This is a genomic window from Weizmannia sp. FSL K6-3076 (assembly GCF_038007245.1).
GTDB lineage: Bacteria > Bacillota > Bacilli > Bacillales > Bacillaceae_C > Weizmannia > Weizmannia faecalis.
In genome coordinates, this window is sequence record NZ_JBBOWU010000001.1 from 1 (window position 1) to 115,343 (window position 115,343).

The 115,343-nt window shown below is 48.1% G+C and carries 109 protein-coding genes, 12 tRNA genes, 7 rRNA genes, 1 other RNA gene and 3 other annotated features (1 of these 132 running past the window's edge); of the genes, 118 read left to right on the plus strand and 11 right to left on the minus strand.

What is annotated here, in order from left to right:
* Positions 1-284: 284 nt before the first annotated feature.
* A 5S ribosomal RNA gene (gene rrf / locus NSS95_RS00005) occupies positions 285-400 on the plus strand.
* A 247-nt stretch (positions 401-647) separates the two neighbouring features.
* On the opposite strand, the gene NSS95_RS00010 is transcribed toward rrf (NSS95_RS00005), so the two are convergent.
* Entirely contained in the window at positions 648-1,574 is a 927-nt protein-coding gene (locus tag NSS95_RS00010) for a YaaC family protein (RefSeq protein ID WP_035183007.1), read from the minus strand.
* Between the two features lie 122 nt (positions 1,575-1,696).
* Here NSS95_RS00010 and guaB point away from each other — a divergent pair, with 122 nt between their 5' ends.
* From guaB to NSS95_RS00040, 6 genes are all read left to right on the plus strand, one after another.
* Positions 1,697-3,163: an IMP dehydrogenase gene (gene guaB, locus NSS95_RS00015; RefSeq protein WP_013858032.1), complete on the plus strand. Its 1,467-nt coding sequence runs from the start codon at positions 1,697-1,699 to the stop codon at positions 3,161-3,163.
* A 246-nt stretch (positions 3,164-3,409) separates the two neighbouring features.
* Positions 3,410-4,729: a serine hydrolase gene (locus NSS95_RS00020; RefSeq protein ID WP_326244267.1), complete on the plus strand. Its 1,320-nt coding sequence runs from the start codon at positions 3,410-3,412 to the stop codon at positions 4,727-4,729.
* A gap of 143 nt (positions 4,730-4,872) precedes the next feature.
* On the plus strand, positions 4,873-5,754 hold the full coding sequence (pdxS, locus tag NSS95_RS00025; protein WP_013858035.1) for a pyridoxal 5'-phosphate synthase lyase subunit PdxS: 882 nt from the start codon (positions 4,873-4,875) through the stop codon (positions 5,752-5,754).
* 11 nt (positions 5,755-5,765) lie between these two features.
* Positions 5,766-6,338 (plus strand): pyridoxal 5'-phosphate synthase glutaminase subunit PdxT, encoded by a 573-nt coding sequence (gene pdxT / locus NSS95_RS00030; RefSeq protein WP_014096542.1) that lies wholly within the window; start codon positions 5,766-5,768, stop codon positions 6,336-6,338.
* A 51-nt stretch (positions 6,339-6,389) separates the two neighbouring features.
* Positions 6,390-6,606, plus strand: a binding site (T-box leader).
* Between the two features lie 50 nt (positions 6,607-6,656).
* Positions 6,657-7,931 (plus strand): serine--tRNA ligase, encoded by a 1,275-nt coding sequence (gene serS / locus NSS95_RS00035; protein WP_035183004.1) that lies wholly within the window; start codon positions 6,657-6,659, stop codon positions 7,929-7,931.
* A gap of 654 nt (positions 7,932-8,585) precedes the next feature.
* Positions 8,586-8,675, plus strand: a tRNA-Ser gene (locus NSS95_RS00040).
* Positions 8,676-8,826: 151 nt separating this feature from the next.
* Here NSS95_RS00040 and NSS95_RS00045 read toward each other — a convergent pair.
* From NSS95_RS00045 to NSS95_RS00055, 3 genes are all read right to left on the minus strand, one after another.
* Positions 8,827-9,495, minus strand: coding sequence for a deoxynucleoside kinase (locus NSS95_RS00045; protein WP_061086960.1), 669 nt, complete (start codon positions 9,493-9,495; stop codon positions 8,827-8,829).
* Positions 9,482-10,120, minus strand: a complete 639-nt coding sequence (locus tag NSS95_RS00050) for a deoxynucleoside kinase (protein ID WP_014096539.1) — start codon at positions 10,118-10,120, stop codon at positions 9,482-9,484. Before NSS95_RS00050 ends, NSS95_RS00045 begins: the two co-directional genes overlap by 14 nt.
* A gap of 333 nt (positions 10,121-10,453) precedes the next feature.
* On the minus strand, positions 10,454-11,743 hold the full coding sequence (locus NSS95_RS00055; RefSeq protein ID WP_014096538.1) for a glycoside hydrolase family 18 protein: 1,290 nt from the start codon (positions 11,741-11,743) through the stop codon (positions 10,454-10,456).
* Between the two features lie 1,271 nt (positions 11,744-13,014).
* On the opposite strand from NSS95_RS00055, the gene tadA reads away from it, so the two are divergent.
* The 28 genes from tadA to sigH all read left to right on the plus strand — a co-directional run bounded on the left by tadA (position 13,015) and on the right by sigH (position 39,475).
* A complete protein-coding gene (tadA, locus tag NSS95_RS00060) occupies positions 13,015-13,524 on the plus strand; it encodes a tRNA adenosine(34) deaminase TadA (protein ID WP_014096537.1) in 510 nt (169 codons plus the stop codon).
* Between the two features lie 87 nt (positions 13,525-13,611).
* Positions 13,612-13,876: signal recognition particle sRNA large type (gene ffs / locus NSS95_RS00065), an RNA gene on the plus strand.
* Positions 13,877-14,031: 155 nt separating this feature from the next.
* Complete coding sequence (gene dnaX / locus NSS95_RS00070; RefSeq protein WP_014096536.1) at positions 14,032-15,723, plus strand: DNA polymerase III subunit gamma/tau; 1,692 nt, start codon at positions 14,032-14,034, stop codon at positions 15,721-15,723.
* A 16-nt stretch (positions 15,724-15,739) separates the two neighbouring features.
* Positions 15,740-16,066 carry a YbaB/EbfC family nucleoid-associated protein gene (locus NSS95_RS00075; protein ID WP_014096535.1) on the plus strand — a complete coding sequence of 109 codons (327 nt, stop codon included), beginning with the start codon at positions 15,740-15,742 and terminating at the stop codon, positions 16,064-16,066.
* Between the two features lie 14 nt (positions 16,067-16,080).
* Positions 16,081-16,677: a recombination mediator RecR gene (gene recR, locus NSS95_RS00080; protein WP_013858045.1), complete on the plus strand. Its 597-nt coding sequence runs from the start codon at positions 16,081-16,083 to the stop codon at positions 16,675-16,677.
* Between the two features lie 20 nt (positions 16,678-16,697).
* Positions 16,698-16,910, plus strand: coding sequence for a YaaL family protein (locus tag NSS95_RS00085; RefSeq protein WP_014096534.1), 213 nt, complete (start codon positions 16,698-16,700; stop codon positions 16,908-16,910).
* A gap of 76 nt (positions 16,911-16,986) precedes the next feature.
* Positions 16,987-17,253 (plus strand): pro-sigmaK processing inhibitor BofA family protein, encoded by a 267-nt coding sequence (locus NSS95_RS00090; protein WP_014096533.1) that lies wholly within the window; start codon positions 16,987-16,989, stop codon positions 17,251-17,253.
* Positions 17,254-17,601: 348 nt separating this feature from the next.
* A 16S ribosomal RNA gene (locus NSS95_RS00095) occupies positions 17,602-19,155 on the plus strand.
* 102 nt (positions 19,156-19,257) lie between these two features.
* Positions 19,258-19,334 (plus strand) — tRNA-Ile (locus tag NSS95_RS00100).
* Positions 19,335-19,347: 13 nt separating this feature from the next.
* Positions 19,348-19,420 (plus strand) — tRNA-Ala (locus tag NSS95_RS00105).
* Positions 19,421-19,509: 89 nt separating this feature from the next.
* Positions 19,510-22,442, plus strand: a 23S ribosomal RNA gene (locus NSS95_RS00110).
* A gap of 373 nt (positions 22,443-22,815) precedes the next feature.
* Positions 22,816-22,931, plus strand: a 5S ribosomal RNA gene (gene rrf / locus NSS95_RS00115).
* Together the 16S, 23S and 5S rRNA genes with 2 tRNA genes alongside form the textbook arrangement of a ribosomal RNA operon.
* A gap of 299 nt (positions 22,932-23,230) precedes the next feature.
* Positions 23,231-23,521: a DUF3969 family protein gene (locus NSS95_RS00120; RefSeq protein WP_014096532.1), complete on the plus strand. Its 291-nt coding sequence runs from the start codon at positions 23,231-23,233 to the stop codon at positions 23,519-23,521.
* Between the two features lie 286 nt (positions 23,522-23,807).
* The gene (locus tag NSS95_RS00125; RefSeq protein WP_371836356.1) at positions 23,808-24,272 is read left to right on the plus strand and encodes a CtsR family transcriptional regulator; all 465 of its coding nucleotides are present in this window, start codon (positions 23,808-23,810) and stop codon (positions 24,270-24,272) included.
* A 19-nt stretch (positions 24,273-24,291) separates the two neighbouring features.
* The gene (locus tag NSS95_RS00130) at positions 24,292-24,837 is read left to right on the plus strand and encodes a UvrB/UvrC motif-containing protein (RefSeq protein WP_014096530.1); all 546 of its coding nucleotides are present in this window, start codon (positions 24,292-24,294) and stop codon (positions 24,835-24,837) included.
* The gene (locus tag NSS95_RS00135) at positions 24,837-25,904 is read left to right on the plus strand and encodes a protein arginine kinase (RefSeq protein ID WP_014096529.1); all 1,068 of its coding nucleotides are present in this window, start codon (positions 24,837-24,839) and stop codon (positions 25,902-25,904) included. Before NSS95_RS00130 ends, NSS95_RS00135 begins: the two co-directional genes overlap by 1 nt.
* A 16-nt stretch (positions 25,905-25,920) precedes the next feature.
* Entirely contained in the window at positions 25,921-28,371 is a 2,451-nt protein-coding gene (clpC, locus tag NSS95_RS00140; protein ID WP_014096528.1) for an ATP-dependent protease ATP-binding subunit ClpC, read from the plus strand.
* Positions 28,372-28,603: 232 nt separating this feature from the next.
* The gene (gene radA, locus NSS95_RS00145) at positions 28,604-29,974 is read left to right on the plus strand and encodes a DNA repair protein RadA (protein ID WP_014096526.1); all 1,371 of its coding nucleotides are present in this window, start codon (positions 28,604-28,606) and stop codon (positions 29,972-29,974) included.
* Positions 29,975-30,320: 346 nt separating this feature from the next.
* Positions 30,321-31,406, plus strand: a complete 1,086-nt coding sequence (locus tag NSS95_RS00150; protein WP_014096525.1) for a PIN/TRAM domain-containing protein — start codon at positions 30,321-30,323, stop codon at positions 31,404-31,406.
* 66 nt (positions 31,407-31,472) lie between these two features.
* The gene (gene ispD, locus NSS95_RS00155; protein WP_014096524.1) at positions 31,473-32,153 is read left to right on the plus strand and encodes a 2-C-methyl-D-erythritol 4-phosphate cytidylyltransferase; all 681 of its coding nucleotides are present in this window, start codon (positions 31,473-31,475) and stop codon (positions 32,151-32,153) included.
* Positions 32,154-32,155: 2 nt separating this feature from the next.
* Positions 32,156-32,632 carry a 2-C-methyl-D-erythritol 2,4-cyclodiphosphate synthase gene (gene ispF / locus NSS95_RS00160; protein WP_014096523.1) on the plus strand — a complete coding sequence of 159 codons (477 nt, stop codon included), beginning with the start codon at positions 32,156-32,158 and terminating at the stop codon, positions 32,630-32,632.
* Positions 32,633-33,184: 552 nt separating this feature from the next.
* On the plus strand, positions 33,185-34,645 hold the full coding sequence (gene gltX / locus NSS95_RS00165) for a glutamate--tRNA ligase (protein WP_026684125.1): 1,461 nt from the start codon (positions 33,185-33,187) through the stop codon (positions 34,643-34,645).
* A gap of 44 nt (positions 34,646-34,689) precedes the next feature.
* Positions 34,690-34,919 (plus strand) — a binding site (T-box leader).
* A gap of 128 nt (positions 34,920-35,047) precedes the next feature.
* Complete coding sequence (cysE, locus tag NSS95_RS00170; RefSeq protein ID WP_035182969.1) at positions 35,048-35,716, plus strand: serine O-acetyltransferase; 669 nt, start codon at positions 35,048-35,050, stop codon at positions 35,714-35,716.
* Positions 35,697-37,094 carry a cysteine--tRNA ligase gene (gene cysS / locus NSS95_RS00175; RefSeq protein WP_340713718.1) on the plus strand — a complete coding sequence of 466 codons (1,398 nt, stop codon included), beginning with the start codon at positions 35,697-35,699 and terminating at the stop codon, positions 37,092-37,094. Before cysE ends, cysS begins: the two co-directional genes overlap by 20 nt.
* The gene (locus tag NSS95_RS00180; protein WP_014096519.1) at positions 37,091-37,504 is read left to right on the plus strand and encodes a Mini-ribonuclease 3; all 414 of its coding nucleotides are present in this window, start codon (positions 37,091-37,093) and stop codon (positions 37,502-37,504) included. The genes cysS and NSS95_RS00180 overlap by 4 nt, the downstream gene beginning before the upstream one ends.
* Positions 37,504-38,247 (plus strand): 23S rRNA (guanosine(2251)-2'-O)-methyltransferase RlmB, encoded by a 744-nt coding sequence (gene rlmB, locus NSS95_RS00185; protein ID WP_014096518.1) that lies wholly within the window; start codon positions 37,504-37,506, stop codon positions 38,245-38,247. Before NSS95_RS00180 ends, rlmB begins: the two co-directional genes overlap by 1 nt.
* 1 nt (position 38,248) lies before the next feature.
* Positions 38,249-38,758: an NYN domain-containing protein gene (locus tag NSS95_RS00190; protein WP_026684122.1), complete on the plus strand. Its 510-nt coding sequence runs from the start codon at positions 38,249-38,251 to the stop codon at positions 38,756-38,758.
* Between the two features lie 111 nt (positions 38,759-38,869).
* Positions 38,870-39,475 carry an RNA polymerase sporulation sigma factor SigH gene (sigH, locus tag NSS95_RS00195; protein WP_061086776.1) on the plus strand — a complete coding sequence of 202 codons (606 nt, stop codon included), beginning with the start codon at positions 38,870-38,872 and terminating at the stop codon, positions 39,473-39,475.
* On the opposite strand, the gene NSS95_RS00200 is transcribed toward sigH, so the two are convergent.
* The gene (locus NSS95_RS00200) at positions 39,469-39,600 is read right to left on the minus strand and encodes a hypothetical protein (RefSeq protein WP_268810664.1); all 132 of its coding nucleotides are present in this window, start codon (positions 39,598-39,600) and stop codon (positions 39,469-39,471) included. The genes sigH and NSS95_RS00200 overlap by 7 nt on opposite strands.
* Positions 39,601-39,784: 184 nt before the next feature.
* On the opposite strand from NSS95_RS00200, the gene rpmG reads away from it, so the two are divergent.
* The 51 genes from rpmG (at position 39,785) to NSS95_RS00455 (ending at position 78,705) form a co-directional block, all read left to right on the plus strand.
* Positions 39,785-39,931 carry a 50S ribosomal protein L33 gene (gene rpmG, locus NSS95_RS00205; protein WP_017551231.1) on the plus strand — a complete coding sequence of 49 codons (147 nt, stop codon included), beginning with the start codon at positions 39,785-39,787 and terminating at the stop codon, positions 39,929-39,931.
* A gap of 35 nt (positions 39,932-39,966) precedes the next feature.
* Positions 39,967-40,152, plus strand: a complete 186-nt coding sequence (gene secE, locus NSS95_RS00210; protein ID WP_014096515.1) for a preprotein translocase subunit SecE — start codon at positions 39,967-39,969, stop codon at positions 40,150-40,152.
* Between the two features lie 149 nt (positions 40,153-40,301).
* Positions 40,302-40,835 (plus strand): transcription termination/antitermination protein NusG, encoded by a 534-nt coding sequence (gene nusG / locus NSS95_RS00215; RefSeq protein WP_014096514.1) that lies wholly within the window; start codon positions 40,302-40,304, stop codon positions 40,833-40,835.
* Positions 40,836-41,194: 359 nt separating this feature from the next.
* Complete coding sequence (gene rplK / locus NSS95_RS00220; protein WP_014096513.1) at positions 41,195-41,620, plus strand: 50S ribosomal protein L11; 426 nt, start codon at positions 41,195-41,197, stop codon at positions 41,618-41,620.
* Between the two features lie 107 nt (positions 41,621-41,727).
* Positions 41,728-42,429: a 50S ribosomal protein L1 gene (gene rplA, locus NSS95_RS00225; protein WP_035182961.1), complete on the plus strand. Its 702-nt coding sequence runs from the start codon at positions 41,728-41,730 to the stop codon at positions 42,427-42,429.
* A 46-nt stretch (positions 42,430-42,475) separates the two neighbouring features.
* Positions 42,476-42,622 (plus strand) — a sequence feature (ribosomal protein L10 leader region).
* A gap of 35 nt (positions 42,623-42,657) precedes the next feature.
* Positions 42,658-43,158, plus strand: a complete 501-nt coding sequence (gene rplJ, locus NSS95_RS00230; RefSeq protein WP_014096510.1) for a 50S ribosomal protein L10 — start codon at positions 42,658-42,660, stop codon at positions 43,156-43,158.
* A 48-nt stretch (positions 43,159-43,206) separates the two neighbouring features.
* Positions 43,207-43,572 carry a 50S ribosomal protein L7/L12 gene (gene rplL / locus NSS95_RS00235; RefSeq protein WP_014096509.1) on the plus strand — a complete coding sequence of 122 codons (366 nt, stop codon included), beginning with the start codon at positions 43,207-43,209 and terminating at the stop codon, positions 43,570-43,572.
* 88 nt (positions 43,573-43,660) lie between these two features.
* On the plus strand, positions 43,661-44,263 hold the full coding sequence (locus tag NSS95_RS00240) for a class I SAM-dependent methyltransferase (protein WP_026684120.1): 603 nt from the start codon (positions 43,661-43,663) through the stop codon (positions 44,261-44,263).
* A gap of 236 nt (positions 44,264-44,499) precedes the next feature.
* Positions 44,500-48,060, plus strand: a complete 3,561-nt coding sequence (gene rpoB, locus NSS95_RS00245; RefSeq protein WP_014096507.1) for a DNA-directed RNA polymerase subunit beta — start codon at positions 44,500-44,502, stop codon at positions 48,058-48,060.
* Positions 48,061-48,196: 136 nt separating this feature from the next.
* The gene (gene rpoC / locus NSS95_RS00250; protein WP_035182958.1) at positions 48,197-51,790 is read left to right on the plus strand and encodes a DNA-directed RNA polymerase subunit beta'; all 3,594 of its coding nucleotides are present in this window, start codon (positions 48,197-48,199) and stop codon (positions 51,788-51,790) included.
* Positions 51,791-51,948: 158 nt separating this feature from the next.
* Positions 51,949-52,197 (plus strand): 50S ribosomal protein L7ae-like protein, encoded by a 249-nt coding sequence (locus NSS95_RS00255; protein ID WP_014096505.1) that lies wholly within the window; start codon positions 51,949-51,951, stop codon positions 52,195-52,197.
* 96 nt (positions 52,198-52,293) lie between these two features.
* A complete protein-coding gene (gene rpsL / locus NSS95_RS00260; protein WP_014096504.1) occupies positions 52,294-52,713 on the plus strand; it encodes a 30S ribosomal protein S12 in 420 nt (139 codons plus the stop codon).
* Between the two features lie 36 nt (positions 52,714-52,749).
* A complete protein-coding gene (rpsG, locus tag NSS95_RS00265) occupies positions 52,750-53,220 on the plus strand; it encodes a 30S ribosomal protein S7 (protein WP_013858074.1) in 471 nt (156 codons plus the stop codon).
* Between the two features lie 49 nt (positions 53,221-53,269).
* Complete coding sequence (gene fusA / locus NSS95_RS00270) at positions 53,270-55,348, plus strand: elongation factor G (protein WP_026684118.1); 2,079 nt, start codon at positions 53,270-53,272, stop codon at positions 55,346-55,348.
* A gap of 124 nt (positions 55,349-55,472) precedes the next feature.
* Positions 55,473-56,660, plus strand: coding sequence for an elongation factor Tu (tuf, locus tag NSS95_RS00275; RefSeq protein WP_014096502.1), 1,188 nt, complete (start codon positions 55,473-55,475; stop codon positions 56,658-56,660).
* Positions 56,661-56,979: 319 nt separating this feature from the next.
* The gene (gene rpsJ, locus NSS95_RS00280; protein WP_013858078.1) at positions 56,980-57,288 is read left to right on the plus strand and encodes a 30S ribosomal protein S10; all 309 of its coding nucleotides are present in this window, start codon (positions 56,980-56,982) and stop codon (positions 57,286-57,288) included.
* A 37-nt stretch (positions 57,289-57,325) separates the two neighbouring features.
* Positions 57,326-57,955: a 50S ribosomal protein L3 gene (gene rplC, locus NSS95_RS00285; RefSeq protein WP_017551220.1), complete on the plus strand. Its 630-nt coding sequence runs from the start codon at positions 57,326-57,328 to the stop codon at positions 57,953-57,955.
* A 24-nt stretch (positions 57,956-57,979) separates the two neighbouring features.
* Positions 57,980-58,603, plus strand: coding sequence for a 50S ribosomal protein L4 (gene rplD / locus NSS95_RS00290; RefSeq protein WP_035189286.1), 624 nt, complete (start codon positions 57,980-57,982; stop codon positions 58,601-58,603).
* On the plus strand, positions 58,603-58,887 hold the full coding sequence (gene rplW / locus NSS95_RS00295; protein ID WP_014096498.1) for a 50S ribosomal protein L23: 285 nt from the start codon (positions 58,603-58,605) through the stop codon (positions 58,885-58,887). The genes rplD and rplW overlap by 1 nt, the downstream gene beginning before the upstream one ends.
* Before the next feature lie 35 nt (positions 58,888-58,922).
* On the plus strand, positions 58,923-59,753 hold the full coding sequence (rplB, locus tag NSS95_RS00300) for a 50S ribosomal protein L2 (protein ID WP_014096497.1): 831 nt from the start codon (positions 58,923-58,925) through the stop codon (positions 59,751-59,753).
* Between the two features lie 60 nt (positions 59,754-59,813).
* Positions 59,814-60,092, plus strand: coding sequence for a 30S ribosomal protein S19 (gene rpsS, locus NSS95_RS00305; RefSeq protein ID WP_013858083.1), 279 nt, complete (start codon positions 59,814-59,816; stop codon positions 60,090-60,092).
* 17 nt (positions 60,093-60,109) lie between these two features.
* Entirely contained in the window at positions 60,110-60,451 is a 342-nt protein-coding gene (gene rplV / locus NSS95_RS00310; protein WP_013858084.1) for a 50S ribosomal protein L22, read from the plus strand.
* A gap of 3 nt (positions 60,452-60,454) precedes the next feature.
* The gene (gene rpsC, locus NSS95_RS00315) at positions 60,455-61,111 is read left to right on the plus strand and encodes a 30S ribosomal protein S3 (protein ID WP_026104594.1); all 657 of its coding nucleotides are present in this window, start codon (positions 60,455-60,457) and stop codon (positions 61,109-61,111) included.
* 2 nt (positions 61,112-61,113) lie between these two features.
* Entirely contained in the window at positions 61,114-61,548 is a 435-nt protein-coding gene (gene rplP / locus NSS95_RS00320; RefSeq protein ID WP_013858086.1) for a 50S ribosomal protein L16, read from the plus strand.
* Positions 61,538-61,741: a 50S ribosomal protein L29 gene (rpmC, locus tag NSS95_RS00325; RefSeq protein WP_013858087.1), complete on the plus strand. Its 204-nt coding sequence runs from the start codon at positions 61,538-61,540 to the stop codon at positions 61,739-61,741. The genes rplP and rpmC overlap by 11 nt, the downstream gene beginning before the upstream one ends.
* A gap of 20 nt (positions 61,742-61,761) precedes the next feature.
* Positions 61,762-62,025 carry a 30S ribosomal protein S17 gene (gene rpsQ / locus NSS95_RS00330; RefSeq protein WP_013858088.1) on the plus strand — a complete coding sequence of 88 codons (264 nt, stop codon included), beginning with the start codon at positions 61,762-61,764 and terminating at the stop codon, positions 62,023-62,025.
* 47 nt (positions 62,026-62,072) lie between these two features.
* On the plus strand, positions 62,073-62,441 hold the full coding sequence (rplN, locus tag NSS95_RS00335) for a 50S ribosomal protein L14 (RefSeq protein WP_013858089.1): 369 nt from the start codon (positions 62,073-62,075) through the stop codon (positions 62,439-62,441).
* A 38-nt stretch (positions 62,442-62,479) separates the two neighbouring features.
* Positions 62,480-62,830: a 50S ribosomal protein L24 gene (rplX, locus tag NSS95_RS00340; RefSeq protein ID WP_014096496.1), complete on the plus strand. Its 351-nt coding sequence runs from the start codon at positions 62,480-62,482 to the stop codon at positions 62,828-62,830.
* Between the two features lie 5 nt (positions 62,831-62,835).
* A complete protein-coding gene (rplE, locus tag NSS95_RS00345; RefSeq protein WP_014096495.1) occupies positions 62,836-63,375 on the plus strand; it encodes a 50S ribosomal protein L5 in 540 nt (179 codons plus the stop codon).
* Between the two features lie 28 nt (positions 63,376-63,403).
* Positions 63,404-63,589 (plus strand): type Z 30S ribosomal protein S14, encoded by a 186-nt coding sequence (locus NSS95_RS00350; RefSeq protein ID WP_014096494.1) that lies wholly within the window; start codon positions 63,404-63,406, stop codon positions 63,587-63,589.
* A 29-nt stretch (positions 63,590-63,618) separates the two neighbouring features.
* Positions 63,619-64,017 (plus strand): 30S ribosomal protein S8, encoded by a 399-nt coding sequence (gene rpsH / locus NSS95_RS00355; RefSeq protein ID WP_013858092.1) that lies wholly within the window; start codon positions 63,619-63,621, stop codon positions 64,015-64,017.
* A 29-nt stretch (positions 64,018-64,046) separates the two neighbouring features.
* Positions 64,047-64,583, plus strand: a complete 537-nt coding sequence (gene rplF / locus NSS95_RS00360; RefSeq protein WP_014096493.1) for a 50S ribosomal protein L6 — start codon at positions 64,047-64,049, stop codon at positions 64,581-64,583.
* A 31-nt stretch (positions 64,584-64,614) separates the two neighbouring features.
* Positions 64,615-64,977 (plus strand): 50S ribosomal protein L18, encoded by a 363-nt coding sequence (gene rplR / locus NSS95_RS00365; protein WP_014096492.1) that lies wholly within the window; start codon positions 64,615-64,617, stop codon positions 64,975-64,977.
* Positions 64,978-65,000: 23 nt separating this feature from the next.
* Positions 65,001-65,501, plus strand: a complete 501-nt coding sequence (gene rpsE, locus NSS95_RS00370; protein ID WP_014096491.1) for a 30S ribosomal protein S5 — start codon at positions 65,001-65,003, stop codon at positions 65,499-65,501.
* Positions 65,502-65,514: 13 nt separating this feature from the next.
* Positions 65,515-65,694, plus strand: a complete 180-nt coding sequence (rpmD, locus tag NSS95_RS00375; protein WP_014096490.1) for a 50S ribosomal protein L30 — start codon at positions 65,515-65,517, stop codon at positions 65,692-65,694.
* A 30-nt stretch (positions 65,695-65,724) separates the two neighbouring features.
* Positions 65,725-66,165, plus strand: coding sequence for a 50S ribosomal protein L15 (gene rplO / locus NSS95_RS00380; RefSeq protein WP_013858097.1), 441 nt, complete (start codon positions 65,725-65,727; stop codon positions 66,163-66,165).
* Entirely contained in the window at positions 66,165-67,457 is a 1,293-nt protein-coding gene (gene secY, locus NSS95_RS00385) for a preprotein translocase subunit SecY (RefSeq protein ID WP_014096489.1), read from the plus strand. Before rplO ends, secY begins: the two co-directional genes overlap by 1 nt.
* Positions 67,458-67,506: 49 nt before the next feature.
* Complete coding sequence (locus NSS95_RS00390) at positions 67,507-68,157, plus strand: adenylate kinase (protein WP_014096488.1); 651 nt, start codon at positions 67,507-67,509, stop codon at positions 68,155-68,157.
* A gap of 567 nt (positions 68,158-68,724) precedes the next feature.
* Positions 68,725-68,943: a translation initiation factor IF-1 gene (infA, locus tag NSS95_RS00395; protein WP_013858101.1), complete on the plus strand. Its 219-nt coding sequence runs from the start codon at positions 68,725-68,727 to the stop codon at positions 68,941-68,943.
* Between the two features lie 102 nt (positions 68,944-69,045).
* Entirely contained in the window at positions 69,046-69,159 is a 114-nt protein-coding gene (gene rpmJ / locus NSS95_RS00400; protein ID WP_003156543.1) for a 50S ribosomal protein L36, read from the plus strand.
* 21 nt (positions 69,160-69,180) lie between these two features.
* On the plus strand, positions 69,181-69,546 hold the full coding sequence (gene rpsM, locus NSS95_RS00405) for a 30S ribosomal protein S13 (protein ID WP_013858102.1): 366 nt from the start codon (positions 69,181-69,183) through the stop codon (positions 69,544-69,546).
* A gap of 21 nt (positions 69,547-69,567) precedes the next feature.
* On the plus strand, positions 69,568-69,957 hold the full coding sequence (rpsK, locus tag NSS95_RS00410) for a 30S ribosomal protein S11 (protein ID WP_013858103.1): 390 nt from the start codon (positions 69,568-69,570) through the stop codon (positions 69,955-69,957).
* 182 nt (positions 69,958-70,139) lie between these two features.
* Positions 70,140-71,084: a DNA-directed RNA polymerase subunit alpha gene (locus NSS95_RS00415; RefSeq protein WP_014096487.1), complete on the plus strand. Its 945-nt coding sequence runs from the start codon at positions 70,140-70,142 to the stop codon at positions 71,082-71,084.
* Positions 71,085-71,132: 48 nt separating this feature from the next.
* The gene (rplQ, locus tag NSS95_RS00420; protein WP_014096486.1) at positions 71,133-71,549 is read left to right on the plus strand and encodes a 50S ribosomal protein L17; all 417 of its coding nucleotides are present in this window, start codon (positions 71,133-71,135) and stop codon (positions 71,547-71,549) included.
* A gap of 531 nt (positions 71,550-72,080) precedes the next feature.
* Positions 72,081-72,929 (plus strand): energy-coupling factor ABC transporter ATP-binding protein, encoded by an 849-nt coding sequence (locus NSS95_RS00425; RefSeq protein ID WP_014096484.1) that lies wholly within the window; start codon positions 72,081-72,083, stop codon positions 72,927-72,929.
* A complete protein-coding gene (locus NSS95_RS00430) occupies positions 72,905-73,774 on the plus strand; it encodes an energy-coupling factor ABC transporter ATP-binding protein (RefSeq protein WP_014096483.1) in 870 nt (289 codons plus the stop codon). The genes NSS95_RS00425 and NSS95_RS00430 overlap by 25 nt, the downstream gene beginning before the upstream one ends.
* Positions 73,771-74,580 carry an energy-coupling factor transporter transmembrane component T family protein gene (locus tag NSS95_RS00435; protein ID WP_014096482.1) on the plus strand — a complete coding sequence of 270 codons (810 nt, stop codon included), beginning with the start codon at positions 73,771-73,773 and terminating at the stop codon, positions 74,578-74,580. Before NSS95_RS00430 ends, NSS95_RS00435 begins: the two co-directional genes overlap by 4 nt.
* Positions 74,577-75,314, plus strand: coding sequence for a tRNA pseudouridine(38-40) synthase TruA (gene truA, locus NSS95_RS00440; protein ID WP_014096481.1), 738 nt, complete (start codon positions 74,577-74,579; stop codon positions 75,312-75,314). Before NSS95_RS00435 ends, truA begins: the two co-directional genes overlap by 4 nt.
* A gap of 200 nt (positions 75,315-75,514) precedes the next feature.
* Positions 75,515-75,952 carry a 50S ribosomal protein L13 gene (gene rplM, locus NSS95_RS00445; protein WP_014096480.1) on the plus strand — a complete coding sequence of 146 codons (438 nt, stop codon included), beginning with the start codon at positions 75,515-75,517 and terminating at the stop codon, positions 75,950-75,952.
* Positions 75,953-75,973: 21 nt separating this feature from the next.
* Positions 75,974-76,366 carry a 30S ribosomal protein S9 gene (gene rpsI / locus NSS95_RS00450; RefSeq protein ID WP_013858111.1) on the plus strand — a complete coding sequence of 131 codons (393 nt, stop codon included), beginning with the start codon at positions 75,974-75,976 and terminating at the stop codon, positions 76,364-76,366.
* A 281-nt stretch (positions 76,367-76,647) separates the two neighbouring features.
* The gene (locus NSS95_RS00455) at positions 76,648-78,705 is read left to right on the plus strand and encodes a catalase (protein ID WP_061565130.1); all 2,058 of its coding nucleotides are present in this window, start codon (positions 76,648-76,650) and stop codon (positions 78,703-78,705) included.
* A 173-nt stretch (positions 78,706-78,878) separates the two neighbouring features.
* Here NSS95_RS00455 and NSS95_RS00460 read toward each other — a convergent pair whose 3' ends face one another.
* A complete protein-coding gene (locus NSS95_RS00460) occupies positions 78,879-80,774 on the minus strand; it encodes an alkaline phosphatase family protein (RefSeq protein WP_340713719.1) in 1,896 nt (631 codons plus the stop codon).
* A 612-nt stretch (positions 80,775-81,386) separates the two neighbouring features.
* On the opposite strand from NSS95_RS00460, the gene sat reads away from it, so the two are divergent.
* The 6 genes from sat to NSS95_RS00490 all read left to right on the plus strand — a co-directional run bounded on the left by sat (position 81,387) and on the right by NSS95_RS00490 (position 87,376).
* Positions 81,387-82,541 carry a sulfate adenylyltransferase gene (gene sat / locus NSS95_RS00465; RefSeq protein ID WP_019722045.1) on the plus strand — a complete coding sequence of 385 codons (1,155 nt, stop codon included), beginning with the start codon at positions 81,387-81,389 and terminating at the stop codon, positions 82,539-82,541.
* A gap of 33 nt (positions 82,542-82,574) precedes the next feature.
* Positions 82,575-83,180: an adenylyl-sulfate kinase gene (cysC, locus tag NSS95_RS00470; RefSeq protein ID WP_340713720.1), complete on the plus strand. Its 606-nt coding sequence runs from the start codon at positions 82,575-82,577 to the stop codon at positions 83,178-83,180.
* Positions 83,181-83,379: 199 nt separating this feature from the next.
* Positions 83,380-84,861, plus strand: a complete 1,482-nt coding sequence (locus NSS95_RS00475) for an amino acid permease (RefSeq protein ID WP_340713721.1) — start codon at positions 83,380-83,382, stop codon at positions 84,859-84,861.
* A 118-nt stretch (positions 84,862-84,979) separates the two neighbouring features.
* Complete coding sequence (locus NSS95_RS00480) at positions 84,980-85,423, plus strand: YbaK family protein (RefSeq protein ID WP_014096473.1); 444 nt, start codon at positions 84,980-84,982, stop codon at positions 85,421-85,423.
* Between the two features lie 91 nt (positions 85,424-85,514).
* On the plus strand, positions 85,515-86,228 hold the full coding sequence (gene cwlD, locus NSS95_RS00485) for an N-acetylmuramoyl-L-alanine amidase CwlD (RefSeq protein WP_014096472.1): 714 nt from the start codon (positions 85,515-85,517) through the stop codon (positions 86,226-86,228).
* Between the two features lie 95 nt (positions 86,229-86,323).
* Positions 86,324-87,376: an Mrp/NBP35 family ATP-binding protein gene (locus tag NSS95_RS00490; RefSeq protein WP_014096471.1), complete on the plus strand. Its 1,053-nt coding sequence runs from the start codon at positions 86,324-86,326 to the stop codon at positions 87,374-87,376.
* Between the two features lie 31 nt (positions 87,377-87,407).
* Here the strand turns inward: NSS95_RS00490 and gerD are convergent, their stop codons facing one another.
* Positions 87,408-87,962 (minus strand): spore germination lipoprotein GerD, encoded by a 555-nt coding sequence (gerD, locus tag NSS95_RS00495; protein WP_014096470.1) that lies wholly within the window; start codon positions 87,960-87,962, stop codon positions 87,408-87,410.
* Positions 87,963-88,216: 254 nt separating this feature from the next.
* On the opposite strand from gerD, the gene NSS95_RS00500 reads away from it, so the two are divergent.
* Positions 88,217-88,852: a KinB-signaling pathway activation protein gene (locus NSS95_RS00500; RefSeq protein ID WP_340713722.1), complete on the plus strand. Its 636-nt coding sequence runs from the start codon at positions 88,217-88,219 to the stop codon at positions 88,850-88,852.
* A 258-nt stretch (positions 88,853-89,110) separates the two neighbouring features.
* Here NSS95_RS00500 and NSS95_RS00505 read toward each other — a convergent pair whose 3' ends face one another.
* From NSS95_RS00505 to NSS95_RS00515, 3 genes are all read right to left on the minus strand, one after another.
* Entirely contained in the window at positions 89,111-90,175 is a 1,065-nt protein-coding gene (locus NSS95_RS00505; RefSeq protein WP_340714039.1) for a C45 family peptidase, read from the minus strand.
* Between the two features lie 119 nt (positions 90,176-90,294).
* The gene (locus NSS95_RS00510) at positions 90,295-91,215 is read right to left on the minus strand and encodes a helix-turn-helix domain-containing protein (RefSeq protein ID WP_046721139.1); all 921 of its coding nucleotides are present in this window, start codon (positions 91,213-91,215) and stop codon (positions 90,295-90,297) included.
* Positions 91,216-92,539: 1,324 nt separating this feature from the next.
* Positions 92,540-93,280 carry a polysaccharide deacetylase family protein gene (locus NSS95_RS00515; RefSeq protein ID WP_014096467.1) on the minus strand — a complete coding sequence of 247 codons (741 nt, stop codon included), beginning with the start codon at positions 93,278-93,280 and terminating at the stop codon, positions 92,540-92,542.
* 138 nt (positions 93,281-93,418) lie between these two features.
* Here NSS95_RS00515 and NSS95_RS00520 point away from each other — a divergent pair, with 138 nt between their 5' ends.
* The 19 genes from NSS95_RS00520 to rocF all read left to right on the plus strand — a co-directional run bounded on the left by NSS95_RS00520 (position 93,419) and on the right by rocF (position 108,886).
* Positions 93,419-93,646 (plus strand): hypothetical protein, encoded by a 228-nt coding sequence (locus NSS95_RS00520; RefSeq protein ID WP_014096466.1) that lies wholly within the window; start codon positions 93,419-93,421, stop codon positions 93,644-93,646.
* Between the two features lie 331 nt (positions 93,647-93,977).
* Positions 93,978-95,369, plus strand: coding sequence for a cytochrome ubiquinol oxidase subunit I (locus NSS95_RS00525; RefSeq protein ID WP_061086391.1), 1,392 nt, complete (start codon positions 93,978-93,980; stop codon positions 95,367-95,369).
* On the plus strand, positions 95,369-96,379 hold the full coding sequence (gene cydB, locus NSS95_RS00530) for a cytochrome d ubiquinol oxidase subunit II (RefSeq protein ID WP_014096464.1): 1,011 nt from the start codon (positions 95,369-95,371) through the stop codon (positions 96,377-96,379). Before NSS95_RS00525 ends, cydB begins: the two co-directional genes overlap by 1 nt.
* A gap of 328 nt (positions 96,380-96,707) precedes the next feature.
* Complete coding sequence (gene cydD, locus NSS95_RS00535; RefSeq protein ID WP_014096463.1) at positions 96,708-98,456, plus strand: thiol reductant ABC exporter subunit CydD; 1,749 nt, start codon at positions 96,708-96,710, stop codon at positions 98,454-98,456.
* Positions 98,431-100,155, plus strand: a complete 1,725-nt coding sequence (gene cydC / locus NSS95_RS00540; RefSeq protein WP_014096462.1) for a thiol reductant ABC exporter subunit CydC — start codon at positions 98,431-98,433, stop codon at positions 100,153-100,155. The genes cydD and cydC overlap by 26 nt, the downstream gene beginning before the upstream one ends.
* 213 nt (positions 100,156-100,368) lie before the next feature.
* Positions 100,369-101,157, plus strand: coding sequence for an SDR family NAD(P)-dependent oxidoreductase (locus NSS95_RS00545; RefSeq protein WP_026684497.1), 789 nt, complete (start codon positions 100,369-100,371; stop codon positions 101,155-101,157).
* Between the two features lie 466 nt (positions 101,158-101,623).
* Positions 101,624-103,177, plus strand: a 16S ribosomal RNA gene (locus NSS95_RS00550).
* A gap of 165 nt (positions 103,178-103,342) precedes the next feature.
* A 23S ribosomal RNA gene (locus NSS95_RS00555) occupies positions 103,343-106,275 on the plus strand.
* Between the two features lie 406 nt (positions 106,276-106,681).
* Positions 106,682-106,797: ribosomal RNA gene (rrf, locus tag NSS95_RS00560) — 5S ribosomal RNA — on the plus strand.
* Between the two features lie 7 nt (positions 106,798-106,804).
* Positions 106,805-106,876, plus strand: a tRNA-Asn gene (locus NSS95_RS00565).
* Between the two features lie 6 nt (positions 106,877-106,882).
* Positions 106,883-106,955 (plus strand) — tRNA-Thr (locus NSS95_RS00570).
* An 11-nt stretch (positions 106,956-106,966) separates the two neighbouring features.
* Positions 106,967-107,041: transfer RNA gene (locus NSS95_RS00575), tRNA-Glu, on the plus strand.
* An 11-nt stretch (positions 107,042-107,052) separates the two neighbouring features.
* Positions 107,053-107,125, plus strand: a tRNA-Val gene (locus NSS95_RS00580).
* A 7-nt stretch (positions 107,126-107,132) separates the two neighbouring features.
* A tRNA-Thr gene (locus NSS95_RS00585) sits at positions 107,133-107,208 on the plus strand.
* Positions 107,209-107,213: 5 nt separating this feature from the next.
* Positions 107,214-107,298, plus strand: a tRNA-Tyr gene (locus NSS95_RS00590).
* Positions 107,299-107,362: 64 nt separating this feature from the next.
* Positions 107,363-107,434, plus strand: a tRNA-Gln gene (locus NSS95_RS00595).
* A 47-nt stretch (positions 107,435-107,481) separates the two neighbouring features.
* Positions 107,482-107,554: transfer RNA gene (locus tag NSS95_RS00600), tRNA-Lys, on the plus strand.
* 40 nt (positions 107,555-107,594) lie between these two features.
* Positions 107,595-107,666 (plus strand) — tRNA-Gly (locus tag NSS95_RS00605).
* Between the two features lie 320 nt (positions 107,667-107,986).
* The gene (rocF, locus tag NSS95_RS00610) at positions 107,987-108,886 is read left to right on the plus strand and encodes an arginase (protein ID WP_014096460.1); all 900 of its coding nucleotides are present in this window, start codon (positions 107,987-107,989) and stop codon (positions 108,884-108,886) included.
* 104 nt (positions 108,887-108,990) lie between these two features.
* Here rocF and NSS95_RS00615 read toward each other — a convergent pair whose 3' ends face one another.
* Complete coding sequence (locus NSS95_RS00615; RefSeq protein WP_014096459.1) at positions 108,991-109,164, minus strand: aspartyl-phosphate phosphatase Spo0E family protein; 174 nt, start codon at positions 109,162-109,164, stop codon at positions 108,991-108,993.
* A 175-nt stretch (positions 109,165-109,339) separates the two neighbouring features.
* On the opposite strand from NSS95_RS00615, the gene sigW reads away from it, so the two are divergent.
* From sigW to glmS, 6 genes are all read left to right on the plus strand, one after another.
* Positions 109,340-109,903 carry an RNA polymerase sigma factor SigW gene (sigW, locus tag NSS95_RS00620; protein WP_014096458.1) on the plus strand — a complete coding sequence of 188 codons (564 nt, stop codon included), beginning with the start codon at positions 109,340-109,342 and terminating at the stop codon, positions 109,901-109,903.
* Between the two features lie 12 nt (positions 109,904-109,915).
* Positions 109,916-110,530 (plus strand): anti-sigma factor family protein, encoded by a 615-nt coding sequence (locus NSS95_RS00625; RefSeq protein ID WP_026683806.1) that lies wholly within the window; start codon positions 109,916-109,918, stop codon positions 110,528-110,530.
* A 146-nt stretch (positions 110,531-110,676) separates the two neighbouring features.
* Positions 110,677-111,504 (plus strand): diadenylate cyclase CdaA, encoded by an 828-nt coding sequence (gene cdaA / locus NSS95_RS00630; protein ID WP_014096456.1) that lies wholly within the window; start codon positions 110,677-110,679, stop codon positions 111,502-111,504.
* Positions 111,497-112,747, plus strand: a complete 1,251-nt coding sequence (locus tag NSS95_RS00635; protein WP_014096455.1) for a CdaR family protein — start codon at positions 111,497-111,499, stop codon at positions 112,745-112,747. Before cdaA ends, NSS95_RS00635 begins: the two co-directional genes overlap by 8 nt.
* Before the next feature lie 36 nt (positions 112,748-112,783).
* Positions 112,784-114,136 carry a phosphoglucosamine mutase gene (gene glmM, locus NSS95_RS00640; protein ID WP_014096454.1) on the plus strand — a complete coding sequence of 451 codons (1,353 nt, stop codon included), beginning with the start codon at positions 112,784-112,786 and terminating at the stop codon, positions 114,134-114,136.
* A 461-nt stretch (positions 114,137-114,597) separates the two neighbouring features.
* A protein-coding gene (gene glmS / locus NSS95_RS00645; protein ID WP_035182814.1) for a glutamine--fructose-6-phosphate transaminase (isomerizing) crosses the window boundary here: on the plus strand, positions 114,598-115,343 show its 5' portion. Its footprint extends 1,057 nt past the window's final position; 746 of the gene's 1,803 nt are visible here — the first part of the coding sequence; it begins with the start codon at positions 114,598-114,600; its stop codon lies off the right edge, out of view.

Below are 115,343 nucleotides of genomic sequence, written 5' to 3' on the forward strand. Positions count from 1 at the left end.
CGAAAAGCGGAAGCGCCTTGGTCATCGGCGTACGGATTTCGGAGCTTTCGACTGAGATAAAGGAAACACGGCGAGGTATCGAGCCGATGTTGACTTATCGTAGGGAGAAAGCGTAGAAATACGCTAGCCGATAGGCGCTGGAGCTGGACAACAGAAAAGCGGAGGTGCCTTGCCAAAGGCGCTGGAGCTAGACAATTCTCAAAGTTAGAAACCAAAGCTATTCTCCGTTTACAGTTTTTTCTCCCATCCGGTTTTCAGGGAACACATCCCAAAAATTATACAGGTCCGGTGATGATGGCGGAAAGGTCACACCCGAACACATCCCGAACTCGGAAGTTAAGCTTTCCAGCGCCGATGGTAGTTGGGGGTTTCCCCCTGCGAGAGTAGGACGTTGCCGGGCCAAATCAAAACCGCAGACGATTTGTCTGCGGTTTTTGCGTGTTAATGTACTCGGCTCATTGCTTTTTTTCGGAATGCAGGGCCGTTTTGCTTAAAGTTATTATATGAAGCGACAGAAAGGGATTTTTTAACTTTCGTGGTCTTCTTGATGACAGAAATCAGCCGAAAAGCACAGATAGCCGGTGAATCGTTCCATTTTGCTCTTGTCCATAAGCATCGATTTCACCCTGACGTTTGCATTGCTTGTTTTACTGCCTGCCGTTAAGAAACTGCAGGCAGAGGAACGGACCTTTTTCGATTGCTGTCTGGAGAAAAAGGCGGATGGCCGGAAAGTCAATTGTTTCCCGGTTTTTAAGCAGCTCTGCCCACCATTCTGTTTCGTAGCGGGAAATCATGCTCAAATTATACAAAAGCAAGTAATGGACCAATATATCGGGAAGGTCGTTTTCCGGTTGTAATTTATACGGAAAGTAAATTTGATTTGTAAAGAAATGATAACGGAATGGCGGAGGGAGACAGCCGCGGGCGGAAAACGAGAAGGCGTCTTCTTCCGCTTCCATTTCCAAAAGTCTGTCCTGAAGTTTTTCGGACAAATATTGTGAAAACCTGCCCGCTGTCATATGATAGCCATCAAGGACCGCAAAAGGAAGCCGGTACTTCCCGTTCTTTTCTTCTACCGGCAAAAAATATTTCCGGCGGGGGAAGGCCGTTTCAAGTTCTGGGATTTGCCGAAGCAGGCTCTGCATGGTGTATTTATTGCCTTCGAGCGGGCCGAGTCCGAACATTTTATGGGCGAAATGGCCGCATAAACCGGTTTTTTGAATTTTAACCTCGTCTTCGCCAAACCGGTAGTTTTGTTTTTTCTTTTTTCGCGATGTCACCCCGTGGGCAAGGACGGAAGTGGTTTCAGGATATAGCGGGTCGCATGACAGCAGGCAGGCTTTTAATAAATGAATGAAGCCGTAAAAAATCAAAACAGGCTGAATCGAAACGGGCGCCTGCACAGCCTGGCGGTAATAAGCTTCACCGTGTTCGAGATAATACATAAAAGCATAACAGTTCTCATAGCTTTTGGCGGCGCTTTGGCTAAAATCCGAAGCCTCATAGCGGGCTTTCAAATAGCGCTGCGTATATTCTGCGGATTGAAATAAAATCAAGTGATCCCATTGGTCCATAAAAGACAATATTTCGCCCTCCGAATTAACTGAATAGTATTATATGTTTTGGAGACCTTGACAGTATTATGTCCAATTGATAACCTACAAATAATATTTTTATCAATCCAGGAGGGGTTTGCATGTGGGAAACGAAGTTCGTAAAAGAAGGTCTTACGTTTGATGATGTATTACTGATTCCGGCAGAGTCGGAAGTGCTGCCGAAAGATGTCGATACAAGTGTCGCCCTAACGGAAACCTTGAAGTTGAACATTCCGATCATCAGCGCCGGCATGGATACGGTAACCGAAGCGGAAATGGCGATCGCCATGGCAAGGCAGGGCGGCCTCGGGATTATCCACAAAAACATGAGCATTGAACAACAGGCGGAGCAGGTGGATCGTGTCAAACGGTCGGAAAACGGCGTTATCACCAATCCGTTTTTCTTAACACCTGATGAGCAGGTGTTTGCAGCGGAACATTTAATGGGCAAATACCGGATTTCCGGCGTGCCGATCGTGAATAACCGTGACGAGCAGAAACTGGTCGGGATTTTGACCAACCGCGACATGCGTTTTATTGAAGATTACTCCACCCGGATTTCAGATGTGATGACGAAAGAGAATCTTGTGACGGCGCCTGTCGGTACGACGTTGAAAGAGGCGGAACAGCTTTTGCACCGGCATAAAATTGAAAAGCTGCCGCTTGTCGATGAGAACGGCGTATTAAAAGGGCTTATTACGATTAAAGATATCGAAAAGGTTATTGAGTTCCCAAATGCAGCCAAAGATGACCAGGGCCGCCTTCTTGTTGGTGCGGCAGTCGGCGTGACAAGCGACGTAATGAAACGGGTGGAATTGCTCGTTGAAGCGGGAGTGGATGCGGTTGTTATCGATACGGCGCACGGCCACTCAAAAGGGGTGCTGGAAACCGTCGCAAACATCCGCAAATCTTACCCTTCCTTAAATATTATCGCCGGAAATGTTGCGACGGCAGAAGGTACGAAAGCGCTGATAGACGCGGGCGCGGATATTGTAAAAGTCGGTATCGGGCCGGGCTCCATCTGTACGACAAGAGTGGTTGCCGGGGTTGGTGTACCGCAAATTACAGCGGTTTATGATTGTGCGACAGAAGCAAGGAAGTACGGAAAAGCGATTATTGCAGACGGTGGCATTAAATTCTCAGGCGATATTGTAAAGGCGCTGGCTGCCGGTGGACATGCTGTAATGCTCGGCAGCCTGCTTGCAGGGACCTCGGAAAGCCCAGGCGAAATGGAAATCTATCAAGGGCGGCAATATAAAGTTTACCGCGGCATGGGGTCCATCAGCGCAATGGAAAGCGGATCGAGGGATCGTTACTTCCAGGAAGGCGCGAAAAAACTGGTGCCAGAAGGAATCGAAGGACGCGTGCCGTTTAAAGGGAGCCTTCAGGATGTCATCTACCAATTAATCGGCGGGCTCCGGTCCGGCATGGGTTATTGCGGCGCGAAAGATATGATTTCATTGCGTGAAGAAGCGCAGTTTATCCGCATGACAGGGGCAGGCCTGCGGGAGAGCCATCCGCATGATATCCAGATTACAAAAGAAGCTCCGAATTATTCTTTGTCTTAACATTGATTTTGAATGGGAAAAAATGGCAGGCATAGGTTTCCTGCCATTTTTTTCTGCCATTTAATAGATTTGCAACTCTATATCTGGCTTGTCGGACTCGGAAAAATCGCCGCCATTCAGTACCCCCGGCTGCCCTGCATTTTCGGAAAAAGTTGACAAATGCGGCAAACACTATGCATCTACTTTTTCAACCGGAACTATGTTAAAATAGGCAAAGTGTATACATATCTTGATGGAGGGTTGAAAGTGAAAAAAAGCTTGCAAAAAATGGCGTTTGCGTTTCTGGCGCTGCTGCTAACGGCAGGGGTTGTGCAGCAGGTGCCGAAAACAGTCCATGCGCAGGATCAGTTGGATATTCATGCAAAAGCAGCCATCATTGTCGATGCGGATAACGGACAGATTTTGTATGAAAAAAATGCCAATCAGGCACTGGGCATTGCTTCCATGAGCAAAATGATGACGGAGTACTTGTTGCTTAAAGCCATTCATGAGAAAAAGGTTTCGTGGAACCAGAAAGTGACAATCAGCGATTATGCGTATCGCATTTCCCAAAACAGGGCACTTTCAAACGTGCCGTTAAGAAAAGGCGAAAAGTACACGGTTAAAGAGCTCTTCCAAGCGATGGCGATCTATTCGGCAAATGGCGCAACGATTGCGATTGCAGAAACGCTCGGCGGAACGGAAAAAAACTATCTGAACATGATGAACAAACAGGCGAAAGCATTCGGCCTCACCGATTATAAATTTGTGAACGCAACCGGGCTGAACAATGAGGATTTGCAAGGCATGCAGCCGGAAGGAACAGGCAGGACGGAAGAAAACCTTGTCTCAGCAAAATCCGTTGCAAAAATCGCCTACCATTTGATCCACGACTATCCGGAGATTTTACAAACAACAAGCACGGCCAAAATGAAATTCCGGGCCGGGACAGATGATGAAATTGCGATGCAGAACTGGAACTGGATGCTTCCGTCCCTTGTTTACGGGCGGCAGGGCGTTGACGGCTTGAAAACCGGGAACACCGACAATGCGGGATACTGCTTTACAGGCACGGCCAAGCAAAACGGCATGCGCATCATTACCGTTGTTCTTCATGCAGAGGATGCGAACGGGAACAGCATCATCAAGTCCCGGTTTGATGTCACAAACAAATTAATGGACTATGCTTTTAGTAATTTCACGGAAAAAACCCTTTACCCGAAAGGCTATCAGGTGAAAAAGACGGTAACGGTGAAGTCCGGCAAAGAAAAACAGGCTTCCGTTGTCACGAAGGCGCCGCTTAAAGTGGCTGTGAAAAACGGTGAAGGCAAAATGTATACCCCTGTTGTGAAATTTGATTCGAAGCAAATCAAGGCTCCGGTGAAAAAAGGGACAAAGGTTGGCACATTGTATGCCCGGCATAAAGACGGGCAGGAACTTGGCTATTTGTACGGCCCGAATACAGCGCATACCGCCTTGGTCACCAAAACTGATATTGAAAAAGCCAACTGGTTTGTGCGCATGATGCGCGGAATTGGCGGATTTTTCGGGGGCATTTGGGATCATACAGTCGGCAAATTATTTTAAGTAAAACAGGACAAGGGCGCTTGTCCTGTTTTTCACTTTAACGTGGAAAAATTAGTGTCTTGACAAGCATTCGTTTTTGGTGTTAATTTAAATTATTATACATATAATAAGAATTTTTAATTTTATAAAGGGGCGTACAAAAAATGAAAACAGGAACAGATCTAGTGAAACGCGGGATGGCGGAAATGCAAAAGGGCGGCGTCATCATGGACGTGGTCAATGCCGAGCAGGCAAAACTCGCTGAAGAAGCAGGCGCTGTTGCCGTCATGGCATTGGAACGTGTTCCGTCTGATATCCGGAAAGCCGGAGGGGTTGCCCGTATGGCGGATCCTTCCATTGTGGAAGAAGTTATGAACGCCGTCAGCATTCCGGTAATGGCAAAAGCAAGGATCGGCCATATTGTTGAAGCGCGGGTGCTCGAAGCGATGGGCGTCGATTATATTGACGAAAGCGAAGTTTTAACGCCGGCCGACGATGAGTTCCATATCAATAAAAAAGAATTCACAGTGCCGTTTGTGTGCGGCTGCCGTGATTTGGGGGAAGCGGCTCGAAGAATCGGGGAAGGCGCCTCGATGCTCAGGACAAAAGGCGAGCCGGGAACCGGGAATATCGTTGAAGCGGTAAGGCATATGCGGAAAGTGAATGCGCAGGTCCGCAAAGTGGTCAACATGAACGAAGATGAACTGATGACGGAAGCTAAACAGCTCGGTGCCCCGTATGAAGTGCTGTTGCAAATTAAAAAAGAAGGCCGGCTGCCGGTTGTGAACTTTGCTGCAGGCGGTGTTGCAACGCCGGCGGATGCGGCGTTGATGATGCAGCTCGGTGCGGACGGCGTTTTTGTCGGATCGGGGATTTTCAAATCAGAAAACCCGGCGAAATTTGCGAAAGCGATTGTTGAAGCAACGACCCATTACCAAGATTACAAACTGATTGCCGAATTGTCGAAAGACCTTGGAACAGCAATGAAAGGCTTGGAAATTTCAACATTGCCGGCTGAAGCAAGAATGCAGGAGCGCGGCTGGTAAGGAGAATCAGCATGAAAAAAATTGGTGTACTCGGCCTCCAGGGGGCTGTGGAGGAACATATCCGCGCAGTGGAAGCCTGCGGTGCGGAAGGTGTTGTCATTAAGAAAAAAGAGCAGTTGGACGAAATCGGCGGGCTCATCCTGCCGGGCGGAGAAAGCACGGCAATGCGGCGGCTCATTGACCGCTACGGTTTTATGGCGGAACTGAGACAGTTTGCCGAAAGCAAGCCAGTCTTTGGCACATGCGCAGGGCTGATCCTGCTTGCAAAGCATATTGAAGGCCAGGAAGATGCACATATCGGGGCAATGGATATTACGGTGGCGCGCAATTCTTTCGGCCGCCAGCGGGAAAGTTTTGAAGAAACCATCCGTGTGAACGGCATCGCGGAAGATTTTCCAGCTGTTTTTATTCGCGCGCCCCATATCGTCTCCGTTTCAGATCATGTTGAAGTGCTGGCCGAGTGCCGCGGGCGGATTGTTGCGGTTCGCCAAGGAAATTTGCTCGGCTGCTCCTTCCATCCGGAGTTAACGGATGACCTGCGTATGACCGAATATTTTTTAAGTATGGCACGGATTCCGGTATAGTCTGTTGCAAAACGGATAAAATTGTAGTACATTAAGGTGTACGTGAAGACTGAAAAAGCAATGACAGGAACCAGTAGCAGAACGCTTTTCCTAAAGAGAGCCGGTGGGTGGTGGAAACCGGCGGAAAGCTTCTGTGAATCCATCCTTGAGCGGGTTGCTGAAAGCCGGGCGAGTAGGCATCCACGGGATAAAAACCCGTTATCCTTACAAAGCGGAAAACTCTTGTTTTCAATTTGGGTGGCAACGCGGGTTCACTCTCGTCCCTGTTTTCGGGGCGGGAGTTTTTTATTTGAATTTCGATAAAAGGAGAAGGATAGCATGTTGGACATCAAATTTTTGCGTGCGCATTTTGATGAAGTCAAAGAACGAATGCAGCACCGCGGAGAAGATTTGACCGATTTTGAGAAGTTCAGCGGGCTGGACCAAAGACGGCGCGAACTGATCATGGAAAGCGAAGCGTTGAAAAACAGACGGAATGAAGTCACGCAGCAAGTTGCGGCACTGAAACGCGAAAAGAAAGATGCAACAAAGCTGATCGAGGAAATGCGCGGCGTCGGTGAAAAAATTAAAGCACTGGATGCCGAGTTGAAACAAGTCGAATCAGAACTTGAAATGCTGATGCTTTCTATCCCGAACATTCCGCATGAAAGTGTGCCGGTGGGAGATAGCGAAGAGGACAATGTCGAAATCCGGAAATGGGGTGAAGTGCCGGCATTTGGATTTGAACCGAAACCGCATTGGGATATTGCCACTGACCTCGGCATCCTTGATTTTGAAAGGGCAGCCAAAGTGACCGGCAGCCGGTTCGTCTTTTACAAAGGGCTCGGCGCCCGCCTTGAACGTGCGCTTTATAATTTTATGCTTGATCTGCACGTCGAAGAACACGGCTATGAAGAGGTATTGCCGCCGTATATGGTGAACCGCGCCAGCATGACAGGAACGGGGCAGCTGCCGAAATTTGAAGAAGACGCTTTTCTTGTCAATGAAAAAGACTATTTTCTGATTCCGACTGCCGAAGTGCCGGTGACAAATTATCACCGTGATGAAATTTTAAACGGTGACGACCTGCCGATCAATTATGTGGCGTTCAGTGCCTGTTTTCGTTCGGAAGCGGGTTCTGCCGGGCGCGATACACGCGGGCTGATCCGCCAGCACCAGTTTAACAAAGTGGAACTTGTGAAATTTGTCAAACCGGAAGATTCCTATAATGAACTCGAAAAACTGACCGGCCATGCGGAAAAAGTGCTGCAGCTTCTGGGCCTGCCTTATCATGTGATGAGCATGTGCACGGCGGACCTCGGGTTTACGGCAGCGAAAAAATATGATATTGAAGTATGGATGCCAAGCCAGCACGTATACCGCGAGATTTCTTCGTGCAGCAACTTCGAAGCCTTCCAGGCAAGGCGTGCGAACATCCGCTTTCGCAGGGAACCCAATGCGAAACCGGAACATGTCCATACACTGAACGGGTCCGGACTTGCCATCGGGCGTACCGTCGCAGCCATCCTCGAAAATTACCAGCAGGCTGACGGCAGTGTGGTGGTGCCTGAAGTGCTCCGCCCGTATATGCGTACTGATATCATCAAACCGTAAAAAAAATCCCCGGCTTTGTACATGAAAAGCCGGGGATTTTTAAAACATGTTTCCCGGAAGCTTCCGCATTTTTTAGGTGCGCAGGATTTTACTCGAAAACACGGCTATATCTAGAGGTTGCTGAATCGGTAAAAATTCTAGATTTGGCAAGGCTGCTGACAGCTTTGGCAACCATTTAAATGCAAGGATTTTACAACAGATCCAGGGAAATGCTTGCACTCGAAACCCGATTCAACGTATGGAGAAGATAAAATCTCCCATTTCCGCAAAAGGATCTTCTATATTTTGAGACAGAACTTGCAGACAAACTCAGAATCGGATTCGTTCAGCAAATCCTATTTAGCTGAATAAGCGAGATTCTCAGAATTGGCAAGGATTCTAAAGAATTTGCCGATCTTTGCGCTCGAAAGCCGTTTCAACGGTGAGAAGAGGACAAAATCACCCCCTTTTTGCAGGTGGTGGCAACCATTAAAGCCGGGCTTGCTGGGAGAATCGGATAAATTGCCAAAATCCGATTCGTTCAGCTTCAGCTAGACCTATCTAAATATGCGCTTAGGCCTTCCCTTGGCTAAAGTTCAGATGCTTTTCTGCAGTACAAACTTGGTGTGCTTGACTTGTTTCAATCGTGTGGGTTATAATCTTTTTTGTCAAAATGGAGGAATACCCAAGTCTGGCTGAAGGGATCGGTCTTGAAAACCGACAGGCGGGTTACACCGCGCGGGGGTTCGAATCCCTCTTCCTCCGCTTAAAAAATGAAAGCCCGCGGGCCCCTGAGGCGTAAGCTGCGGGCTTTTTTCGTAGAGTAAAAAAGATACAATACTTTTGCATACCCGTGATCTCTCCGTAAATCATGAAAAAGCCCGTTACGCGATTGTAACGGGCTTTTTAGCCGCCATTATTTTTTTACGGCTGCTGCCTGTGCGAGCATGTAGCCGATCCGCTCGACAATCGGTTCGACGGCATCTTCATGTTCAAACAGGTCGTATTCGTCAATGTTTAGCCTGAGAACCGGGCAGGCATGGAAAGAGTCGATCCACTGTTCGTACCGTCTCTGCATTTCAATCCAGTATTCAACAGGGGTATCTTGTTCCATCGACCGGCCGCGTTTTTTAATCCGTTCCAAAATGTTTTCCAGCTTGCCTTCCAAATAAATCATCAGGTCGGGATGCGGAAAATACGGCGTCATCACCATGGCATCGAACAAGTTTGTATAGGTTTCAAAATCAATGGCTGACATATTGCCTTTTTCATAATGCATCCGGGCAAAAATGCCGGTATCCTCATAAATGGAGCGGTCCTGGATAAACCCGCCGCCGTATTCAAACATTTTTTTCTGCTCCTTGAACCTTTCCGCCAGAAAATAAATTTGAAGATGGAAACTCCACCGTTTAAAATCGCTATAAAATTTTTCCAAATACGGATTGGTGTCGACTTTTTCAAAGGACGCCCGGAAATGGAGCGCCTTCGCGAGCGCACGGGTTAAAGTCGATTTTCCGACGCCGACGGTACCTGCAATGGTGATCACAGCGTGGTTCGGAATTTGATATTTCTCACGAAGTTCCATGGGTATGTACTCCTTTTTGTAAGGTTAGCGCGATTTCTTGAAGCATGGATTTCAGGTCATGTTCATGCCGGATAAAATCAAGTGTATCACAGTCGAACTTTAATACCGGGATATTCGGATGTTCGGCTTCGAAGCGGCTCATAAACCGTCCGTAGTCTGCGGATAGTTTTTGCAAATACGTTTCCTGCATATTTTTTTCAAATGCCCGTCCTCTTATTTCAATTCTCTTAAGGAGCGTTTCCAGGCTTGCATGCAGGTAAATGATGACATTTGGCTGCGGCATATCCGCTGTTAAAATGTCGTAAATTTTTGAAAATTTTTCAAACTCATCTGTTTTTAGCGTCCGCCGGGCAAAAATCAGGCTTTTAAAAATATGGTAATCTGCAACAGCAGGCTGTCTATGCTGCTTCAGGTCTTCCAGTTGTTTGTAGCGGTTGCAGAGGAAAAACATCTCGGTTTGGAAGCTCCATTCTTCTTTATTGGTATAAAATTTTCCAAGAAAAGGATTTTCATCCACAATTTCTTTCAAAAGCTCAAATGAAAAGTATGCTGAAATGGCTTTTGCCAATGACGTCTTGCCAACGCCGATCGGTCCCTCGATTGCAATAAACGGTACCCTTTCCATAACGGCCCTCCCGCTGAAGCGATAGTTCATTGATGCACACTGTTGCTATTTTAGCACATGTCGCCGCCAGTTGGCATGCGGGAAATAAAAGCGGTATGTGTCCTGGCGTTTTGTTTCCGGATATTTCCTACGCGCACAAGGTTGCTGAAGCCGCAACGTTGGCTTTGACTTGCATTTTTTTGGAAAAATGGCGCCCTGGGTCTTTGTATCGGATCAGGTTCCCATCCGGCCGTTCAGTTGCGCTAGCATAAATGCGGGGGAAAGGACCTCGCAATCATGTCCGCGTGCGCATCGGTTCCGGGGCAAAAGAAAAAAGCAACGGAACCCGCTGCTTCAGGAAGGGCGTTTGACGACATCAAAGCGATCGGTGATTAACAGCCAGTTTTGCGGAAAAGAGAGGCCGAGTTTCCAGTAGCTCATGCCCCTTAACCCGAGTTCAGTGAGCAAATTAAATTTTGCCTCGATGGAACGGGCATCTTCGAACCAGACGGTGTGCCGCCGGTTGTTTTCATCTGTATAGTCAAAATGCGGGGCCTGGGACGTTGTGTTGTACAGGATCGGCACATTGTGCGCACCCGCGAGCCGGATGGCCTGCTGCGGGCTGACGGCTCTTGCTGTTGTGCCGGTTTGATACGGCAATGTCCAGTCATAGCCATACAGATTTTGCCCCATCAAAATCTTATTGGGCGGCATTTCTGTGATGGCATAGCGAAGCACATCCCGGACCGGCCCGATCGGGGATACCGGCATGGGTGGGCCGCCGCTATAGCCCCATTCGTAAGTCATAATGACAACAAAATCGGCAATTTCGCCGTGCGCCCTGTAATCGTGTGCCTCGTACCAGCGTCCGGCCTGGGTGGCACTCGTTTTCGGGGCGAGCGCGGTGGACATGAGCCAACCTTCCCGGCTGAAGCGCGTTTTTGCTTTTCTTAAAAACCGGTTGTAAGCTTCCCTGTCCTGCGGGCGTAAATACTCAAAGTCAAAATGAATATCACGGAAACCGAGCCGGCTTGCGGTTTGAACAATTTCATTTAAAAACCGGTTCTGGACGGTTTCGTCGTTCAAAAGGATCCGCCCAAGTTCATCGCTGAACTGGCCGTTTTCCTGATTGCAGATCACCATCATCAAAATGGCGTTTTGGACATCGGCAATCGCCCGCAAATTTCCAAGCGGCGGAGCAACAAGTGTGCCATCGCGGTTTACCCGGAATGCAAACGGGGCAAGATACGTCAAATACGGGGCTGCTTTTCGCGCACTTGTTTCAAGAGACGCTGAGACCGTGTTCCCGAATGGTTCTACATATGCATTAAATTTTGCTCTTTTTTTCGGAAAAGGCGGCAGATAAAGGCGCAACCCGGGCCGGAGCTGCTGATGGATAGAAATGCCGTTGATGCGGGCAAGCTCCTGGTAAGATATCCCTGCTTGCTGTGCAATGGAATATAAGCTGTCCCCCGGCCGGACCCAATAAAACCTCCCGGTGATCGGGATGACAATCGCCTGTCCGATGACAAGCCGATCCGGATTTGGAAGTTCATTTGCCGAAATGATTTCTGAAGCCGGAACACTGTATCTTTGCGCAAGATTTGAGACCGTGTCATTTCTTTCGACAACATGAATTTGCAAACGAGTCCCCCCTTGTGTCAGCCATCGCTATTGTTATCTTTATGCCCCGTTTTTTTAAAACATGCCCGCTTTTTATGTGCGGATTTTTTTGCGGAATCATTCAGCAAACCATTTTTGCGGCATTTCTTAACGTAGCAGCCTGCTAAATGAAGGAAGGGCATGATTTTTGTAGTATTGCTTAACGTAGAAGGGTTCTAAGTAAAGGAAGGGCATGATTTTTGTGGCGCTTCTTAACATAGAGGAGCTCTAGATTAAGGAAGCGGAAATTTTTTGTGGTGTTGCTTAACAAAAAGACCATTTTGGACCCAGTCGCGACTCCTTTTGGCAGGTTCAAAGGGACATTTCGAGCCCGGATACAGCTTGTTTTGTCCTTTTGGCAGGTTCAAAAAGACATTTCGGACCCGGATGCAGCTTGTTTTGTCTTTTTGACAGGTTCAAAAAGACATTTTGGGGCCAGGTGCGGCATGTTTTGTCTTTTTGACGGCTTCAAAAGGACATTTCGAACCCGGATGCAACGTGTTTTGTCCTTTTGGCAGGTTCAAAAGGACATTTCGAGCCCGGATACAGCATGTTTTGTCTTTTTGACGGCTTCAAAAAGACATTTCGGACCCGGATGCAACGTATTTTGTCCTTTTGGCGGTTTCAAAAGGACATTTTGGGCCCGAATGCAACGTGTTTTGTCCTTTTGACAGGTTCAAAAAGACATTTCGGACCCGGATGCAACATATTTTGTCTTTTTGGCGGTTTCAAAAGACCATTTCGAGCCCAGGTGCGTCTTGTTTTGTCCTTTTGACGGCTTCAAAAAGACATCTCGAGCCCGGATGCAACGTGTTTTGTCTTTTTGACGGCTTCAAAAAGACATTTCGAACCCACTCGCGACTCCTTAAAGGCGCTCTAGATTAAGGAAGCGGAAATTTTTTGCAGTGTTTCTTAACGTAGAAGGGTTCTAAGTAAAGGAAGGGCACCCATTTGTGCATCTTTCTTAACGTAGCCGTCCGCTAAATGAAGGAAGCAAGCATGTTTTTCAGTGTTTCTTAACATAGAGCCCCTCTAAGTGAAGGAAGCGAACGTTTTTTGTGATGTTCCTTAACATATAAGTGCTCTCAGTAACGAAAGAGCATCCAACTTTTCCTTTTCCTAACACAGGAGCCTTCTACCTGAAGAAAGCCAGCGCAAAACGGCAGGAAAATCCATACTGATGACCGAACCCAGTGTGATTTTTTTCAAGGCTGTGTTACGATAAGGCTACGATACCTTTCGGAGGAGTTAGGATGGAAAATCGCGATGAATATTATATGCGCCTTGCCATTCAGGAAGCCGTAAAAGCACAGCGTCTCCGAGAAGTGCCAATCGGGGCGGTGATTGTGCTCGATGAAAAAGTGATTGCTGCAGCCCATAATCTGCGTGAAACCACTCAGCGTGCTGCCGCCCATGCGGAACTTCTGGCCATCGAAAAAGCATGTGAAGTGACCGGATCATGGCGCCTTGAAAATGCCGAGCTGTATGTCACACTGGAACCGTGCCCGATGTGTAGCGGTGCCGTTTTACAATCGCGGATCAAGCGGGTCGTTTACGGGGCAAAAGATCCGAAGGCGGGCTGTGCGGGAAGTTTGATGAACCTGCTTGAGGACGGCCGTTTTAACCACCGGAGTGAAGTCGTAAGCGGCGTGCTTGAAACGGAATGCGGAGAATTATTGCGGTCCTTCTTCCGGTCTTTAAGGGAGAAAAAAAAGAAGGAAAAACTTGCGGCAGAGGAAGATGGAAAAAGCTCCACCAATTAACAGGCGGGAGAGATTGCTTTTTTTTAAAAAGGCATGTATACTTAGTTATGCGTTAGTTTTTAACGCTTAAAACTGGTATCAATTTTGCCGCGCTAGGTGGGGAGGCAGCGGTGCCCTGTACCCGCAATCCGCTCTAGCGGGACTGAATCCCTTTCCGAGGCCGGCTGCTTGTAGGGCCAGCCTTAAGTAAGTGGTGTTGACACCCGGGTCCTGCGCAATGGAACCCCGCGAACCATGTCAGGTCCGGAAGGAAGCAGCATTAAGCGGGTCATTCCATGTGCCGCAGGGCAGCCTGGGTCGAGCTAACTGCTTAAGTAACGCTTATGAGGGTCGGTCGAAGAAAGGTGCGCGGCAGTTTCATTACATAAAAAACAAAACTCATCCTGATCCAGGATGGGTTTTTTCCATATTTAAATGCTTTTTAATTCAGGATGTAAAATCGCTTTTCCTAAGGTATAATAAAAGAAATGTATGAATCGGAAGCAAATCTGGCCGGGAGGATTGAACATGGCTTATCAGGCGTTATACCGCACATGGCGGCCGCAGCGGTTTGCGGATGTCGTCGGGCAGGAGCATGTGACAAAAACATTGCAGCACGCCCTCCTGCAACAGAAAACAACGCATGCTTATCTTTTCTCGGGCCCACGGGGTACAGGAAAAACAAGTGCCGCTAAAATTTTGGCAAAGGCGGTGAACTGCGAACATGCTCCGACTGGGGAACCGTGTAACGAGTGCGCTGTTTGCCGGGGGATTACAGACGGCACGATTCCAGATGTCATCGAAATTGACGCGGCGTCGAATACAGGCGTGGATGACATCCGCGATATCCGCGACAAAGTCAAATACGCGCCAAGTGTTGTAAAATATAAAGTATATATTATCGACGAAGTCCATATGCTGTCGATTGGCGCATTTAACGCGCTTTTGAAAACCCTAGAGGAGCCCCCGAAACACGTCATTTTTATTCTGGCAACAACCGAGCCCCATAAAATTCCGCTTACGATCGTTTCCAGATGCCAGCGGTTTGATTTTAAACGCATCACATCCCGTGATATTTTTAAACGCCTGGCTTATATTGCAGGCGAAACCGGTATTGCATATGATGAACAGGCGCTCAATATTATCGCCCATGCTGCGGAAGGTGGGATGCGGGACGCGCTCAGCCTGCTTGACCAGGCCGTCTCGTTTAGCGAGGGGAAAGTCAGAGTGGAAGATGCGCTCACGGTAACGGGTTCCATTTCTCAGAATGATTTTACCCGCCTTGCCCAGGCCATTCAAAAGAAGGATGCCGCAGAGTGCCTTGACCTTGTCGGTTCTCTTCTCCAGCAGGGAAAAGATCCCTCAAGGCTTGTGGAAGACTTCATTCTTTATTTCCGCGATCTGCTTTTGTATAAAACTGCCCCGCAGATGGAGGAAGCGGTTCAAAGGGTATATTTAGATGAGGCATTTAAAGAAATGAGCCGCTCGCTTCAAACGCAGGAAATTTACCGTTTTATTGACATCCTGAACCAAACGCAGCAGGATATGCGTTTTTCCAATATGGCCCGCGTTTATTTGGAAGTGGCTTTTATCAAACTGTGTGAAGAAAAAGCGCCGGATCCCGGGGAAAATGATCTCGTCCGGAAGCTTGCCGAAAAAATCGAACGGCTCGAATCAGAACTCGAGTCTCTCAAGCAAAACGGGGTTCCGGAGGCCGATGAAACGGAACCTGCGCCAAAACGGCAGGCTCAGAGAAAAATTCCGCGCACTTCGAAAGGTTTTAAGGTACAAGTCGGAAGGATTCATGATATATTAAAAGAAGCGACAAAAGAGGACCTCAAACGGATTAAAAACAGCTGGAACGATATGATTGAGACGCTCAACAGCAGGCAGATGCGGTCGCAGGCAGCACTTTTAAATGAAGCAGAACCGGTGGCGGCATCGCCGAACGCTTTTGTCATCAAATTCAAGTATGAGATCCATTGCCAAATGGCGATGGAAAACGAGAAATTTTTACAAGCGATTTCGAGCGTACTTGGTGAATTAACCGGAACCGGGTATCAGGCGGCAGGTGTTCCGGAAAATGAATGGAATACGATCAGGGAAAATTATATCCATCACCATAAAGAAGAAGCAGAGGAAGAAAAACCGCAGGAAGATCCGGTTGTAACCGAAGCAATCAAATTGTTTGGGCCTGAATTAATTGAAATAAAAGACTAAAACTGGAGGGTTTCATATGCGAGGAATGGGCAATATGGGCAATATGCAAAAAATGATGAAACAAATGCAAAAGATGCAAAAAGAAATGATGGAGGCACAGGAACAGCTTGGCGAACAGAAAGTGGAGGGTACGGCAGGCGGCGGCATGGTAACCGTTGTCGTCTCCGGCCATAAAAAAGTGCTTGAAGTGCGCATCAACGAAGAAGCCGTTGATCCGGACGATGTTGAAATGCTGCAGGACATGATCCTTGTCGCCACCAATGACGCCCTGGATAAAGCCGAACAGCTGACAGAGCAGACAATGGGCAAGTACACGAAAGGCTTCAATATTCCGGGATTTTAAAGGTGTGATCAACAATGCAATACCCTGAACCAATCACAAAATTAATGGAAAGCTTCATGAAACTGCCAGGCATTGGGCCGAAAACCGCGGCCCGGCTGGCATTTTTTGTTCTTGATATGAAGGAAGACAGCGTCCTTGCATTTGCCAAGGCGCTTGTCGATGCGAAACGGGACCTGACGTACTGTTCTGTTTGCGGGCATATCACCGATACAGATCCGTGCTATATTTGTGCCGATCCGCGCCGCGACAGAAGCGTGATCTGCGTTGTCGAGGAGCCGAAAGACGTCATTGCCATGGAAAAAATGAAAGAATACAACGGCCTTTACCATGTTCTGCATGGTGCCATTTCTCCAATGGACGGAATCGGCCCTGAAGACATCAGTGTGCCGGATCTGCTCAAACGCCTGCGCGATGAAACCGTCCAAGAAGTGATTCTTGCAACCAATCCAAATATCGAAGGCGAAGCAACAGCCATGTATATTTCGCGGCTTTTAAAACCGTCCGGCATTAAAGTGACACGGATTGCACACGGGTTGCCAGTGGGCGGAGATCTCGAGTACGCCGACGAAGTCACCTTATCAAAAGCACTGGAAGGCCGAAGAGAAATTTAACCTGACACGGGGTGGATACAATGTTCAGCAAGAAGCAAAAACTCAGGAAAGAATACGATGCGCTTCTTCTCGATTTGGTCACAAACGTAAAAAATGAATGGGTACAGCAAAACGCCCTCCAGCATCTAAGTTTTGAATTTAACGAAGAACTTTACTACCGCACCAAAGTGGCCGAAGCGAAGTATGTGTTTCTTTTTCGGGAAGTGAAAAGAAGAAACATCCGCCTCCAGTAAGGGTAGCACGGCTCAAGTTCTTTTTTGGACAACTCCTTCATAAAAATAAAGCAGCTGGAAAAAAGGGGTGATTCACTTGAGCTCAACCATCATCATTATTGCGATTGTCGGCCTGATCCTTTTGCTGCTGTTTTCCGCAGCTTTAACCAAACCGCTGCGATGGGCGGGAAAGTTATGCATCAAAGCCATCATCGGGGCTATACTCCTTTTCTTTTTAAACCAAGTGGGCGGCCGGTACGGACTGCATGTCCCAATCAATGCAGCCACCGTATCCGTTTCCGGGCTGCTCGGCATACCCGGGGTGATCGGCCTGACTGTCATCCAGACATGGATTCTGTCTTGACAAAAGCAGCGCTCGAACCGCCATCAGCAGACAACCAGCGCCAAAGAAATGATCCATCATTTCTTTGGCGTATTTTTTATGTTCATTCGAAGAAACTAGAAGCTTAGGCTGAAAGAAGCATGGGCGCCCACGAAAAAGCAGGCATATAAAAAAAGGGATTGACTACACTTCGTTATACTAGTATAATAGTTTTCGTCGCCGCATCCGGCATCAAACTTCTTAAAAAAGTAGTTGACATGTTGGTTGCGTCGTGGTATGATATAAAAGTCGCTGAAAAACAAAGCGATTGTTCCTTGAAAACTGGACAAAACGAAACGTCAAATTCTTTTTGAGCTTTTATCAAACATCTTTACTGAGAGTTTGATCCTGGCTCAGGACGAACGCTGGCGGCGTGCCTAATACATGCAAGTCGTGCGGACCTTTTAAAAGCTTGCTTTTAAAAGGTTAGCGGCGGACGGGTGAGTAACACGTGGGCAACCTGCCTGTAAGATCGGGATAACGCCGGGAAACCGGGGCTAATACCGGATAGTTTTTTCCTCCGCATGGAGGAAAAAGGAAAGACGGCTTTTGCTGTCACTTACAGATGGGCCCGCGGCGCATTAGCTAGTTGGTGGGGTAACGGCTCACCAAGGCAACGATGCGTAGCCGACCTGAGAGGGTGATCGGCCACATTGGGACTGAGACACGGCCCAAACTCCTACGGGAGGCAGCAGTAGGGAATCTTCCGCAATGGACGAAAGTCTGACGGAGCAACGCCGCGTGAGTGAAGAAGGCCTTCGGGTCGTAAAACTCTGTTGCCGGGGAAGAACAAGTGCCGTTCGAACAGGGCGGCGCCTTGACGGTACCCGGCCAGAAAGCCACGGCTAACTACGTGCCAGCAGCCGCGGTAATACGTAGGTGGCAAGCGTTGTCCGGAATTATTGGGCGTAAAGCGCGCGCAGGCGGCTTCTTAAGTCTGATGTGAAATCTTGCGGCTCAACCGCAAGCGGTCATTGGAAACTGGGAGGCTTGAGTGCAGAAGAGGAGAGTGGAATTCCACGTGTAGCGGTGAAATGCGTAGAGATGTGGAGGAACACCAGTGGCGAAGGCGGCTCTCTGGTCTGTAACTGACGCTGAGGCGCGAAAGCGTGGGGAGCAAACAGGATTAGATACCCTGGTAGTCCACGCCGTAAACGATGAGTGCTAAGTGTTAGAGGGTTTCCGCCCTTTAGTGCTGCAGCTAACGCATTAAGCACTCCGCCTGGGGAGTACGGCCGCAAGGCTGAAACTCAAAGGAATTGACGGGGGCCCGCACAAGCGGTGGAGCATGTGGTTTAATTCGAAGCAACGCGAAGAACCTTACCAGGTCTTGACATCCTCTGACCTCCCTGGAGACAGGGCCTTCCCCTTCGGGGGACAGAGTGACAGGTGGTGCATGGTTGTCGTCAGCTCGTGTCGTGAGATGTTGGGTTAAGTCCCGCAACGAGCGCAACCCTTGACCTTAGTTGCCAGCATTCAGTTGGGCACTCTAAGGTGACTGCCGGTGACAAACCGGAGGAAGGTGGGGATGACGTCAAATCATCATGCCCCTTATGACCTGGGCTACACACGTGCTACAATGGATGGTACAAAGGGCTGCGAGACCGCGAGGTTAAGCCAATCCCAGAAAACCATTCCCAGTTCGGATTGCAGGCTGCAACCCGCCTGCATGAAGCCGGAATCGCTAGTAATCGCGGATCAGCATGCCGCGGTGAATACGTTCCCGGGCCTTGTACACACCGCCCGTCACACCACGAGAGTTTGTAACACCCGAAGTCGGTGAGGTAACCTTTACGGAGCCAGCCGCCGAAGGTGGGACAGATGATTGGGGTGAAGTCGTAACAAGGTAGCCGTATCGGAAGGTGCGGCTGGATCACCTCCTTTCTAAGGAATAAAAGGAAAACTTCGTTTTCCAAAATCAAGTTTGACGTTTCCGTTTTGTTCAGTTTTGAAGGTTCAATCCTTCCTTATATTTCCTTTCATTAAGGGCCTGTAGCTCAGCTGGTTAGAGCGCACGCCTGATAAGCGTGAGGTCGATGGTTCAAGTCCATTCAGGCCCACCATTCCTTAATGATTGGGGCCTTAGCTCAGCTGGGAGAGCGCCTGCTTTGCACGCAGGAGGTCAGCGGTTCGATCCCGCTAGGCTCCACCTTTATAAATGTGTTCTTTGAAAACCGGATAGGAGAAACAAACCAAGTAAACCGAGAATCGCTTATTTTTGGATTTAAACCTTTTTATGGTTAAGTTAGAAAGGGCGCACGGTGAATGCCTTGGCACTAGGAGCCGATGAAGGACGGTACAAACACCGATATGCTCCGGGGAGCTGTACGTAAGCTTTGATCCGGAGATTTCCGAATGGGGAAACCCCCTGTCTTTAATCGGACAGGATTCCTGCCTGAATCCATAGGGCAGGAAGGGCACACCCGGGGAACTGAAACATCTCAGTACCCGGAGGAAGAGAAAGCAATTGCGATTTCCCAAGTAGCGGCGAGCGAACAGGAAACAGCCCAAACCGGAAGGCTTGCCTTCCGGGGTTGTAGGACACTCATATGGGAGTTACAAAAGAACAGGTTAAGTGAAGCGGCCTGGAAAGGCCTGCCGGAGAAGGTAAAAGCCCTGTAACTGACACTTCGTTCTCTCCCGAGTGGATCCTGAGTACGGCGGGACACGAGGAATCCCGCCGGAATCCGGGAGGACCATCTCCCAAGGCTAAATACTCCCTAGTGACCGATAGTGAACCAGTACCGTGAGGGAAAGGTGAAAAGCACCCCGGGAGGGGAGTGAAAGAGATCCTGAAACCGTGTGCCTACAAGTAGTCAGAGCCCGTTAACGGGTGATGGCGTGCCTTTTGTAGAATGAACCGGCGAGTTACGGTCTCATGCAAGGTTAAGCTGAAGAAGCGGAGCCGCAGCGAAAGCGAGTCTGAACAGGGCGAAAGAGTATGAGGCCGCAGACCCGAAACCAGGTGATCTACCCATGTCCAGGGTGAAGGCAAGGTAACACTTGCTGGAGGCCCGAACCCACGCACGTTGAAAAGTGCGGGGATGAGGTGTGGGTAGCGGAGAAATTCCAATCGAACTTGGAGATAGCTGGTTCTCTCCGAAATAGCTTTAGGGCTAGCCTCAAGCGAAGAGTTTTGGAGGTAGAGCACTGTTTGGACGAGGGGCCCTCATCGGGTTACCGAATTCAGACAAACTCCGAATGCCAAAAACTTATGCTTGGGAGTCAGACTGTGAGTGATAAGATCCATGGTCGAAAGGGAAACAGCCCGGACCGCCAGCTAAGGTCCCAAAGTATACGTTAAGTGGAAAAGGATGTGGCGTTGCTTAGACAACCAGGATGTTGGCTTAGAAGCAGCCATCATTTAAAGAGTGCGTAATAGCTCACTGGTCGAGTGACGCTGCGCCGAAAATGTACCGGGGCTAAACGTATCACCGAAGCTGCGGATGGACACCGTATGGTGTCCGTGGTAGGAGAGCGTTCTAAGGGCGTTGAAGCCGGACCGGAAGGACCGGTGGAGCGCTTAGAAGTGAGAATGCCGGTATGAGTAGCGAAAGAAGGGTGAGAATCCCTTCCACCGAATGCCTAAGGTTTCCTGAGGAAGGCTCGTCCGCTCAGGGTTAGTCGGGGCCTAAGCCGAGGCCGAAAGGCGTAGGCGATGGACAACAGGTTGATATTCCTGTACCGCCTCTTCACCGTTTGAACGATGGGGGGACGCAGGAGGATAGGGCAAGCGCGACACTGGTTGATCGCGTCCAAGCAGTTAGGCCGGTGCGGAGGCAAATCCTTCGCGCCAAGGCGGAGCTGTGATGGCGAGGGAAATTTTAGTACCGAAGTTCCTGATTCCACACTGCCAAGAAAAGCCTCTAGTGAGGTGAAAGGCGCCCGTACCGCAAACCGACACAGGTAGGCGAGGAGAGAATCCTAAGGTGAGCGAGAGAACTCTCGTTAAGGAACTCGGCAAAATGACCCCGTAACTTCGGGAGAAGGGGTGCTTTTTGGGGTGTATGCCCCGGGAAGCCGCAGTGAATAGGCCCAGGCGACTGTTTAGCAAAAACACAGGTCTCTGCGAAGCCGCAAGGCGAAGTATAGGGGCTGACACCTGCCCGGTGCTGGAAGGTTAAGGAGAGGGGTTAGCCGTAAGGCGAAGCTCTGAACTGAAGCCCCAGTAAACGGCGGCCGTAACTATAACGGTCCTAAGGTAGCGAAATTCCTTGTCAGGTAAGTTCTGACCCGCACGAAAGGTGTAACGATCTGGGCACTGTCTCAACGAGAGACTCGGTGAAATTATAGTACCTGTGAAGATGCAGGTTACCCGCGACAGGACGGAAAGACCCCATGGAGCTTTACTGCAGCCTGATATTGAATTTTGGTACAGCTTGTACAGGATAGGTAGGAGCCTTGGAAACCGGAGCGCCAGCTTCGGCGGAGGCATCGGTGGGATACTACCCTGGCTGTATTGAAATTCTAACCCGCACCCCTTACCGGGGTGGGAGACAGTGTCAGGCAGGCAGTTTGACTGGGGCGGTCGCCTCCTAAAAGGTAACGGAGGCGCCCAAAGGTTCCCTCAGAATGGTTGGAAATCATTCGCAGAGTGTAAAGGCATAAGGGAGCTTGACTGCGAGACTTACAAGTCGGGCAGGGACGAAAGTCGGGCTTAGTGATCCGGTGGTTCCGCATGGAAGGGCCATCGCTCAACGGATAAAAGCTACCCTGGGGATAACAGGCTGATCTCCCCCAAGAGTCCACATCGACGGGGAGGTTTGGCACCTCGATGTCGGCTCATCGCATCCTGGGGCTGTAGTCGGTCCCAAGGGTTGGGCTGTTCGCCCATTAAAGCGGTACGCGAGCTGGGTTCAGAACGTCGTGAGACAGTTCGGTCCCTATCCGTCGCGGGCGCAGGAAATTTGAGAGGAGCTGTCCTTAGTACGAGAGGACCGGGATGGACGCACCGCTGGTGTACCAGTTGTCTTGCCAAAGGCATCGCTGGGTAGCTATGTGCGGAAGGGATAAGTGCTGAAAGCATCTAAGCATGAAGCCCCCCTCAAGATGAGATTTCCCACAGTTTATACTGGTAAGATCCCTGAAAGATGATCAGGTTGATAGGTCCGGGGTGGAAGCGCGGCGACGCGTGGAGCTGACGGATACTAATCGATCGAGGACTTAACCAAACAGAAAAGCGGAGGTGCCTTGTTTAGCCCCGACAAGCGAATGTTCTGACCGGCATGGAGCCGTCTTTTGGCTCCGTGACGGGCGGGTTATTCGACCTCGAGGGGCTAGGCACCGGAGCTGGACAATAGAAAAGCGGAAGCGCCTTGGTCATCGGCGTATGGATTTCGGAGCTTTCGACTGAGATAAAGGAAACACGGCGAGCCCCTAAAGGCGAGCCGATGCCCGCTTATCGTAGGGAGAAAGCGCAGAAATACGCTAGCCGATAGGCGCTGGAGCTAGACAATTTTTAAAGTTAGAAACCAAAGCTATTCTCCGTTTACAGTTTTTTCTCCCATCCGGTTTTCAGGGAACACATCCCAAAAATTATACAGGTCCGGTGATGATGGCGGAAAGGTCACACCCGTTCCCATCCCGAACACGGAAGTTAAGCTTTCCAGCGCCGATGGTAGTTGGGGGTTTCCCCCTGCGAGAGTAGGACGTTGCCGGGCAAACAGAAGGCCAGCTGAATCAGCTGGCCTTTTTGAATGTGTAAATAAGGGAGATATAAAAATTTCCATAAGAAAAACGACAAAGATTTACCTTTTGAATCTGATTATATTACTAACCTGATAATAATTTTTTAAAAATTTTAAAAATATATTGACGGCGGTAATAAAATTGTGCATAATTAGGGCTTGCTGAATAAGCAAAATTCCTAGATTTGGCAAGGATGCTAACAGGTTCGGAAAAAATTAAATGCAAGGATTTTATAAAATGTTAAAACTAAGAAAGGCTGGAGTGTTAAAAAATGATTAATAAAAATACCGAAGAAAAAGATATATTGTTGAATGTTTTAGGTATAATCGAGGCTGTATATAATAAGAAAATTTCGATAGAAGAAGCTGAGAAAAGATATTTTAATTACCGTATCATTGATTCTTTGAAGGAAAAAAATTACTCAAATGAATTAATAGAAATTTTGGAACTGGGTACAGAAATTGATGGTATTAATGATTTACTACCTGACAAGTTAGATGAAAACATAATTGATTTAAAAAATAGAGTTCTTCTTTTGTTAGATAGAGAAATAAAAGCATAAAAATAGTCCCCGCAGACGCGAGGGCTTTTTGATTTGTCCTGCCGTAGCAGTAAAAGCTTTTCAAAGGGCTCGACCTCCTATGAACCCGCACCCCCAATCTGTCTGGGTTAATCTTTACCGCTCGCTGCGCACGCAGTCCCATCGGGTGGTCCGTGAACATCCGGTTGTCTCCCCAAACAGAAATGCTGAAAAAGGGGCAGTTTTCCTAGTTGCATTTTCTGTAGGGAATCATGTATAATTAAAGTCAAATATAGTCAAAGTCAAAAGACGGTGTCAGGAGGTGGCTTTGATGAAAAATATATCGGATATCATAGAGGAATATTTAAAACGGATTCTGGAACTGAATGAAAAAGAAATTCTTGAAATAAAACGCAATGAGATTGCCGATAAGTTCCAATGTGTCCCTTCGCAAATCAATTATGTCATCAATACGCGGTTTACGATTGAAAGAGGGTATATTGTTGAAAGTAAAAGGGGCGGCGGCGGCTATATCCGGATCATGAAAGTGCGGCCTGAAAGCGATGCGGAACTGATTGACCAGCTGCTTGTGCATATCGGCAATGTCATCTCCCAGTCGAATGCGGAAGCCATCATTCTCCGCCTCGTTGAAGAAGAGGTGATTTCAAGGCGGGAGGCAAAAATCATGCTCAGCGTGATGGACCGCTCCGTGCTCTACATCCAGTTGCCGGAACGGGATGAACTGCGTGCCAGAATGTTGAAATCGATGTTAACGACCTTAAAATACAAGTAACAATAGAGGTGAGTATGCCGTGATTTGCCAGGAATGCAATGAAAGGCCGGCAACGATGCATTTTACTAAAATTATAAACGGTGTGAAAACGGAATTCCATCTTTGCGAGAAGTGCGCGCAGGAGAAGGGGGAAAAGTTTTCATCGGATTGGGGGAAAACCTTTTCCTTCGATAATCTGCTCGCGGGCCTTTTTAATTTTGATCCGGCCATCCAACTTTTCAAACAGGAAACAGCACCTGACCCGGATGTGCTTCGCTGCAACCATTGCGGGATGACATTGAACCAGTTTTTAAACACAAGCCGGTTAGGCTGCCCGCATTGCTATGAGACGTTTCAGCACCAGCTTGTTCCGATTTTGCAGCGCCTTCATGGCGGCAACGTTGCGCATGAAGGAAAAATACCTGCACGGATTGGCGGTGCCATTTATACAAAGAAAAAATTGCAGGAATTAAAGGCGGCGTTGCAGGAAGCCATCAGCCAGGAAGAATTTGAAAAAGCAGCAGAACTCCGCGATCAAATTCGCGCACTTGAAGGTTCTTCTCAAGCAAAAGGAGGGGAACAATAATGTCTTTAGAACATTTTTTGCACAAAGCGTCCAGCTCCTGGATGAACGAGCAAGGGCCTGAATCGGAAATTGTGCTGACGACACGGGTTCGTCTGGCAAGAAATTTAAAAAATTACCGGTTCCCGTCCTTGTTTACCAGCGAGGAAGCAAGGGAAATTATGAAAACAATCCAGGATATCGCCCGAAATCATTTTCCGGCTGAAATGCAGGCTGAATTTTTAAAAATGGACGAATTAAAACCGCTCGAAAAAAGGGTGCTTGTGGAGAAACACCTGATTAGCCCGCAACTTGCCGAAGAAGCGGGTGACGGGGCAGTTATTTTGTCAAGCGGCGAAGATATTAGTATTATGATAAATGAGGAAGATCATTTACGCATACAATGTCTTTCTCCAGGGCTTCAATTGCATGAAACGCTTCAGAAAGCCAATCAGCTTGATGACCTGCTTGAAAATTGGGTCGATTATGCTTTTGATGAAACGCTCGGTTACTTAACCAGCTGCCCGACAAATGTCGGAACGGGCATCCGCGCATCGGCCATGATGCATTTGCCGGGACTTGTGCTGACACAGCAAATTAAACAAATCATTCCGGCGATTCATCAGCTTGGTTTGGTGGTAAGAGGAATATATGGCGAAGGAAGCGAAGCCATCGGAAATATTTTTCAAATTTCCAACCAGGTGACACTCGGAACATCGGAAGACAATATTGTCTCGGATTTAACCAGTGTCATCCGGCAGATCATTACACAGGAAAGATCGGCAAGGGAAGCATTGGTGCAGACTTCAAACATACAATTAGAAGACAGGGTTTACCGTTCGCTCGGTGTCCTGCAAAACAGCAGGATCATTGAAACAAAAGAAGCGGCCCGTTGTTTGTCCGATGTCCGGCTGGGAATTGATCTGGGCTATATTCAAAACATTTCGAAACAAATTTTAAATGAATTGATGATTTTAATGCAGCCGGGATTTTTACAGCTTTATGCCGGAAGAGCGCTCAGCCCGTATGAAAGGGATATCCGGAGGGCTACACTGATAAGAGAACGTTTGAGGCTTGAGGAGACCAAATGAACAGGAGGAATGACAGATGATGTTTGGAAGATTTACAGAGAGAGCCCAGAAAGTGCTGGCCCTTTCCCAGGAAGAAGCAATCCGCCTGAAACATAACAATATCGGAACGGAACATATTTTGCTCGGACTTGTCCGCGAAGGGGAAGGCATCGCGGCAAAAGCGCTGTACGGCCTGGGTTTAAGCGCCGAAAAAATCCAGGAAGAAGTGGAAACCCTGATCGGGAACGGCCAGGAAATTTCCCAAACGATCCACTACACGCCAAGGGCCAAAAAAGTGATTGAACTGTCAATGGATGAAGCGAGAAAACTCGGGCACTCCTATGTTGGAACGGAACATATCCTCCTCGGGCTGATCCGTGAAGGTGAAGGCGTGGCGGCACGCGTGCTGACAAATCTCGGCGTTAGCTTAAATAAAGCAAGGCAACAGGTGCTCCAATTATTGGGCAACAGTGAAGCGTCCGTACAGGGCGGTTCGGCGGCCAGCGTCAGCACACCGACACTGGACAGTCTGGCCCGCGATTTAACAGCGATCGCACGGGAAGATTCCCTTGATCCTGTAATCGGGCGCAGCAAAGAAATTCAACGCGTCATTGAAGTACTGAGCCGGAGGACAAAAAACAACCCTGTCCTTATCGGGGAACCGGGCGTTGGGAAAACGGCCATTGCAGAAGGCCTTGCCCAGCAAATTGTGCATAATGAAGTGCCGGAAACGCTGCGTGACAAACGGGTTATGACGCTTGATATGGGTACGGTTGTGGCCGGTACAAAATACCGTGGCGAATTTGAAGACCGCCTGAAAAAAGTCATGGATGAAATCCGCCAGGCCGGTAATATCATTCTTTTCATCGATGAATTGCATACCTTAATTGGGGCCGGCGGTGCGGAAGGAGCCATTGATGCTTCCAATATTTTAAAACCGTCGCTTGCCCGCGGCGAACTGCAGTGCATCGGGGCAACAACACTGGATGAATACCGGAAATATATTGAAAAAGATGCTGCACTGGAAAGAAGGTTCCAGCCGATCCAGGTCGATGAGCCGACGATTGATGAGTCGATCCAGATTTTAAAAGGGCTGCGCGATCGCTATGAAGCACACCATCGCGTCTCGATTACCGATGAGGCGATCGAAGCCGCTGTAAAACTTTCGGACCGCTATATCGCAGATCGGTTCCTGCCGGATAAAGCGATTGACTTAATCGATGAAGCCGGATCGAAAGTGCGTCTTCGTTCCTTTACAACGCCGCCGAATTTGAAAGAACTGGAATTGAAACTGGAAGAGGTACGCAAGGAAAAAGATGCGGCCGTCCAGAGCCAGGAATTTGAAAAAGCGGCTGCGTTAAGGGATACCGAACAGAAACTGCGCGAACAGCTGGAGGAAACGAAGAAAAACTGGAAGGCAAAACAAGGCCAGGAAAACAGTGAAGTCACAGTCGATGATATAGCGCTTGTTGTTTCGAGCTGGACGGGAGTTCCGGTGACGAAACTGGCACAAACCGAAACGGAAAGGCTTCTGCACCTTGAAGAGATCCTTCATTCCCGGGTGATCGGGCAGGAAGAAGCGGTACTTGCAGTGGCGAAAGCAGTCCGCCGTGCACGGGCAGGATTAAAAGATCCGAAACGCCCGATCGGTTCCTTCATTTTCCTCGGGCCAACAGGGGTCGGAAAAACAGAACTGGCGCGGGCGCTTGCGGAAGCGATGTTCGGCGATGAGGATGCCATGATCCGGATCGACATGTCCGAATACATGGAGAAACATTCGACTTCCCGCCTCGTAGGTTCGCCGCCTGGATATGTCGGTTTTGAAGAAGGCGGGCAGCTGACGGAAAAGGTACGGAGAAAACCGTATTCGGTTGTGCTGCTTGATGAAATTGAAAAAGCGCACCCGGATGTGTTCAACATTTTGCTCCAGGTACTGGATGACGGCCGGCTGACCGATTCCAAGGGCCGCACGGTTGATTTTAGCAATACGATTGTCATCATGACATCGAATGTCGGCGCAGATGCTTTAAAACGCAACAAGAGCGTCGGGTTCACCATTCAGGATACCGTCGAGGCCGATTATAAAGACATGAAGGACAAAGTGCTCGAGGAACTGAAAAAAGCGTTCCGGCCTGAGTTTTTGAACCGTGTTGATGAAACCATTGTGTTCCATTCGCTCGAGAAGAAACAGTTGAACGAAATTGTCACGTTGATGGCGAAAGAATTGTCGGACCGGTTAAAAGAGCATCATATCGAACTTGTGCTGACGGATGCCGCAAAAGAAAAAGTGGCGGAAAAAGGCTACGATCCGGAATACGGCGCGCGGCCGCTGCGCAGATCGATTCAGAAAAACATCGAAGACCGCCTTTCGGAAGAAATGCTGAAAGGCAATATAAAAGAAGGGCAAAAGGTATTGGTCGATGTAAAAGACGGCGAATTTACTTTTGCCAGTGTGGCAGAGTCGGAAGCTGTATCGTCCAATTCTTAATGCCGAAAGCAGGAAAGGGTACAATGGTTTTGGCGATTGTACCCTTTTTTTCACATATATAAAATTTCGCGCCAAAATCAATGGCGATTAGGATAACATTGCTTCTGGCAACACATAAAGAAGGAGTACTGTTTCGTTCAACCTATGTGGCGGTTTCTTATACGATTTTAATTCAATTTCAAGATACTTTGTATACACTTATACACATAGATATGAGGGAAAGGGGTTTAAGATGGCAAAAAAAACCGTAAAGTTTGTTTGCCAGAACTGCGGCTACGAGTCGCCAAAATGGATGGGAAAGTGCCCGCAATGCAGCCAGTGGAACCAGATGGTGGAGGAAGCGGAGACGCCAAAACGGAGGGGCTTTTTTTTACATCCGGAGCCTGGAAATGAAACCAAAGCGGCACCTATTACGTCTATAGAGTCTAAAGAAGAAAAAAGGACAAAGGTGGATTTTGGAGAGCTGAACCGTGTCCTCGGCGGCGGCATTGTTGCCGGATCACTTGTTTTGATCGGCGGGGATCCCGGGATCGGCAAATCAACGCTGCTTTTGCAAGTGTCATCACAACTGGCAAAGCACGGGTTAAATGTACTGTATATTTCCGGGGAGGAATCGGCGAAACAGACGAAGTTAAGGGCGGACCGGTTAAACATCCATACCGACCATCTTTATGTGCTGCCGGAAACGGACCTTTCCGTGATCCAGCAGGCGATAGATGAACTGAATCCCGGCTTTGTGGTCATTGATTCCATCCAGACGATTTACCATCCGGAAATCCAGTCTGCGCCGGGCAGTGTGTCGCAAGTGAGGGAAACGACTGCACAGCTGATGCGGACGGCAAAAACAAAAAACGTGGCCATCTTTATTGTCGGCCACGTGACAAAAGAAGGCTCCATTGCCGGCCCACGTGTGCTTGAACATATGGTGGATACGGTCCTGTATTTTGAAGGTGAACGCCATAACGCCTACCGGATATTAAGGGCGGTCAAAAACCGCTTTGGTTCGACGAATGAAATTGCGATTTTGGAAATGAAAGAATCCGGTTTGGAAGAAGTCCAGAACCCTTCCGAAATTTTTCTGGAAGAACGGACAAAAGGTGCAGCCGGTTCTACCGTGGTGGCTTCCATTGAGGGGACGCGCCCGGTCCTTGTCGAGATCCAGGCGCTGTTGGCCCCGACGTTTTTCAATATGCCGCGGCGGATGGCATCCGGGATTGACTATAACCGTGTCACGCTGATTATGGCGGTGCTTGAAAAACGGGCCGGTCTTTTGATTCAGAACCAGGATGCTTATTTAAAAGTCGCCGGCGGCCTGAAAGTGGATGAACCGGCAGTGGATTTGGCAGTTGCTGTCAGCGTGGCATCCAGTTTTCGCGACAAGCCGACAAATGCGGATGACTGCATTATCGGAGAGGTCGGGCTGACGGGGGAAGTCAGGCGGGTGTCCAGGATTGAGCAGCGCGTCCAGGAAGCGGCAAAACTTGGTTTCCGGCGGGCGATCATCCCGAAAAATAATATGGGCGGGTGGACGCCGCCAAAAGAGATTCAAGTGATCGGCGTCTCCACAATCCAGGAAGCTTTGGAAGCGGCACTCGGCGGATGAGAAAGGGAACAAATTTCCGTGCCTTCTATGTGTTCTTTGGATCAGTGCGTGAGGGTACCGGAGGAAGCGGAAGGCACTGGGAAGTGAAGGAAAGCGTGGAAAAAAACGGAACCCACTTGATAAGCAAATAACTGCCGCAAATCTGCGTTTACAGGATCCGTTATGATGTAAAGACAGAAAAGACAGCGGCTGGCAGGATACAAATTTTAAAAGAAAGCAGGGGATGTGCATGAAGCCTGAAAATGCCCGGAGAAAACCGCGGCGATTAACTGGCTCGGTAGGGAAAAATACGAAGGCAAACGTTTTAAACACTATTTTTTGTTTATAATGTATAAAGGAGGTGAACATGTTGTTAAGACGGCTTATACAAATTTGTTTGGTACTGATTGGCGGCACGCTCGGTGTTTTCCTGCTGCCTGATTTTTACAAGCTTGTGAAAGTGGATTATGTGTTAATCAACAACCCGTATGTTTCAGCGCTGTTGGGGGCTATTATCTTTTATCTTATTACTTTCTGGTCCATTCATTATATCGTTGATTTTGTCGATTGGTTTGAGGATTCACTGGTAAAAGTCCCGATGACGGAAATTTTTTCCGGCACCTTTGGCCTTGTGCTCGGCCTGATTATTGCTTATCTGGCAAGCATTCCGGTGCGGGGAATTCCGATTGTCAATACAATTGTGTCGATTACACTTACAGTATTGCTCGGTTATATCGGATTTCAGGTCGGTTTTAAGAAAAGAGAGGAAATTTTCAATTTGTTTTTCAACCGGCAGCATAGACGGAAAGGCGGGACAGAGCAAGAAGGGCATCCGCAGCCTGGAAAACAGGTGAAGATTCTTGATACAAGCGTTGTCATCGACGGACGGATTGCGGATATTTGCCAGACCGGTTTTCTTGACGGGCCGATTGTGATTCCGCTCTTTGTGCTTGAAGAATTGCAGCATATTGCCGATTCTTCGGATGCTTTGAAAAGAAACCGGGGCCGGCGTGGGCTTGATATCTTGAACCGGATACAGAATGAACTGCCGATCGAAGTGCAAATGTATGAAGGCGATTTTGAAGATATCCAGGAAGTTGACAGCAAGCTCATTAAACTGGCAAAATTGATGAACGGGATTGTCGTGACGAATGATTATAATTTAAATAAAGTATGTGAATTCCAGAAAGTCAAGGTGCTCAATATCAATGACCTTGCCAACGCCGTAAAACCGGTTGTGCTCCCCGGCGAAGAGCTCAATGTGCAACTCATTAAAGACGGGAAAGAGCATCACCAGGGGATTGCCTATTTGGATGACGGCACGATGATTGTTGTCGAAGAAGGCAAAAATTACATTGGCAAACGCATTGATGTGCTCGTGACAAGCGTCCTGCAGACTTCGGCGGGCCGGATGATTTTTGCCAAGCCGAAACTGCTTGAAAAAGCGTTATAATGCAGCCTGGAACACCCGCGGCGCCGGACGCGGGAAGTTCATACAGGATGCCGGGGGAGATTGGATTTGACAGATTATGAGGTGATTATACCGGCAGCCGGATCGGGGAAGCGGATGGGCGCAGGGTTCAACAAATTATTTCTTGAACTGAACAAGCGCCCGGTCATTGCGGTTACAGCAGAAGTTTTTTTGGCCGATCCGTCCTGCAAAAAGTTGATACTTCCCGTGCAGCCGCATGATAGGGAAGAGATGAAGCGTATTTTGCCCCGCTCGGAAAAAATAGTATTTGCCCGCGGCGGTTCTGAACGGCAATATAGCGTACGGAACGGGCTGGAACTTGCCGGAAGCTGCAGTGTCATTCTTGTGCATGACGGTGCAAGGCCGTTTATCAGCGCCGGATCCATTGCAGCGCTGGCGGCAATGGCCGGGGAAAAAGGGGCGGCGATAGCGGCTGTTCCGGTAAAAGACACGATCAAAAGAGCAAAAGACCAGATTGTAACCGAGACGATTGAGCGGAGCAGCTTGTGGCAGATCCAAACGCCACAAGCTTTTCGCACGTCTGTCTTGAAAAAAGCGCATGAAGCGGCGGAACGGGACGGCTTTCTCGGAACGGATGAAGCCTCACTGGTCGAACGGATCGGCCATCCTGTACATATTGTGCCGGGAAGTTATGATAATATTAAAATTACGACACCGGAAGATCTTTATTTCGCAGAAGCGATTTTAAAAAAGCAGGGGGGAGGATGAAGATGTTCAGGATCGGACAAGGCTTTGACGTGCACCGGTTCGGGGAGGGACGTCCCTTGATGATCGGGGGAGTTGAAATTCCATATGAAAAAGGTTTGCTCGGCCACTCCGACGCGGATGTGTTGCTTCATGCCGTAGCGGATGCCTGTCTCGGGGCCATTGGGGAAGGGGATATCGGCCGGCATTTTCCGGATACAGATGCGGCATTTAAAGATGCGGATTCTGCGGCGCTTTTGGCGCATGTTTTTCAGCTTGTGAAACAAAAAGGATACAAGCTCGGCAATCTTGATTGCACGATTATTGCCCAAAAGCCGAAAATGGCGCCCTATATCGGGAAAATGCGGGAAACGATCGCGCGCATTTTGGAAGCGGAGATCGGGCAGGTCAATGTCAAGGCGACCACGACGGAAAAACTCGGCTTTGCCGGGCGCGAAGAGGGCATTGCGGCGCAGGCGGCGGTACTGCTGGAGCAGGCTTAACCGGCGTGGCTGCAAGGGTGCTGAAACAACGGGCAGTTTAAGGCACGTACTGCCTGCTGGACATTTTAACGGTGTATGGCAACAGAAGTTTCGTCAAAAATGGTGCAACGGAGCCGGGCAGCTGTTAACGGAAACCTTTCTTTTGCTGGAACAAACATAACCGGTGTATCGCTGCAAAATCGGGACAAGCCGTGCGGTTTAGGACCCGCACTGCTGCTGGAACCATTTTAACCGGTGTATGGCCTGGAGATGTTTTGCCGAAAATGGTGTAATGGAGCAGTGCGCCCGGTTATCGGAAACCCGTCTTTTGCTGGAACAAGCATAGCCTGGCGGGGGCACTCGTGGTACAGTGGCAATTCCATTATCCCGTCTTTTGCTGGAACAAGCATAATAGCAGATATTTTACCTGCAAGATGTGCGATGGCATCCATCCGCCGGTTCACGTCAATCCATCTTTCGTCCGCCGAACCGGACACACCACCGGTTTACGGCTTTTTCAGACGGTGATACAATAAAACAAGACAAAAAGCGACAGTTTAAAGGAGAATCGACATGGCAAACGAAATCAGAGTACGGTACGCTCCGAGCCCGACCGGTTTTTTGCATATCGGGAATGCCCGTACCGCATTATTCAATTATTTATTTGCACGCAGCAAGGGTGGAAAGTTCATTATCCGGATTGAAGATACTGACCAGAAGCGGAATGTGGAAGGCGGTGTGGAAAGCCAGCTGAAATATTTGAAATGGCTCGGCATCGACTGGGACGAAAGCATTGATGTCGGCGGCGAATACGGGCCTTACCGCCAGTCGGAACGCCTCGATATTTATAAAAAATATTATGAAGATCTGCTTGATCGTGGGCTGGCTTATAAATGCTATTGTACGGAAGAAGAACTGGAAGCCGAACGCGAAGCCCAGCTTGCACGTGGGGAAATGCCGCGTTATTCCGGAAAATGCCGCCATCTGACAGAAGAAGACAGGAAGCGGCTTGAAGCGGAAGGACGGAAACCGAGCATCCGTTTCCATGTTCCGGAAGGCAAAGTGTATACGTTCAATGATATCGTAAAAGGCGAAGTGTCTTTTGAATCGGATGGAATCGGCGACTTTGTCATTGTTAAAAAAGACGGGATGCCGACTTATAATTTTGCGGTTACGATCGATGACCATTTGATGAAAATGTCCCACGTACTTCGCGGGGACGACCATATTTCCAACACGCCGAAACAGCTGATGATTTATGAAGCATTCGGGTTTGAACCGCCCGTATTCGGCCATATGACGCTGATTGTCAATGAACACCGGAAAAAATTGAGCAAACGCGACGGCAGCATCATCCAGTTTATTGAGCAGTATGCGGAACTCGGCTATTTGCCGGAAGCACTATTTAATTTTATTGCCATGCTCGGCTGGTCACCGAAGGGCGAGGAAGAAATTTTTTCGCGGGAAGAATTTATCCAGATTTTTGACCCGGAACGGCTGTCGAAATCGCCTGCTTTGTTTGACCGCCAAAAATTGGCATGGATGAACAACCAGTATATGAAAAAGCTCGATTTGGATAAAGTTGTGGAGCTTGCGTTGCCGCATCTTGTAAAAGCAGGGCTCGTTCCGGAAAACCGGACACCTGAAGAAGAACAATGGGTGCGCAAACTCATCTCTCTCTATCAGGAACAAATGAGCTACGGCGCGGAAATTGTCGAATTGTCGAAACCGCTCTTCTTTACGGATGAAATCACATATGACGACGAAGCAAAGGCGATTTTGTCGGGAGAGCACGTTCCGGAAGTGCTCCGTGCATTCCTTGAAGAACTGGACAGAATCGAACCATTTGAAGCAGGCGAAATCAAAAAAGCGATCAAAGCAGTGCAAAAAGCAACCGGACAAAAGGGGAAAAAGCTGTTTATGCCGATCCGTGTTGCCGTTAGCGGCCAGACACACGGCCCGGAACTGCAAAGCCTGATCGAACTGCTCGGCAGGGAAAAAGTAAAGAAACGCCTTGAAAGAATCACGGGTTAACATTTTTTCGAAAATAGGATATGATATGGTTAAAATAGATGTATGAAAAAGCGTTGAGAAGGAGAAGTAGGAAGAGGACGCTTCAAAGAGAGAACCATCGCCGGCTGAAAGTGGTTTAAGCCCCTCCTTTTCTGAAATGCACCTTCGAGCCTGTATCTGAACGCGTTTGCCAGTAGGATGCAGCGGGGGCCGCCCGTTAACAGGGAAAGTTGGGCAGCGGGCAAGGCCTGCCGCCAAACAGAGTGGAACCGCGCGATCAAGAAGCGTCTCTGTCCGTTGCAGAGGCGCTTCTTTTTTAAATTGCAGGTCCGATGACACATCCGGCTGATGGAAATGCAAAGCGGAAGAAATTTTATAAACGGACGGGGAATGGGAAAAAAACAAGCGAAAGGGGAGTAGCACATGTTTAAGCGGTTGAAGGAAGACATTGAAGTGGTTTTTGATCAGGATCCGGCAGCACGGACGTATTTTGAAGTGATCTTGACTTACTCCGGTCTTCATGCCATCTGGGCACACCGGATTGCGCACTTTTTTTATAAAAAGAAAATGTTTTTTATCGCCCGGGTGATTTCGCAGCTCAGCCGCTTCTTTACCGGAATTGAAATCCACCCCGGTGCACAAATCGGCAGGCGGTTTTTCATCGACCACGGCATGGGGGTTGTGATCGGGGAAACGTGCGAAATCGGCGATAACGTGACGGTTTACCAGGGCGTTACGCTCGGCGGCACCGGGAAGGAAAAGGGCAAGCGCCATCCGACAATTAAAGACAATGCGTTAATCGCAAGCGGGGCGAAAGTTTTAGGTTCGATTACGATTGGGGAAAATGCAAAAATAGGGGCAGGTTCTGTCGTATTAAAGGATGTCCCCCCCAATTCGACAGTGGTCGGCATTCCTGGCAGGGTCGTCGTCCAGGACGGCGTCAAAATTAAAAAAGATTTAAAACATAATGAGCTGCCTGACCCTGTTGCGGACCGCCTGAACAGCATGCAGCAGGAAATCGATGCTTTGCGGTCGGAAGTGGAACAACTGAGAAAGGAAGGGGCAAGAATGTATGAGCATTCAGATATATAATACATTAACAAGAAAGAAGGAGCCGTTTATCCCGCTTGAAGAGGGGAAAGTGAAAATGTATGTATGCGGCCCAACCGTCTATAACTATATCCATATCGGAAATGCACGGCCAGCGATCGTGTTTGACACGGTCCGGCGCTATTTGGAGTTTCGGGGTTATGATGTAAACTATGTGTCGAATTTCACCGATGTGGACGATAAACTCATTAAAGCCGCAAAAGAACGCGGAGAAGAAGTGCCGGCTTTAAGCGAACGGTTTATCAAGTCTTATTTTGAAGATATTGATGCGCTCGGTTGCTGCCATGCAGACGCCCATCCGCGCGTGACGGAAAATATGGATGCGATTATCGCGTTTATTGAAAAATTAATTGAAAAAGGCCATGCCTATGAATCAGGCGGTGATGTTTACTACCATACGAGAAGTTTTCCGGACTACGGTAAATTGTCTCATCAATCGATTGACGAATTGAAATCAGGTGCGAGAATTGAAGTAGGGGAAAAGAAAGAAGACGCCCTTGATTTTGCCCTTTGGAAAGCGGCAAAAGAGGGGGAAATTTCGTGGGACAGTCCGTGGGGGAAAGGCCGGCCGGGATGGCATATTGAATGCTCGGCCATGGCGAAGAAATATCTTGGCGATACGATCGACATCCACGCGGGCGGGCAGGACCTGACTTTTCCACATCACGAAAACGAAATTGCCCAGTCGGAAGCGTTGACAGATAAACCGTTTGCCCGTTACTGGATGCATAACGGCTATATCAATATTGATAACGAGAAAATGTCGAAGTCGCTCGGAAACATTGTGCTTGTCCATGACATCATCGAGCGGCACGATCCACAAGTTTTGCGCTTTTTCATGCTGTCGGTGCATTACCGCCATCCGATCAACTACAGCGAGGAACTGCTTGCCAATGCGAAGGCAGGGCTTGAACGGATCAAAACGTCGTACCAAAATGTAAAGCACCGGCTTGAATCCAGTGCAAATCTGGCAGAAGATGATGAAAAATGGCTGGAACAGGTCCGTTCGCTCCATCGCCAGTTTATCGAGGCAATGGATGATGATTTCAATACGGCAAACGGTATTTCTGTTTTGTTCGAACTGTCGAAGCAGGCCAATTATTACTTGCGGGGAAAAAATACGACAGAAACTGTTCTCCGGGCATTTATGAAAGAGTTTGAAACGATTTCCGGCGTTCTCGGCCTGAAGCTCGAGGAAGAAGTGCTTTTGGACGAAGAAATTGAAGCGCTGATTGAAAAACGGAATGAAGCAAGAAAGGCACGCAATTTCCAACTGGCTGACGAAATCCGTGACAAGTTGAAAAGCATGAATATCATTCTTGAAGATACACCCCAAGGGGTGAGATGGAGACGCTTATGACGGTCACCCTTGATCCGAAACAACTGAACAGCCTCGCGCTTGCTTATATGGGGGATGCGGTATATGAAGAATATATCCGGCACCATGTTCTCTTGCAGGGAAAAACGAAGCCGAACCGCCTCCACCGGGAAGCGATCCGCTTTGTTTCAGCGAAGGCGCAGGCTCAAATTTTAAAACAGATGATGAACGAGAATCTTTTAACGGAAGAGGAAACCGCTGTTGTCCGCCGTGGCAGAAATGCGAAATCGGGCACGGTTCCGAAAAATACAGATGTCCAGACATACCGGCACAGCACTGCATTTGAAGCGCTGATCGGCTACCACTATTTATCCGGCAGCCGGGAGCGGATGGAGGCGCTGATTAAAAAAGCAATCGACATTGTCGAAGACCAGAAAGGAGGGGCGCACTGATGGACCAGGAGTATATTGCTGGCAAAAACCCGGTGCTGGAAGCGTTAAGGGCGGGCCGGGAAATCAACAAAATCTGGATTGCAGAAGGTTCACAAAAAGGCGCCATGAAGCAGGTGATAGAGCTTGCAAGGGAAAGAAAAGTGACCGTCCAATTTGTCCCGAAAAAAAAGATTGACCAGGTGGCTGACGGGGCGCATCAGGGTGTACTGGCGCTCGTTGCCGCTTACCGGTATGCAGAAACAGGCGATATGTTCAAACTTGCCAAAGAGCGGAATGAACACCCGTTTATCCTGATCCTCGATGAATTGGAGGATCCGCATAATCTCGGCTCGATTTTACGGACGGCTGATGCGGTCGGCGCACACGGCGTCATTATCCCGAAAAGGCGCTCGGTCGCATTAACAGCAACGGTGGCGAAAGCTTCAACCGGCGCGATTGAACATATCCCGGTGGCGCGGGTAACAAACCTTTCGCAAACGATTGCCGGCTTAAAGCAGCAAGGGCTGTGGATTGCGGGAACCGATGCTTCCGGGACGACCGATTACCGGCAAATGGATGCCGATCTGCCGCTATGTCTTGTCATCGGCAGTGAAGGGAAGGGGATGAGCAGGATCGTAAAAGAAGCATGCGACTTTCTGATCCGCCTTCCGATGGCAGGGCATGTGACTTCGCTCAACGCGTCCGTTGCTGCCGGCCTGCTCATGTATGAGGTTTACAGGAAGCGCCATCCGCTTGGTGAATAAAATGAATATTTTGCTGGTGGACGGCTATAACATCATTGGCGCTTGGCCGGAACTGCAAAAATTGAAACAAAAAGACCTTGGCGCCGCCAGAGACCGGCTTGTTGAGATCATGGCGGAATACCAAGGCTATACGGATGACAAAGTCATCGTCGTTTTTGATGCTTACGGGGTGAAAGGCCTGGAAAAAAAGTACCGCTATCACAAAGTGGAAGTCATTTTTACAAAAGAAAATGAAACGGCAGATGAACGCATTGAAAAAATGGCCATTAAACTGAACAACATCCGCACGCAGATTTATGTGGCCACATCTGATTTCACTGAGCAGTGGCAAATATTCGGCCAAGGCGCTTTAAGAATTTCAGCACGCGAACTGTTGACCAAAGTGGAAATGATTGAACAAAAGATTAAAAAGAATGTAAAATCAATTCAAGAGGAAAAGCCGGCAACAAGAATACCGTTAAGCCAAGAGGTCATGGAAATTTTCGAAAAATTACGCAGGGGAAAACGATGAGCGGTTGACGATTGAAAATTCTGTACTGTATAATAGCTTTTATCGAATGCTCATGGGGGGATACAGGTGAACCTGAACATTGAGGCAGCATATGAAGAAAGATATGGCACGATGCAGGATGAAGAGTTGGTTGGACGGATACACAACGGCGAAAGTGAAGCGTTGGATTACTTGATCCAAAAATACAGAAATTTTGTCAGGGCAAAAGCGCGTTCTTACTTTATCATCGGGGCCGACCGTGAGGATATTATCCAGGAAGGCATGATCGGGCTGTATAAGGCCATCCGCGACTACAGAGAGGACAAGCTCACGTCTTTCAAGGCTTTTGCTGAATTATGCATCAACCGGCAAATGATTACCGCAATTAAGACTGCCACCCGCCAAAAGCACATACCGCTTAATTCTTATATTTCCCTGGACAAGCCAATTTATGATGAAGAATCTGACCGTACGTTGATGGATGTCATCACCGGCGCGAAAATTTCCAATCCTGAAGAATTGATTTTAATCCGCGAAAAATATGTCCATATAGAAGTGAAAATATCCGAACTGTTGAGCGATCTGGAAAGAAAAGTGCTCGCCCTTTACCTGGACGGGCAGTCCTACCAGGAAATTTCAGAAGAATTAAACCGTCATGTAAAATCAATTGATAACGCTTTACAGCGCGTCAAAAAGAAGCTGGAACGCCTGTTGGAAATGAGGGAGCTGACTTACTGAAAAGGTGTTGTAAGCCGTTTTTCCGCCAGGCTGTTTTTCCCGAATGCAAGTGCAGCATTCAGGCGTACAAAAAGCACGTCTTTAAATGCCCGGTATTCAATGCTTTCGGGAAAAACCCGGCACATCCCTTCTCCTGCTACTAATTGACACAAGCTTTCTGCCGTGTTATGTTGATTTGTAGGATTTTATGTTTTGATACGATACCGGCGCGGAACCGGCAGCATCCAACAGATTCTCCCGGTTTTTCGGGAATCTTTACAGCGGCAGGTTCCGTTAACGCCGTAAGATCATAAGACAGCTGGTGATGAGATGCAGAAAAAAATGGTACTTGCCTGTTCGGTTTGCGGCTCGCGCAATTACACGACTACAACGGGCAACGGAAAGGCTGAAAGAATGGAATTAAAGAAGTTTTGCAAGCACTGCAACGAACACACCATCCACCGCGGGACAAAATAACAACGAACATGAGCTTACTTGGAGGTCTTAAATACATGTCCATCACAAATTTTTTTCGTAATGTTGCTTCCGAAATGCGAAAAGTCAGCTGGCCTGGGCGCAAAGAGCTGGTCAAATACACGATTACAGTCCTTGTAACAGTTGCCTTCCTGACATTGTTCTTTATTGTCATCGATCTCGGTATTTCCGCAGTGATCCGGTGGGCTGAAAACTCATTGTAAAAGGATCATTTTTCACTTGAATATCCAATGATAAAACATGGTATAATGGGAGTATCATAAGCAACGACTCAAACCCGGTTAGCGGGTTTTTTCATTTGTCCAAAAAATCAAAAGACCAACAGGGAGGGACGGACATCAAGTCCTATTAAATGGAAAAAAACTGGTATGTTGTCCATACGTATTCAGGCTATGAAAATAAAGTCAAAACCAATTTGGAAAAACGTGTAGAATCAATGGGGATGCAGGATAAAATTTTCCGGGTAGTGGTGCCGGAAGAAGAAGAACTTGAAGTGAAGAATGAGAAGAAAAAAGTGGTGAAACGAAAAGTTTTCCCGGGCTATGTCCTGGTGGAAATGGTGATGACGGATGATTCCTGGTATGTCGTCCGGAACACGCCGGGTGTCACCGGTTTTGTCGGGTCGTCGGGAGGCGGTTCCAAGCCGACGCCGCTTTTGCCTGAAGAAATTAATACCATCTTGAAACGGATGGGCATGGAAGAAAAACGGGCCGATGTGGACTTTGAAATCGGCGAGACGGTTACGGTAAAAGAAGGGCCGTTTGCAAACTTTGCCGGCAAGATTGTGGAAATGGACCGTGACAAAGGCAGGGCAAAAGTCATGGTCAATATGTTCGGTCGGGATACACCGGTAGAGCTCGTTTTTGAACAAATTGATAAAATATAACGGGATAAAACTTGAAATCGATATGCTGAGATGTTAATATGTTATAAGTCAGTATGTTCTTTGCGGATGGCCCGCTGACCGGGATCCCACAAAGAACAGACACAATGCAATCACATGATCTTATGATACACTCGTGACGCGGGTCATGAGATGAATTGGCTTCGGATATGGCTTGTCTTTTTAGCTTGTCCATTGTCCGGCTAACCGCAAGAACTTGCGGGGATAGCCTGCGAAGATAACGAAGCATGTTTCGTTGTCTGCAGGAAGCTCGCGGCTTCAGCCGTGAGGGGTTCAATCAAACAGATGAGTGGGAGGGCTCAGCCCTGTTACCACATCACGGACTTAAGGAGGTGTGTCTCGTGGCTAAAAAAGTAGTAAAAATTGTTAAATTGCAGATTCCTGCCGGTAAAGCAAACCCTGCACCACCAGTTGGTCCTGCACTGGGCCAGGCCGGCGTCAATATTATGGGATTTTGTAAAGAATTTAACGCTCGTACTGCAGATCAGGCAGGCTTGATTATACCTGTTGAAATCACGGTGTTTGAAGACCGTTCATTTACATTCATCACAAAAACCCCGCCAGCTGCAGTTTTGCTGAAAAAAGCAGCCGGCATTGAATCAGGTTCAGGTGAGCCGAACCGTACAAAAGTGGCAACTGTGAAGCGTGACAAGGTGCGTGAAATCGCAGAAACAAAAATGCCTGACTTAAATGCGGCAAGTGTTGAAGCGGCAATGCGTATGGTGGAAGGCACGGCGCGCAGCATGGGGATTACGATCGAAGACTGATTCATGCAGTACTAGTTCTGTCCAACGGGGTTGCGATGCGATACTGGCTCGCAACCTTTTTCGTGGGAGGTTATTCCGTTAAAACCACATTCGAGGAGGAAATACAAATGGCGAAAAAAGGAAAAAAATATGTTGACGCTTTGAAACTCGTTGACCGTTCCAAAGCTTACCCGGTTCAGGAAGCCATTGAACTGGTGAAAAAAACAAGTTTTACAAAATTTGATGCAACCGTTGAAGTTGCATTCCGCCTCGGCGTTGACCCGAAAAAAGCGGACCAGCAAATCCGCGGTGCCGTCGTGCTTCCAAACGGAACAGGGAAAACCCAGCGCGTGCTTGTTTTTGCAAAAGGCGAAAAAGCAAAAGAAGCGGAAGCAGCCGGTGCGGATTATGTCGGCGATACAGACTACGTCAACAAAATCCAGCAGGGCTGGTTTGATTTTGATGTCATCGTGGCAACGCCGGATATGATGGGCGAAGTTGGTAAACTCGGACGCATCCTTGGGCCGAGAGGGTTAATGCCGAACCCGAAAACCGGCACGGTAACATTTGATGTGACCAAAGCGGTTCAGGACATTAAAGCCGGTAAAGTCGAATATCGTGTTGACAAAGCGGGCAATGTCCATGCTCCGATCGGGAAAGCCTCTTTTGAACCGGAAAAGCTGGCTGAAAACCTGACGACATTGTTTGACACATTGATGAAAGCAAAACCATCAGCTGCAAAAGGCACTTACATGAAGAATGTTTCTGTCACATCGACCATGGGGCCTGGCATCAAAGTGGACCCGTCTTCTTTTGCGGTAGCAAAATAATCATTTGACATGCTGCATATCGGCTGATATAATGAAAAACGGCTTTGAAAAGTAAACATTTGTACCGTAGACAGCAGGTGCCGAAGGGCTTAATTTCCTGCCGAGGTAATGCGTATAAATCCGGGGGTGCCTTAGGCCCTCCGCATGCATGAAACCTCCATGTCTCGGGATATGGAGGTTTTGTTTTGGTATAAATGTTCATCAAGAATATCTGTAGGAGGTGTCAAGATGGGCAGTGTAATTGAACAAAAGAAACAACTGGTGGAAGAAATCACCGATAAATTCAAATCAAGTACAGCTGTTGTGGTTGTCGATTACCGCGGCTTAAACGTGGCTGAAGTAACTGAACTGCGTAAACAGCTGCGCGAAGCAGGCGTTGAATTCAAAGTGTACAAAAACACGATGACGCGCCGTGCTGTAGAAGCAGCCGGGTTGGATGGATTAAACAGCGTGATGACCGGCCCGAATGCGATCGCATTCAGTACGGAAGACGTGGTTGCACCTGCGAGAATCCTGAATGATTTCGCAAAAGACCACGAAGCTTTGGAAATCAAAGCGGGTGTCATTGAAGGCAATGTTGCAACCGTTGATGAAATCAAAGCACTCGCAACGCTTCCTTCACGCGAAGGCCTGCTTTCCATGCTTCTCAGCGTACTGCAGGCGCCGATCCGCAACTTTGCTCTTGCTGCAAAAGCAGTCGCAGATCAAAAAGAAGAACAAAGCGCATAAGTTTTACGAAATATACTTTGAAAAAATATCTTGTAGGAGGATATGAAAATGACGAAAGAAGAAATCATCTCTGCTGTCAAAGAAATGACAGTGCTTGAATTGAACGATCTTGTGAAAGCCATTGAAGAAGAATTTGGCGTAACCGCTGCTGCACCGGTTGCTGTTGCTGGCGGCGCTGCAGGCGGGGAAGCTGCTGCAGAAAAAACGGAATTTGATGTTGTGCTGACTGAAGTAGGCGCACAAAAAATCAAAGTCATCAAAGTTGTCCGCGAAATCACTGGCCTTGGCCTTAAAGAAGCAAAAGAACTCGTTGACAATGCTCCAAAACCGCTTAAAGAAGGCGTATCGAAAGAAGAAGCCGAAGAACTTAAAGCGAAACTTGAAGAAGTTGGAGCCGGCGTAGAAGTGAAGTAAGACCCTTTTTAAAGTAAAAGCCCGCATTTGGCGGGCTTTTTTCAACATCTCTTCTTCCTGAATCCTCCAAGAAAGAGTGGGACTTTTCATGGCTGAACATTACTACTCGCAAAACCCTGAAGCAAAGCATCAACCGATAGATTTCACCTTTACATTGAGAGGCCATACCTTTCATTTTCAAACAGACCAAGGGGTTTTTTCAAAAAAAGAAGTCGACTTCGGCTCCCGCGTTTTGCTTGATCTGGTGACCATGCCTGAAACGGAAGGGCCGGTCCTTGATATGGGTTGCGGTTACGGACCGATCGGCCTTGCGCTTGCAACATCTTTTCCCGGCCGCCATGTGCATATGGTGGATATTAATACAAGAGCGGTCGAGCTGGCGGAGAAAAATGCTGCCCGGAACCATATTTCAAATGTTTCCATATACGAAAGCAATCTTTTTGAAAAAGTGAAAAGCGGCCCGTTTGCCCTGATTGCTACGAATCCCCCGATCCGCGCCGGAAAGCAGATCGTGCACCGGATTTTTGAAGAAAGCTACCAATATCTCGCAAAAAACGGGGAACTTTGGGTGGTCATCCGGAAAAAGCAGGGCGCCCCTTCTGCCAGGAAAAAATTAGAAAGCATATTTGATGAAGTGGATTGTGTTGGAAAAGAAAAAGGATATTTTGTTTTTAAAGCCAAAAAAATTTGACTCCCGATTTCATATATGTTAAAATCATAAAATGCCAATAGATTAAGGTTCTTTATGCAATTTAAGCTATATTTGTCAAGTATATATTTTGGATGAATTGGAAAATACTTATAAAATCATAAGCTCGTCATGCGATATGTGGTTTTTTCATAAAAAACCCTTTTTCTTTTTGCCTTAGCTTTATTGTTGTTTGACGAAAGATGCAAACAAAACGCTTGATTTGAGGGGTGAATCAGTTGTCACATCAACTAGTTCAGTATGGACGGCACCGCCAGCGCAGAAGTTACGCGCGCATCAAAGAAATTTTAGAGCTGCCAAACCTTATCGAAATTCAAACCGCATCTTACCAATGGTTCCTTGACGAAGGTTTGCGTGAAATGTTCCAGGACATCTCTCCAATCGAGGATTTTGCCGGAAACCTGTCGCTGGAGTTTATTGACTACAGCCTCGGCGAACCGAAATATTCCATCGACGAATGCAAAGAGCGCGATGTAACATACGCTGCTCCGCTTCGTGTAAAGGTGCGCCTTGTCAATAAGGAAACAGGTGAAGTAAAAGACCAGGACGTGTTCATGGGCGATTTCCCGTTAATGACCGAAACGGGGACTTTCATCATTAATGGCGCAGAACGTGTTATTGTATCCCAGCTTGTCCGTTCCCCTAGTGTTTATTTTAACAGCAAAATGGACAAAAACGGGAAATACGGCTACACCGCAACGGTCATTCCGAACCGCGGCGCCTGGCTTGAATATGAAACAGATGCGAAAGATGTGGCCTACGTCCGCATCGACCGCACAAGAAAGCTGCCGATCACGGTTCTCCTCAGGGCGCTCGGTTTCGGCTCTGACCAGGAAATTATTGATCTGATCGGTGATAATGAGTACTTAAGAAATACGCTTGAAAAAGATAATACTGAAAGCACGGAAAAAGCGCTTCTTGAAATATATGAACGCCTCCGTCCGGGCGAACCCCCGACCGTTGAAAATGCAAAAAGCCTGCTGATTTCGCGTTTCTTTGATCCAAAACGCTATGATCTGGCCAATGTCGGTCGTTACAAAATGAATAAAAAGCTTCACCTGAAATTCCGGCTGTTCGGGCAACGGCTGGCTGAATCAATCGCAGACCCTGAAACCGGCGAAATCATCGCGGAGGAAGGAACCGTTTTAGACCGGCGTACGCTTGATAAAATTGTGCCTTTTCTCGAAAAAGGCCTGAAGTTTGAAACGTACAGCCAGACTGGCGGCGTTGTTGATGATGATGTTACTTTGCAGTCCATCAAAATTTATGCCCCGATTGACGATAACGAAAAAGTCATCAATGTAATCGGAAATGCTTATGTTGATGAAAGCATTAAACATATTACACCTGCGGATATTGTGGCTTCCATTAGCTACTTCTTTAATTTGCTGCATGGCGTCGGCAATACGGATGATATCGACCACCTCGGTAACCGCCGTTTACGGTCTGTCGGCGAATTGCTGCAAAACCAGTTCCGTATCGGTCTTTCCCGGATGGAACGCGTTGTTCGTGAAAGAATGTCGATCCAGGACATTAACACCATTACGCCGCAGCAGCTGATCAATATCCGTCCGGTCATTGCGGCCATTAAAGAATTTTTCGGCAGTTCGCAGCTGTCCCAGTTCATGGACCAGACAAACCCGCTTGCGGAACTGACCCATAAACGCCGGCTGTCGGCACTCGGCCCGGGCGGTTTGACCCGTGAGCGCGCCGGGATGGAAGTGCGTGACGTGCACTATTCCCACTACGGCCGCATGTGCCCGATTGAAACGCCTGAAGGCCCGAACATCGGCTTGATTAACTCTTTATCAACCTATGCAAAAGTGAACCGTTTTGGCTTTATTGAAACGCCTTACCGCAGGGTTGATCCGGATACAGGGCGTGTTACGGAGCATATTGATTATTTAACGGCTGATGAAGAAGACAATTATGTCGTCGCACAGGCGAACGCACAGCTGGATGAAAACGGCTTTTTCGTTGACGATGAAGTATATGCGCGTTTCCGCGGTGAAAACATTGTTGTCAAAACAGACCGCGTTGATTATATGGACGTTTCGCCGAAGCAGGTTGTATCGGCTGCAACGGCATGTATTCCGTTCCTTGAAAACGACGACTCGAACCGTGCCCTGATGGGTGCAAACATGCAGCGCCAGGCTGTTCCGCTTATGAACCCGCAAGCGCCGATTGTCGGCACCGGGATGGAATATGTCAATGCGAAGGACTCCGGCGCAGCACTTATCTGCAAACATGACGGTATTGTCGAACATGTGGAAGCCAGGGAAATCTGGGTGCGCCGCGTCATCGATGTCGATGGCCAGGAAGTAAAAGGCGACCTTGACAAATACCGCCTGCAAAAATTCAAACGTTCCAACAATGGCATGTGCATTAACCAGCGCCCGATTGTGAAAAAAGGCGACCGTGTGGTAAAAGGCGAAATTTTAGCGGATGGCCAGTCAATGGACCACGGCGAACTTGCCCTTGGCCAGAACGTGCTCGTTGCTTTTATGACATGGGAAGGCTATAACTATGAAGATGCCATTATTATGAGCGAAAAACTTGTAAAAGAAGATGTGTATACTTCTATCCATATTGAAGAATACGAATCTGAAGCGCGCGATACAAAACTCGGGCCGGAAGAAATGACCCGTGACATCCCGAACGTCGGGGAAGATGCTTTGAAAAACCTTGACGAACGTGGGATTGTCCGGATCGGTGCCGAAGTAAAAGACGGCGATCTGCTTGTCGGAAAAGTCACCCCGAAAGGCGTTACGGAACTGACAGCGGAAGAACGGCTGCTCCACGCGATTTTCGGTGAAAAAGCGCGCGAAGTCAGGGATACATCGCTTCGCGTTCCGCACGGCGGCGGCGGCATCGTGCTCGACGTCAAAGTGTTTACACGTGAAGCCGGGGATGAACTCCCGCCTGGCGTGAACCAGCTTGTCCGCGTCTATATTGTACAGAAACGGAAAATCCACCAGGGCGACAAAATGGCCGGGCGCCACGGGAACAAAGGGGTTATCTCCCGGATTCTTCCGGAAGAAGATATGCCTTTCCTCCCGGATGGTACACCTGTCCAGATCATGTTGAACCCGCTCGGCGTGCCTTCCCGGATGAATATCGGCCAGGTGCTTGAACTTCACCTTGGCATGGCGGCCAAAAAACTTGGCCTCCACGTGGCGACGCCTGTATTCGACGGCGCGCGCGAAGAAGATGTATGGGAAACGATTGAAGAAGCCGGCATGGCACGCGATGCAAAAACGGTTCTTTATGACGGCCGCACCGGTGAGCCTTTCGACAACCGTGTGTCTGTCGGGATTATGTATATGATCAAGCTCGCCCACATGGTTGATGATAAACTGCATGCCCGCTCAACAGGCCCTTACTCGCTTGTCACCCAGCAGCCGCTCGGCGGTAAAGCGCAGTTCGGCGGCCAACGGTTTGGCGAAATGGAAGTATGGGCGCTTGAAGCCTATGGCGCAGCCTATACGCTCCAGGAAATCCTGACCGTTAAATCGGACGATGTTGTCGGACGTGTGAAAACTTATGAAGCGATCGTCAAAGGGGAAAACGTCCCTGAACCGGGTGTCCCGGAATCGTTCAAAGTGCTGATTAAAGAACTTCAAAGTTTGGGACTTGACGTGAAGATTCTTTCCGGCGACGACGAGGAAATTGAAATGCGTGATCTCGAAGACGACGATGACCTGAATCAGGCCGATACGCTGAATATTGCGCCTGAGACAAAAGAAGAACCGGAAGGAATCGGGGCATCCAAAGACTAATCGTTTATGTTGCTGGGAACAAACAGAGGCTTTTGCCCGGATTGTATGCCTTCGTACAATCCGGCTTCTGTTTCTGTTTCTTCTGCGTGTGTGTGTTTTAAGGTATGAACCTAAAGACGAAAGGGAGGCTGGCCCCTTGCTGGATGTAAATAATTTTGAGTACATGAAAATCGGTCTTGCTTCACCGGATAAAATCCGATCCTGGTCGTACGGTGAAGTCAAAAAACCGGAAACAATCAACTATCGGACGTTAAAACCTGAAAAAGACGGGCTTTTTTGTGAACGGATTTTCGGACCGACGAAAGACTGGGAATGCCATTGCGGAAAATATAAACGCGTCCGTTACAAAGGCGTGGTTTGTGACCGCTGCGGCGTGGAAGTAACAAGATCAAAAGTGCGCCGGGAAAGAATGGGACATATTGAACTTGCCGCCCCTGTTTCGCATATTTGGTACTTCAAAGGGATTCCAAGCCGCATGGGCCTTGTCCTTGACATGTCCCCGCGTGCCCTGGAAGAAGTCATTTACTTCGCATCTTACGTTGTCACGGAAGCAGGCGACACTTCTTTGGAAAAGAAACAGCTTCTTTCCGAAAAAGAATACCGTGCTTACCGTGAAAAATACGGCAATAAATTCCAGGCAGGCATGGGTGCGGAAGCCATTAAAAAGTTGCTCCAAGATGTAGATGTCAACAAAGAATGCGAAATGCTGAAAGAAGAGCTGAAAGTTGCCCAGGGGCAGCGCCGTACACGCGCCATCAAACGCCTTGAAGTACTGGAAGCTTTCCGTAATTCCGGCAATAAACCGGAATGGATGGTGCTGGACGTTCTCCCGGTCATTCCGCCTGAACTGCGGCCAATGGTACAACTGGAAGGCGGCCGCTTTGCGACATCCGACTTAAATGATCTGTACCGCCGTGTGATCAACCGGAATAACCGCCTGAAACGCCTGCTTGATCTTGGCGCGCCAAGCATCATTGTCCAAAATGAAAAACGGATGCTGCAGGAAGCCGTTGATGCTCTGATTGACAACGGCCGCCGTGGACGTCCGGTAACCGGCCCGGGGAACCGCCCGTTAAAATCGCTTTCCCATATGCTGAAAGGGAAACAGGGTCGTTTCCGTCAAAACCTGCTCGGGAAACGGGTTGACTATTCCGGCCGTTCCGTTATTGTTGTCGGCCCGAACCTGAAAATGTATCAATGCGGCCTGCCGCGCGAAATGGCGATCGAACTGTTCAAGCCGTTCGTAATGAAAGAACTGGTTGAAAAAGGCCTCGCCCATAATATTAAAAGTGCAAAACGGAAAATTGAACGTTTGCAGCCTGAAATTTGGGATGTCCTTGAAGAAGTCATTAAAGAACACCCTGTCCTGTTGAACCGTGCGCCTACTTTGCACAGGCTCGGGATCCAGGCGTTTGAACCGACGCTTGTGGAAGGCCGTGCGATCCGTCTTCATCCGCTCGTATGTACGGCTTACAACGCGGACTTTGACGGCGACCAAATGGCGGTTCACGTTCCGTTATCCGCCGAAGCACAGGCGGAAGCACGCATGCTGATGCTTGCCGCACAAAATATTTTGAACCCGAAAGACGGGAAACCGGTTGTTACCCCGTCCCAGGACATGGTACTTGGCAACTACTACTTAACGCTTGAACGTGAAGATGCAGTCGGTGAAGGATCTGTCTTCAAAGATGTAAACGAAGTGTACACGGCTTATTACAACGGCTACGTGCATTTCCATACGAGAATTGCCATTTATGCCGGATCGCTGAACAATCCGACGTTTACGGAAGAGCAAAACAAGAAGCTGCTGATTACCACCGTCGGGAAAGTGATCTTCAATGAAATTTTGCCGGAGAGCTTCCCGTATATTAATGAACCGACGACAACAAATCTTGAAGAAAAAACGCCGGATAAATACTTTGTTGATCCTTCGATTGACGTAAAAGCGCATATTAAAGAACAGCCGTTAATTCGCCCGTTTGTAAAGGGCTTCCTTGGCAGCATCATTGCCGAGGTGTTCAAACGGTTCAAGATTACGGAAACATCCAAGATGCTTGACCGCTTAAAAGATCTTGGCTTCCATTATTCGACCAAAGCTGGTATTACCGTTGGTGTTGCGGATATCGTCGTTTTAGGCGAGAAAGAAAAAATTCTTTCGGATGCCCAGAAAAAAGTCGATACAGTCATGAAACAGTTCCGCCGCGGTTTAATTACAGAAGACGAACGCTATGATCGTGTTATTTCGATCTGGAGCGGGGCTAAAGATACGATCCAGGGCAAACTGATGGAATCGCTCGATAAACGGAACCCGATTTTTATGATGAGTGACTCGGGGGCCCGGGGTAACGCGTCGAACTTTACACAGCTTGCCGGTATGCGCGGTTTGATGGCCAACCCGGCCGGCCGGATTATTGAATTGCCGATTAAATCGAGCTTCCGTGAAGGCTTAACTGTGCAAGAGTACTTTATTTCGACACACGGTGCCCGTAAAGGCCTTGCTGATACAGCCCTTAAGACGGCAGACTCGGGTTATCTGACACGCCGGCTTGTTGATGTGGCGCAGGATGTTATCATTCGTGAAGACGACTGTGGCACAGACCGCGGGCTTTTGATCAGTGCGTTGAAAGAAGGAAATGAAATCATTGAATCGCTTGAAGAACGGTTAACCGGCCGTTATTCAAGAAAAACGATCAAGCATCCCGAAACAGGCAAAGTCATCATTGAGGAAAACGGCTTTATTACTGAAGATATCGCGAAAGAAATTGTCGATGCCGGCTATGAAAAAGTCTGGATCCGTTCGGCCTTCACTTGCAACACCCGCCATGGTGTATGTAAAAAATGCTACGGCCGCAACCTTGCCACCGGCCAAGAAGTGGAAGTCGGCGAAGCAGTCGGGATTATTGCCGCCCAATCGATCGGCGAACCTGGTACACAGCTGACGATGCGTACATTCCATACAGGCGGTGTTGCCGGGGATGACATTACACAAGGTCTTCCGCGTATTCAGGAATTGTTTGAAGCTCGGAACCCGAAAGGCCAGGCTGTTATTTCCGAAGTGGAAGGTGTTGTCACTTCCATCAGCGAAGGGCGCGACCGTCAATATGAAATTGTCATTCAGGGCGCTGTCGAAACGCGCACTTATACAGCCCCTTATACTTCCCGCTTGAAAGTGGCGGTAGATGACCACGTCGTGCGCGGGCAGGAACTGACGGAAGGTTCCATTGACCCGAAAGACCTGTTGCGTGTCACGGACGTCACAACCGTACAGGAATACTTGCTCCGTGAAGTACAGAAAGTTTACCGGATGCAAGGGGTGGAAATTGGCGACAAACATATTGAAGTGATGGTCCGCCAAATGCTGAGAAAAGTAAGGGTGCTCGATGCCGGCGATACGGATGTCCTGCCGGGAACATTGCTTGATATCCATCAGTTCGGTGAAGCGAATGAAAAGGCGCTCAAGGAAGGCAACCGCCCTGCAACAGGCCGTCCTGTTCTGCTCGGGATTACAAAAGCTTCCCTGGAAACCGATTCGTTCTTATCGGCAGCCTCCTTCCAGGAAACGACCCGCGTGTTAACCGATGCGGCGATCAAAGGGAAACGCGATGAACTGCTCGGCTTGAAAGAAAACGTCATTATCGGGAAACTTGTTCCTGCAGGGACGGGCATGACCCGCTACCGCAAAACGGTTCCTGAACTGGTGAAAAAGGAAGAAGAAGTGCCGGCTGAATAATCGGCGGCAGCACCGGCAAAAACCGGTGCTGCACCTTTTTCTGTTTTTTAGCAAAAAACCATGGCCTTTTTTACACAGGATGTTGACTTTGGATTTTCAAAGTGATAATATATTCAAGGTGCTCCTATGAATACCTGTATACTTTGGAGGATATTGCGATGTCTTATGAAAAAGTAAATCAGGCGAAAAGAATTGTTGTAGGGACAAAACAAACAGCGAAAGCGATAAAGTCCGGAAATGTGGATGAACTGCTCGTTGCCAGAGATGCTGATCCGAATATTACGGGCAAAGTCATTTCCGTTGCCGAACAATTCAATGTGCCGGTTACGTATGCCGAGTCGAAAAAACAACTTGGAAAAGTGTGCGGCATTGAAGTCGGAGCTGCAGCTGTTGCACTTATTTATTAAACACTTTTTGCGGGAGAAACCGCAAAAATTTGTTTTTGCCATTAAATGAACCACCTGGATGTGTGGACTTAAATTGTTCGAAGGGAGGAAAAACAGATGCCTACTATTAACCAATTGGTGCGCAAACCTCGTAAATCAAAAATCGAGAAATCTAAGTCACCTGCGCTGAATAAAGGCTATAACAGTTTCAAAAAAATCAATACCGATCTTTCTTCACCCCAAAAACGCGGTGTATGTACGCGTGTTGGGACGATGACGCCGAAGAAACCGAACTCGGCGCTTCGTAAATATGCCCGTGTCCGTTTAACAAACGGGATTGAAGTAACGGCTTATATTCCTGGTATCGGCCATAACCTGCAGGAACACAGCGTTGTTTTAATCCGCGGTGGACGTGTAAAAGACCTGCCTGGTGTACGTTACCACATCGTGCGCGGCGCACTTGACACTGCCGGTGTTGACAACCGGAAACAAGGCCGTTCCAAATACGGGACGAAAAAACCGAAAGAAAAGAAATAATAAGAACGATAACCATACTTGAAAGGAGGATCATTTATGCCACGTAAAGGACCTGTCGCAAAACGCGACGTATTACCGGATCCGATTTACAATTCGAAACTGGTCACACGTTTAATCAACAAAATGATGATCGACGGCAAGAGAGGGAAAGCCCAGACGATCCTGTATTCTTCCTTTGATATTATTCGTGAACGCACTGGCAAAGATCCAATGGAAGTTTTTGACCAGGCATTAAAAAACATTATGCCTGTACTTGAAGTAAGAGCTCGCCGTGTCGGCGGTGCAAACTATCAGGTGCCGGTTGAGGTGCGCCCGGAACGCCGGACAACTTTAGGGCTTCGCTGGCTGGTCAATTATGCCCGCCTCCGCGGAGAAAAAACAATGGAAGAACGACTGGCGAACGAAATCATGGATGCGGCCAACAATACAGGCGCTGCCGTGAAAAAACGCGAAGATACGCATAAAATGGCGGAAGCAAACAGAGCGTTCGCGCATTATCGCTGGTAATATTCCGATACTCCTACATTACACCTATTAAGGAAGGAGAAAGTACGAGATGCCAAGAGAGTTCTCCTTAGAAAAGACTCGTAACATCGGTATCATGGCGCATATCGATGCCGGTAAAACTACAACAACCGAGCGCATCCTTTATTATACCGGCCGTATTCATAAAATCGGCGAAACGCATGAAGGTGCGTCTCAAATGGACTGGATGGAGCAGGAACAGGAGCGCGGGATTACGATTACTTCCGCTGCTACTACAGCACAATGGAATGACCACCGCATCAACATCATTGACACCCCGGGACACGTGGACTTTACCGTTGAAGTTGAACGCTCCCTTCGTGTCCTTGACGGTGCGGTTGCTGTCCTCGATGCCCAGTCCGGCGTTGAGCCTCAGACCGAAACCGTTTGGCGCCAGGCAACGACTTACGGTGTACCACGGATTGTATTCGTCAATAAGATGGATAAAATCGGGGCTGATTTCTTATATTCTGTCAGCACCCTGCATGATCGTCTGCAGGCAAATGCGCATCCGGTCCAATTGCCGATCGGTGCCGAAGACAACTTTGTAGGGATCATTGACCTTATTGAAATGAACGCTACTTTCTACGGTGATGATCTCGGCACGAAAATTGAAGTACGCGAAATTCCGGATGAGTACCGTGACCAGGCGGAAGAATATCATGAAAAACTGCTTGAAGCAGTTGCTGAAGTTGATGAAGATATTATGGAAAAATATCTTGGCGGAGAAGAGATTTCAAAAGAAGAACTGAAAGCTGCGATCCGCAAAGCAACCTGTAATGTTGAATTCTTCCCGGTACTGTGCGGCTCGGCATTTAAAAACAAAGGTGTCCAATTAATGTTGGATGCGGTTGTTGACTATTTGCCTGCGCCGACGGATGTTCCTTCCATCAAGGGGACGCTTCCGGATACAGGGGAAGAAGTATTCAGGCATTCCAGCGATGATGAGCCATTTGCGGCTTTGGCCTTCAAAGTCATGACAGACCCGTTCGTTGGTAAACTGACATTCTTCCGTGTTTATTCAGGTACATTAAGCGCCGGTTCTTATGTCAAAAACTCGACAAAGGACAAACGCGAACGCATCGGGCGTATTTTGCAGATGCACGCAAACCACCGGAAAGAAATTGACAAGGTTTATGCCGGAGATATTGCTGCTGCTGTCGGTTTAAAAGACACGACAACAGGCGACACGCTTTGCGACGATAACAATCCGGTCATCCTTGAATCGATGGAATTTCCAGAACCGGTTATCCAGCTGTCGGTTGAACCAAAATCGAAGGCCGACCAGGATAAAATGACGACTGCGCTGCAAAAACTGCAGGAAGAAGACCCGACTTTCCGTGCCCATACGGATCCGGAAACAGGACAAACGATCATCGAAGGAATGGGTGAGCTTCACCTCGATATCATCGTCGACCGGATGAAACGCGAATTTAAAGTCGAAGCCAATATCGGTGCGCCACAAGTTGCATATCGTGAAACATTCCGCAAATCGGCACAAGTCCAAGGTAAGTTCGTACGCCAGTCTGGCGGCCGCGGGCAATACGGGGATGTGTGGATTGAATTTTCACCAAACGAAGAAGGAAAAGGCTTTGAGTTTGAAAATGCGATTGTCGGCGGTGTCGTTCCGCGCGAATACATTCCGGCGATTCAATCCGGTCTTGAAGATGCCATGCAGCGCGGTGTAATTGCCGGTTATCCGCTCGTTGACATTAAGGCAAAACTGTATGACGGTTCTTACCACGATGTTGACTCGAGTGAAATGGCGTTTAAAGTGGCTGCTTCCCTTGCATTAAGGAATGCAGCATCCAAATGTGATCCGGTCCTGCTCGAACCTGTGATGAAAGTGGAAATCGTCATTCCGGAAGAATATCTCGGCGACATCATGGGACAAGTTACAGCCCGCCGCGGTCGTGTAGAAGGAATGGAAGCACGCGGAAATGCCCAGGTTGTCCGTGCCATGGTTCCATTGTCCGAAATGTTCGGTTACGCAACAGCACTTCGTTCCAGCACGCAAGGACGCGGTGTCTTCACTATGACATTTGATCATTATGAAGAAGTCCCGAAGTCTATTGCGGAAGAGATCATCAAAAAAAATAAAGGCGAATAATTGATTTCTTGCCTTCAATGAAGTATAACTTTACTAGATTGGTTCAAAGCGCTTTAAAGCTGTCCTTTCAGCTTTAAAGCATCCATATACTTACTCAATCCAAAATATTAAGGAGGATTTCCTGATGGCTAAACAAAAATTTGACCGTTCTAAAGAACACTGTAACATTGGAACAATCGGTCACGTTGACCATGGTAAAACGACTTTGACTGCTGCAATTACTGCTGTTCTTGCAAAACAAGGGAAAGCAGAAGCAAGGGCATATGACCAAATTGACGGTGCTCCGGAAGAACGCGAACGTGGTATTACCATCAACACTGCACACGTTGAATATGAAACGGAAAAACGCCACTACGCACACGTTGACTGCCCTGGACACGCTGACTATGTGAAAAACATGATCACGGGTGCTGCACAAATGGACGGTGCGATTCTGGTTGTATCCGCTGCTGACGGCCCAATGCCGCAAACGCGTGAACACATCCTGTTGTCCCGCCAAGTTGGTGTGCCTTACATTGTTGTATTCCTGAACAAATGCGACATGGTGGACGACGAAGAATTGCTTGAACTTGTTGAAATGGAAGTTCGTGACCTTCTTTCCGAATACGACTTCCCTGGCGATGAAGTGCCGGTTATCAAAGGTTCTGCTTTGAAAGCTCTTGAAGGCGACCCTGAATACGAAGCAAAAATCCTTGAATTGATGGATGCTGTTGACGAATACATCCCGACTCCGCAACGTGACACAGACAAACCGTTCATGATGCCGGTTGAAGACGTATTCTCCATCACCGGTCGTGGTACCGTTGCAACCGGCCGTGTAGAACGCGGTCAATTGAAAGTCGGCGATGTTGTTGAAATCATCGGTTTGAACGACGAACCAAAACAAACAACGGTTACCGGCGTTGAAATGTTCCGCAAACTGCTCGACTATGCTGAAGCAGGCGACAACATCGGTGCACTTCTCCGCGGGATTGCACGTGAAGAAGTCCAACGTGGTCAAGTTTTGGCGAAACCGGGTTCTATTACACCGCATACAAAATTTAAAGCACAAGTTTACGTATTAACGAAAGAAGAAGGCGGACGTCACACTCCTTTCTTCTCTAACTACCGTCCGCAATTCTACTTCCGTACAACGGATGTTACCGGCATTATTACGCTGCCTGAAGGCGTTGAAATGGTTATGCCTGGTGATAACGTTGAAATGAGCGTTGAATTGATTGCCCCTATCGCGATCGAAGAAGGAACAAAATTCTCGATCCGTGAAGGCGGCCGTACAGTTGGCGCCGGTTCTGTTTCCGCTATCGAAGCTTAATCGGTTATTAAAAAAAGCCCGGCCAGGTTATCCCGGCCGGGCTTTTTCAATGCTTACGCGTCCGGGTTGCAGCAATATTTTCCAAAACTTGATGTTGCGCCACAAGGCCTGTATAATAAAAAAGTCGCTGAAATCAGCAGTATATCAAAGTTTATGTTGCATTACACCCGGTTTTTGTGTATAATGTTTGATGTTGGTCTTTGACTGCGATGAAGTGGGAGGTTGCTGGCACACCCGGCCGCTTTGCCATGGCGCGTGGGCCAGGAAAATTTCCATGGAGAATGTCTATTAACAAATAGGCGAAAAAGGAGGGAAAATAATGGCAAAACAAAAAATTCGCATTCGCTTAAAAGCATACGATCACAGAATTCTGGATCAGTCTGCAGAGAAAATTGTAGAAACAGCAAAAAGATCAGGTGCAAACGTCTCCGGACCGATTCCGCTTCCGACTGAGAAATCCGTTTACACCATTCTGCGTGCTGTCCACAAGTACAAAGATTCTCGTGAACAATTTGAAATGCGTACACACAAACGTTTGATTGATATCGTAAATCCAACCCCGCAAACGGTTGATTCACTGATGCGGTTGGATCTGCCATCCGGCGTTGACATTGAAATTAAACTTTAATGATAAAACATGACATATTTAACAGGAGGTGTGACTGATGACCAAAGGAATCTTAGGAAGAAAAATCGGTATGACCCAAGTTTTTGCCGAGAACGGCGATCTTATTCCTGTCACTGTAATTGAAGCAACACCAAACGTTGTGCTGCAAAAGAAAACAGTTGAAACGGACGGCTATGAAGCGATCCAGCTCGGATTTGCCGACAAACCGGAACGCCTGGCAAACAAACCGGAAACAGGGCATGTTTCGAAAGCCAATACGGCACCTAAGCGCTTCATCCGCGAATTCAGCGGCGTAAACACAAGTGATTTTGAAGTTGGTCAAGAAGTCAAAGTAGATATTTTTGCAGAAGGTGACATTGTAGATGTTACCGGTGTTACAAAAGGAAAAGGATTCCAAGGCGTCATTAAACGCCACGGACAACACCGCGGTCCTATGGCTCACGGTTCGCGTTACCACCGCCGTCCCGGTTCAATGGGTCCGATTGCGCCAAACCGCGTCTTCAAACAAAAAGCACTCCCTGGACGCATGGGAGGAGAACGGGTTACCGTTCAAAATCTGCAAATCGTCAAAGTGGATGCAGAACGCAATCTGCTTTTGATTAAAGGTAACGTTCCTGGTCCGAGAAAAGCTTTGGTTACAGTTAAAGCAGCTGTAAAAGCAAAATAATTGTAAAGAAAGGAGGAAACAGGAATGCCAAAAGTAGCTCTATACAACCAAAACGGTTCCCAAGTCGGTGAAGTGGAATTAAACGACGCTGTATTCGGCATCGAACCGAATGAACATGTTTTATTTGAAGCGATCATCATGCAGAGGGCATCGCTCCGCCAAGGTACTCACAAAGTAAAAGGCCGTTCTGAAGTACGCGGCGGCGGACGTAAACCATGGCGGCAAAAAGGTACAGGACGCGCACGCCAAGGATCGATTCGTGCCCCGCAATGGCGCGGAGGCGGTACGGTTTTCGGGCCTGTTCCACGCAGCTACAGCTACAAATTGCCGAAAAAAGTACGTCGTCTTGCGATTAAATCCGCTTTATCGTCAAAAGCACAAGAAAACAATATCTTGGTTCTGGACGCATTAAACTTTGATAAGCCAAAAACAAAAGATTTTATTGCGGTCCTGAAAAATTTGTCCGTGGATAAAAAAGCACTTGTTGTCACAGACGGATTGAACGAAAATGTGGTATTATCCGCACGCAACATTCCGGGTGTTACGGTTGTTGAAGCAGCAGGCGTAAATGTTTTGGATGTTGTGAACCATGATCAATTGATCATGACAAAATCCGCTGTTGAAAAAGTAGAGGAGGTGCTTGGTTAATGGATGCACGTGATGTTCTGAAGCGCCCCGTGATTACTGAACGTTCAATGGAATTGACGGCAGATAAGAAATATACATTTGAAGTTGATGTCAAAGCGAATAAAACAGAAATCAAAGATGCTGTAGAAGAAATTTTCGGCGTCAAAGTTGCGAAAGTGAATGTTGCGAACTATAAAGGCAAGCTCAAACGCATGGGCCGTTATACCGGCTATACAAACAAGCGCCGCAAAGCAGTTGTTACGCTAACACCTGACAGCAAAGAAATTGAAATCTTTGAGGTCTAAATACGATCCATCAAACTTGAAGAGGAGGGAAAAAAATGGCGATCAAAAAATACAAACCAACCTCTAACGGGCGTCGCGGCATGACGGCTTTGGATTTTGCGGAGATTACGACGGATAAGCCTGAAAAATCACTGCTTGCTCCGCTTTCGAAAAAAGCAGGCCGCAACAACCAGGGGAAATTAACTGTTCGTCATCAGGGCGGTGGCCATAAGCGCCAGTACCGGATTATCGACTTCAAACGCGATAAAGATGGTATACCAGGGCGCGTTGCCACAATCGAGTATGACCCGAACCGCTCATCTAATATTGCTTTGATTCACTATGCAGACGGTGAAAAACGGTACATTCTTGCACCAAAAAATCTAACTGTCGGCATGGAAATTATGTCCGGACCGGATGCAGACATTAAAGTCGGGAATGCACTTCCGCTTTCTGACATTCCTGTTGGTACGGTCATTCATAACATCGAATTGAAACCAGGCAAAGGCGGCCAATTGATCCGTTCTGCCGGTACTTCCGCACAAGTGCTTGGTAAAGAAGGAAAATATGTGCTTGTCCGCCTGAATTCCGGCGAAGTGCGCATGATTCTTGCAACTTGCCGCGCAACGGTCGGTCAGGTTGGCAACGAACAGCATGAACTGGTCAACATCGGTAAAGCAGGCCGCAAGCGCTGGATGGGTGTACGCCCGACTGTCCGCGGATCTGTTATGAACCCGAATGATCACCCGCACGGTGGTGGTGAAGGTAAAGCACCAATCGGACGCAAATCACCAATGTCACCATGGGGCAAACCGACACTTGGTTACAAAACGCGCAAGAAGAAAAACACTTCAGATAAATTTATTGTACGGCGCCGTAAAAAATAATGCTGTTGAACTACGGTTCGCAGCCTGAACCGTAGCTCTAATCAGGAAGGAGGACTATTCATGGGTCGCAGTCTGAAAAAAGGGCCTTTCGTTGACGATCACTTAATGGTGAAAGTGGAAAAATTGAACGAGTCCAACAAGAAGCAAGTGATCAAAACGTGGTCACGCCGTTCGACGATTTTCCCTGCATTTGTCGGCCACACAATCGCTGTCTATGACGGCCGTAAACATGTTCCGGTATACATCACGGAAGATATGGTCGGCCATAAGCTCGGTGAGTTTGCTCCGACACGCACATTCAAAGGTCACGCCGGTGACGATAAGAAGACAAGACGCTAACGGGAGGAGGTATTCCAATGCAAGCAAAAGCTGTCGCGAAAACAGTCCGTATTGCTCCTCGTAAGGCACGCCTGGTAATTGATTTAATTCGAGGAAAGCAAGTAGGAGAAGCGCTTTCGATTTTGAAATTTACGCCTAAAGCTGCTTCGCCGGTTATTGAAAAAGTACTCAACTCTGCGATTGCGAACGCAGAACACAACTACGATATGGACGCAAATGACCTTGTTGTGGAAAAGGCTTATGTCGATGAAGGGCCTACATTGAAACGTTTCCGGCCGCGTGCAATGGGACGCGCAAGCCAGATCAACAAACGCACGAGCCATATTACGATTGTAGTATCAGATCAAAAGGAGGGATAATTGGTGGGTCAAAAAGTAAATCCTATCGGTTTGCGAATCGGAGTGATTCGTGACTGGGAATCGAAATGGTACGCAGAAAAAGATTACGCCGATCTATTGCACGAAGACATTAAAATTCGTGAATATATCGCAAAGCGCCTTGCGGATGCTTCTGTTTCTGGCGTGGAAATTGAACGTGCTGCAAACCGTGTCAACATTACAATCCGTACGGCAAAACCGGGCATGGTGATCGGTAAAGGCGGTTCGGAAGTAGAAGCATTGCGTAAAGCGCTGAATGCTTTAACAGGAAAAAGAGTCCACATTAACATTGTCGAAGTTAAAAAAGCAGATATTGATGCAAAACTTGTTGCGGAAAACATTGCCCGCCAGCTGGAAAACCGCGTTTCTTTCCGCCGTGCGCAAAAGCAGGCGATTCAACGCGCCATGCGTGCCGGTGCAAAAGGAATCCGGACGCAGGTTTCAGGACGTTTGGGCGGTGCGGATATTGCCCGTGCAGAACATTACAGCGAAGGTACAGTTCCGCTTCATACGCTTCGTGCGGATATTGACTATGCACATGCTGAAGCAGATACAACTTACGGAAAACTGGGCGTAAAAGTTTGGATTTACCGTGGGGAAATCCTTCCTGCTAAGAAAAAAACCGAGGAAGGGGGAAACTGATCATGTTGATGCCTAAACGTGTAAAATACCGCCGTGAACACCGCGGAAAAATGCGCGGCCGTGCAAAAGGCGGCACTGAAGTTGCATTTGGCGAATATGGTTTGCAGGCTTTGGAAGCTTCCTGGATTACAAACCGCCAAATCGAAGCTGCCCGTATTGCGATGACACGTTATATGAAACGTGGCGGTAAAGTATGGATAAAAATTTTCCCTCATAAACCATATACAGCAAAACCGCTTGAAGTCCGGATGGGTTCCGGTAAAGGTGCGCCTGAGGGCTGGGTGGCTGTTGTGAAACCGGGCAAGATTTTGTTTGAAATTGCCGGTGTTCCTGAAGAAGTTGCACGCGAAGCTTTACGCCTTGCGTCCCACAAGCTGCCGATTAAATGCAAGTTCGTAAAACGTGAAGAAATTGGTGGTGAATCTAATGAAAGCTAAAGAAATTCGTGACTTAACCACTGCCGAAATTGAACAAAAAGTAAAGTCGCTGAAGGAAGAGCTGTTCAACCTTCGCTTCCAGCTTGCGACTGGACAATTAGAGAACACTGCCCGCATTCGTGAAGTTCGTAAATCGATTGCCCGCATGAAAACCGTCATTCGTGAAAGAGAAATTGGAATTAACAACCGATAATGGGAGGAGGTTCGCGATACATGAGTGAACGCAACCAACGCAAAGTATACACCGGCCGTGTCGTATCCGACAAAATGGATAAAACCGTTACTGTTCTTGTAGAAACTTACAAAAAACATTCTCTGTACGGCAAACGCGTAAAATACTCGAAAAAATTCAAGGCACATGATGAAAATAACGAAGCCAAAGTCGGCGATATCGTAAGAATCATGGAAACACGCCCGTTATCTGCTACAAAACGTTTCCGCCTGGTGGAAATCGTTGAAAAAGCAGTCATTATCTAATTTGTATCAGTTCGGATACGGTTGATTCCGAAGGGAGGTAAACGAGGATGATCCAACAAGAAACCCGTTTAAAAGTAGCTGACAACTCAGGTGCACGTGAAGTTTTAACGATTAAAGTATTAGGCGGATCCGGCCGAAAAACTGCGAATATCGGAGATGTCATCGTTGCTACGGTAAAACAAGCAACACCTGGAGGCGTTGTTAAAAAAGGCGATGTGGTGAAAGCTGTTGTGGTCCGTACAAAGAGCGGAGTGCGCCGCAGCGATGGTTCTTATATCCGTTTCGATGAAAATGCATGCGTCATTATCCGTGACGACAAGAGCCCTCGCGGCACGCGTATTTTCGGGCCGGTTGCACGCGAACTGCGCAACAACAATTTCATGAAAATCGTATCACTGGCTCCGGAAGTACTTTAATCGATATAGTTTGTGACAATCAAGGAGGTGCGATTGTAATGCATGTCAAAAAAGGTGACAAGGTAATGGTGATCTCCGGCAAAGATAAAGGCAAGACCGGGACGATCCTTGCGGTATATCCGAAAAAAAACCGTGTGATTGTGGAAGGCGTGAACGTTGTCAAAAAACACGCAAAACCTTCCCAGGCAAACCCTCAGGGCGGTATTCTCGACATGGAAGCGCCCATTCACGTGTCAAATGTGATGCCGATTGACCCGAAAACAAATGAGCCGACACGTGTCGGATATGAAATAAGGAACGACAAAAAAGTGCGTGTAGCAAAAAAATCCGGTGAAGTTCTAAGCGTGCTTAAGGAAATTAAGAAAAAGCCTGAAGAAGAAGGGAGGTAAGCGACATGAACCGCCTAAAAGAAAAATACGAAAAAGAAGTTATTCCTGCTTTAACAAGCAAGTTTCAATATACATCCGTTATGCAAGTGCCTAAAGTTGAAAAGATCGTGATCAACATGGGTGTTGGTGATGCTGTTCAAAACGCAAAAATGCTCGACAATGCAGTAGAAGAATTAACATTGATTTCCGGCCAAAGACCGGTTGTGACAAGAGCGAAAAAATCAATCGCAGGTTTCCGCCTTCGTGAAGGGATGCCGATTGGCGCAAAAGTAACGCTTCGCGGCGAGCGCATGTACGAATTCCTCGATAAACTGATTTCAGTTTCGCTTCCGCGTGTGCGCGACTTCCACGGCGTATCGAAAAAATCGTTTGACGGCCGCGGAAACTACACACTCGGCATTAAAGAGCAACTGATCTTCCCTGAAATTGATTACGACAAAGTCAGCAAAGTGCGCGGGATGGACATCGTCATTGTCACCACTGCGAACACGGACGAAGAATCACGTGAACTGTTAGGCCTGCTCGGAATGCCATTCCAAAAATAAAGCGGACGCTAAAAAGGGAGGCGAAAACGTGGCTAAAAAATCAATGATTGCGAAACAAAAACGTGAACCGAAGTATAAAGTTCAGGCTTATACGCGGTGCGAACGATGCGGCCGGCCGCATTCCGTCATTCGTAAATTTAAACTTTGCCGTATTTGTTTCCGCGAACTTGCATATAAAGGTCAAATTCCTGGCGTGAAAAAAGCCAGCTGGTAAAACCCGAATTTGGGAAGGAGGTAAAAGAAATGGTCATGACTGATCCGATTGCAGATTTGCTTACGCGTATCCGTAATGCAAATACAGTGCGTCATGAAAAATTGGAAGTCCCGGCTTCCAAGATTAAGAGAGAGATCGCCGAGATTTTAAAACGTGAAGGTTTCGTGCGTGATGTTGAATATATCGAGGATAACAAACAAGGGATTATCCGGATCTTCCTGAAATACGGCGCAAACAACGAACGCGTCATTACAGGGATCAAGCGTATCAGCAAACCGGGCCTGCGCGTATACGCAAAAGCAGGTGAAGTGCCGAAAGTGCTGAACGGGCTTGGCATCGCAATTGTTTCTACTTCTCAAGGCGTTTTAACCGACAAAGAAGCACGGAAAAACAATGTCGGCGGAGAAATTTTAGCATACGTTTGGTAATCATTTGACGTTGAACGGAGGTGTAAATTATGTCACGTATAGGAAAAAAACCGGTTGAAATTCCATCCGGCGTTACGGTAACCATTAACGGAGATACAGTTACGGTTAAAGGGCCTAAAGGCGAGCTGATCCGCAGCTTCAACCCTGATATTAACATTACCGTAGAAGACAATATCATTCACGTAACACGCCCTTCAGACAGCAAAAACCACCGCGCTTTGCACGGAACGACCCGCGCACTGCTCGCAAACATGGTGGAAGGGGTGTCGAAAGGCTTTGAAAAATCTTTGGAACTGGTCGGGGTTGGATACCGCGCCCAAAAACAAGGCAAAAAACTCGTATTGAACGTCGGCTACTCCCATCCTGTTGAATTTGAACCGGAAGAAGGCCTGGAAGTCGAAGTGCCTTCCAATACAAAAATTGTTGTAAAAGGCGTAAGCAAAGAACGTGTCGGCGCATTTGCCGCCAACATTCGCGACGTCCGCCCGCCTGAACCTTATAAAGGCAAAGGGATTCGTTATGAAGGCGAATATGTACGCAGAAAAGAAGGTAAAACCGGTAAATAATGCCGCCTAGGATGAGAAAGGAGTGAATTCGATGATCACGAAGCCGGATAAAAATCAAGTACGCAAAAAAAGGCATGCACGCGTCCGCGCAAAATTAAGCGGAACGGCTGAACGTCCGCGCCTGAATATCTATCGTTCCAACAAAAATATTTATGCCCAATTGATTGATGATGCAAATGGCGTCACACTGGCCAGCGCTTCCACGCTCGATAAAGAGTTGAGCCTTGAGTCAACCGGCAATGCGGAAGCTGCACAAAAGGTGGGCGAATTGATTGCAAAGCGCGCAATGGAAAAAGGCATCAAAGAAGTTGTTTTCGACCGCGGCGGATACCTCTATCATGGCCGTGTCAAAGCGCTTGCCGATGCAGCCCGTGAGAACGGATTACAATTTTAATCAAAAAGGAGGGGAAATTTTACATGCTACGTATTGACCCAAACAAACTTGAGTTAGAAGAACGTGTTGTTACGATTAACCGCGTTGCCAAAGTGGTAAAAGGGGGACGCCGTTTCCGCTTTTCCGCACTTGTCGTTGTTGGCGACCGGAACGGACATGTCGGATTTGGAACCGGAAAAGCGCAGGAAGTGCCGGATGCGATCCGCAAAGCTGTTGAAGATGCGAAGAAAAATCTTGTTGAGGTACCGATTTCGGGCACAACGATTCCGCACGAAGTTGTCGGCCACTTCGGTGCAGGCAAAATCTTGCTGAAACCGGGTTCCCCTGGTACCGGTGTTATCGCCGGCGGCCCTGTCCGTGCGATCCTTGAACTTGCGGGTATTGCGGATATTACGTCCAAGTCGCTTGGTTCAAACACACCGATTAACATGATCCGTGCTACAATGGACGGCATTAAACAATTGAAGCGTGCGGATGAAGTTGCGAAACTGCGCAATAAATCTGTCGAAGAATTATTAGGTTAAGGAGGGAACGCTCATGGCAAAATTGAAAATCACCCTCACCCGCAGTGTCATCGGCCGCCCGCAGGATCAGCGCGAAACGGTAAAAGCGCTCGGCCTGCGCAAAGTCAACCAGACTGTTGAGAAAGAAGACAATGCTGCAATTCGCGGCATGATCAATAAAGTGTCCCATCTTGTTTCCGTATCGGAACAATAATTTTCGATTTTAAGATAAGGAGGTGCAACCATGAAACTTCATGAATTAAAACCTGCAGAAGGATCCCGTAAAAAACGCAACCGTGTCGGTCGTGGTATTGGTTCCGGCAACGGAAAAACAGCCGGCAAAGGGCACAAAGGTCAAAACGCTCGTTCCGGCGGCGGTGTACGCCTCGGTTTTGAAGGCGGTCAAACTCCGTTGTTCCGCCGTTTGCCAAAACGTGGTTTTACGAACATTAACCGTAAAGAGTATGCCATTGTGAACCTTGACGTTTTAAACCGTTTTGAAGACGGCACGGAAGTAACGCCTGCCCTTTTATTGGAAACAGGTGTCATCAGCAAGGAAAAATCGGGTGTAAAAGTGCTTGCAAACGGCAAACTTGAGAAAAAATTGACCGTAAAAGCACATAAATTCTCCTCTGCTGCCAAAGAAGCCATAGAAGCTGCCGGCGGTACAGCCGAGGTGATTTAATGTTCAAGACAATCGCCAATTTTATGCGTGTGGGTGAGATAAGAAATAAAATTATTTTCACCCTCCTCATGCTGGTCGTATTCCGCATAGGAGCCTTTATTCCTGTTCCTTATGTGGATGCTTCCGTTTTGGATGCCTCCACCCAAAACGGTTTAGTTGGTTTTCTAAACACTTTTGGGGGCGGTGCGCTGAAGAACTTTTCCATTTTTGCAATGGGCATTATGCCATATATCACATCTTCCATTATCGTGCAGCTTTTGCAAATGGATGTTGTGCCGAAGTTTGCCGAGTGGGCAAAACAGGGTGAAGTGGGGCGTCGTAAGCTGAATGAGTTTACACGCTATTTTACGGTTATCCTGGCTTTGATTGAAGGCTTCGGCATGTCATATGGCTTTAATAATTTGGCGCAAGGGGCACTGATTACGAAGTCCGGTTTCTGGACGTATTTGATCATCGCACTTACGCTGACAGCCGGCACCACATTTTTAATGTGGCTTGGCGAACAAATTACGGCCAAAGGTGTAGGAAACGGGATTTCCATTTTGATTATGGCCGGCATTATTGCCGGGATTCCGACAGCCATCAACCAGATTTACGCGCAGCAAATTGAAAATGCCGGTTCCCAGCTGTTTTTGAAGATTGTTTTGCTGGCTTTTCTTGCATTGATTATTCTGGCCATTGTGGTCGGAGTCATCTATTTCCAGCAGGCATCGAGAAAGATACCGGTCCAGTATGCCCAGCACATTTCCGGCAGGGCAACAACCGGCAGGCAGTCAACGCATTTGCCTTTAAAGGTCAATGCTGCCGGGGTCATTCCGGTTATCTTTGCGATTTCGTTCATTATTGCGCCGCAGACGATCGCTTCGTTTTTCGGTTCCAGCAGTGTGGCAAGCACCATCCAGTATATTTTTGATTATACAAAACCGGTCGGAGCTTTGATTTATGTGGCGTTGATTATCGCTTTCTCGTACTTTTACGCATTCGTACAAGTCAATCCGGAGCAGCTTGCCGACAATTTAAAGAAACAAGGCGGCTATATTCCGGGGATCCGCCCGGGCAAAAACACACAGCAATATGTCACTTCGGTTTTATACCGGCTGACATTTGTCGGTTCGATCTTTCTTGCTGTGATTGCCATTCTGCCTGTCATTTTCACGAATGTCATCGGGCTCCCGGCTTCCGCCAGAATCGGCGGCACAAGCCTGCTCGTTGTGATCGGGGTTGCGCTTGAAACGATGCTGCAACTGGAAGCACAGCTTGTTAAACGCCATTACAGAGGCTTTATCAAATAAAAATGGTTTCGTTTTTTTGAGACCATGTCAGGAATAAGGGGGCTGTACGATGAATCTAGTGTTAATGGGCCTTCCCGGAGCCGGTAAAGGGACTCAAGCCGAAAAAATCATTGATAAGTATGCCATTCCTCACATTTCCACCGGAGACATGTTCCGGGCGGCAATAAAGGAAGAAACGGAGCTGGGGCTTAAAGCCAAGTCCTTTATGGACAAAGGCGAACTGGTCCCTGACGAAGTAACGATCGGGATCGTGCGCGAACGGTTAAGCAAGGATGACTGCAAAAATGGCTTCCTGCTTGACGGTTTCCCGCGGACGGTTGCCCAGGCAGAAGCTTTGGAAAATATTTTAAGCAGCCTTGGCAAACAGCTTGACTATGTCATCAATATTGAGGTGGACCGGGAGATTCTGACAGAGCGGCTGACCGGCCGGAGAATCTGTGAACATTGCGGTGCGACTTACCATCTCGTGTTTAATCCGCCAAAAACGGAGGGCGTTTGCGACAAATGCGGCGGCCCGCTGTACCAACGGGCGGACGACAACGCAGAAACTGTCGGGAACCGGCTCGATGTCAATATGAAACAAACCCGGCCGCTACTGGACTTTTATGAGGAAAAAGGCTATTTGCGGAATGTAAACGGCCAGCAGGATATTCATCAAGTTTTTGCGGATATCGATCAATTGCTGAGCCAACTGGGTTAAACGTGAACGACTTGGTGAATTCATGAGAGCCGCAATCACGTTGGATGGAAACCACCTTTGGAAGTTTTAACCGGCCGGCTTTTCGGCCATGTCCTGACGGTAAAAAACTTTTCAAGTTTGATGCAATTTCCGCTTAAAAAGGTTATAATGGTTTTCGTGGCATTTTCACCGCTGGATATTTCACGGGTGAAATGACGGCTCTGTTTTATTGGCGATTTGCTTCATCCGTTAACTTGTAATCAATAGATGAGGAAGGCGGCTTCCGTTGTCAGGATTGCCAGTAAGCGTCATTCGAACGTCTCTCATGCAATTCAATTCTGTGCAAATGGCTTTCGTTCGTTCACATGTATGCCGGACATGGGATTGGTCAAGACTGACATGAAAGAACCATGTAACCTTGGGAACGTTTATCAGCTCTTGCCGGCCCCTCGGATCAGCCGGTTTACGTGAATATGCAGCAGGCCGACCGCTTCCTGAAGAGGGAGTTTTGGCGAGCCTGATCGTTTTAAGGTTTTGGAAAAGTATCATTGCCAGGTCCTAAATGTTAGGAGGAGGGAGAAAAGTTCGATGGCGAAAGATGACGTTATTGAAGTTGAGGGCATTGTGAGCGAAACTTTGCCGAATGCCATGTTTAAGGTAGAATTAGAAAATGGTCACACTGTTCTTGCACATGTGTCGGGAAAAATCCGGATGAACTTTATCCGCATTTTGCCGGGTGATAAAGTAACAGTTGAACTGTCTCCGTATGATTTGACCCGCGGTAGAATTACGTACCGCTTTAAATAATGTAGATACACGGCTTTTTCGGTGAAACGGAAAGTCTGCCTGGGGAATCTGTTTGGAAAAAAGGTACCGGGCTTGTACTCCGTATATTAAGGAGGGTAAACCATGAAAGTTAGACCATCTGTGAAGCCGATCTGCGAAAAATGCAAGGTTATCCGCAGAAAAGGCAAAGTAATGGTAATCTGTGAAAATCCGAAACACAAACAAAAACAAGGATAAATTTGAAGGAGGTGCACCTGTATGGCTCGTATTGCCGGTGTTGACATTCCACGTGATAAACGTGTTGTTATTTCTTTAACATACATTTACGGAATTGGTAAATCAACTGCACAAAAAATTCTTGCTGAGGCCGGAATTTCTGAAGATACACGCGTCCGCGACTTAACAGAGGATGAAGTAAACAAAATTCGTGACATCGTGGACAGGCTGAAAGTAGAAGGAGACCTTCGCCGTGAAGTTTCTCTGAACATTAAACGCCTGATGGAAATCGGATCTTACAGAGGTCTCCGCCACCGCCGCGGTCTTCCTGTTCGCGGGCAAAACACAAAAAACAATGCCCGTACACGCAAAGGCCCGCGTAAAACGGTTGCCGGTAAGAAGAAATAATAAGCAAAGGAGGTTGTTCATATGGCACGCAGAACAAATACGCGTAAACGCCGCGTAAGAAAGAATATTGAATCAGGAGTCGCTCATATTCGTTCCACTTTTAACAATACAATCGTTACGATCACGGATGTGCATGGGAATGCTGTTGCATGGTCCAGTGCCGGTGCGCTCGGTTTCAAAGGTTCCCGTAAATCAACGCCGTTTGCTGCACAAATGGCTGCTGAAACAGCCGCGAAAGCATCGATGGAACATGGGATGAAGTCTTTGGAAGTAACTGTAAAAGGACCTGGTGCAGGCCGTGAAGCCGCCATCCGTGCCCTGCAGGCTGCCGGGCTTGAAGTTACAGCCATTAAAGACGTAACACCTGTGCCGCATAATGGTTGCCGCCCGCCAAAACGTCGCCGTGTCTGATTTTTTTTGTATAGATTTTGTATCCTTGTCAATAATGGGATATGATGCATAATCTGCAAAAAAAATGATTTGAATGATCCAGTTGTTATGCATAATAGGGAATTTTGCATGGGGAATTTCGAATAGGGCTCTTTCTGGGGTGCTATACGGGGTTTCGACGTTTTGAAGGAGGGTTAATTTGAATGATCGAAATTGAAAAGCCAAAAATTGAAACGGTTGAGGTCAGCGATGACGCTACTTATGGCAAGTTCGTCATAGAACCGCTTGAGCGTGGATATGGTACTACTTTGGGTAACTCCTTACGTCGTATCCTATTATCCTCACTCCCGGGTGCCGCTGTCACTTCCATCCAAATCGATGGCGTGATGCACGAATTCTCGACAGTTGAAGGCGTTGTTGAAGATGTGACCAGCATTATTTTGAACCTCAAAAAGCTGGCATTAAAAATCTATTCCGATGAGGAAAAAACGCTTGAGATTGATGTTCAGGGAGAAGGCGCTGTGACAGCAGCCGATATTACGCATGACAGCGATGTGGAGATTTTAAATCCGGATCTCTATATTGCGACGGTTGCCGAAAACGGGCATTTGCGTATGCGCATGACCGCCAACCAAGGCCGCGGCTATGTTCCTGCTGATCAAAATAAGCGGGAAGACCATCCAATTGGTGTCATTCCAATAGATTCTATTTATACCCCGGTTCAACGCGTGAACTACCAGGTCGAAAATACCCGGGTAGGGCAAATCAGCAATTATGATAAGCTCTCACTGGATGTCACGACTGACGGGAGCATCGGCCCGAAAGAAGCAATTGCTTTGGGCGCCAAAATTTTAACCGAGCATTTGAACATCTTCGTCGGACTGACAGATGAAGCACAAAATGCGGAAATTATGGTGGAAAAAGAAGAAGACCAGAAAGAAAAAGTGCTTGAAATGACAATTGAGGAACTTGATCTTTCAGTCCGTTCTTATAACTGCCTGAAACGTGCCGGCATCAATACCGTTCAGGAACTGGCCAATAAAACGGAAGAAGATATGATGAAAGTCCGGAATCTTGGCCGCAAGTCCCTTGAAGAAGTCAAAGCAAAGCTCGAAGATTTGGGCTTAGGTTTGCGTAAAGACGACTGAGCCGGTTAGAAGGCAAAGCGATTAATCCAACATAAGGGAGGGAACTTCATGCCTTACAGAAAGTTAGGACGCACAAGCGCCCAACGTAAAGCATTACTGCGCGATTTGGCAACAGACCTTATCATTAATGAACGTATCGAAACAACTGAAGCACGCGCAAAAGAATTACGCTCAGTTGTTGAAAAATTAGTTACGCTTGGAAAACGCGGTGATCTTCATGCCCGTCGCCAGGCTGCTGCATTTGTACGCCATGAAACAGCTGACGAAGAAACAAAACAGGATGCTGTTCAAAAATTATTCTCGGTCATTGCAGAACGTTACGCGGATCGCCGGGGCGGCTACACCCGCATCTTGAAAGTAGGCCCGCGCCGCGGAGATGGTGCACCGGTTGCCATTATTGAATTCGTTGAAAAAGAAAAGCAAGATCAGAATCAAGAGCAAGATCAAGAGCAAGTAAACGAATGATTTTCTTGAGGGCTGGACAGTTGAAAGGTTCTTAACTGCTTCTTTGCCCTTTTTCTATCTTTTTTCGGTTTGTAATCGCAGACTTTGCAGCGCTGGGATGGTCTGTACTTGCGAAACCCTTTCGTTTATGTGTGATGCAATAAACTGTGAGTGTTACGATGGGCGCATTTTGTGCCCGTCTAGCTCTTGCACCCCTTTTTATTTCTGTGCGCCGGATTGTTAACGTCTACACTGAAGAGGGGTGCAGGCTTTTTTATTATGGGGATATTTTACCCGCCAAACTGCACGACAATACGGTAAAATATAAATACAAGCAAACGGGCGAAACATTGGTTATCATCGTTCGGAAGAGAAGCCGTTTGTAAACGGGCTGTTGCTGACGCGTGGCGAGGCGCATAAAGGCTGGGTAAACACCCAAGCAACTTTGCGGTGCCGCCATCAGGATGGAAATGAAGTTGAAGAGAATAGCGAAGGATTGCTTAGCATGTTTTAACCGTGCTAAAAAGCAGGTTACAGAGGAGGAATCCGGCATTGGCAGACAGCACGAACGTGATCATTGACATCGACCAGGTTTCCTTCCGTTACCCGGAACAGGAAACGTATGCACTAACAAATATTTCTTTTCAAGTTTATAAAGGCGAGTGGCTGGCCATTGTCGGGCATAACGGATCCGGAAAGTCTACGCTGGCGAGGCTCTTAAACGGCTTGCAGTTTCCCGGAAAGGGCACGATAACGGTTTCCGGCCTCAAGTTGTCGGATGAAAATGTCTGGGAGATCAGAAGGCGCGTCGGCATGGTGTTTCAAAATCCCGACAACCAGTTTGTCGGTACAACCGTTCAGGATGATGTCGCATTCGGGCTGGAAAATCACGGTGTGCCGCGTGAGGAAATGGTGAAACGCGTCCATGATGCCTTAAAGCGGGTGCGGATGTCGGACTTTCTGGACCGCGAACCGCACCATTTATCAGGCGGGCAAAAACAACGGGTGGCGATCGCCGGGATCATCGCGCTAAAGCCGGAAGTGATCATTTTGGATGAAGCCACGTCCATGCTCGATCCGGTCGGCCGCAAAGAAGTGCTGGAGACGATTCGACAGCTGAAACAAGAAGCAGGGCTGACCGTCATTTCGATTACCCATGATCTTGAAGAAGCTGCCCAGGCGGAACGGATGATCGTGATGAACCGCGGCGAGGTCTACCGGGAAGGCACACCGCGTGACATTTTTCAAATGGATGAGACATTGACTGCGCTTGGCCTTGATATTCCGTTCCCGGTCAAAATGGCAAAAGCGCTAAAAGCAAGGGGCTTGGACTTACCGGAAATTTATTTAACAGATGAAGAATTGGTGGATGCACTATGGACATTGCATTTGAACAAGTAGAATACCGGTATCAGCCGAATACGCCGTTTGAAAGGCTTGCACTCTATGACATTTCCCTCGCCATCCCGTCCGGCCGCTATATCGCCGTGATCGGGCATACCGGCTCAGGTAAATCGACGCTGCTGCAGCATTTGAATGCCCTGCTTCAGCCGACAAAAGGAAAAGTAACAATCGGCAGCCGGGTGATTGAAGCCGGAAAAAAGGAAAAAAACTTGAAGGCGATCCGGCAAAAAGTCGGGATTGTGTTCCAGTTTCCTGAACACCAGCTGTTTGAAGAAACGGTGGAAAAAGACATCTGTTTCGGCCCGAAGAATTTCGGCGTTCCGGAAAAAGAAGCGAAACAGCGGGCGAGGGAGCTCATCCGGCTTGTCGGGCTTTCAGAAGAGATTCTTGCAAAATCGCCGTTTGACCTGTCAGGCGGGCAAATGCGGCGAGTTGCCATCGCTGGTGTGCTTGCGATGGAACCGGACGTGCTTGTGCTGGACGAGCCGACTGCCGGGCTTGATCCGCGCGGGCGCCACGAGATGATGGGCATGTTTTACGAATTGCACCAGAAGAAGCATTTAACGACTGTGCTTGTTACCCACAGCATGGAAGATGCCGCCCTATATGCCGATGAACTCGTCATTTTGCATCAGGGGAAATTGATGAAAAAAGGCGCACCCCGTGACATCTTTTCCGATCCTGGATTGCTTGAAAAATGGGGATTAAGCGTGCCGGAGATTGTCCGCTTCCAGACGATGCTCGAGGAAAAAACCGGTATGAAGTTCAATAAGACATGCCTGACAGTGGAAGAACTTGCGGAAGCATTGCAATCGGTTTTGAAACGGGGTGGGCGCGTATGATGGAAAAAATGATTTTCGGGCGCTATATTCCGGGCGATTCCGTCATTCACCGGATGGATCCACGTTCAAAATTGATTTTTGTATTTGTCTTTATTTGTATTGTATTTTTGGCCAATAATGCGGTCACCTACGGGATTCTGGTAATCTTTACCTTGCTTGTGATGCTGGTTTCAAGAGTTCCTGTCCGCTTTTTTATTAAAGGGTTATTGCCGATTTTATGGCTGGTCATTTTTACTTTTTTTCTGCAGCTATTTTTCAATCGCGAGGGCAGCCTTGTTTTCCATTATGCATTTATTCATATTTATAGTGAAGGGATCCGGCAGGGTGTGTTTATTTCGCTCAGGTTTATGCTGCTGATCTTTTTAACATCGCTTTTGACGCTGACGACAACGCCGATTTCGCTGACAGACGGGATTGAAATGCTGCTTGCGCCGCTCCGGAAAGTAAAATTTCCGGTCCATGAACTGGCATTAATGATGTCCATTTCCCTGCGATTTATTCCGACATTAATGGACGAGACGGAAAAAATCATGAAGGCGCAGATGGCCCGGGGTGTCGATTTTTCCGGCGGGAGTATAAAAGACCGGGTGAAAGCCATTATTCCTCTATTAATTCCGCTGTTTGTCAGTTCGTTCAAACGTGCGGAAGAGCTGGCAACGGCAATGGAGGCCCGGGGTTACCAGGGCGGGGAGGGGCGGACGAAATACCGCCTGCTCGTCTGGCGTACGGCTGATACGCTGTCCATTTGTGCGCTGGCCGTCGTTATTGTCCTGCTCGTGCTGTTCCGTGACGGGGGGATTTTATGAAGCGCGTAAAATGTACGGTCAGTTACGATGGTTCCCGATTCGCGGGGTACCAGGTCCAGCCGGGGCAGCGGACGGTCCAGCAGGAAATTGAAAAGGCGCTGGCCACTCTTCATAAAGGCCGCCACGTGAAAACGGCGGCTTCCGGAAGGACGGATGCCGGCGTGCACGCGATGGGGCAGGTGATCCATTTCGATACGGATCTTTCTATTCCGGAAACAAGCTGGCCGGCCGCTTTAAACAGCCTGCTTCCAGGCGATATTTCGGTCTCGAAAGCGGCATATGCGGACCCTGCTTTTCACGCCCGCTACTCGGTAAAAGAGAAGGAATACCGCTACCGGATCTATTTTTCTCATGTCCGCAGCCCGTTTAAGCACCGTTACGCGTTAAGGGTCTGGTATTCGCTTGATATCGAGGCGATGGAAGCAGCAGCTGAGACCGTGCTCGGCACCCATGATTTTACGAGTTTTTGTTCAGCGAAAACAGAGGTGGAAGACAAGATTCGTACGTTAAAAGAGATTCGGTTTTTGCAGCAGGACGATGAATTGGTGATCTGTTTTAAAGGAAACGGTTTTTTATACAATATGGTACGGATCTTAACCGGCACTTTGCTTGAAATCGGAAGTGGCAAACGCGACCCCGGTGAAATGCGCGAAATCCTTGAAAAACGGAACCGGATTTATGCGGGCAAAACTGCGCCGCCGGAAGGGTTGTATTTATGGAAAGTATCTTATTGACGGAGCATGAATCCGCATGATCAAAAGAAGATAAAAACAACCGGGCCAGGCGTAACATTCGCTTGACATTCTTGCCCCAAAACGATAATATAACCTATGGTATTGTTTTTTTAACTCCACGATAAGCCCCGGAAACTTATTGTGATAATGACAATAGATCATGACTGTGTTTTTGTGAATATTTTTTAGGAGGGTAACTCATGCGTACGACTTATATGGCAAAAGCAAACGACGTTGAACGTAAATGGTACGTAGTGGATGCTGAAGGCAAGACCCTTGGGCGCCTCGCTTCTGAAGTGGCATCCATTTTACGCGGCAAACATAAACCAACTTTCACACCGCACGTGGATACGGGCGATCATGTGATCATCCTGAATGCTTCTAAAGTAGAATTGACAGGCAAAAAACTGGAAGACAAAATTTACTACCGCCACAGCCAGTTTGCAGGCGGTTTGAAACAACGTACAGCAGGCGAAATGCGAACGAAATATCCGGAAAAAATGCTGGAACTGGCTATTAAAGGCATGCTTCCGAAAGGTTCTCTTGGACGCCAAATGTTTAAAAAATTACATGTGTATGCTGGTACAGAGCATCCGCATGAAGCACAAAAACCGGAAGTTTACGAACTTCGCGGATAATTTTAAAAGGAGGGCATTATTTTGGCACAAGTACAATACGCCGGAACTGGACGCCGCAAAAGTTCTGTTGCACGTGTCCGCTTAGTTCCTGGAAATGGCAATATTACGGTGAACGGGCGTGATGTAAAAGATTACATTCCGTTCGAAGCTTTAGTTGAAGTGATTAAACAACCATTGAATATAACAGAAACAAACGGCAGCTACGATGTTCTCGTAAACGTAAGAGGCGGCGGTTTCACAGGCCAAGCTGGCGCAATCCGCCACGGTATTGCCCGCGCATTGCTGCAGGCTGATCCTGAATACCGTGCAGTGTTAAAACGCGCAGGCCTTCTGACACGTGACGCCCGTATGAAAGAACGGAAGAAATACGGTCTCAAAGGCGCTCGTCGTGCACCTCAGTTCTCGAAACGTTAAATTATTGGCATTTCAAAGGCTCTCTTCACTTATGTGGGGAGGGTCTTTTTTATGTCCAAAAAAACCCGTGACCACATGTGACGCAGCAAATGCAAGAAGACTGTTATAACAATAAACTTCCGTACCGAAAAGATTCGAGAGGAGATAGTTCATATCTTAGATATTCAAGCAATACTGGGACAAGTTGCTCCTTGTAGATTGAAAAGGGTGATCCGGCATAATTTACCGGATTGCAACGTATGAATATATTAGTTTGAAGTTTATTTGTGAAGGGTGATCACATGGATGAAGCAACAAACGACAGGAAGAAAGTGAGCGTGAATAGAAAGGATGAGCAACTAGAACAGTTCCGTGTTAACAATGTAGGTAAGAAACTTACAACCAATGAGTCGGTAAAGATTTCAAATGATGAACAGACTTTAAAAGCTGGAGTCCGCGGCCCTACATTAATGGAGGACTTTTATTTTTTTGAAAAACAGATGCATTTTGACCATGAACGGATACCGGAAAGAGTTGTTCAAGCAAGAGGTTTCGGGGCACATGGGGAATTTGAATTGTATAAGTCAATGAAACAATATACAAAAGCTTGCTTTCTACAGAAACCCGGGGAAAAGACACCCGTATTTGTTAGATTTTCCAACATGCAAGGAAATAAAGGGTCAAGTGATACGACATTGGGTCCACGCGGCTTTTCAACTAAGTTTTATACAACAGAAGGGAATTACGATTTATTAGCGCTCTCATTCCCTGTATTCATTCTTAACGATGCCTTTAAGTTAGCGGATGCGATACATGCGCTTAATCCGGAGCCACATAATGATATCCCACAAGCCTCACCCGCTCATGATAATTTTTGGGATTTTGTTGCCAATAATCAAGCTTCTGCTCATTTCATTATGTGGGCAATGTCTGATCGAACCGCTCCCAGAAGTTGGCGAATGATGCAAGGGTTCAGTATTAATACCTTTCGATTTGTAAACGATGATGGAAAAGCTACTTTTGTAAGATTTCAATGGAAGCCTGTCCTTGGCGTTCATTCATTACTAATCGATGAAGCGCAAATTATTGGTGGGGTGGACCCCGACTTCCATCGAAGAGACCTGTGGGAGTCCATTGAGCTTGGAGCTTACCCTGTATTTGAATTAGGTGTACAAATGATTGATGAGGATGATGAATTTAAGTATGGTTTCGATATTTTAGACCCTACCAAATTATGGCCGGAAGAAATGGTTCCCGTAGAAATTATCGGGAAAATGACATTAAATAAAAATGTTGATAATTTCTTTGCGGAGGTAGAACAGGTAGCGTTTAATCCAGCAAATGTGATCCCGGGAATAGATTTTTCCAATGATCCGGTTTTACAAGGCAGATTATTTGCTTATCGTGATACACAAATGCACCGACTTGGCGGGCCAAACTTCAATGAAATACCGATCAATCGTCCCATCTGCCCGGTTCACAATAACCAGCAAGGCGGGTATATGCAACAAAAAATCAATGTTGGAAAAATAAACTATCATAAAAATTCCTTAGCGCATAATACTCCTGCCACTTCCAGTCCGGCAGAAGGCGGGTATGTGCATTACAAGGAGAAGGTAGAGGGGCACAAGATTAAAGCGGAAAGCAAATCGTTTAAAGATTACTTTTCGCAGGCCAGACTGGTTTGGAATAGTATGTCGTCTGTTGAGAAGCAGCATATTACACAAGCATTTTGCTTTCAGCTCGGAAACGTGAAAAGCCAATCAGTTCGCCAGCAAGTCGTTGATATGTTTGCCAATGTTGATGAAGGTTTGGCAACCACTATTGCTGAATATGTTGGTGTGAATCGTCCGAGCGGGGTGCAAGTTCCAGTTACAGCAAGTTCCCCGGCTCTTAGCATGATGAATACGCCAAAATATCCATATTCGCTTAAAGTGGGCGTTCTAATCGGCAATCATTTTAATGGGAAAGAGGTAAAAACTGTCATTGGTCTCTTGCGGAAATATGGTGTTTCTATCGACTTTGTTGGTGAAAAGTTTGGAACGGTGACAGGGACAGATGGCACGAAATTCAAAGTGAATAAAACATTTCTAACAACAAATCCCAAACTGTTTGATTCACTCTATATCGTTGGCGGAAGTTCCGGAAATGAAACAAGGTTCAGTCAGGATATCATGCGTTTTGTAAGTGAAGCATACAAACATTATAAACCGATTGGTGTTGCAACAACTGCACATACTTATATGAAAGCAACAGAGAAGAATAACTTACTCGGGGTCGTTTTTGCCGCAAATAATCCTTACTTCGGTGAGGAGTTTGTCTCTGCTATCGCTCAGCAACGTTTTTGGAATAGAAAATAATATAGTTATTTATATGGGGGCACGCTCGTTCTAGCCTCTCCTGAATAATAATTGAGCATATAAATATTTTGTAAAGATGATAAAATTGATAATCCTTCGACTACATTTTAAACATCAACCATAAAAAAACAGCAAAGCCGCCGCAAGCAGCGGCTTTGCCCTCTCTCCCGCCATTATGGCACCAGTTCTTTTATTTCTTTCCCGTCCACAAAGAAAGGCGCAGGCACGTTCATCATCCGGTAAAGCGTCGGGGCAATGTCGATTAAAGAAAGCCGGCGCGATACCTTTTTATGCGGAATGTCCTTTCCGTATGCAAGCAGAACCGGGCGCAGATCACTCCTTTCCGGGTTGCCACCGTGGTTTCTAAGTTCGGACGGGGCATGGAAAGAGGAAGAGATGTCCGAATCCATCATGTAACCTCTCGCTGCGACAAGCGTCACATCACCGGCATGCGGGTGGTGAAACCACTCACTTTTTTTGCTTTGCGCTTTGATCACGGACTCGTACGGCCGGGCCGGGTCATTTTTTACCGTATCATACAGGGACGATATGGTTTCTTTTGTAGTGGACCAGCTGCTATGCCCGTTTGTTATGCCTTGCCACCAGTCCGAAAGATAGAAACCCGCCAGTTTGGATTTTGAAGCAAGGATGCGTGGATCGCGGACAGACGAAAAGATTTTTGCCACCTCCTGCTGCACATTCCCGTAATCTTGTTTAGAAACAATTCCGCCTTTCTCACTTGTCCGGTTCAAATCAATTTCTCCGTTTTTCTTTAAAACAAGCAGACCGTGTTTTTTAAGCTCGTAATTCGGAGAGAGCCCAGTGTGCATCGGTTCCATGCCGTGGTCCGACACAACAAACAATTTGTCATTTTCCCCGAGTGACTGCAATGTTTTTCCAACTGTATGGTCGGCCAATTGATACGCCCAACGGATCCGGGCCGCATATGTTTTTGCTTTTTTATCGGAATAGCCGGGCTGGCGCGGGTCTGTTAACAAATATGCATGTTCTTCATGGTCGATTTGCGGCTCATAAAACATGAGCAGATCCGGTTTATAGCGATCCTTAATGAATAAGGAGACATTTTGCACCCATTGGGCAAAGCGGGTGGAGATGTCTTCATATTCTGTCCGGGTAATCCAGCCTTTTTTGAAGGCGTCCAAGTCTTCATCCACAGGGAAAAATCCGAACAGGCTGTTTATCGTTTTGGCAAAATCCCCCGGTCCCTTGATTGCGGCAGATGTGACCGCTGTCCGGTACATTTCCGCTTTCGACAGGGTGCGGTCGGTTTTTTTCATCTTGAACCAGAAGCCGGCCGGTTGATGATTTTCATTTAACGTGAAACTGCCCCATTGATTGACACCCACTCGCGCATCTTTATCTTCAATCGTTTTGTTGTCCGAAAAATAGAAAAGGTCATACGCATCATGGTGAAGAGCGGCAGCCAAAACATGAATGGTCCGGTTCTTTGCTCCCTTAAGTTTTAACCGGTAAACGGCTTCTTTTAGCGGTTTCCGGCTTTTCGGGGCATCGTTCCATCCTTTGGCGGGACGGAATGTAAGATGGACAAGGTCACTTTTTGCAAAAGTATCCTTGTAATAGATGGCGTAATCGGCATGCGCCTTTGAAACTTCCGGGTTGGAGCCGGGAAAGCAGATCGTCGCCGTCACTTTTCCGTGTTTCCGTCCTTCAGACCAGATGGCCGGAACGTCCAACGCAGACCAGAAGGCATCCTCTGTGTCCGTCAGTTTAAAATTTTTATTGTGAAATGCATTGCTGACCAGGCCGGTTTTTTCCGGTTTGGCCCCTGTTGCAATGGAAGCATGGGAGGCGGCGGTGAGGGACGGATAAACCGCTGTAATGTCTTTGGCATCAAATCCATGCTTCATAATTTTGTTTAAATGCGGCAGTTCCTTTTTATGTTCGTGGACATAATCGTTTTTCATGCCGTCAAAAGACACGACAACAATGGTCCCTTTTTCAGATGCAGCCAGGGGTCGGCCCGGAACAAGCGCACAAAGGAGGGCGGCCGGCAGGATGTACTGAAGCAAACGGCTGAATCGTTTCATGGACCTTCCTTCCTTCCTTTCTTATATGTACTGTCAGCATTCTATTTTCCCTTGATGGCTGCAGGTAAACAAAGCGCGGAAACAGGGAAGCTAAGGCACTGGCTAACTTGTTCATCATTTTTTAAGCATCTTCATAATGGAATTGCGATCTCCGCCAGCGGCAACTTAGGACCCATTCTCCATCCGAACTTACGGATTAAAGCGGATCATTTTTTCACACGAAGAACGGTTTGATCATACACTTGATTGTCACTTTAAATTGCCGGCACCTTTCATTTGCCATAGCTGGAAGACGAAACGAAGCTGAGGCAGAAAATCAATCTTTTCTTCCCCCGGCACTGCAAACAAGCCTTGACGATTTGATGCAGCGTGTAGACATCACGGAGATACTTGCTTGCCCTTGAAGGAAGTCTTTCAGTCCAGGGCATATCATGAGCGGTCGAGAAGCTATACCAGGATTATTTAAATGATTACGGCGAGCTGTACCGTGATCCGCCAAGATCTGCAAAAAAATAAATGCAAAAATAATCTGTTTAATGCTAAAATAAATATTACGGAAGTATTCCAATTGTTTTTATAGGAAAAATGCAAACGAGTGGAGGAAATTGGAACATGGCTTTTTCAACGAGCATCCCGCACGGCGGTATATTGGTAAACCGGGAAAACCACAGTGCGGAAGCTTTAAAACAGGCAGAACAATTACCGGCATTAACCGTTTCCGACTGGAGCATCTCCGACCTGGAACTGATCGGTATCGGCGGCTTCAGCCCGCTGACCGGGTTTATGGGGAAGCAGGATTATGAAACGGTTGTGGAAAATATGCGGCTTTCAAACGGCCTTATCTGGAGTATTCCGATCACGCTTCCCGTAACAGAAGAGGAAGCGGAAAGGTTTGAAACCGGCGAAACGCTCGCATTAAAAGGTGCAGACGGCGTGATCTACGGCACGCTCACACTGGAAGAAAAGTATACAGTGGACAAAGAACGGGAAGCAAGGCTCGTGTACGGGACAACCGACCCGGCGCACCCCGGCGTTAAACGCTTATATGAAAACGGGGATGTGTATCTTGCAGGGCCGGTTACGCTTTTAAACCGCCCGAATCATGACGAGTTTGCCGCTTATTATAAAGATCCGAAAGAAACAAGGGCATTGTTCGCATCCCTCGGCTGGAAAACGATTGTCGGCTTCCAGACGCGCAACCCGGTCCACCGCGCCCATGAATACATTCAGAAAAGCGCGCTTGAAATCGTTGACGGGCTGCTTTTAAACCCGCTTGTCGGCGAGACAAAAAGCGATGATATTCCGGCGGATATCCGGATGGAAAGTTACGAAGTGATTTTGAAACATTATTATCCAAAAGATCGTGTGCGCCTTGTTATTTACCCTGCCGCCATGCGCTATGCAGGCCCGCGGGAAGCAATCCTGCATGCGCTCGTCCGTAAAAATTACGGCTGCACCCATTTCATTGTCGGCCGGGACCATGCCGGTGTCGGCGATTATTATGGGACGTATGAAGCACAGGAACTGATCAGCACTGTGGAGCAGGAACTGGGCATCACCATTTTAAAATTTGAGCATGCGTTTTACTGCACGAAATGCGGCAATATGGCCACAACGAAAACCTGTCCGCACGGAAAAGAAGACCATATTCATTTGAGCGGGACAAAAGTGCGCGAAATGCTGCGCGCCGGCCAAAAACCGCCGAAAGAATTTTCCCGGCCGGAAGTGGCAGAAGTGCTGATCAAAGGGATGAAAGTGCACAATTAAACGTCCGCAAATCATAAGGAGGGAACCGGCCGCATGGCGAAAGCAACCAATATCACATGGCATGAAACCCAAATTAAAAAAGAAGACCGCCGGAGGTTAAACGGGCACTCCAGCGCAGTCCTCTGGTTTACCGGGTTATCCGGGGCGGGGAAATCCACGCTGTCCGTCGCCGTTGAACAGGAACTCCACAGGCGGGGGATCCGCACGTATATCCTTGATGGCGATAATATCCGCCACGGGTTGAATAAAAATCTCGGGTTTTCCCCGGAAGACCGGAAAGAAAATATCCGCCGCATCGGAGAGGTGTCAAAACTGTTCGTGGATGCCGGCGTAATGGTGCTGACGGCGTTCATTTCACCGTACCGTGCTGACAGGGACATGGTGCGCGAACTGGTCGAAGACAATGAATTCGTAGAGATTTACGTGAATTGCCCGCTGGAAGCATGTGAACAGCGGGACCCGAAAGGCTTATACAAAAAAGCCCGCAATGGGGAAATACAAAATTTTACCGGTATAGATGCCCCTTATGAAGCCCCGGAACATCCGGAACTTGTCGTGGAAACCGACAAACAGCCGCTGGAACAGTCTGTCGGGCAGGTGATCCGCTTTTTGGAAGAAAAAGGGTACATCGAAAAGTAGCCGGTTTTATAAACGGCAAACGTGCAGCAGGTGCAAGACCTTGCTGCACGTTTTTCTACATAGGGATGTAAGATTATGCAACAAAATGCTGGAAATATGCAAAATCCTGTTTTCATCCGGAATTTTTTGTGCTATGGTATGGACGTTGTGATTTATTTTAACCCGATGCGTATGATAGATAAATGGAGATGAACATACGATGGCAACACAAAAATCCGGCCTGAAACGGCGTTTAAAGGCGCGGCATCTGACCATGATATCACTCGGCGGCTCGATCGGGACCGGGCTTTTTCTCGGAAGCGGCGCCGCGATTTACCAGGCGGGCCCGGGGGGAGCGCTGCTTGCCTATTTGGTTATCGGTGTGATGGTTTATTTTATTATGACAAGCCTCGGGGAACTGGCTTCATTCATGCCGACAAGCGGGGCATTTAGTACGTATGCAACCCGCTTTATTGATCCGGCGCTCGGTTTTGCGCTCGGCTGGAATTATTGGTACAGCTGGGCCATTTGTCTTGCAGCGGAACTGTCGGCATCGACTTTAGTCATGAAATTCTGGTTTCCACACAGCCCCAGCTGGTTGTGGAGCGGCCTGTTTTTGCTCGTAATTTTTCTTTTGAACATTTTGTCCGTGAGAGGCTATGGCGAAGGAGAGTACTGGTTTTCCTTTGTCAAAGTGGCGACCATTATCCTTTTTATTGTCGTCGGCTTTTTGATGATATTTGGCATATTGGGCGGGGAACCGGCCGGCTTTAAAAACTTTACAATCGGGGATGCGCCTTTCCACGGTGGCGCGCTTGCCGTGCTTGGCGTGTTCATTACAGCCGGATTTTCATTCCAGGGGACGGAAATTGTCGGCGTTGCAGCCGGGGAAAGCGAGAATCCGCGCAAAAACGTGCCGAAAGCAATCAAAAGCATTTTCTGGCGCATTTTGTTGTTTTATGTCCTTGCGATTCTTGTCATCGGGCTGATTATTCCTTATACGACAAAAAGTTTGCAAAGTACGGATGTAATGGTGAGCCCGTTTACGCTTGTCTTTAAAAAAGCGGGGCTTGCGTTTGCTGCATCTTTGATGAATGCGGTCATTTTAACGGCTGTGCTGTCGGCGGGAAACTCGAGCCTGTATGCTTCCACAAGGATTTTGTATGCAATGGCGCATGAAGGTCAGGCGCCGAAGTTTTTCGGCAAACTGAACAAACGCGGCGTGCCGGTCGCAGCCCTTGTTGCCACGACCATTGTCGGCGCGCTTGCATTTCTCGCATCCGCATTCGGGGACGGCGCCATTTATATCTGGCTGTTGAATGCAGCGGGCGTCACGGGCTTTATTTTCTGGCTCGGGATTGCCGCCAGCCATTACCGTTTCCGAAAAGCGTATCTCGCCCAGGGACGTTCACTTGACGATCTCCCTTACCATGCGAAATGGTACCCGTTCGGCCCGATTTTTGCGCTGATTGTCGGGGTGATCGTTATTCTTGCGCAGGATTATCAGGCATTCCTCGGCGGCCGTATCGACTGGATGAGCGCCATTGCCGCGTATCTCGGCATCCCGCTTTTTGCCATCATGTGGCTCGGCTACAAGCTCGTAAAGCGGACAAAAGTCATCCCGCTTGAGGCATGCCGGATTGATGACCAGGGATTTGACCAGGAGCCGGAGCATACTGAAAAAAAGGATGCGCGCCCTTAAGCGGTGTGTTGGCCGGGAGCACGCACCCATGTTGCAATATCGATTCCTTGTTTGGAAATCATTATAAAGTATCGACGCCTCTACGCCCGCGTACAATACCGGTAAGGAGTGGGTAGAGATGAATGAAGTCATTACCACCCTGTCTGCGAAAAGACGGGAGAGGCAAATGAAAGCGGAACGCAATTTGCTCCGCGAACTGCCGGTTGAAGTGCTGAAGAAAAGCTTCCAGTCCCATTTCGGTTCGTTCCGGATCAACGGGGGAGCGTGGATGGAGCAGGGGATCGAAGAAGGGTGTTACGATGTCGCCATTGAAGCCTATTTATTGGGCGGCCATTACAGCCGGTTCGGGTATTACGGCGAGCCGGCCGAGCAGGCAAAGAAACGGTGCGAAACCGAATTAAAGCATATTACAGATACTCTGTACAATTTTTGGCTTTATTGGACATTCGGCAATGATACGATGCAGGAGTCCATTTACTATACATGCGAGCAGTTTGCCGACTACTTTTGGTCTTACGGCTTTAAAAAAGGCGAACAAAGGCGGAAACTGCGGCTTCATTAGGGGATGCCCGTTTGCGGCTCCCTTTTTTGCAGTTCTATTTTCCTCCCTTGTCCCATAACTTTTCAATAAGGACAGGGAGAGGGAGATTGTGATGAAACGGAAAATCAAAATTGCGGGGTTTCTGCTTGGTGTCACCCTTTTATTTTTACTTGTGCAGTTTGAGTTTTTCCAAAAAGATACGTGGCGCCCGTGGAATCTGCCGCTTTCCGGGAAAATCATCTATCTGGATCCGGGGCACGGGGGGCCGGACGGCGGGGCAACGGGAGATGAAGTGCTGGAAAAAGATGTTGCCTTAAGTGTGGCGGCCAAAATCAAAGACTATCTTCAGCAGCAGGGCGCGCTTGTTATTATGACGCGCGAAACGGATACAGACCTTGCTGATAACGAGACAAAGGGCTACAGCCGCCGCAAAGTGGAGGATTTAAGAAAAAGGCTTTCCCTGATCAACGAGTCGGAAGCGGATCTTTTTATCAGCATCCATCTGAACGCCATTCCGCAATCACAGTGGCACGGCGCCCAGACTTTTTACGCCCCGACTATGATTGAAAATAAAAGGATCGCCACGTTTATCCAGGCGGAGCTGGTCCGGAATCTCGAAAATACAAACCGGGCTTCCAAAACATTGTCTAATGTGTATTTGCTGAAGCATGCGAAAAAACCGGGCTGCCTTGTGGAAATCGGGTTTTTGTCCAATCCCGGGGAGCGGGAGCAACTAAAGTCCGACGCATACCAGACAAAGGTGGCAGCATCCATTTATGAAGGGATTATGCGCTACTTTACAAAAGAAAAGGATTTAAAGAACTGACAAGCATCCGGAGCCGTTCCAGCGCAAAACACTGCCATTGTATGGTATACTGGAATCAAGCTGGAAACGACTTCATTTTAAGGATGGTGTAGAAAATGTTGACGGAACAACAGGTTTACGACGTGTTAAAAGGGTTTGAAGATCCTTTTTTACATAAAACGCTCGAAGAAACAAAAGGGATCCTCGAAATCAAAATCAAAGAAGAGATCCAGCATGTCAGTGTCAAAGTGGCGATTGCCAAAACCGGCACAAGCGAACAGCTGCAGCTGCAGATGGCCATTGTGAAAGCATTGAAAGGGATTGGCGCGAATACAGTCGGCATCCGTTTCGGCGAACTGCCGAAAGAAACGCTCGACCGGTTCCGCGATTTGTTGCAGGAAGACAACAAAAACCCGCTCGGCTCCGCCAAAACGGAATTTATCGCCATTGCAAGCGGCAAGGGCGGCGTTGGGAAATCGACCGTTTCCGTCAATTTGGCGGTTGCACTCGCCCGCCTTGGGAAAAAGGTCGGCCTGATTGATGCCGATATTTACGGATTCAGCGTGCCGGACATGATGGGCATTATGCAGCGTCCGGTTGTCCGCGGAGAAAGAATTATCCCGGTGGAACGGTTCGGGGTCAAGGTCATTTCGATGGGCTTTTTTGTAGAAGACAATGCGCCGGTGATCTGGCGCGGGCCGATGCTTGGCAAAATGCTGAACAATTTCTTCCATGAAGTGGAATGGGGCAACCTCGATTATTTGCTGCTTGACTTGCCGCCGGGCACCGGGGATGTGGCGCTCGATATCCATTCGATGCTGCCGCGCTGCAATGAGATTATCGTGACAACCCCGCATCCGACTGCGGCTTTCGTTGCGGCACGGGCCGGCGCGATGGCACTCCGGACGGAACACAATTTGCTCGGTGTCATTGAAAATATGGCTTATTTTGAAAGCAAGGTGACCGGCGAACGCGAGTATGTATTTGGTCGCGGCGGCGGGGAAAAACTTGCCGAAGAATTGCGGACCGAAGTGCTCGGTCAGCTCCCGCTTCAGCAGCCGGACTGGAATGAACATGATTTCGCGCCGTCCATCTATGCCGAAGACCACCGGCTCGGAAAAATTTATACGGAAATCGCACAAAAAATTGTGGACAAGCTGAAAAAATAAATGTGGAAAGCGGCGGAGCCAAATCCCGCCGCTACTTTTTGTCTTTCATCGTTTTCGCCGCTTTCAGCAGACTGTCTTCCATTTTCGCTTTAAAAGCCGGGTCATTAAACGTATCGATGACAACCTCCTGCATGGTTTTCCGCATTTCTTTGCTCTTTAGCATCGTTTGCACTTCTTTTTCGTAAGCCGGGTCTTTTAAAATATCCATCATCATTGCCTGGTAATCCGGATCCTTCATCAAACTTTTCAACAGCGCTTTGTTTTCAGTTTTCATGCTGTCTGCAACCGCGGCGGCAAATTTCGGATCCTGCATGGCTTCTCTCCAAAAAGCCTTGCCTTTATCGGAAGTTAATGTTTGTTCGATCGCTTCTTTCATGTACGCCTTGTCAATGACCAGATTCTTTTTCATTCCGTCGCTTGTAATCACGTCCTGCAGCGCTTTTTTTCCTTCATCGGTTTTCAATATGTCAATGACCATTTTTTTCGTCTGGTTATAATCCGCTTGCCCGCCTGTTGAAGCCTCGCCCGAGCAGGCTGTAAGGGCAGCGCAAAGGCTGATCAGGAGCAAAACGGTTCTTGGTTTCATGCTTTTGGCTCCCTTCTTCATTCTATCTTTAATATGTGAAGTTCTTTTCGGATTATGCGCTCGGCGGGGAGGCTTAAAAGCACTGGAATTTTTTCCCGGGACCGGAGCCTGATCGTGCTACAGCTCTGCAAAAACCGGCTTCATCGTGCGGATTGGTAAAACAGTACAGTTGGGAAAGCCGGCATGATGTGCTGGATTTTTCTCATGATTCTCTGTTACAATAAAGGTACTTTAAAGGCAAAGGGGGATGGGGATTGACAAGCCGGAACTGGGTTCGTTTCTTTTTTGCCGCTCTTGCCATCGGAGGGGTGTCAGCCGGGATTCTCGGGTTTTTCGTCCGCTGGCCGGAAATGGCGCCTTATTTTGCACATGCGGATCTTTTGTCCATCGCTGGCGCGTTTTTCTGGTTTGCGGGGTTGGGCTTGATTTTCAGTCTTGTCAGTCAGGTAGGTTTCTTCGCCTGGTTAACCGTGCACCAGCTCGGGCTTGACATTTTCCGTTCGCGGCTTGTTTGGCAGGCCATTCAGCTTGTTGCAGCCTGTTATGTACTGTTCGATTTTGTGTACTTCCGCGCGGATACCCGCCAGTCCCTGCTGTTTGCAGCACTGATCCTTGTGTCCGCGTTTGTGGCGGCAGCTGCTAAGACGAAGCAGGCAAAAAGTGCAGGGGCTTTTATTCCTGCCTTGTTTTTCATGGTGGCAGTGACCATTCTCGAGTGGGTGCCAGCTTTGCGTGTCAATAGCATATCCTCGCTTTATCTTATGCTTTTCCCGCTTCTCATCTGCAATGCTTACCAGCTGCTTGCGCTCCCGCATTTTTTAAAGCGCTCCCAAAAGGAAAAAGAGGAGAAAGCATTGCGCAAGATCGCAGAAGAAAAGACGGCAAATTAAAACCGGAGCCTGATGGGGTATCCGGTTTTTGCTGCCTGGGCAGTAAATGCATAAAAATTTTCTCAGCTGGCGTACAATATACACGATAACAGTGGGAACGCTTGAAACGCCCGCGGCCCATGAAAAAAGCAATAGAAGAGTCCATGGCTTCTGCTCCATACGACACAGAGCACCGGATGATTCCATTTTTGCAACCGCAGCATTTTTCCGGTAAAGGATGCCGCGGCCGGAATCCATGGTTCATGACCGCGGTTTCGATCATTTTTGAAACCAGTCGGCCCCTTTGTCCATATGGAGGAAGGGGATATCCGTATCCACTTCGCCGGTGATCTTTTCAATGGGCAAGTCTTCTCCTGACAGCCATTTGGCAAAGTCAATTTTCACCGGCTCGCAGTCACCGCCTAAAGCGAACCAGGCTTCCATTTGCTTTGGCAGGTAAGCGGAAGTATGGATTGTGCCCGCCCAGCTAGCGTATAGTTCTGAAAAAACGCCTTTATCCCGGCTATTTAATAATTGAAACGCGTCCCGGGCGCTGGATAGATGCCCTTTTTCCTGTTCCAAAATGGCGGTTCTGCGCATCGAATCGCTGAGATGATGCCGGTTTTCTTTGCTGAGGGTTTCAAAATGATTGGTGCAAATATCTCCGTTCCGCACGGCGACCGCGCGCGGAGAGGCTTCGACAATCCGGGTTTCCCCGCTTTTATCATAAACGACATAGCTGAATGAATGGCGGTGCGGAATTTCTTTTAACATGGCAACGGCTTCGTCAATATTTACGCATGATTCCAGCAGCAGCCTGCCAATCATGCAGCAAATAAACCCGTCGCCGGGACTTTTTCGATGGATAAACGTATAGCCGATGGCGAGCCCTTTTTCATTCATGCCGTCCATCCGCCCGGTGACGCGCTGGCTCGGCCCGGCAATCGCGTACCCCTGGTCGGTTGGCTGGTACAGGACATAGCGTCCTTCATAGGTTTTAGGATGGTAATCATAGTTGCGGATGAGATAGCCATCGCCTGTTAAAATCGAGCAGCCTGATTTTGTGTAATCCACCCGGTAGCCGCCAAATTCCTGCAAAACTTTTTCCATCGGCCATTTCAGTGCTTCCTGCAATCCGCACAACTCGTCCCAGATTCCGGGTGCAAAGCGGGTGATTGCGTCTTTCGTTTCGTTAAGGTCGATTACAAACCGCGGTTTTCTGACTTTCCATTGATTGTCGCGGTTTTGGATGGAAAGGGATTCTTTTAATGCAAGCCCCTGCATATAACCGAATTTTTCATGTGACCCGCGAAATTGGACCACCGTGCTGAAAATTTGCCTCATCATTTCAATTCACCTGCAAACCCATTGGGATATCCTTTCATATCATTTATTTTAACACATTCTGTTTCTTTTCCTCCCCAAGCGGGTTTGCGGCAACGTTTATTCGGCCTGTAATCATTTCAGGCCTCTATTCTCTTGCATGGCATTTGAAAATCAAGAATGACCTGTTTGGCGCCACTTTCAAGCGGGTTGCAAAAACGGCTGACCGTGTAAAATTCAACCCAGTAGAAATGTTGATAGTCAAGTGTATAGCCGTTTTTTTGTACCATGCCGGAAATGAGGATGAATGCGTTGCTAATGATATCATCAAGATTCTTTGCGCCAATCTGTGCCTTTGCAATGGTTCCGCCTTTGATGATTTTCCCTGTCATGCCTTCAGGGATCGGGGTCCCCACCTTGAAATACTTGCCGATGATATACGTTTCGCCAAGCCCGGTGTCATTTGCAAAATCGGTCATATAACCAAGGCCGATGCAGTCTTTCATGCCTACGCTGTATTCATGAAGTTCATGAAGCTTTTTGTCAAATCCCCGTTCCCAAAAAACTTTCCACAGTTCGCTGGTAGTGACGCCAAAATCCTGATTGCTGATGCCGATCAGGAGCACATCTTCTGTCGTCAAGTATTCGATTTTTACCAGTTCTGCCATCATTCTTCTTCCTTTCATCACGTAATAGGTGTCATTGTCTTTAAAGGAAAGCGGAGGAAAAGCTTTTTCTTGATAAATTTCATCGGTAATCATGGCAGGCGGCACTAGAAATTGTTCCTTGAACGCCCTTGAAAAGGCGGAACTGCTCTCATAGCCGCACTCCATTGCTGTTTCTGTTACATTTTTCCTTTTAGAAAGCAGCATTTCCGCAGCCAGCGTGAGTTTTCGCTTGCGTACATATCCGGCCAATGAAATATTGCAGATATACGTAAAAATGCGTTGGTAAAGCCCCAAAGGAATACCCGTAAATTTTGCAATTTTTTCGTAATCTGCATGCATGATATCTGCTTCAAGCATATCAATGACCTGCTGTGTTTTATCTAGAACTTCCATTGTAACGCCCCCTTCCCCTTTCATTATGCAATACAATCGCACAAACCCGCTTTACATTTTTTGTACAACTTTTGTCGATCCGTATGGAACCAGGCTGGCTACCAATTTCCTCCCACACAACGTCTTCAAAGGAATGCCGGGAAATTATTGAAATGGTTCTGTTATTTAAGGCTTGCTGAACACGCAAAATTCCTAGATTTGGCAAGGATGCTGACAGTTTTGGCATAAATTTAATGCGAGGTTTTTATAAAAAATGTAGGAAAAAGCTTGCACTTGAAACGCACCCTATGTGAAGGAAGGCCGTCTTTTTTTCGTGCTTTCTTAACATAGACGCCCTCTATGTGAAGGAAGGCCATCAATTTTCCACCCTTCCTTAACGTAGACGGGCTCTATGTTAAGAAAGGCCGTCAATTTTTCATGCTTTCTTAACGTAGACGCGCCCTATGTTAAGAAAGGCCGTCAATTTTTCGTGCTATCTTAACGTAGCCCTCTATGTGAAGAAAGACCTTCAATTTTCCGTGCTATCTTAACGTAGACGGGCTCTATGTGAAGAAAGGCCTTCGTTTTTGCTTGCTTTCTTAACGTAGACGGGCTCTATGTGAAGGAAGAGCCTCGTTTTATCGTGCTTCCTTAACGTAGGGCTTGCTGAGCACGCAAAATTCCTAGATTTGGCAAGAATGCTGACAGTTTGGCAAAAATTTAAATGGGTTTTATAAAAAATCCAGAGAAAAGCTTTCACTTGAAAGCTGATTCAAGGTATAGAGAAGACAGAATCGCATTTTTAAAGGTGAATTTTTCTTTATTTTAAGACAGAACTTGTTGACAAATTGGGTACAAACTCAGAATTGGATTCGTTCAGCAAGCCCTATTTAAGGGGAGAGTGATGCATCAGTAATATAAAGGTTGAAAAAGAAAAGTTCGGTCATTCAAGATGGATATCTAAAAAGAGGGGAAACAAGCGAAAATGATACAAAAAATGGGTGAACCAAAATCCACTCTAACGCAACTTACAGGAAGAGACTGGACGATAACTATAGGGGATAGTTTTCGTAATCTGTTTTTCCTGTAAAGTGAAATTGCTGTATCGAAATAAAGATGTTGCTAAGCCTAAAATTGTTATGTCTCCTTTGACCCTGAAACACTCTGAAAGCAGAAAAAAGCTGAGACCCTGCGTTGGATCTCAACTTTTTAAAAACAAAGAAAGCCGTAACTACGAGTGTTAGGCAAGAAGACAGCACAACCTACCACAGGATGATCTTCTTATAATAGAAACGGGGGATCTCAATCCAGCGTTGCCATGCAACCCGTCCGGGAGCCCTGGCCTTTAAGGAATCACTTTCGTTTCCGCTTTGCCGTTTGCAATCATTTCAGAAACGGTCACAAATTTTCCTTTATCCGACAAGTGACGGATGATTTGCGGCAGGGCTTTGTTCGTCTGCTTTGCGGCATCAGAAGCGTGCAGCAGGATGATATCCCCGTTTTCGGCTGTGCTTGCTTTTTCAATAATTTTTGCGGTGCCCGGGTTTTTCCAGTCATCGGTGTTGACGCTCCAGTGAACCATTGTAAGCCCCAGTTGGTCCGCAATTTTTAATGCCGTTTTGTCAAAATGGCCGGTCGGGGAACGCAAAAGTTTTACATCCTTTATTTCAAGTTTTTTAAACACTTCTTGTGCCTTCTGCATATCATGCCGCACTTTAGCCGGTTCTTCATCCGTGTAATCCACATAGGCATAACCGAGGCTTCCGATCTCATATCCGGCTTTTTCAATCCTATTCACAATATCCGGGTGCTGTTCCGCCCACGCGCCTGACAGGAAAAAGGTTGCGGACTTTACGCCGTTTTTCTGCAGCGTTTTCAAGATAGGGACGGCTTTTTCATCGCCCCAGCCAATATTAAAAGTTAACGCAATGCCGTTTTCTCCTTTAAAAACGGCTTTCGGGGTGCCTTTTGCTGAAAAAGCTGCCGTCTGCGCCAGCGTTTGGGTATAGATCAATAAGGCAGTAAAAAACGAGACAATGACAATGAAAAGATACGGTTTCCAGTTTCGCGATTTCGTATGGTGCATGATTCAACCTCCCGTTAAAAACTGCACTTGTCTTATTGTATGCGCCATTTTTTCAGGATTATGCAAGGAAAAGTGCTGTGATATTTCCCTTAAATTTGGTAAAAATAGACGTACCATGAACAGAAAGGGTGCATGCGGGTGTTAGGTCTTGTCGTCCATGAAAAAGAGCTGCTGGAACTACAGTATTTATTGAAAAGAGAAATGGAAGAAATTTTACTTGACCTGAATGATGAGCGGATTGAGCGGGTCATCAAAAGGGCCATGAAAGAACGGTACCGGATTCTTTTTAAGCTCCTGACAAAAGTCGCGCCCCAAAGCGAATATGCCCAATTCGCCGTGTCCTATAGGCGGGAAATGAAACAGTAAAGAGCGGAGGCAGCCGCTCTTTTTTTTACGGTCTTTTGGAAAAGAAGAAGCGAAGAGCGTTCTGGAAAAAGGGAAATCACGGACCTTGACCGGAAAGAAGGACGCGAGTTGTCCCGGCCGCCCGGGTGAGCCGCACCCTTTTGATCACTCTTTCACAAAAAGTCAATAGGCCTGGAAGAATAATTTTCCAGAAAAATAATTTGTCAAATAATATTCGACAGTTTTTAACCGAATTGTCACATGGCTCCTATCTGTACCATAAAAAGATTAAATATAATATAAGTGTAATGATAAAGTAACGGAAATATGGAAGAGGAGGGGATTTTGGGAAATGAGTGAAGTCATATTGGCACGGACCCAGTTTGCAACGACAACCTTGTTCCACTTCATTTTCGTGCCGCTTTCAATCGGATTGGCATTTATTGCCGCTGTCATGCAAACGCTTTACATGGTGAAAAAGAAAGAAATTTACAAGAAAATGACGAAGTTTTGGGGAACCTTTTTCCTCATCAACTTCGCAGTCGGAGTGGTGACCGGGATTATCCAGGAATTCCAATTCGGGATGAACTGGTCGACCTACTCGCGGTTCGTCGGGGACGTATTCGGCGCACCGCTTGCGATTGAAGCGCTGCTTGCGTTCTTTATGGAGTCGACTTTCATCGGCCTGTGGATTTTCGGTTGGGACAGACTACCGAAAAAACTGCATCTGGCCTGCATCTGGCTCGTCTCGATCGGAACGATGCTGTCGGCGCTCTGGATTATGGCCGCAAACTCGTTCATGCAAAACCCGGTCGGCTATACGATTCACAATGGCCGTGCCGAAATGAACAATTTTGCCGCCGTGCTGTTGAATCAAAAATTGCAGGTGGCTTACCCGCACATTATTTTCGGCAGCCTTGCCACCGGTGCGTTTTTCATCGCCGGCGTTTCGGCTTGGAATTTGATCAGGAAAAAAGAAGTGGCCTTTTTCAAACGGTCTGTTGCCATCGCACTTATTGTCGGTCTTCTCAGCGGGCTCGGCCTTGCCTTTTCCGGGCACAGCCAGGCACGTTATCTCATTAATGTCCAGCCGATGAAAATGGCTGCTGCGGAAGGCATTTGGCAAAACACCGGGGACCCTGCGCCATGGACATTGTTTAGCGTCATTGATACGAAAAATAAAAAGTCGGAATACAGGGTGCAAATTCCGTACTTGCTGAGCTACTTATCCTATGGCAAATTTTCCGGATCCGTCAAAGGGATGAACGAGCTGCAAAAAGAATACACACAAAAATACGGGGCAGGCAATTATATTCCGCCTGTAAAAACAACGTTCTGGAGCTTCCGGATCATGGTTGCCATCGGCGGCATTATGATCCTGATGAGTTTGATCGGCCTGTACCTTGTCTGGAAGAAAAAAATTGAAAACAGCATGCGTTACTTGAAATGGCTGTTCCCTTGCATGTTTATCCCGACGATCGGCAACTCGTTCGGCTGGATTATGTCTGAAATGGGCCGGCAGCCATGGGTGGTAAACGGCTTGATGAAAACAAGTGCGGGCGTTTCGCCGAATGTTTCGGCCGGCGAGCTGCTGTTTTCACTGATTGCGTTCTCGATTGTCTATACGCTGCTTGCCGTGGCAATGGCTTACCTGTTTATCCGCGTTATTAAACAGGGCCCGCAGGCAAAATCGATGGATGACATTACTGCATCGGATCCTTTCAATACAAGGAGGGTTGTATAATGCAGTTAAATGAATTGTGGTTTTTGCTCGTTTGTGTGTTATTTGTCGGATTTGTATTTCTGGAAGGTTTTGATTTCGGAGTCGGGATGAGCACAAAATTCCTTGCCAAAAATGAGACGGAAAAACGGGTGCTCATTAATACGATCGGGCCGTTCTGGGATGCCAATGAAGTATGGCTCCTGACAGCGGGCGGCGCCATGTTTGCTGCTTTCCCGAACTGGTATGCCACGCTTTTTAGCGGCTATTACCTTGCCTTTGTCGTCCTGCTGCTTGCGCTTATTGCCAGAGGGGTTGCCTTTGAATTCCGCGGCAAACTCCAGGCAAGCAAATGGAAAGGTATTTGGGACTGGGCCATTTTGCTTGGAAGCCTCCTGCCGCCGTTTTTGCTTGGTGCTCTGTTTTCCGGGATGATCAAGGGGCTTCCGATTGACCGCTCGATGACGATGCATGCCGGATTTTTCGACATCGTCAACCTCTACACGATCGTCGGCGGGCTTGCTTTTGTCGCTCTTGTCTATCTGCATGGCCTGATGTTTATCCGTTTAAAAACGGATGGCGAAATCCGTGAACGTGCCGGAAAAGCCGCGATCAAAATGTATATCGCTACAGGCGCCGTCGTTGTCCTGTTTACCGTATTAACCGCTGTTTTTACAGACGCGTTTGTGAAACGGGGTGCCATTTTAATTCCGGTCTATGCCGTTGCCATCGTGCTTTATCTGGCACTGTATCCGCTTTTGCGGAATAAAAAAGAAGGATTGAGTTTTGCCGTAACCGGGTTGATTTTAATTCTTGTAACCGTCTCGTTTTTCATCGCACTTTTCCCGAACGTGCTGATCAGTTCAATGGGGGCGGCGAACAACTTGACGCTTTATAAAGCATCGTCAAGCCCGTATTCGTTAAAAATCATGACGATCGTCGCATGCACGATGGTACCGGTCGTGCTCGCTTACACGATTTGGAGTTACTACGTCTTCCGGAAACGGGTTACACCGCATGAATTGCATTATTAAAAAAGTTCAGGGGGCGGGGGTTAAAGATCGCCGTCCACTGCTCACCCGGGGAGCGGATTTCGGGCAAACCGGGTGTTTTCTTTTTCATTCGGCACCGTTTGGACGGGTGCGGAGAGAAGCAGATCAATACGGGAATAGGGAATGGATACTACTCCTGGAATGGAACCTTTTGGATGGGTACGGAGAGAAGCAGTCCGCATATTGCGGATTGAAGCAGGAACCTGGCACGATCTTAGGGACTCCGTACAGGTGAAAATATGCCAATGAACGAATCAAAAAAGCCCTGCGTATGGCGGAATGGCCCCATACCGGAGAGGAGCTGGTGCGGATGGATAAACATCTGATGCAGTATAAAGGCAGCTTAAAAACTTTTATCATTGCCGGATGCCTGACGATGATCCAATCGGTTGCTATTATCGTGCAGGCAGTATACCTGGCAAAAGCGATTGTCCATTTATACAAAGGGGTGCCGTGGCAGGAAGCAGCGGCTGAATTTGGCATCTTTTTCGCCGCCCATCTCATCCGCCACTTTTTGCAGTGGGCAAAGTCGCGGGTTGCGTTCCGGTTTGCCGGCCGCACGTCCCTCCATTACCAAAACTTGCTCGTTGAAAAGCTGTTTCGCATCGGACCGCGCGCCATCAGCAGGCATGGCACGGGCAATCTGGTGACGCTTTGCCTTGAGGGCATTCCGGAGTTCCGTACTTATTTAGAGCTTTTTATTCCACGGTTTATCGCGTGCCTGACGATCCCGGCTGTTCTCCTTGTGTATATTTTTTCACAGGATGTTGAAACCGGGATCACGCTGCTGGTTGTCATGCCGATTTTAATCGGGTTTTTGATTCTGCTCGGGCTCGCCGCGCAAAAGCAGAAAGAAGCGAGATGGGAAACGTACCAGCTGCTTTCCCGCCATTTTGTGGACTCGTTAAGGGGGCTCGTGACGCTGAAATTTTTAGGGCGGAGCAAAAGCCATAAAGAAGCCATTTGGGAAGTCAGCAACAAGTACCGGATTGCCACAAACCGCACGCTCAGAATTGCTTTTTTATCGTCGTTTTCCCTGGACTTTTTTGCGACTTTGTCCGTGGCGGTCGTGGCCGTGGAACTCGGGCTCCGGCTGATTAACGGGCAAATCGGATTTGAACCGGCTCTTGCGCTTTTAATTCTCGCGCCGGAGTATTTTATGCCGGTCCGCGATCTCGGCAGCGATTACCATGCCACGATGAACGGCAAAGAGGCGGGCGAGAAGATCCACCGCCTGCTTGCCGAAAAAGAAGATTTTGGAAATGGGCTTTCTTTTCCCGTCCCGGTTTGGAACGAACACAGTACATTAACGGTGGAAGGGCTCGAAAAACAGTCGCCGGAAGAAAACCGGGCGATTTTGCAGGATGTCACGTTTACCGCCCGTGGGTTTCAAAAAATCGGCGTGATCGGCATCTCCGGTTCGGGCAAATCGACGCTGATTGACCTGTTATCCGGGTTCTCCATGCCGAATGGCGGACGGATCAGGATTGACGGCCTGGAAGTTCCGCATTTGTCCTTTACCGAATGGCAAAAGCAGGTGAACTACATTCCGCAGCATCCGTATATTTTTGCAAAGACCGTACGGGAAAATATTGCCTGGTATGCGCCGGATGCGCCGCTTGAAAAGATTGAGGAAGCGGCCCGGACAGCAGGGCTTTCCGACCTCATCGCCAGCTTTCCGAACGGGCTTGATGAAAAAATCGGCCAGGGCGGACGGGTGCTAAGCGGCGGTGAAGAACAGCGGATTGCGCTTGCGCGGGCATTGCTGGATGCACGTCCGGTTATGCTTTTGGATGAGCCGACTGCGCATCTCGATATCGAAACGGAACAGGAAATTAAACAGCTGATGCTCCCGCTTTTTGAACATAAACTTGTCTTTTTTGCCACCCACCGCCTGCACTGGGTAAAAGAAATGGATTTGATTTTGGTGATGGATGGCGGCAGGCTTAGAGAAGCGGGCACATACGATGAGCTGTACCGGAAAAAAGGCGCCTTTTACGAACTTGTCGAGGCGCAGCGGGGAGGGGTAGAACATGGCATACTTCAACCGGTATATTAAACCGTATATCCGTCAGTACCGGTGGCTGATGGTAGCTACTGTCCTGCTTGGCATTGTTGCTTTTCTTGCTTCATCGATGCTCACCTTTACGTCCGGGTATTTGATCACAAGGGCTTCCGAAATGCCGGTGACGATTCTTTTGATTTATGTCCCGATCGTCGGCGTGCGCGCTTTCGGGATCGCGCGGCCGGTCGCCCGTTATTTTGAGCGGCTTAGCGGGCATAATACGGTGTTGAAGATTCTTGCTGATATGCGCGTCAAACTGTATGAAATGCTCGAACCGCAGGCGCTGTTTATCCGCTCGCGTTTTCAGGCGGGGGATCTGCTCGGCACGCTTGCCGATGACATCGAGCACTTGCAGGACGCTTATATCCGCACCATTTTTCCTGTCGTGACGGCGCTGTTTTTGTTTTTATATTCTGTTTGCACGCTGGCTGCATTTGACTGGCAGTTTGCGTTATGGATTGCCTTATTAATGGGGATCGTCCTGTTTGTTTACCCGCTTTTATCCTTATATTTCATGAAAAAACGACAAATCGCGCTGAAAGAAACACAGAGCCGGCTGTACCGCAACGTCACGGATACTTTATTCGGCATCCGCGACTGGATCATCAGCGGAAAGAAAGAACGGTTTTTCAAGCAGTTTCATGAAGACAGCCAGGAAAGCCACGAAATGGAAAGGAAGATGTCCTTTTGGAATCATAACCGGAACTTTCAGCTACAGGTCATCTCGGGCATGATTTTAATATTTACCGGCATCTGGGCAGGGCATGCCGCAATGCATGGAGACATCGCCCCGACCTATATTGCGTCTTTTACACTTGTAACCCTTCCGATTCTGGAAGGCATCATCCCGGCATCCGCGGCGGTGGAAAAGATTCCGGCATACAAGGAATCCCTGCAACGGATTGACGCGATCCGGCAGTACGTCCCGGATAAAAGCAGGAATAGCGTAGTTCCTGGAGAGAAAGCGGATATCCGTTTGGAACATGTCTTTTACTATTATGAAAACGAACCGGCCGCAGCTTTGAACGATGTGTCACTCACCATTCCCCATGGGCAAAAAATCGCGGTGCTTGGCAAAAGCGGAGCGGGCAAATCGACGCTTCTCCATCTGCTGATTGGGGCGCTGCAGCCTGCTTCAGGGACCGTTTCCATCGGCGGGCATGCCCCGGCAGCATACGGCGAAGGGATTCACCAGCTGGTCAGTGTCTTGAACCAGAAACCTTATCTGTTCGCGACAACGGTCGAAAATAACGCTGCCCTCGGACGCCCCGGCGCCACATCAGAAGAAATAGAGGAGGCCATCCGGCAAGTCAAACTTGACCGGTATCTCCACTCCCTTCCAAATGGGATCCATACCCAAATGGAGGAAACCGGCCAGCGTTTTTCGGGAGGCGAGCGGCAAAGAATCGCCCTCGCACGGATCCTGCTGCAAAATACGCCTGTGGTCATTTTGGATGAACCGACTGTCGGGCTTGATCCCCTGACAGAAAAAGACCTGCTCGATACGATGTTTGAAGTTTTAAAGGACAAAACGGTGATTTTCATTACTCACCATCTGGCCGGGATGGAAAAAATGGATCAGATCGTCTTTCTGGATGAAGGAAAAATCGCCATGCAGGGCACACACGCGGCATTGATGGAAAACCATGCGCGTTACCGCAAACTTTATCAACTGGACCGCGGGGACGCTTGACCAGCCCCCGCTTTTTCCAGTGCCACTGTTGCAGCATGGGCGCCTGCAAGTGAATTTGCCGTTTTTTATTTCTGCCCGTGCCGCGAAAGAAGCAGATGGGTTATCTATCGCCGGTTGCAAAAAATAGACACAATTTTTGAAAGCGTTACCATTGCTTTCTTCTTTACAAACCATTACACTGAAGATGAACCGAATTTGGAAAGGGTGGCGCCAGTGCAAACATTTGATTTCACAGGAAAAGTTGCAATCGTAACCGGCGGTGGGGGAGGAATCGGCCGCGAAGCATGCTTGAAACTGGCTGCGGGCGGAGCAAATGTCGTGGTCGCTGATTTATCTGATGAATTGGGAGAAGAAACGGCTGGAAAAATCCGTGAAAATGGTGGGGAAGCGATTTTTGTCCGGACCGATGTTTCCAAATCCAAAGATGTCCAACATTACGTCCGAACTGCGCTAGATACTTATGGAAAAATTGATATTCTTTTAAACAATGCTGGTTGGGAAGGAAAGATGAAACCGCTCATAGATTATCCCGAAGAAGTATTTGATAAACTGATGGGCATTAATGTACGCGGCGTCTTTCTTGGTATGAAGTATGTGTTGCCGCATATGATCAGCCAAAAAAGCGGCACCATTGTCAATACGGCTTCTGTTGCCGGCCTCGTCGGCACACCGGAAATGGTGGCATACGGCGCCAGTAAGCATGCGGTGATCGGCATGACGAAAACGGCAGGAATTGAGGCAGCTCCGTCCGGCGTCCGTGTCAATGCGGTATGTCCAGGGGTTGTGGACACAGAAATGATGAGAAAAATTGAAAGCGGTTTTGCCGGAGGTGATTCAGCAGCTGCTGAACAAACGAGGCAGCAAATGGCTGCATCCGCCCCGACTGGCCGCTATACACAACCGGAAGAAGTGGCGAATGTTCTGCTCTATCTTGCATCAGACCTGTCTTCCCATATCATTGGGCAAACGGTTGTCATTGATGGCGGGGCAGTCCTTTCCTAAAGTCCGGCTGTAATATCTATTATAAGAAATAACAATTTCGATAAATGGAGGGAAGCTCCCGGGTATACCGTCTGCAGTATAACGCCTGGCTGTACAGCGTAAACAAGTTGATTTGGCTTCCCTCCGTAAAGCTGAAAAAATATATAAAATAAATAAAATCTCTCAGCTCTGTTGCCTGCTGCAAAAAGTATCGTCATGCAAATCGGTGCCCAGGCTTGATGTAAAAACTCAAGTTCATTTTATATAGAATAAAAATATACAAAGGCTGTTGACATCGATTTGCTATCTTGGTATATTAATAAATGTCGCTGCTTCACATGAGGCAGGACAGATAAAAAAGTGTTGACAAAGCACTTTATACTTGATATAATATAAAAGTCGCTGTTATGAATAAACGGCGAAGATTGTTCCTTGAAAACTGGACAAAACGAAACGTCAAATTCTTTTTGAGCTTTTATCAAACATCTTTACTGAGAGTTTGATCCTGGCTCAGGACGAACGCTGGCGGCGTGCCTAATACATGCAAGTCGTGCGGACCTTTTAAAAGCTTGCTTTTAAAAGGTTAGCGGCGGACGGGTGAGTAACACGTGGGCAACCTGCCTGTAAGATCGGGATAACGCCGGGAAACCGGGGCTAATACCGGATAGTTTTTTCCTCCGCATGGAGGAAAAAGGAAAGACGGCTTCGGCTGTCACTTACAGATGGGCCCGCGGCGCATTAGCTAGTTGGTGGGGTAATGGCTCACCAAGGCAACGATGCGTAGCCGACCTGAGAGGGTGATCGGCCACATTGGGACTGAGACACGGCCCAAACTCCTACGGGAGGCAGCAGTAGGGAATCTTCCGCAATGGACGAAAGTCTGACGGAGCAACGCCGCGTGAGTGAAGAAGGCCTTCGGGTCGTAAAACTCTGTTGCCGGGGAAGAACAAGTGCCGTTCGAACAGGGCGGCGCCTTGACGGTACCCGGCCAGAAAGCCACGGCTAACTACGTGCCAGCAGCCGCGGTAATACGTAGGTGGCAAGCGTTGTCCGGAATTATTGGGCGTAAAGCGCGCGCAGGCGGCTTCTTAAGTCTGATGTGAAATCTTGCGGCTCAACCGCAAGCGGTCATTGGAAACTGGGAGGCTTGAGTGCAGAAGAGGAGAGTGGAATTCCACGTGTAGCGGTGAAATGCGTAGAGATGTGGAGGAACACCAGTGGCGAAGGCGGCTCTCTGGTCTGTAACTGACGCTGAGGCGCGAAAGCGTGGGGAGCAAACAGGATTAGATACCCTGGTAGTCCACGCCGTAAACGATGAGTGCTAAGTGTTAGAGGGTTTCCGCCCTTTAGTGCTGCAGCTAACGCATTAAGCACTCCGCCTGGGGAGTACGGCCGCAAGGCTGAAACTCAAAGGAATTGACGGGGGCCCGCACAAGCGGTGGAGCATGTGGTTTAATTCGAAGCAACGCGAAGAACCTTACCAGGTCTTGACATCCTCTGACCTCCCTGGAGACAGGGCCTTCCCCTTCGGGGGACAGAGTGACAGGTGGTGCATGGTTGTCGTCAGCTCGTGTCGTGAGATGTTGGGTTAAGTCCCGCAACGAGCGCAACCCTTGACCTTAGTTGCCAGCATTCAGTTGGGCACTCTAAGGTGACTGCCGGTGACAAACCGGAGGAAGGTGGGGATGACGTCAAATCATCATGCCCCTTATGACCTGGGCTACACACGTGCTACAATGGATGGTACAAAGGGCTGCGAGACCGCGAGGTTAAGCCAATCCCAGAAAACCATTCCCAGTTCGGATTGCAGGCTGCAACCCGCCTGCATGAAGCCGGAATCGCTAGTAATCGCGGATCAGCATGCCGCGGTGAATACGTTCCCGGGCCTTGTACACACCGCCCGTCACACCACGAGAGTTTGTAACACCCGAAGTCGGTGAGGTAACCTTTACGGAGCCAGCCGCCGAAGGTGGGACAGATGATTGGGGTGAAGTCGTAACAAGGTAGCCGTATCGGAAGGTGCGGCTGGATCACCTCCTTTCTAAGGAAATTAAGGAAAACTTCGTTTTCCACAATTAAGTTTGACGTTTCCGTTTTGTTCAGTTTTGAAGGTTCAATCCTTCAGTATGTGTTCTTTGAAAACCGGATAGGAGAAACAAACCAAGTAAACCGAGAATCGCTTATTTTTGGATTTAAACCTTTTTATGGTTAAGTTAGAAAGGGCGCACGGTGAATGCCTTGGCACTAGGAGCCGATGAAGGACGGTACAAACACCGATATGCTCCGGGGAGCTGTACGTAAGCGTTGATCCGGAGATTTCCGAATGGGGAAACCCCCTGTCTTTAATTGGACAGGATTCCTGCCTGAATCCATAGGGCAGGAAGGGCACACCCGGGGAACTGAAACATCTCAGTACCCGGAGGAAGAGAAAGCAATTGCGATTTCCCAAGTAGCGGCGAGCGAACAGGAAACAGCCCAAACCGGAAGGCTTGCCTTCCGGGGTTGTAGGACACTCATATGGGAGTTACAAAAGAACAGGTTAAGTGAAGCGGCCTGGAAAGGCCTGCCGGAGAAGGTAAAAGCCCTGTAACTGACACTTCGTTCTCTCCCGAGTGGATCCTGAGTACGGCGGGACACGAGGAATCCCGCCGGAATCCGGGAGGACCATCTCCCAAGGCTAAATACTCCCTAGTGACCGATAGTGAACCAGTACCGTGAGGGAAAGGTGAAAAGCACCCCGGGAGGGGAGTGAAAGAGATCCTGAAACCGTGTGCCTACAAGTAGTCAGAGCCCGTTAACGGGTGATGGCGTGCCTTTTGTAGAATGAACCGGCGAGTTACGGTCTCATGCAAGGTTAAGCTGAAGAAGCGGAGCCGCAGCGAAAGCGAGTCTGAACAGGGCGAAAGAGTATGAGGCCGCAGACCCGAAACCAGGTGATCTACCCATGTCCAGGGTGAAGGCAAGGTAACACTTGCTGGAGGCCCGAACCCACGCACGTTGAAAAGTGCGGGGATGAGGTGTGGGTAGCGGAGAAATTCCAATCGAACTTGGAGATAGCTGGTTCTCTCCGAAATAGCTTTAGGGCTAGCCTCAAGCGAAGAGTTTTGGAGGTAGAGCACTGTTTGGACGAGGGGCCCTCATCGGGTTACCGAATTCAGACAAACTCCGAATGCCAAAAACTTATGCTTGGGAGTCAGACTGTGAGTGATAAGATCCATGGTCGAAAGGGAAACAGCCCAGACCGCCAGCTAAGGTCCCAAAGTATACGTTAAGTGGAAAAGGATGTGGCGTTGCTTAGACAACCAGGATGTTGGCTTAGAAGCAGCCATCATTTAAAGAGTGCGTAATAGCTCACTGGTCGAGTGACGCTGCGCCGAAAATGTACCGGGGCTAAACGTATCACCGAAGCTGCGGATGGACACCGTTTGGTGTCCGTGGTAGGAGAGCGTTCTAAGGGCGTTGAAGCCGGACCGGAAGGACCGGTGGAGCGCTTAGAAGTGAGAATGCCGGTATGAGTAGCGAAAGAAGGGTGAGAATCCCTTCCACCGAATGCCTAAGGTTTCCTGAGGAAGGCTCGTCCGCTCAGGGTTAGTCGGGGCCTAAGCCGAGGCCGAAAGGCGTAGGCGATGGACAACAGGTTGATATTCCTGTACCGCCTCTTCACCGTTTGAACGATGGGGGGACGCAGGAGGATAGGGCAAGCGCGACACTGGTTGATCGCGTCCAAGCAGTTAGGCCGGTGCGGAGGCAAATCCTTCGCGCCAAGGCGGAGCTGTGATGGCGAGGGAAATTTTAGTACCGAAGTTCCTGATTCCACACTGCCAAGAAAAGCCTCTAGTGAGGTGAAAGGCGCCCGTACCGCAAACCGACACAGGTAGGCGAGGAGAGAATCCTAAGGTGAGCGAGAGAACTCTCGTTAAGGAACTCGGCAAAATGACCCCGTAACTTCGGGAGAAGGGGTGCTTTTTGGGGTGTATGCCCCGGGAAGCCGCAGTGAATAGGCCCAGGCGACTGTTTAGCAAAAACACAGGTCTCTGCGAAGCCGCAAGGCGAAGTATAGGGGCTGACACCTGCCCGGTGCTGGAAGGTTAAGGAGAGGGGTTAGCCGTAAGGCGAAGCTCTGAACTGAAGCCCCAGTAAACGGCGGCCGTAACTATAACGGTCCTAAGGTAGCGAAATTCCTTGTCAGGTAAGTTCTGACCCGCACGAAAGGTGTAACGATCTGGGCACTGTCTCAACGAGAGACTCGGTGAAATTATAGTACCTGTGAAGATGCAGGTTACCCGCGACAGGACGGAAAGACCCCATGGAGCTTTACTGCAGCCTGATATTGAATTTTGGTACAGCTTGTACAGGATAGGTAGGAGCCTTGGAAACCGGAGCGCCAGCTTCGGCGGAGGCATCGGTGGGATACTACCCTGGCTGTATTGAAATTCTAACCCGCACCCCTTACCGGGGTGGGAGACAGTGTCAGGCAGGCAGTTTGACTGGGGCGGTCGCCTCCTAAAAGGTAACGGAGGCGCCCAAAGGTTCCCTCAGAATGGTTGGAAATCATTCGCAGAGTGTAAAGGCATAAGGGAGCTTGACTGCGAGACTTACAAGTCGAGCAGGGACGAAAGTCGGGCTTAGTGATCCGGTGGTTCCGCATGGAAGGGCCATCGCTCAACGGATAAAAGCTACCCTGGGGATAACAGGCTGATCTCCCCCAAGAGTCCACATCGACGGGGAGGTTTGGCACCTCGATGTCGGCTCATCGCATCCTGGGGCTGTAGTCGGTCCCAAGGGTTGGGCTGTTCGCCCATTAAAGCGGTACGCGAGCTGGGTTCAGAACGTCGTGAGACAGTTCGGTCCCTATCCGTCGCGGGCGCAGGAAATTTGAGAGGAGCTGTCCTTAGTACGAGAGGACCGGGATGGACGCACCGCTGGTGTACCAGTTGTCTTGCCAAAGGCATCGCTGGGTAGCTATGTGCGGAAGGGATAAGTGCTGAAAGCATCTAAGCATGAAGCCCCCCTCAAGATGAGATTTCCCACAGTTTGTACTGGTAAGATCCCTGAAAGATGATCAGGTTGATAGGTCCGGGGTGGAAGCGCGGCGACGCGTGGAGCTGACGAATACTAATCGATCGAGGACTTAACCAAATAGAAAAGCGGAGGTGCCTTGTTTAGCCCCGACAAGCGAATGTTCTGACCGGCATGGAGCCGTCTTTTGGCTCCGTGACGGGCAGGTTATTCGACCTCGAGGGGCTAGGCACCGGAGCTGGACAATAGAAAAGCGGAAGCGCCTCGCTCATCGGCGTACGGATTTCGGAGCTTTCGACTGAGATAAAGGAAACACGGCGAGCCCCTAAAGGCGAGCCGATGTTGACTTATCGTAGGGAGAAAGCGTAGAAATACGCTAGCCGATAGGCGCTGGAGCTAGACAATTCTCAAAGTTAGAAACGCATTCTCCGTTTACAGTTTTTTCTCCCATCCGGTTTTCAGGGAATCACATAATTCCTGTTGATAAGCAATGGAAACTTTGCTATAATGATTTTTGTCATTGAGGTCCGGTGGCGATGGCGGAAAGGTCACACCCGTTCCCATCCCGAACACGGAAGTTAAGCTTTCCAGCGCCGATGGTAGTTGGGGATCTCCCCCTGCGAGAGTAGGACGCTGCCGGGCCTGATATTCCGCAGTAGCTCAGTGGTAGAGCAATCGGCTGTTAACCGATCGGTCGTAGGTTCGAATCCTACCTGCGGAGTCATATGCTTCCATAGCTCAGCAGGTAGAGCACTTCCATGGTAAGGAAGAGGTCATCGGTTCGAGCCCGATTGGAAGCTTATAGTTTTTTGGCCCGTTGGTCAAGCGGTTAAGACACCGCCCTTTCACGGCGGTAACACGGGTTCGAATCCCGTACGGGTCACCATTTACATATTTGGAGGATTAGCTCAGCTGGGAGAGCGTCTGCCTTACAAGCAGAGGGTCGGCGGTTCGAGCCCGTCATCCTCCATTTTTATGCCGGTCTAGCTCAATTGGTAGAGCAACTGACTTGTAATCAGTAGGTTGGGGGTTCAAGTCCTCTGGCCGGCACCATTTACGGAGGGGTAGCGAAGTGGCTAAACGCGGCGGACTGTAAATCCGCTCCCTCAGGGTTCGGCGGTTCGAATCCGTCCCCCTCCACCATCCTTTTTTTTGGACATGCACTTTGGTGCATTTTTTTGGTGAGAGGGTTCATACTATAGATAATTGGGCCATAGCCAAGCGGTAAGGCAACGGACTTTGACTCCGTCATGCGTTGGTTCGAATCCAGCTGGCCCAGCCTTTTGCTATTGAATTGGCGTAGCCATTTGATATATAGATTTTTACGAGCCATTAGCTCAGTTGGTAGAGCATCTGACTTTTAATCAGAGGGTCGCAGGTTCGAATCCTGCATGGCTCACTCTTTTCTTTTTTTAAAGTGTGTGGTATTCTATAAATATGCGGAAGTAGTTTAGTGGTAGAACAACACCTTCCCAAGGTGTGGGTCGCGGGTTCGAGTCCCGTCTTCCGCTTCAAAGAGAAACGCTCAAAACCCTTTTTTATAAGAGGATTTTGAGCGTTTTTTATTTATCTGTAAATTGTTTTAACATCATGTACACTTCATTGTCTGTTAATGGGTGGTTGATGTTTAATCTAGTGGTGCAATTACCTTAGAAGCCCCCACCTGCAAAGCTAAAAAATCAGTGAACAAGAATGTTTGACTGCCGTCTGAAGGAGGATATTTTAACCAATTCCCATTTCTTCTGTATAATTATACAGAATTTTGTACAGTTGAGCCAATTGGAAAACAATTTTACAATGATAGATAGAGAGAAGGGAAGGGGGCAGTCAGATGGAGAAACATATTACAATAATGGGTGTTCCAATGGATCTTGGGCAGCGATATAAAGGGGTGGATCTGGGCCCGCAGGCGATCCGGTATGCAGGTGTGAAAGAAGGGCTCGAGAAACTCGGCTGCGCGGTTACCGATTTGGGTAATATTGAAATCGGCAGGGCGGAGCAGCTCCCTGATGATGAAGCCAATGCGAGAAATTTGAAATCGATTTCAAAAGCAAGCCAGTCCATTGCAGAGCATACAGATGAAATTGTAAAAAGCAACCGGTTTCCGCTTATTTTTGGTGGCGACCACAGTATTGCCATTGGCACAATTGCCGGCATCAGCAAGCATTACAGAAATCTCGGCGTCATTTGGTTTGACGCGCATGCGGATATGAACATTCCTGAGACAAGCCCTTCCGGAAATGTCCACGGCATGCCGCTTGCCGCCAGCCTCGGGCACGGGCATGCTTCTTTAACGGGCGTTTACGGCTATATTCCAAAACTGAAAGCGGAGCATGTTGTCCTGATCGGGCAGCGGGATTTGGACGAAGGGGAAAAGGATTTCATCCGTAATCTGGGCATAAAAATCTACACGATGGCTGAAATTGACCGGTTCGGGATGGAGAGTGTCATGACAGAAAGTATTAACTATTTAAAAGAAAGAACGGATGGCATTCATTTGTCGTTCGATTTAGATGCGCTCGATCCGCAAGAAGCCCCGGGTGTGGGAACGCCTGTATACGGCGGGATTCATTTCCGCGAAAGCAGGCTCGCCATGGAGATGCTGCACGATGCAGATGCCGTTGTTTCAGCCGAGGTTGTTGAAGTAAACCCGATCCTTGACAGCCGCAATCAAACGGCAGAAAAAGCTGTCCGCCTGATTGAAACATTGTTTGGAAAAAAACTTCTTTAAAAATAGCCCCTGCCGGCCGGTATCCGGCACTGCAAATAAAAAAACGGCAAATGATGTTTTGCCGTTTTTTTTATTTAAATCTATTCCATGGGTGTTCTGTTCACTTATCCCTGAAGTTTACTGCTTTTCAATTTGTTAAATTGATTGATGAGCTGGTCCAGATGCCTGCTTGCCTGTAAGACCTGGTCATCCCAGTATGCAGTGGTCGAAGCGAGCTGAATCATTTCACGTCTTTTTTCCTCAATTTCCAACATTAAGGCTCGGCTTTTCTGGTTCATCCCTGACTCCCCGTTCATATTCAAATTTGTAATATTTTATATCCATTTTACTAAAGATTTAAACATTTTTTCCATAACTTTGCTACAATAGACTTGAACATTTTTTTACTTTTTTTTGAAACCTTTTCAGGAGAAAACCGTAAAAATAACGTACCGCACAGGGCGGAGGGGGAAAATGGAAGCAACTGTAAACCGAAAAATTAAGCAGGTCATGAAGGGTGACCAAAATGCTTTTAATGATATCGTTGAATTATATAAAGATAAAGTATTCCAAATCTGTTTCCGCATGATCGGGAGCCGCACCGAAGCGGAGGATCTGGCGCAGGAAACATTTATCCGCGCCTATATCCATATTAAAAGTTTTAAGCAGGAACGGAAATTTTCATCGTGGTTGTACCGGATTGCTACTAATTTGTGTATTGACCGGATCCGCAAGAAGAAACCTGATTTTTATCTGGATGCGGAAATTTCCGGGACGGAAGGGCTGACCCTTTATTCAACCGTACCGGCGGAGGAAAAGCTGCCGGATATGCAGGTGGAGACACTTGAGATGCAGGAAATGATCCAGCGGGAAATTTTAAAATTGCCGGAAAAATACCGAATTATTATCGTTTTAAAGTATATTGAAGAATTATCTTTAAATGAAATCAGCGAAATGCTGGACATTCCGCTGGGAACGGTAAAAACAAGAATCCACCGCGGGCGTGAAGCGCTGCGAAAGCAATTGGGCAGGCTGTGAGGAGGGAAAAATATGGAGGCATGTTCTGAGAGAATTGTACTGTATATGCATGAATACTTAGATGAAGACATTCCGGAAGACCATAAAAAAATGCTCGAGTACCATTTGGAAACATGCCGCGCGTGCCGACAGCATTTTTATGAGCTGCAAAAAAGCATCTTTTACGTGCAAAGCCTTCCGAATGTCCAGGCGCCTCCCGGTTTTACAGGCCGCGTTATGAAAAATCTTCCAAGGGAGAAAAAGCGGGTCGGGGCGGGCCGCTGGTTGAAAATGCATCCGTTTCTCGCCTCCGCCGGCTTGTTCTTCATTTTAATGGCAGGCGCGATGTTTTCCGAGTGGCATAACCCGGACGAGTTTTCCGTAACGAAAAACAAAGACATCATTGTCCAGGGGCATACCGCAATTGTGCCGAAGGGAAAAGTGATTAAAGAGGACATTACGGTAACAAACGGCGATCTCCGGATTGAAGGGAAAGTGGAAGGGAATGTGACGGTGGTCCGGGGAAATGAATATATGGCCTCCGCGGGGGACGTTACCGGAAATGTGGAAGAAATTAATGAAGTTTTTGAATGGATTTGGTATAAAATAAAAGATGCAGGACAGGATGCATGGAAGCATTTGAAATGAATATAAATATATTGGAGCGGGGCCGGATCCGGTTCCCGTTTCTTTTTCCAGGTATACAAAAGCTGCTATTTCGCCGTGGGAAATGATATAATAGAACAGTTGAAGACAGAGGATATGAAGATTGATGAATTAATGGAGGCAGGGTCATGCATATTGCTGATTTCCCCATCTGGAGCTATCTCTCCAAAATTGTGGATATATTGGTCGTCTGGTATGTCATCTATAAATTATTAATGGTGATCCGCGGAACAAAAGCGGTCCAGCTTTTGAAAGGCATTTTTGTGATCATCATCGTCAGGAGTCTCAGCAGCTTGCTCGGGTTGCAGGCGCTGGCATGGATGATGGATCAGGCACTTACATACGGATTTCTGGTCGTGATTATTATCTTCCAGCCGGAGTTGCGGCGGGCCCTTGAGCAACTCGGCAGGGGAAAATTCTTTTCAAGAACGAACGGCCAGGAAGAAGATGAGCAGGCCCACCTCGTTGAAGCGATCGTCAAGGCGACCAGCTATATGGCGAAACGCAGAATCGGCGCCCTGATCTCGATTGAGCGCGGAACAGGATTAGGCGATTATATCGAAACCGGTATTCCGCTTGATTCTGTTGTGTCGGCTGAACTTTTGATTAATATCTTTATTCCGAACACCCCGCTTCATGATGGCGCCGTGATTATCCAGAAGCGGAAAGTGGCGGCAGCAGCCTGCTATTTGCCACTTTCCGAGAGCCCGTTTATTTCGAAGGAACTGGGGACAAGGCACAGGGCCGCGGTCGGGATCAGTGAGGTAACAGACTGTTTGACGGTGGTTGTATCCGAAGAGACGGGCGGGATAACGGTCACGAAGAATGGCGAGCTTCACAGGGATTTAAGCCTGGAGCAATTGCAGGAAATGCTGGAAGCCGAACTGAACTATACCCAGAAAACAAAGGAGCCTTCCTTGTCGAAATGGAACTGGAGGGTGAGAAAACATGGATAAACTGATGGACAATCGTTGGTTTATGAGGGTGCTGGCGCTTGTTTTAGCCATCCTGCTTTATATTTCAGTTGCGGTGGAAAACGGCGAAGGCAATAAAATTATCGGTTCCGCCACAAAAAACAGCAGTGGCGTAATTGAAAATATGCCGGTCCAGCTGATTTATGATAATAAAAACCTTGTTGTATCAGGCGCACCGAAAACGGTGGACGTGACTGTAACCGGCCCGAAAGTCATCGTCCAGCAGGTGAAAGCCGCTAGGGATTTCACCGTTTACATGGATTTAAGCAATGCACAAATCGGCAAGCAAAAAGCCAAATTGAAAGTAAAAGATCTTTCCGATAAACTGAAATACAAACTCAACCGTACGTATGCTACCGTATCGGTACAAGAAAAAGTATCCAAAATTTTCAACGTTGAGGCAGAATACGACAAAGATATGCTGGCAACCGGGTATGAAGCATCTGTGCCTGCTGTGGAGCCGGGTACTGTGAAAATTACCGGGGCGAAAAACGTCATTGACAGGATCAGTTATGTAAAAGCGACAGTGGAAATCAGCAAACCGATTACGGAAAGTTTTACGAGGGCCGCGACAGTGAATGTCCTCGACCGGAATTTAAATAAACTGGATGTCTCGGTCAACCCGGATAAAGTGAATGTCTCGGTGAATGTGACCAATCCGAGCAAAACCGTCCCGATTTCCATTAACCCGGTTGGCAGTAACCGCGACAATTTGACAATAACAAGTATCACGACAAATCCGAAGAAGGTGACCATCTACGGCACCAGTGCCCGCCTTGCCGGGATTGAGACGCTGCCGGTTAACATCGACATCAGCAAAATTACGAAAGATACGACCATTGATGTTCCAATTACTCTTCCGGACGGTATCAATAAGGTGGATCCGGAAATGGTCACAGCGACCATCAAAGTGGAAGAAAAAAAGAATGAGGATGAGAAAACGCTGAGCAATATTCCGATTAAGGAAAAAGGACTGGCTGCCGGCTATCAAATGGATTTCCTTTCTCCAAAGAGCGGAACGATTGATATTATTGCAGACGGGAAAAAGAGCGATTTGGACAAGATTTCCGCCTCTGATTTTAACGTTTCGATCAATCTGTCTGGTCTGAAGGAGGGGGACCATGACGTTAGCTATATTGTATCGGGCCCGAAAAATGTAACGTGGAGGCTTTCCGGTGAAAAGGCGAAAATACGCATAAGTGACGCAGCACAAAAGACAGAATAACAGAACTGATATGCGGAAAAGAAGGAGCGAAACCTGATGACGAAATTTTTTGGTACAGACGGAGTAAGAGGCATAGCAAATTCTGAACTCACACCTGAACTTGCTTTTAAACTGGGACGTTTCGGCGGATATGTTTTGACCAAGCATGCGAATGAGCGGCCGAAAGTTCTGATTGGCCGCGATACGCGCATTTCCGGGCAGATGCTTGAGGGGGCGCTTGTTGCCGGGCTTCTGTCTATCGGGGCGGAAGCAATGCGGCTTGGCGTGATTACCACGCCGGGTGTTGCTTATTTGACAAAAGCATTGGGGGCGCAGGCCGGCGTCATGATTTCGGCATCGCATAACCCGGTGGAAGATAACGGCATTAAGTTTTTCGGCCCCGATGGTTTTAAACTGTCGGATGATGAGGAAGCGGAAATCGAAGAACTGCTCAATCAAGACACGGATGACCTGCCGCGGCCGGTCGGGAAAGATCTCGGTATTGTCAGCGACTACTTTGAAGGCAGCCAAAAATACCTGCAGTTCTTAAAACAGACAGTGGATGAAGAATTTACCGGTATTCATGTGGCGCTTGACTGTGCCAACGGTTCGACTTCTTCGCTGGCGACATATCTTTATGCTGATCTTGATGCAGATGTCTCGACAATGGGAGCATCCCCGAACGGTCTGAACATTAATGACGGGGTCGGGTCCACGCATCCGGAAGCGCTTGCTGCTTTCGTCCAGGAAAAAGGCGCGAATGTCGGGCTTGCATTTGACGGCGACGGCGACCGGTTGATCGCTGTTGATGAAAAAGGCCAGATCATAGACGGGGACCAGATTATGTATATTTGTGCCAAATACTTAAAACAAGAAGGGCTTTTAAAGAAAAATACCGTCGTTTCTACTGTAATGAGCAATCTCGGCTTCCATAAGGGCCTTGAAGCGCTCGGCATCAACAGTGTTCAAACGGCTGTCGGTGACCGGTACGTTGTCGAAGAAATGAAAGCAAACGGCTTTAATTTGGGCGGTGAGCAGTCGGGCCATATTATTTTCCTTGACCATAACACGACCGGGGACGGCCTTTTAACCGGACTGCAGCTGATCAACATTATGAAAATCGCGAACAAGCCGCTTTCCGAACTGGCTGCGGAAATGAAAAAGTACCCGCAGAAACTCGTGAATGTAAAGGTAACCGATAAATACCATGTTTTAGAAAACGAAAAAATAAAATCGGTGATTGATGAGGTGGAAAGGGAAATGGCCGGAAACGGGCGTGTTCTTGTCCGCCCTTCCGGAACAGAGCCGCTTGTGCGTGTCATGGTGGAAGCACAGACGGCGGAAGACTGCAGCCGGTTTGTTTCCCGGATTGCCGGGGCAGTGGAAGCGGAAATGGGTTTAAGAGAATAATTTTAAAAAATCCATCCCGGCTTTTCAATTGGTGCTGAAAAGAATTATTTTTTCCTGTGCATAAGGGGGCACGCAACAACCCTCTTATGCATATTTTATGTTGAGAATGGTAAAATATGTTGACGAAGTATCACGCATACGCTATGATAATGATGTTGTTTTCTCTTCACTTTACAGAAAAGGAGGATCGTTTGCGATTTTTTAAAAGCGCCAGAACTGGGCCTGGGACGGATAGGTCCAGTTGACGAGGAGGAGGAGTATCGAGCTTTCGGCGGATGCCTCCCGGCTGCCACACACAGCCGTATGTTTTTCCACAAATCGGCGGGGCGACCCGGCGGACAAAGGGAAAAGCATGTGGGAAGAGAAAACGGATCAGAAGTTTTACAAAAATTTCAAGAGATAAGGGGGCAGGACTGCTCCCGGTGGTTCTTGCCCCCTTGTGATCCGAGGAGGAAGAACAAATGTGTGGTATTGTTGGTTATATCGGTACTGAAGATGCGAAGGAAATTTTGTTAAAAGGCTTGGAGAAGCTGGAATATAGAGGCTACGATTCTGCAGGGATCGCTCTCCGAAATGAAGCCGGCGTGCATGTGTTTAAAGAAAAGGGACGGATTGAAGATTTGCGCCGGATCGTGGATATGCGAATTGCGGCAACGATCGGCGTCGGCCATACACGCTGGGCAACCCACGGGGTTCCGAGCAGAGAAAATGCCCACCCGCACCAAAGTGCATCCGGCCGTTTTACGCTTGTGCATAACGGCGTGATCGAAAACTACACGCTTTTGCAAAAAGAGTATCTCACGGATGTTCCTTTAAAAAGTGATACCGATACGGAAATTATCGTGCAACTGGTGGAAAAATTTGCTTCAGAAGGCCTTGAAACGGCGGAAGCGTTCCGGAAAACGCTGACGCTTTTAAAGGGTTCTTATGCGCTTGCCCTCTTGGACGAAAAAGACGGCAATACGATTTATGCGGCAAAAAATAAAAGCCCGCTTTTGGTAGGCGTCGGCAACGGCTTTAATGTGGTAGCGAGCGATGCGATGGCGATGCTGCAAGTGACAGACCAGTTTATCGAACTGGCAGATGGTGAAATGGTCATCCTTACCCGCGGGCAAGTCACCATCCAGAATCTTGCCGGTGAAACGATCACCCGCCAACCGTATAAAGCAGAAATCGATGCAAGCGATATAGAGAAGGGTACGTACCC

What these genes read in the sequence shown, in the direction of transcription:
- sat (WP_019722045.1), top strand. Translation starts at nt 81,387, where the DNA reads ATGGCTTTTTCAACGAGCATCCCGCACGGCGGTATATTGGTAAACCGG.
- rplC (WP_017551220.1), top strand. Translation starts at nt 57,326, where the DNA reads ATGACCAAAGGAATCTTAGGAAGAAAAATCGGTATGACCCAAGTTTTT.
- dnaX (WP_014096536.1), top strand. Translation starts at nt 14,032, where the DNA reads ATGGCTTATCAGGCGTTATACCGCACATGGCGGCCGCAGCGGTTTGCG.
- rpsK (WP_013858103.1), top strand. Translation starts at nt 69,568, where the DNA reads ATGGCACGCAGAACAAATACGCGTAAACGCCGCGTAAGAAAGAATATT.
- NSS95_RS00045 (WP_061086960.1), bottom strand. Translation starts at nt 9,495, where the DNA reads ATGGAACTTCGTGAGAAATATCAAATTCCGAACCACGCTGTGATCACC.
- gerD (WP_014096470.1), bottom strand. Translation starts at nt 87,962, where the DNA reads ATGAAACCAAGAACCGTTTTGCTCCTGATCAGCCTTTGCGCTGCCCTT.
- radA (WP_014096526.1), top strand. Translation starts at nt 28,604, where the DNA reads ATGGCAAAAAAAACCGTAAAGTTTGTTTGCCAGAACTGCGGCTACGAG.
- NSS95_RS00615 (WP_014096459.1), bottom strand. Translation starts at nt 109,164, where the DNA reads ATGAACCAGAAAAGCCGAGCCTTAATGTTGGAAATTGAGGAAAAAAGA.
- rplF (WP_014096493.1), top strand. Translation starts at nt 64,047, where the DNA reads ATGTCACGTATAGGAAAAAAACCGGTTGAAATTCCATCCGGCGTTACG.
- rpsG (WP_013858074.1), top strand. Translation starts at nt 52,750, where the DNA reads ATGCCACGTAAAGGACCTGTCGCAAAACGCGACGTATTACCGGATCCG.
- sigW (WP_014096458.1), top strand. Translation starts at nt 109,340, where the DNA reads ATGGAAGCAACTGTAAACCGAAAAATTAAGCAGGTCATGAAGGGTGAC.
- pdxS (WP_013858035.1), top strand. Translation starts at nt 4,873, where the DNA reads ATGAAAACAGGAACAGATCTAGTGAAACGCGGGATGGCGGAAATGCAA.
- rpsM (WP_013858102.1), top strand. Translation starts at nt 69,181, where the DNA reads ATGGCTCGTATTGCCGGTGTTGACATTCCACGTGATAAACGTGTTGTT.
- clpC (WP_014096528.1), top strand. Translation starts at nt 25,921, where the DNA reads ATGATGTTTGGAAGATTTACAGAGAGAGCCCAGAAAGTGCTGGCCCTT.
- NSS95_RS00625 (WP_026683806.1), top strand. Translation starts at nt 109,916, where the DNA reads ATGGAGGCATGTTCTGAGAGAATTGTACTGTATATGCATGAATACTTA.
- NSS95_RS00635 (WP_014096455.1), top strand. Translation starts at nt 111,497, where the DNA reads ATGGATAAACTGATGGACAATCGTTGGTTTATGAGGGTGCTGGCGCTT.
- rpmC (WP_013858087.1), top strand. Translation starts at nt 61,538, where the DNA reads ATGAAAGCTAAAGAAATTCGTGACTTAACCACTGCCGAAATTGAACAA.
- secE (WP_014096515.1), top strand. Translation starts at nt 39,967, where the DNA reads ATGTCCATCACAAATTTTTTTCGTAATGTTGCTTCCGAAATGCGAAAA.
- NSS95_RS00085 (WP_014096534.1), top strand. Translation starts at nt 16,698, where the DNA reads ATGTTCAGCAAGAAGCAAAAACTCAGGAAAGAATACGATGCGCTTCTT.
- NSS95_RS00460 (WP_340713719.1), bottom strand. Translation starts at nt 80,774, where the DNA reads ATGAAACGATTCAGCCGTTTGCTTCAGTACATCCTGCCGGCCGCCCTC.
- rplO (WP_013858097.1), top strand. Translation starts at nt 65,725, where the DNA reads ATGAAACTTCATGAATTAAAACCTGCAGAAGGATCCCGTAAAAAACGC.
- NSS95_RS00180 (WP_014096519.1), top strand. Translation starts at nt 37,091, where the DNA reads ATGACGGTCACCCTTGATCCGAAACAACTGAACAGCCTCGCGCTTGCT.
- glmM (WP_014096454.1), top strand. Translation starts at nt 112,784, where the DNA reads ATGACGAAATTTTTTGGTACAGACGGAGTAAGAGGCATAGCAAATTCT.
- NSS95_RS00135 (WP_014096529.1), top strand. Translation starts at nt 24,837, where the DNA reads ATGTCTTTAGAACATTTTTTGCACAAAGCGTCCAGCTCCTGGATGAAC.
- tuf (WP_014096502.1), top strand. Translation starts at nt 55,473, where the DNA reads ATGGCTAAACAAAAATTTGACCGTTCTAAAGAACACTGTAACATTGGA.
- tadA (WP_014096537.1), top strand. Translation starts at nt 13,015, where the DNA reads ATGGAAAATCGCGATGAATATTATATGCGCCTTGCCATTCAGGAAGCC.
- cydD (WP_014096463.1), top strand. Translation starts at nt 96,708, where the DNA reads ATGGATAAACATCTGATGCAGTATAAAGGCAGCTTAAAAACTTTTATC.
- rplR (WP_014096492.1), top strand. Translation starts at nt 64,615, where the DNA reads ATGATCACGAAGCCGGATAAAAATCAAGTACGCAAAAAAAGGCATGCA.
- NSS95_RS00515 (WP_014096467.1), bottom strand. Translation starts at nt 93,280, where the DNA reads ATGCACCATACGAAATCGCGAAACTGGAAACCGTATCTTTTCATTGTC.
- pdxT (WP_014096542.1), top strand. Translation starts at nt 5,766, where the DNA reads ATGAAAAAAATTGGTGTACTCGGCCTCCAGGGGGCTGTGGAGGAACAT.
- NSS95_RS00455 (WP_061565130.1), top strand. Translation starts at nt 76,648, where the DNA reads ATGGATGAAGCAACAAACGACAGGAAGAAAGTGAGCGTGAATAGAAAG.
- rplV (WP_013858084.1), top strand. Translation starts at nt 60,110, where the DNA reads ATGCAAGCAAAAGCTGTCGCGAAAACAGTCCGTATTGCTCCTCGTAAG.
- rpsL (WP_014096504.1), top strand. Translation starts at nt 52,294, where the DNA reads ATGCCTACTATTAACCAATTGGTGCGCAAACCTCGTAAATCAAAAATC.
- NSS95_RS00390 (WP_014096488.1), top strand. Translation starts at nt 67,507, where the DNA reads ATGAATCTAGTGTTAATGGGCCTTCCCGGAGCCGGTAAAGGGACTCAA.
- rlmB (WP_014096518.1), top strand. Translation starts at nt 37,504, where the DNA reads ATGGACCAGGAGTATATTGCTGGCAAAAACCCGGTGCTGGAAGCGTTA.
- NSS95_RS00240 (WP_026684120.1), top strand. Translation starts at nt 43,661, where the DNA reads ATGGCTGAACATTACTACTCGCAAAACCCTGAAGCAAAGCATCAACCG.
- NSS95_RS00430 (WP_014096483.1), top strand. Translation starts at nt 72,905, where the DNA reads ATGGACATTGCATTTGAACAAGTAGAATACCGGTATCAGCCGAATACG.
- rplW (WP_014096498.1), top strand. Translation starts at nt 58,603, where the DNA reads ATGGATGCACGTGATGTTCTGAAGCGCCCCGTGATTACTGAACGTTCA.
- rpmG (WP_017551231.1), top strand. Translation starts at nt 39,785, where the DNA reads ATGCAGAAAAAAATGGTACTTGCCTGTTCGGTTTGCGGCTCGCGCAAT.
- NSS95_RS00190 (WP_026684122.1), top strand. Translation starts at nt 38,249, where the DNA reads ATGAATATTTTGCTGGTGGACGGCTATAACATCATTGGCGCTTGGCCG.
- NSS95_RS00415 (WP_014096487.1), top strand. Translation starts at nt 70,140, where the DNA reads ATGATCGAAATTGAAAAGCCAAAAATTGAAACGGTTGAGGTCAGCGAT.
- NSS95_RS00150 (WP_014096525.1), top strand. Translation starts at nt 30,321, where the DNA reads ATGTTGTTAAGACGGCTTATACAAATTTGTTTGGTACTGATTGGCGGC.
- gltX (WP_026684125.1), top strand. Translation starts at nt 33,185, where the DNA reads ATGGCAAACGAAATCAGAGTACGGTACGCTCCGAGCCCGACCGGTTTT.
- rplP (WP_013858086.1), top strand. Translation starts at nt 61,114, where the DNA reads ATGTTGATGCCTAAACGTGTAAAATACCGCCGTGAACACCGCGGAAAA.
- fusA (WP_026684118.1), top strand. Translation starts at nt 53,270, where the DNA reads ATGCCAAGAGAGTTCTCCTTAGAAAAGACTCGTAACATCGGTATCATG.
- rplL (WP_014096509.1), top strand. Translation starts at nt 43,207, where the DNA reads ATGACGAAAGAAGAAATCATCTCTGCTGTCAAAGAAATGACAGTGCTT.
- guaB (WP_013858032.1), top strand. Translation starts at nt 1,697, where the DNA reads ATGTGGGAAACGAAGTTCGTAAAAGAAGGTCTTACGTTTGATGATGTA.
- NSS95_RS00490 (WP_014096471.1), top strand. Translation starts at nt 86,324, where the DNA reads ATGTTGACGGAACAACAGGTTTACGACGTGTTAAAAGGGTTTGAAGAT.
- rplQ (WP_014096486.1), top strand. Translation starts at nt 71,133, where the DNA reads ATGCCTTACAGAAAGTTAGGACGCACAAGCGCCCAACGTAAAGCATTA.
- cydB (WP_014096464.1), top strand. Translation starts at nt 95,369, where the DNA reads ATGCAGTTAAATGAATTGTGGTTTTTGCTCGTTTGTGTGTTATTTGTC.
- NSS95_RS00255 (WP_014096505.1), top strand. Translation starts at nt 51,949, where the DNA reads ATGTCTTATGAAAAAGTAAATCAGGCGAAAAGAATTGTTGTAGGGACA.
- NSS95_RS00010 (WP_035183007.1), bottom strand. Translation starts at nt 1,574, where the DNA reads ATGGACCAATGGGATCACTTGATTTTATTTCAATCCGCAGAATATACG.
- recR (WP_013858045.1), top strand. Translation starts at nt 16,081, where the DNA reads ATGCAATACCCTGAACCAATCACAAAATTAATGGAAAGCTTCATGAAA.
- rplN (WP_013858089.1), top strand. Translation starts at nt 62,073, where the DNA reads ATGATCCAACAAGAAACCCGTTTAAAAGTAGCTGACAACTCAGGTGCA.
- rpsQ (WP_013858088.1), top strand. Translation starts at nt 61,762, where the DNA reads ATGAGTGAACGCAACCAACGCAAAGTATACACCGGCCGTGTCGTATCC.
- rpmJ (WP_003156543.1), top strand. Translation starts at nt 69,046, where the DNA reads ATGAAAGTTAGACCATCTGTGAAGCCGATCTGCGAAAAATGCAAGGTT.
- nusG (WP_014096514.1), top strand. Translation starts at nt 40,302, where the DNA reads ATGGAAAAAAACTGGTATGTTGTCCATACGTATTCAGGCTATGAAAAT.
- NSS95_RS00075 (WP_014096535.1), top strand. Translation starts at nt 15,740, where the DNA reads ATGCGAGGAATGGGCAATATGGGCAATATGCAAAAAATGATGAAACAA.
- rpsE (WP_014096491.1), top strand. Translation starts at nt 65,001, where the DNA reads ATGCTACGTATTGACCCAAACAAACTTGAGTTAGAAGAACGTGTTGTT.
- cdaA (WP_014096456.1), top strand. Translation starts at nt 110,677, where the DNA reads ATGCATATTGCTGATTTCCCCATCTGGAGCTATCTCTCCAAAATTGTG.
- rplX (WP_014096496.1), top strand. Translation starts at nt 62,480, where the DNA reads ATGCATGTCAAAAAAGGTGACAAGGTAATGGTGATCTCCGGCAAAGAT.
- NSS95_RS00050 (WP_014096539.1), bottom strand. Translation starts at nt 10,120, where the DNA reads ATGGAAAGGGTACCGTTTATTGCAATCGAGGGACCGATCGGCGTTGGC.
- NSS95_RS00120 (WP_014096532.1), top strand. Translation starts at nt 23,231, where the DNA reads ATGATTAATAAAAATACCGAAGAAAAAGATATATTGTTGAATGTTTTA.
- secY (WP_014096489.1), top strand. Translation starts at nt 66,165, where the DNA reads ATGTTCAAGACAATCGCCAATTTTATGCGTGTGGGTGAGATAAGAAAT.
- sigH (WP_061086776.1), top strand. Translation starts at nt 38,870, where the DNA reads ATGCAGGATGAAGAGTTGGTTGGACGGATACACAACGGCGAAAGTGAA.
- cwlD (WP_014096472.1), top strand. Translation starts at nt 85,515, where the DNA reads ATGAAACGGAAAATCAAAATTGCGGGGTTTCTGCTTGGTGTCACCCTT.
- rplD (WP_035189286.1), top strand. Translation starts at nt 57,980, where the DNA reads ATGCCAAAAGTAGCTCTATACAACCAAAACGGTTCCCAAGTCGGTGAA.
- serS (WP_035183004.1), top strand. Translation starts at nt 6,657, where the DNA reads ATGTTGGACATCAAATTTTTGCGTGCGCATTTTGATGAAGTCAAAGAA.
- truA (WP_014096481.1), top strand. Translation starts at nt 74,577, where the DNA reads ATGAAGCGCGTAAAATGTACGGTCAGTTACGATGGTTCCCGATTCGCG.
- cysE (WP_035182969.1), top strand. Translation starts at nt 35,048, where the DNA reads ATGTTTAAGCGGTTGAAGGAAGACATTGAAGTGGTTTTTGATCAGGAT.
- NSS95_RS00510 (WP_046721139.1), bottom strand. Translation starts at nt 91,215, where the DNA reads ATGGAAGTTCTAGATAAAACACAGCAGGTCATTGATATGCTTGAAGCA.
- rplJ (WP_014096510.1), top strand. Translation starts at nt 42,658, where the DNA reads ATGGGCAGTGTAATTGAACAAAAGAAACAACTGGTGGAAGAAATCACC.
- NSS95_RS00435 (WP_014096482.1), top strand. Translation starts at nt 73,771, where the DNA reads ATGATGGAAAAAATGATTTTCGGGCGCTATATTCCGGGCGATTCCGTC.
- rplB (WP_014096497.1), top strand. Translation starts at nt 58,923, where the DNA reads ATGGCGATCAAAAAATACAAACCAACCTCTAACGGGCGTCGCGGCATG.
- rpsS (WP_013858083.1), top strand. Translation starts at nt 59,814, where the DNA reads ATGGGTCGCAGTCTGAAAAAAGGGCCTTTCGTTGACGATCACTTAATG.
- NSS95_RS00525 (WP_061086391.1), top strand. Translation starts at nt 93,978, where the DNA reads ATGAGTGAAGTCATATTGGCACGGACCCAGTTTGCAACGACAACCTTG.
- rpsH (WP_013858092.1), top strand. Translation starts at nt 63,619, where the DNA reads ATGGTCATGACTGATCCGATTGCAGATTTGCTTACGCGTATCCGTAAT.
- NSS95_RS00200 (WP_268810664.1), bottom strand. Translation starts at nt 39,600, where the DNA reads ATGTGCCGGGTTTTTCCCGAAAGCATTGAATACCGGGCATTTAAAGAC.
- rpmD (WP_014096490.1), top strand. Translation starts at nt 65,515, where the DNA reads ATGGCAAAATTGAAAATCACCCTCACCCGCAGTGTCATCGGCCGCCCG.
- cysC (WP_340713720.1), top strand. Translation starts at nt 82,575, where the DNA reads ATGGCGAAAGCAACCAATATCACATGGCATGAAACCCAAATTAAAAAA.
- ispF (WP_014096523.1), top strand. Translation starts at nt 32,156, where the DNA reads ATGTTCAGGATCGGACAAGGCTTTGACGTGCACCGGTTCGGGGAGGGA.
- rplA (WP_035182961.1), top strand. Translation starts at nt 41,728, where the DNA reads ATGGCGAAAAAAGGAAAAAAATATGTTGACGCTTTGAAACTCGTTGAC.
- cysS (WP_340713718.1), top strand. Translation starts at nt 35,697, where the DNA reads ATGAGCATTCAGATATATAATACATTAACAAGAAAGAAGGAGCCGTTT.
- cydC (WP_014096462.1), top strand. Translation starts at nt 98,431, where the DNA reads ATGGCATACTTCAACCGGTATATTAAACCGTATATCCGTCAGTACCGG.
- NSS95_RS00475 (WP_340713721.1), top strand. Translation starts at nt 83,380, where the DNA reads ATGGCAACACAAAAATCCGGCCTGAAACGGCGTTTAAAGGCGCGGCAT.
- rpsJ (WP_013858078.1), top strand. Translation starts at nt 56,980, where the DNA reads ATGGCAAAACAAAAAATTCGCATTCGCTTAAAAGCATACGATCACAGA.
- rocF (WP_014096460.1), top strand. Translation starts at nt 107,987, where the DNA reads ATGGAGAAACATATTACAATAATGGGTGTTCCAATGGATCTTGGGCAG.
- rplM (WP_014096480.1), top strand. Translation starts at nt 75,515, where the DNA reads ATGCGTACGACTTATATGGCAAAAGCAAACGACGTTGAACGTAAATGG.
- rplE (WP_014096495.1), top strand. Translation starts at nt 62,836, where the DNA reads ATGAACCGCCTAAAAGAAAAATACGAAAAAGAAGTTATTCCTGCTTTA.
- infA (WP_013858101.1), top strand. Translation starts at nt 68,725, where the DNA reads ATGGCGAAAGATGACGTTATTGAAGTTGAGGGCATTGTGAGCGAAACT.
- NSS95_RS00505 (WP_340714039.1), bottom strand. Translation starts at nt 90,175, where the DNA reads ATGAGGCAAATTTTCAGCACGGTGGTCCAATTTCGCGGGTCACATGAA.
- NSS95_RS00480 (WP_014096473.1), top strand. Translation starts at nt 84,980, where the DNA reads ATGAATGAAGTCATTACCACCCTGTCTGCGAAAAGACGGGAGAGGCAA.